At 71.4% G+C, this 93,683-nt stretch carries 94 protein-coding genes (1 of these 94 cut by a window edge); 46 read left to right on the top strand and 48 right to left on the bottom strand.

What is annotated here, in order from left to right:
• Positions 1-1,184, bottom strand: a 1,184-nt coding sequence (locus ACTWPW_RS10410) for a serine/threonine-protein kinase (protein WP_443168547.1), incomplete at its 3' end; no start/stop codon positions are given.
• A gap of 163 nt (positions 1,185-1,347) precedes the next feature.
• Between ACTWPW_RS10410 and ACTWPW_RS10405 the strand changes: the two genes are divergently transcribed.
• Positions 1,348-1,938, top strand: a complete 591-nt coding sequence (locus tag ACTWPW_RS10405) for an isochorismatase family cysteine hydrolase (RefSeq protein ID WP_375115729.1) — start codon at positions 1,348-1,350, stop codon at positions 1,936-1,938.
• The gene (locus ACTWPW_RS10400; protein WP_364132816.1) at positions 1,938-2,675 is read left to right on the top strand and encodes an SDR family NAD(P)-dependent oxidoreductase; all 738 of its coding nucleotides are present in this window, start codon (positions 1,938-1,940) and stop codon (positions 2,673-2,675) included. Before ACTWPW_RS10405 ends, ACTWPW_RS10400 begins: the two co-directional genes overlap by 1 nt.
• A gap of 12 nt (positions 2,676-2,687) precedes the next feature.
• Here the strand turns inward: ACTWPW_RS10400 and ACTWPW_RS10395 are convergent, their stop codons facing one another.
• A complete protein-coding gene (locus ACTWPW_RS10395) occupies positions 2,688-3,845 on the bottom strand; it encodes a serine hydrolase domain-containing protein (protein ID WP_443168546.1) in 1,158 nt (385 codons plus the stop codon).
• Positions 3,846-3,875: 30 nt separating this feature from the next.
• Between ACTWPW_RS10395 and ACTWPW_RS10390 the strand changes: the two genes are divergently transcribed.
• Complete coding sequence (locus ACTWPW_RS10390; protein WP_364132776.1) at positions 3,876-4,784, top strand: cyclase family protein; 909 nt, start codon at positions 3,876-3,878, stop codon at positions 4,782-4,784.
• Here the strand turns inward: ACTWPW_RS10390 and ACTWPW_RS10385 are convergent.
• Positions 4,762-5,925 (bottom strand): cytochrome P450, encoded by a 1,164-nt coding sequence (locus tag ACTWPW_RS10385; RefSeq protein WP_443168545.1) that lies wholly within the window; start codon positions 5,923-5,925, stop codon positions 4,762-4,764. The two genes, ACTWPW_RS10390 and ACTWPW_RS10385, sit on opposite strands and share 23 nt — an antisense overlap.
• A gap of 98 nt (positions 5,926-6,023) precedes the next feature.
• Between ACTWPW_RS10385 and ACTWPW_RS10380 the strand changes: the two genes are divergently transcribed.
• Complete coding sequence (locus tag ACTWPW_RS10380; protein ID WP_443168544.1) at positions 6,024-6,656, top strand: TetR/AcrR family transcriptional regulator; 633 nt, start codon at positions 6,024-6,026, stop codon at positions 6,654-6,656.
• Here ACTWPW_RS10380 and ACTWPW_RS10375 read toward each other — a convergent pair.
• From ACTWPW_RS10375 to ACTWPW_RS10360, 4 genes are all read right to left on the bottom strand, one after another.
• Entirely contained in the window at positions 6,641-8,134 is a 1,494-nt protein-coding gene (locus tag ACTWPW_RS10375; protein ID WP_443168543.1) for an AMP-binding protein, read from the bottom strand. The two genes, ACTWPW_RS10380 and ACTWPW_RS10375, sit on opposite strands and share 16 nt — an antisense overlap.
• Before the next feature lie 12 nt (positions 8,135-8,146).
• Positions 8,147-9,205, bottom strand: a complete 1,059-nt coding sequence (locus ACTWPW_RS10370) for an LLM class flavin-dependent oxidoreductase (protein ID WP_375115734.1) — start codon at positions 9,203-9,205, stop codon at positions 8,147-8,149.
• A gap of 198 nt (positions 9,206-9,403) precedes the next feature.
• Positions 9,404-9,718, bottom strand: a complete 315-nt coding sequence (locus ACTWPW_RS10365) for a hypothetical protein (protein ID WP_375115735.1) — start codon at positions 9,716-9,718, stop codon at positions 9,404-9,406.
• Between the two features lie 147 nt (positions 9,719-9,865).
• Positions 9,866-11,182: a ferredoxin reductase family protein gene (locus ACTWPW_RS10360; protein WP_443168542.1), complete on the bottom strand. Its 1,317-nt coding sequence runs from the start codon at positions 11,180-11,182 to the stop codon at positions 9,866-9,868.
• A gap of 557 nt (positions 11,183-11,739) precedes the next feature.
• Here ACTWPW_RS10360 and ACTWPW_RS10355 point away from each other — a divergent pair.
• The 3 genes from ACTWPW_RS10355 (at position 11,740) to ACTWPW_RS10345 (ending at position 13,338) form a co-directional block, all read left to right on the top strand.
• Positions 11,740-12,567, top strand: coding sequence for a DUF899 family protein (locus ACTWPW_RS10355; protein WP_443168541.1), 828 nt, complete (start codon positions 11,740-11,742; stop codon positions 12,565-12,567).
• A gap of 40 nt (positions 12,568-12,607) precedes the next feature.
• A complete protein-coding gene (locus tag ACTWPW_RS10350; RefSeq protein ID WP_443168540.1) occupies positions 12,608-12,808 on the top strand; it encodes a hypothetical protein in 201 nt (66 codons plus the stop codon).
• Between the two features lie 113 nt (positions 12,809-12,921).
• A complete protein-coding gene (locus ACTWPW_RS10345; RefSeq protein ID WP_443168539.1) occupies positions 12,922-13,338 on the top strand; it encodes a hypothetical protein in 417 nt (138 codons plus the stop codon).
• A 223-nt stretch (positions 13,339-13,561) separates the two neighbouring features.
• On the opposite strand, the gene ACTWPW_RS10340 is transcribed toward ACTWPW_RS10345, so the two are convergent.
• The 3 genes from ACTWPW_RS10340 to ACTWPW_RS10330 all read right to left on the bottom strand — a co-directional run bounded on the left by ACTWPW_RS10340 (position 13,562) and on the right by ACTWPW_RS10330 (position 18,120).
• Positions 13,562-14,368, bottom strand: a complete 807-nt coding sequence (locus ACTWPW_RS10340) for a GNAT family N-acetyltransferase (protein ID WP_443168538.1) — start codon at positions 14,366-14,368, stop codon at positions 13,562-13,564.
• Between the two features lie 94 nt (positions 14,369-14,462).
• Complete coding sequence (locus ACTWPW_RS10335; protein WP_443168537.1) at positions 14,463-16,784, bottom strand: protein kinase domain-containing protein; 2,322 nt, start codon at positions 16,782-16,784, stop codon at positions 14,463-14,465.
• Positions 16,785-16,932: 148 nt separating this feature from the next.
• Positions 16,933-18,120, bottom strand: a complete 1,188-nt coding sequence (locus ACTWPW_RS10330; RefSeq protein WP_443168536.1) for an MFS transporter — start codon at positions 18,118-18,120, stop codon at positions 16,933-16,935.
• A 71-nt stretch (positions 18,121-18,191) separates the two neighbouring features.
• Here ACTWPW_RS10330 and ACTWPW_RS10325 point away from each other — a divergent pair, with 71 nt between their 5' ends.
• A complete protein-coding gene (locus tag ACTWPW_RS10325; RefSeq protein WP_375115743.1) occupies positions 18,192-19,202 on the top strand; it encodes an ROK family transcriptional regulator in 1,011 nt (336 codons plus the stop codon).
• 48 nt (positions 19,203-19,250) lie between these two features.
• On the opposite strand, the gene ACTWPW_RS10320 is transcribed toward ACTWPW_RS10325, so the two are convergent.
• From ACTWPW_RS10320 to ACTWPW_RS10310, 3 genes are all read right to left on the bottom strand, one after another.
• Positions 19,251-20,384, bottom strand: coding sequence for a M20 family metallopeptidase (locus tag ACTWPW_RS10320; protein ID WP_443168535.1), 1,134 nt, complete (start codon positions 20,382-20,384; stop codon positions 19,251-19,253).
• A 190-nt stretch (positions 20,385-20,574) separates the two neighbouring features.
• Positions 20,575-22,011 carry an ATP-binding protein gene (locus ACTWPW_RS10315; RefSeq protein WP_375115745.1) on the bottom strand — a complete coding sequence of 479 codons (1,437 nt, stop codon included), beginning with the start codon at positions 22,009-22,011 and terminating at the stop codon, positions 20,575-20,577.
• Entirely contained in the window at positions 22,008-23,663 is a 1,656-nt protein-coding gene (locus ACTWPW_RS10310; RefSeq protein WP_375115746.1) for an FAD-dependent oxidoreductase, read from the bottom strand. The genes ACTWPW_RS10315 and ACTWPW_RS10310 overlap by 4 nt, the downstream gene beginning before the upstream one ends.
• A 79-nt stretch (positions 23,664-23,742) precedes the next feature.
• Here ACTWPW_RS10310 and ACTWPW_RS10305 point away from each other — a divergent pair, with 79 nt between their 5' ends.
• Entirely contained in the window at positions 23,743-24,315 is a 573-nt protein-coding gene (locus ACTWPW_RS10305) for a TetR/AcrR family transcriptional regulator (RefSeq protein WP_443168534.1), read from the top strand.
• A 55-nt stretch (positions 24,316-24,370) separates the two neighbouring features.
• Here ACTWPW_RS10305 and ACTWPW_RS10300 read toward each other — a convergent pair whose 3' ends face one another.
• Together ACTWPW_RS10300 and ACTWPW_RS10295 are read right to left on the bottom strand one after the other, a co-directional pair.
• Complete coding sequence (locus tag ACTWPW_RS10300; protein WP_443168533.1) at positions 24,371-25,066, bottom strand: SDR family NAD(P)-dependent oxidoreductase; 696 nt, start codon at positions 25,064-25,066, stop codon at positions 24,371-24,373.
• Between the two features lie 33 nt (positions 25,067-25,099).
• Complete coding sequence (locus ACTWPW_RS10295; protein ID WP_443168552.1) at positions 25,100-25,960, bottom strand: RNA polymerase sigma-70 factor; 861 nt, start codon at positions 25,958-25,960, stop codon at positions 25,100-25,102.
• Positions 25,961-26,131: 171 nt separating this feature from the next.
• Between ACTWPW_RS10295 and ACTWPW_RS10290 the strand changes: the two genes are divergently transcribed.
• A complete protein-coding gene (locus ACTWPW_RS10290) occupies positions 26,132-26,806 on the top strand; it encodes a ThuA domain-containing protein (protein ID WP_375115748.1) in 675 nt (224 codons plus the stop codon).
• Here ACTWPW_RS10290 and ACTWPW_RS10285 read toward each other — a convergent pair.
• Positions 26,796-27,215 (bottom strand): TIGR03668 family PPOX class F420-dependent oxidoreductase, encoded by a 420-nt coding sequence (locus ACTWPW_RS10285; RefSeq protein ID WP_375115749.1) that lies wholly within the window; start codon positions 27,213-27,215, stop codon positions 26,796-26,798. The genes ACTWPW_RS10290 and ACTWPW_RS10285 overlap by 11 nt on opposite strands.
• 74 nt (positions 27,216-27,289) lie before the next feature.
• Here ACTWPW_RS10285 and ACTWPW_RS10280 point away from each other — a divergent pair, with 74 nt between their 5' ends.
• Complete coding sequence (locus ACTWPW_RS10280) at positions 27,290-28,177, top strand: hypothetical protein (protein WP_375115750.1); 888 nt, start codon at positions 27,290-27,292, stop codon at positions 28,175-28,177.
• Here the strand turns inward: ACTWPW_RS10280 and ACTWPW_RS10275 are convergent.
• Both ACTWPW_RS10275 and ACTWPW_RS10270 read right to left on the bottom strand, forming a co-directional pair.
• Complete coding sequence (locus ACTWPW_RS10275; RefSeq protein WP_375115751.1) at positions 28,174-28,794, bottom strand: MerR family transcriptional regulator; 621 nt, start codon at positions 28,792-28,794, stop codon at positions 28,174-28,176. The two genes, ACTWPW_RS10280 and ACTWPW_RS10275, sit on opposite strands and share 4 nt — an antisense overlap.
• Positions 28,795-28,809: 15 nt before the next feature.
• On the bottom strand, positions 28,810-29,658 hold the full coding sequence (locus ACTWPW_RS10270; protein WP_443168532.1) for a LysR family transcriptional regulator: 849 nt from the start codon (positions 29,656-29,658) through the stop codon (positions 28,810-28,812).
• Between the two features lie 297 nt (positions 29,659-29,955).
• Between ACTWPW_RS10270 and ACTWPW_RS10265 the strand changes: the two genes are divergently transcribed.
• Positions 29,956-31,026 (top strand): thiolase C-terminal domain-containing protein, encoded by a 1,071-nt coding sequence (locus ACTWPW_RS10265; protein WP_375115753.1) that lies wholly within the window; start codon positions 29,956-29,958, stop codon positions 31,024-31,026.
• 13 nt (positions 31,027-31,039) lie between these two features.
• Here ACTWPW_RS10265 and ACTWPW_RS10260 read toward each other — a convergent pair whose 3' ends face one another.
• Complete coding sequence (locus ACTWPW_RS10260; RefSeq protein WP_375115754.1) at positions 31,040-32,098, bottom strand: N-acetylglucosamine kinase; 1,059 nt, start codon at positions 32,096-32,098, stop codon at positions 31,040-31,042.
• Positions 32,099-32,158: 60 nt separating this feature from the next.
• On the opposite strand from ACTWPW_RS10260, the gene ACTWPW_RS10255 reads away from it, so the two are divergent.
• The 6 genes from ACTWPW_RS10255 to ACTWPW_RS10230 all read left to right on the top strand — a co-directional run bounded on the left by ACTWPW_RS10255 (position 32,159) and on the right by ACTWPW_RS10230 (position 38,221).
• A complete protein-coding gene (locus ACTWPW_RS10255) occupies positions 32,159-33,028 on the top strand; it encodes a MurR/RpiR family transcriptional regulator (RefSeq protein WP_375115755.1) in 870 nt (289 codons plus the stop codon).
• Positions 33,025-33,771 (top strand): SIS domain-containing protein, encoded by a 747-nt coding sequence (locus ACTWPW_RS10250; protein WP_364130235.1) that lies wholly within the window; start codon positions 33,025-33,027, stop codon positions 33,769-33,771. The genes ACTWPW_RS10255 and ACTWPW_RS10250 overlap by 4 nt, the downstream gene beginning before the upstream one ends.
• A gap of 75 nt (positions 33,772-33,846) precedes the next feature.
• Positions 33,847-35,217, top strand: a complete 1,371-nt coding sequence (locus tag ACTWPW_RS10245; RefSeq protein WP_375115756.1) for a cellulose binding domain-containing protein — start codon at positions 33,847-33,849, stop codon at positions 35,215-35,217.
• A 57-nt stretch (positions 35,218-35,274) separates the two neighbouring features.
• Complete coding sequence (locus ACTWPW_RS10240) at positions 35,275-36,522, top strand: extracellular solute-binding protein (protein ID WP_443168531.1); 1,248 nt, start codon at positions 35,275-35,277, stop codon at positions 36,520-36,522.
• Entirely contained in the window at positions 36,522-37,406 is an 885-nt protein-coding gene (locus tag ACTWPW_RS10235; RefSeq protein ID WP_364130242.1) for a carbohydrate ABC transporter permease, read from the top strand. Before ACTWPW_RS10240 ends, ACTWPW_RS10235 begins: the two co-directional genes overlap by 1 nt.
• Complete coding sequence (locus ACTWPW_RS10230) at positions 37,403-38,221, top strand: carbohydrate ABC transporter permease (RefSeq protein ID WP_375115757.1); 819 nt, start codon at positions 37,403-37,405, stop codon at positions 38,219-38,221. The genes ACTWPW_RS10235 and ACTWPW_RS10230 overlap by 4 nt, the downstream gene beginning before the upstream one ends.
• Here the strand turns inward: ACTWPW_RS10230 and ACTWPW_RS10225 are convergent.
• Entirely contained in the window at positions 38,211-38,702 is a 492-nt protein-coding gene (locus ACTWPW_RS10225; protein WP_375115758.1) for a GntR family transcriptional regulator, read from the bottom strand. The two genes, ACTWPW_RS10230 and ACTWPW_RS10225, sit on opposite strands and share 11 nt — an antisense overlap.
• A gap of 41 nt (positions 38,703-38,743) precedes the next feature.
• Positions 38,744-39,220, bottom strand: coding sequence for a GntR family transcriptional regulator (locus ACTWPW_RS10220; protein WP_364130250.1), 477 nt, complete (start codon positions 39,218-39,220; stop codon positions 38,744-38,746).
• Between the two features lie 111 nt (positions 39,221-39,331).
• Between ACTWPW_RS10220 and ACTWPW_RS10215 the strand changes: the two genes are divergently transcribed.
• Complete coding sequence (locus ACTWPW_RS10215; protein ID WP_375115759.1) at positions 39,332-39,634, top strand: hypothetical protein; 303 nt, start codon at positions 39,332-39,334, stop codon at positions 39,632-39,634.
• Between the two features lie 488 nt (positions 39,635-40,122).
• On the opposite strand, the gene ACTWPW_RS10210 is transcribed toward ACTWPW_RS10215, so the two are convergent.
• Positions 40,123-41,139 (bottom strand): N-acetylglucosamine kinase, encoded by a 1,017-nt coding sequence (locus ACTWPW_RS10210; RefSeq protein ID WP_375115943.1) that lies wholly within the window; start codon positions 41,137-41,139, stop codon positions 40,123-40,125.
• Between the two features lie 82 nt (positions 41,140-41,221).
• Between ACTWPW_RS10210 and ACTWPW_RS10205 the strand changes: the two genes are divergently transcribed.
• The 7 genes from ACTWPW_RS10205 to ACTWPW_RS10175 all read left to right on the top strand — a co-directional run bounded on the left by ACTWPW_RS10205 (position 41,222) and on the right by ACTWPW_RS10175 (position 47,672).
• Complete coding sequence (locus ACTWPW_RS10205) at positions 41,222-42,091, top strand: MurR/RpiR family transcriptional regulator (protein WP_375115760.1); 870 nt, start codon at positions 41,222-41,224, stop codon at positions 42,089-42,091.
• The gene (locus ACTWPW_RS10200) at positions 42,092-42,826 is read left to right on the top strand and encodes a sugar isomerase domain-containing protein (protein WP_443168530.1); all 735 of its coding nucleotides are present in this window, start codon (positions 42,092-42,094) and stop codon (positions 42,824-42,826) included.
• 19 nt (positions 42,827-42,845) lie between these two features.
• Complete coding sequence (gene ngcE / locus ACTWPW_RS10195) at positions 42,846-44,258, top strand: N-acetylglucosamine/diacetylchitobiose ABC transporter substrate-binding protein (protein ID WP_375115762.1); 1,413 nt, start codon at positions 42,846-42,848, stop codon at positions 44,256-44,258.
• Positions 44,255-45,166: a carbohydrate ABC transporter permease gene (locus ACTWPW_RS10190; RefSeq protein ID WP_375115763.1), complete on the top strand. Its 912-nt coding sequence runs from the start codon at positions 44,255-44,257 to the stop codon at positions 45,164-45,166. The genes ngcE and ACTWPW_RS10190 overlap by 4 nt, the downstream gene beginning before the upstream one ends.
• Positions 45,166-46,083, top strand: coding sequence for a carbohydrate ABC transporter permease (locus tag ACTWPW_RS10185; protein WP_364130266.1), 918 nt, complete (start codon positions 45,166-45,168; stop codon positions 46,081-46,083). Before ACTWPW_RS10190 ends, ACTWPW_RS10185 begins: the two co-directional genes overlap by 1 nt.
• Positions 46,084-46,120: 37 nt before the next feature.
• The gene (locus ACTWPW_RS10180) at positions 46,121-47,008 is read left to right on the top strand and encodes a phosphotransferase family protein (protein WP_443168529.1); all 888 of its coding nucleotides are present in this window, start codon (positions 46,121-46,123) and stop codon (positions 47,006-47,008) included.
• Positions 47,009-47,117: 109 nt separating this feature from the next.
• The gene (locus tag ACTWPW_RS10175; RefSeq protein ID WP_375115765.1) at positions 47,118-47,672 is read left to right on the top strand and encodes a GNAT family N-acetyltransferase; all 555 of its coding nucleotides are present in this window, start codon (positions 47,118-47,120) and stop codon (positions 47,670-47,672) included.
• A 22-nt stretch (positions 47,673-47,694) separates the two neighbouring features.
• Here ACTWPW_RS10175 and ACTWPW_RS10170 read toward each other — a convergent pair whose 3' ends face one another.
• A complete protein-coding gene (locus ACTWPW_RS10170; protein ID WP_443168528.1) occupies positions 47,695-48,153 on the bottom strand; it encodes a nuclear transport factor 2 family protein in 459 nt (152 codons plus the stop codon).
• 95 nt (positions 48,154-48,248) lie between these two features.
• Here ACTWPW_RS10170 and ACTWPW_RS10165 point away from each other — a divergent pair, with 95 nt between their 5' ends.
• Entirely contained in the window at positions 48,249-48,716 is a 468-nt protein-coding gene (locus tag ACTWPW_RS10165) for a MarR family winged helix-turn-helix transcriptional regulator (protein ID WP_443168527.1), read from the top strand.
• Positions 48,717-48,764: 48 nt separating this feature from the next.
• On the opposite strand, the gene metE is transcribed toward ACTWPW_RS10165, so the two are convergent.
• Complete coding sequence (gene metE, locus ACTWPW_RS10160; RefSeq protein WP_443168526.1) at positions 48,765-50,912, bottom strand: 5-methyltetrahydropteroyltriglutamate--homocysteine S-methyltransferase; 2,148 nt, start codon at positions 50,910-50,912, stop codon at positions 48,765-48,767.
• Between the two features lie 76 nt (positions 50,913-50,988).
• On the opposite strand from metE, the gene ACTWPW_RS10155 reads away from it, so the two are divergent.
• Positions 50,989-51,837: a LysR family transcriptional regulator gene (locus tag ACTWPW_RS10155; protein WP_443168525.1), complete on the top strand. Its 849-nt coding sequence runs from the start codon at positions 50,989-50,991 to the stop codon at positions 51,835-51,837.
• Positions 51,838-51,885: 48 nt separating this feature from the next.
• On the opposite strand, the gene ACTWPW_RS10150 is transcribed toward ACTWPW_RS10155, so the two are convergent.
• Both ACTWPW_RS10150 and ACTWPW_RS10145 read right to left on the bottom strand, forming a co-directional pair.
• A complete protein-coding gene (locus tag ACTWPW_RS10150) occupies positions 51,886-52,569 on the bottom strand; it encodes a DNA alkylation repair protein (RefSeq protein WP_364130284.1) in 684 nt (227 codons plus the stop codon).
• Positions 52,566-53,234, bottom strand: coding sequence for a TetR/AcrR family transcriptional regulator (locus ACTWPW_RS10145; protein ID WP_443168524.1), 669 nt, complete (start codon positions 53,232-53,234; stop codon positions 52,566-52,568). Before ACTWPW_RS10145 ends, ACTWPW_RS10150 begins: the two co-directional genes overlap by 4 nt.
• 97 nt (positions 53,235-53,331) lie before the next feature.
• Between ACTWPW_RS10145 and ACTWPW_RS10140 the strand changes: the two genes are divergently transcribed.
• From ACTWPW_RS10140 to ACTWPW_RS10125, 4 genes are read left to right on the top strand one after another with little or no spacing between them, the layout of a single operon-like run.
• Positions 53,332-54,507: an acetyl-CoA C-acetyltransferase gene (locus ACTWPW_RS10140; protein WP_375115770.1), complete on the top strand. Its 1,176-nt coding sequence runs from the start codon at positions 53,332-53,334 to the stop codon at positions 54,505-54,507.
• 4 nt (positions 54,508-54,511) lie between these two features.
• Positions 54,512-55,876 (top strand): alkaline phosphatase D family protein, encoded by a 1,365-nt coding sequence (locus ACTWPW_RS10135; RefSeq protein WP_443168523.1) that lies wholly within the window; start codon positions 54,512-54,514, stop codon positions 55,874-55,876.
• Positions 55,877-55,902: 26 nt separating this feature from the next.
• Positions 55,903-57,381 (top strand): glycoside hydrolase family 3 protein, encoded by a 1,479-nt coding sequence (locus ACTWPW_RS10130; RefSeq protein ID WP_443168522.1) that lies wholly within the window; start codon positions 55,903-55,905, stop codon positions 57,379-57,381.
• Between the two features lie 4 nt (positions 57,382-57,385).
• On the top strand, positions 57,386-58,057 hold the full coding sequence (locus ACTWPW_RS10125; protein ID WP_443168521.1) for a pentapeptide repeat-containing protein: 672 nt from the start codon (positions 57,386-57,388) through the stop codon (positions 58,055-58,057).
• 8 nt (positions 58,058-58,065) lie between these two features.
• On the opposite strand, the gene ACTWPW_RS10120 is transcribed toward ACTWPW_RS10125, so the two are convergent.
• The 5 genes from ACTWPW_RS10120 to ACTWPW_RS10100 all read right to left on the bottom strand — a co-directional run bounded on the left by ACTWPW_RS10120 (position 58,066) and on the right by ACTWPW_RS10100 (position 62,428).
• Complete coding sequence (locus ACTWPW_RS10120; RefSeq protein WP_375115774.1) at positions 58,066-59,046, bottom strand: zinc-binding dehydrogenase; 981 nt, start codon at positions 59,044-59,046, stop codon at positions 58,066-58,068.
• A 56-nt stretch (positions 59,047-59,102) separates the two neighbouring features.
• Positions 59,103-60,140: an NAD(P)H-dependent flavin oxidoreductase gene (locus ACTWPW_RS10115; RefSeq protein ID WP_443168520.1), complete on the bottom strand. Its 1,038-nt coding sequence runs from the start codon at positions 60,138-60,140 to the stop codon at positions 59,103-59,105.
• A complete protein-coding gene (locus ACTWPW_RS10110) occupies positions 60,137-60,859 on the bottom strand; it encodes a CoA-transferase subunit beta (protein ID WP_375115776.1) in 723 nt (240 codons plus the stop codon). The genes ACTWPW_RS10115 and ACTWPW_RS10110 overlap by 4 nt, the downstream gene beginning before the upstream one ends.
• Positions 60,846-61,619, bottom strand: coding sequence for a CoA transferase subunit A (locus ACTWPW_RS10105; RefSeq protein WP_375115777.1), 774 nt, complete (start codon positions 61,617-61,619; stop codon positions 60,846-60,848). Before ACTWPW_RS10105 ends, ACTWPW_RS10110 begins: the two co-directional genes overlap by 14 nt.
• Before the next feature lie 80 nt (positions 61,620-61,699).
• The gene (locus tag ACTWPW_RS10100) at positions 61,700-62,428 is read right to left on the bottom strand and encodes an enoyl-CoA hydratase family protein (RefSeq protein ID WP_375115778.1); all 729 of its coding nucleotides are present in this window, start codon (positions 62,426-62,428) and stop codon (positions 61,700-61,702) included.
• Between the two features lie 45 nt (positions 62,429-62,473).
• On the opposite strand from ACTWPW_RS10100, the gene ACTWPW_RS10095 reads away from it, so the two are divergent.
• Together ACTWPW_RS10095 and ACTWPW_RS10090 are read left to right on the top strand one after the other, a co-directional pair.
• A complete protein-coding gene (locus ACTWPW_RS10095; protein WP_443168519.1) occupies positions 62,474-63,271 on the top strand; it encodes an SDR family oxidoreductase in 798 nt (265 codons plus the stop codon).
• A gap of 31 nt (positions 63,272-63,302) precedes the next feature.
• Positions 63,303-64,214, top strand: coding sequence for an SDR family oxidoreductase (locus ACTWPW_RS10090; RefSeq protein ID WP_443168518.1), 912 nt, complete (start codon positions 63,303-63,305; stop codon positions 64,212-64,214).
• Positions 64,215-64,348: 134 nt separating this feature from the next.
• On the opposite strand, the gene ACTWPW_RS10085 is transcribed toward ACTWPW_RS10090, so the two are convergent.
• Positions 64,349-65,002 carry an NIPSNAP family protein gene (locus ACTWPW_RS10085; protein ID WP_443168517.1) on the bottom strand — a complete coding sequence of 218 codons (654 nt, stop codon included), beginning with the start codon at positions 65,000-65,002 and terminating at the stop codon, positions 64,349-64,351.
• A 218-nt stretch (positions 65,003-65,220) separates the two neighbouring features.
• Here ACTWPW_RS10085 and ACTWPW_RS10080 point away from each other — a divergent pair, with 218 nt between their 5' ends.
• The 3 genes from ACTWPW_RS10080 (at position 65,221) to ACTWPW_RS10070 (ending at position 66,726) form a co-directional block, all read left to right on the top strand.
• On the top strand, positions 65,221-65,508 hold the full coding sequence (locus ACTWPW_RS10080) for a hypothetical protein (RefSeq protein WP_443168516.1): 288 nt from the start codon (positions 65,221-65,223) through the stop codon (positions 65,506-65,508).
• Between the two features lie 43 nt (positions 65,509-65,551).
• Positions 65,552-65,812: a hypothetical protein gene (locus tag ACTWPW_RS10075; RefSeq protein ID WP_375115783.1), complete on the top strand. Its 261-nt coding sequence runs from the start codon at positions 65,552-65,554 to the stop codon at positions 65,810-65,812.
• A gap of 101 nt (positions 65,813-65,913) precedes the next feature.
• On the top strand, positions 65,914-66,726 hold the full coding sequence (locus ACTWPW_RS10070) for an ATP-grasp domain-containing protein (RefSeq protein ID WP_443168515.1): 813 nt from the start codon (positions 65,914-65,916) through the stop codon (positions 66,724-66,726).
• Here the strand turns inward: ACTWPW_RS10070 and ACTWPW_RS10065 are convergent, their stop codons facing one another.
• From ACTWPW_RS10065 to ACTWPW_RS10030, 8 genes are all read right to left on the bottom strand, one after another.
• Entirely contained in the window at positions 66,727-67,473 is a 747-nt protein-coding gene (locus ACTWPW_RS10065; protein ID WP_375115785.1) for an SDR family oxidoreductase, read from the bottom strand.
• A 43-nt stretch (positions 67,474-67,516) separates the two neighbouring features.
• The gene (locus ACTWPW_RS10060) at positions 67,517-68,722 is read right to left on the bottom strand and encodes an ATP-grasp domain-containing protein (protein WP_375115786.1); all 1,206 of its coding nucleotides are present in this window, start codon (positions 68,720-68,722) and stop codon (positions 67,517-67,519) included.
• Between the two features lie 43 nt (positions 68,723-68,765).
• Entirely contained in the window at positions 68,766-70,061 is a 1,296-nt protein-coding gene (locus tag ACTWPW_RS10055; protein WP_443168514.1) for a DUF2252 domain-containing protein, read from the bottom strand.
• A 63-nt stretch (positions 70,062-70,124) separates the two neighbouring features.
• Positions 70,125-71,108 (bottom strand): L,D-transpeptidase, encoded by a 984-nt coding sequence (locus ACTWPW_RS10050; RefSeq protein WP_443168513.1) that lies wholly within the window; start codon positions 71,106-71,108, stop codon positions 70,125-70,127.
• Entirely contained in the window at positions 71,105-71,533 is a 429-nt protein-coding gene (locus tag ACTWPW_RS10045) for a PadR family transcriptional regulator (protein WP_443168512.1), read from the bottom strand. The genes ACTWPW_RS10050 and ACTWPW_RS10045 overlap by 4 nt, the downstream gene beginning before the upstream one ends.
• Before the next feature lie 32 nt (positions 71,534-71,565).
• Complete coding sequence (locus ACTWPW_RS10040) at positions 71,566-72,339, bottom strand: SDR family oxidoreductase (RefSeq protein WP_375115790.1); 774 nt, start codon at positions 72,337-72,339, stop codon at positions 71,566-71,568.
• 12 nt (positions 72,340-72,351) lie between these two features.
• Positions 72,352-73,476, bottom strand: coding sequence for an acyl-CoA dehydrogenase family protein (locus tag ACTWPW_RS10035; RefSeq protein ID WP_443168511.1), 1,125 nt, complete (start codon positions 73,474-73,476; stop codon positions 72,352-72,354).
• Positions 73,463-73,984 (bottom strand): flavin reductase family protein, encoded by a 522-nt coding sequence (locus ACTWPW_RS10030; protein WP_375115792.1) that lies wholly within the window; start codon positions 73,982-73,984, stop codon positions 73,463-73,465. Before ACTWPW_RS10030 ends, ACTWPW_RS10035 begins: the two co-directional genes overlap by 14 nt.
• A 229-nt stretch (positions 73,985-74,213) precedes the next feature.
• Between ACTWPW_RS10030 and ACTWPW_RS10025 the strand changes: the two genes are divergently transcribed.
• The 5 genes from ACTWPW_RS10025 to ACTWPW_RS10005 all read left to right on the top strand — a co-directional run bounded on the left by ACTWPW_RS10025 (position 74,214) and on the right by ACTWPW_RS10005 (position 81,430).
• On the top strand, positions 74,214-75,383 hold the full coding sequence (locus tag ACTWPW_RS10025) for a thiolase C-terminal domain-containing protein (RefSeq protein ID WP_375115793.1): 1,170 nt from the start codon (positions 74,214-74,216) through the stop codon (positions 75,381-75,383).
• On the top strand, positions 75,383-75,817 hold the full coding sequence (locus tag ACTWPW_RS10020) for a Zn-ribbon domain-containing OB-fold protein (protein ID WP_443168510.1): 435 nt from the start codon (positions 75,383-75,385) through the stop codon (positions 75,815-75,817). Before ACTWPW_RS10025 ends, ACTWPW_RS10020 begins: the two co-directional genes overlap by 1 nt.
• 913 nt (positions 75,818-76,730) lie before the next feature.
• Positions 76,731-77,468, top strand: coding sequence for a GntR family transcriptional regulator (locus ACTWPW_RS10015; protein ID WP_375115795.1), 738 nt, complete (start codon positions 76,731-76,733; stop codon positions 77,466-77,468).
• Positions 77,469-77,784: 316 nt separating this feature from the next.
• Entirely contained in the window at positions 77,785-78,273 is a 489-nt protein-coding gene (locus ACTWPW_RS10010; protein WP_375115796.1) for a GNAT family N-acetyltransferase, read from the top strand.
• A gap of 259 nt (positions 78,274-78,532) precedes the next feature.
• A complete protein-coding gene (locus ACTWPW_RS10005; protein WP_443168509.1) occupies positions 78,533-81,430 on the top strand; it encodes a DUF7507 domain-containing protein in 2,898 nt (965 codons plus the stop codon).
• A 61-nt stretch (positions 81,431-81,491) separates the two neighbouring features.
• Here ACTWPW_RS10005 and ACTWPW_RS10000 read toward each other — a convergent pair whose 3' ends face one another.
• The gene (locus tag ACTWPW_RS10000) at positions 81,492-82,019 is read right to left on the bottom strand and encodes a DinB family protein (protein WP_443168508.1); all 528 of its coding nucleotides are present in this window, start codon (positions 82,017-82,019) and stop codon (positions 81,492-81,494) included.
• A 123-nt stretch (positions 82,020-82,142) separates the two neighbouring features.
• Between ACTWPW_RS10000 and ACTWPW_RS09995 the strand changes: the two genes are divergently transcribed.
• Positions 82,143-82,823: a copper homeostasis protein CutC gene (locus ACTWPW_RS09995; protein WP_443168507.1), complete on the top strand. Its 681-nt coding sequence runs from the start codon at positions 82,143-82,145 to the stop codon at positions 82,821-82,823.
• Here the strand turns inward: ACTWPW_RS09995 and ACTWPW_RS09990 are convergent.
• Genes ACTWPW_RS09990 through ACTWPW_RS09965 form a run of 6 tightly spaced genes read right to left on the bottom strand, consistent with a single transcriptional unit; the run spans position 82,715 to position 90,267 of the window.
• Complete coding sequence (locus tag ACTWPW_RS09990) at positions 82,715-83,989, bottom strand: DUF6986 family protein (RefSeq protein ID WP_443168506.1); 1,275 nt, start codon at positions 83,987-83,989, stop codon at positions 82,715-82,717. The genes ACTWPW_RS09995 and ACTWPW_RS09990 overlap by 109 nt on opposite strands.
• The gene (locus ACTWPW_RS09985) at positions 83,973-85,277 is read right to left on the bottom strand and encodes an FAD-dependent oxidoreductase (protein ID WP_443168505.1); all 1,305 of its coding nucleotides are present in this window, start codon (positions 85,275-85,277) and stop codon (positions 83,973-83,975) included. The genes ACTWPW_RS09990 and ACTWPW_RS09985 overlap by 17 nt, the downstream gene beginning before the upstream one ends.
• 9 nt (positions 85,278-85,286) lie before the next feature.
• Positions 85,287-86,474 (bottom strand): class I adenylate-forming enzyme family protein, encoded by a 1,188-nt coding sequence (locus ACTWPW_RS09980; RefSeq protein ID WP_375115802.1) that lies wholly within the window; start codon positions 86,472-86,474, stop codon positions 85,287-85,289.
• Positions 86,475-86,507: 33 nt separating this feature from the next.
• Positions 86,508-88,061 (bottom strand): AMP-binding protein, encoded by a 1,554-nt coding sequence (locus ACTWPW_RS09975; RefSeq protein WP_443168504.1) that lies wholly within the window; start codon positions 88,059-88,061, stop codon positions 86,508-86,510.
• Between the two features lie 18 nt (positions 88,062-88,079).
• A complete protein-coding gene (locus ACTWPW_RS09970) occupies positions 88,080-89,141 on the bottom strand; it encodes a hypothetical protein (protein ID WP_443168503.1) in 1,062 nt (353 codons plus the stop codon).
• A gap of 58 nt (positions 89,142-89,199) precedes the next feature.
• Entirely contained in the window at positions 89,200-90,267 is a 1,068-nt protein-coding gene (locus ACTWPW_RS09965; RefSeq protein WP_364130382.1) for an LLM class flavin-dependent oxidoreductase, read from the bottom strand.
• 94 nt (positions 90,268-90,361) lie between these two features.
• Here ACTWPW_RS09965 and ACTWPW_RS09960 point away from each other — a divergent pair, with 94 nt between their 5' ends.
• A complete protein-coding gene (locus ACTWPW_RS09960) occupies positions 90,362-90,844 on the top strand; it encodes a hypothetical protein (RefSeq protein ID WP_375115805.1) in 483 nt (160 codons plus the stop codon).
• Positions 90,845-90,867: 23 nt separating this feature from the next.
• Here the strand turns inward: ACTWPW_RS09960 and ACTWPW_RS09955 are convergent, their stop codons facing one another.
• Positions 90,868-91,809 (bottom strand): acyl-CoA dehydrogenase family protein, encoded by a 942-nt coding sequence (locus ACTWPW_RS09955; RefSeq protein WP_375115806.1) that lies wholly within the window; start codon positions 91,807-91,809, stop codon positions 90,868-90,870.
• A 132-nt stretch (positions 91,810-91,941) separates the two neighbouring features.
• On the opposite strand from ACTWPW_RS09955, the gene ACTWPW_RS09950 reads away from it, so the two are divergent.
• Both ACTWPW_RS09950 and ACTWPW_RS09945 read left to right on the top strand, forming a co-directional pair.
• Entirely contained in the window at positions 91,942-92,613 is a 672-nt protein-coding gene (locus ACTWPW_RS09950; RefSeq protein ID WP_375115807.1) for a hypothetical protein, read from the top strand.
• A 105-nt stretch (positions 92,614-92,718) separates the two neighbouring features.
• Positions 92,719-93,683 carry the 5' portion of a proline--tRNA ligase gene (locus tag ACTWPW_RS09945; protein ID WP_443168502.1) on the top strand. Its footprint extends 781 nt past the window's final position, so 965 of the gene's 1,746 nt are visible here — the first part of the coding sequence; the start codon lies at positions 92,719-92,721; its stop codon lies beyond the right edge, outside the window.

Raw genomic sequence — 93,683 nt, 5'->3', positions numbered from 1 at the left:
GGTGGCGGCGGCGCGAGGGTCGTGGGCGTGCGGCGGGGGGTGGCCGGGGCGGACGTCCGGCCGGGGGCGGCGGGGGGTTCGGTGGTGGGCGCGGGGGCGGCCTGGGTCTCGGCCCTGGGAGGCGGCATCAGGATCGCCCCCGGCCCGGGAGGCATCTGGCCGCCGGACAGGATGATGGCGATCAGCGCCGCCACCACCGTCGCGCCCGCCACCCACAGCTGCGGGGGCAGCCTGGGCATCCGCCGTACCCGGTCGCGCAGGCCGGCCATGGCCGGAGCCTCGCGGTCGGTCCTGGCCAGGGGGAAGCGGAGGGCGAGCAGCGTGGCCTGCTCCGCCAGGTGCCGCCGCCCCCGCTTCTCCCAGTCGGGGCCGTACCCGGCGACCGCGTCCTCCTCCAGCTCCGCCGCGAACTGCCGGGCCGAGGCGTACCTGGTCGCCGGGTCCTTGGCCAGGCCCTGCCGGAGCAGGTCGCGCAGCGTGTCCGGCGCCACTTCCAGCGGCACCGGCTCCACCAGGTGCTTGTCCCGCAGCGCGGGGACGTCCGGCTCCTCGTCCCGCTCGCCGTCCGGGCCCTCCTTGTACGCCCGGTAGGGCGGCCGCCCCCTGACCGCCTCGAACAGCACGCACGCCGCGGCGTACACGTCGGCAGGCGGCCCCGCCCGCTCCTGCGTCCACAGCTCGGGCGACATGTACGCCGGGCTGCCCGCCGGCACGCCCGGCTCCTCGGCGTGCACCACCACGCCGAAGTCGGCCAGCTTGCCGGTGCCGTCGGCCTGGACCAGGATGTTGCCCGGGTTGACGTCCCGGTGCGGCACGCCCTTCTCGTGGGCGGCGGCCAGGGCCAGCAGCGTGCTCTTGACCAGCGCCAGCGCCGCCTCCGGGCTGGTCCGGCCGTGCTCGGCCAGCAGCGTGCGCAACGACACGCCGTCCACCAGCTCCATGACCACGGCGGCCCTGGTCGGGGTCTCCACGTACTCGTACAGGCGCACCACGTTGGGGTCGTCGAGCTCGACGAGCTCGTGGGTGTCCGACCGGAAGCGGTCCATGAACTCGGCGTCCCTGCGCAGGGTGGCGTTCAGGTACTTGATGGCCACGTACGCGCCGGTCGACTGATAGGTGGCGAGGAACACGCGGCCGGTTCGGCCGGCGCCGAGCTGGCGCACTTCACGGTAACCAGGGACCAAGTCGTACCCCCATCAGGCAGCCGTCTTGGATTCGACGGTCTCACCCGGGGTTCGGGTTGTCACGACCGCAGATATTTCGCCCCGCGTTAATGCGAGTTGACGCTGAGTGCCGGTGTTATGCTGCCCAAGCAAGCGCTCGGCTAAATAGCTGTGGAGGTCGCCGGTGGGGCGCGTGGCGGTGCTGGTCATGGAGATGCAGCGGGGCGTAGTCGGCGATCGTACGAAATTTCCGGAATTGGTGGAGGCGTGTGCCCGCCACGACGTGATCGCCAACGCGGCCCGCCTGCTCCAGGCGGCCCGGCAGGCCGGGCTGCCGGTGATCCACTGCACGGCCGCCTTCCGCCCCGACCGGGCCGGCTCGCACGCGGCCAACAGCCCGTTCATCGTCTCCCTGCTCAAGGACCCGGACCACATGCTGGAGGGCACGCCGGCCGTCGAGGTCCTGCCCGAACTGCGGGACGGCGGCGACCTGGAGAGCCGGCGCCATCACGGCTTCTCCCCGTTCACCGGCACCTCCCTGGACATGACGCTGCGCTCGCTGGGCGTCTCGGCCGTGGTCGCGCTCGGCGTCTCGCTCAATCTGGGCATCCCGGGCCTGGCGCTGGAGGCGGTCAACCTGGGCTACCGGGTGACGGTGGTCACGGACGCGGTCGCGGGCATCCCGGAGGACTACGCGCGGGGCGTGCTGAAGCACACGATCAGCCTGCTCGCCACCCGTACCACCACGGCGGACCTGGTCGAGGCGTGGCAGTGATGGACGGGCTGCGCCTGGACGGGCGCGTGGCGGTGGTGACCGGGGGAGCGGGCGCGATCGGCGCGGCCATCGCCGCCGACCTGGCCTCGCTCGGCGCGCAAGTGGTGATCGCCGACGTGGACCTGCCGAACGCCGAGAAGGTGGCGGCCGGCCTGCCCGGCGCGCGGGCGATGGCCGTGGACCTGGCCTCGCCGCCGGCGGTGGAGGGGTTCGGGGGCGCGGTGGGCGAGGTGGACGTCCTGGTGCACAACGCCGGGGTGTCGATCGTGGAGCCGTTCACCGAGAGCGACCCGGCGGGCTGGGACCTCATGTGGCAGGTCAACCTGCGCGGGCCGATGCTCCTGACCAAGCTGCTGCTGCCGGGCATGCTGGCCAGGGGGTGGGGGCGGCTGGTGTTCGTCTCCTCCGACGGGGCCAGGGCCGGCTCGGGCGGCGAGGGGGCGTACGCGGCGACCAAGGCCGGGCTGTTCGGCCTGGCCAAGACGCTCGCCCGCGAGGCCGCCAGGGCGCACGTCACCTCGAACGTGGTCTGCCCCGGCCCCACCGACACCCCCATGCTCCGCCGGGTGTCCGCGGCCGAGCCGGGGCTGGTCGACAAGATCGCCCGTGGCATCCCGCTGCGCCGCCTCGGCACGCCCGCCGACGTGGCCGGGCTGGTCGCCTACCTGTGCACCGATCGCGCCGCCTACATCACCGGGCAGATCCTGTCGGTGAGCGGCGGCGTGACCATGCACTGAGCGCCCATGACCTCACAACGAGTCGTAGACCGCCTGCACCAGGCGCAGGCCGCGCAGGTTGCCGGAGATGGCGTCGGCCATCTTGTTCATGACGTAACCGATCGCCAGGCCGCGCCCCGGGTCGCCCAGGCCGAGGGAGCCGCCCATGCCCGAGTGGCCGAACGCGGTGGGCGACGGCATCGGGAAGGTCAGCGACGGCCGCATGAAGCCGAGCCCGAACGAGGTGTCCAGGAGGAGGACCCGGTCTGGGCCGTTCACGCGGGGGCGCATGGCGTCCTGGAGCGTCTCGGGGCGCAGCAGCTCGCCGCCGACCAGCGCGCGGTAGAACCCGGCCAGCCCTCTGGCGGTGGTGACCACGCCGGCGGCCGGCCAGCCCGCGCGCAGGACCACCGGGTTGTTCGCGCCGCCCTTGAGCAGGTGCATGCCGGGGTTGCCGAGCGCCCGGTTCATCAGGCTCTGCGGGTCGAGCGCCGCGCGCGCCATCTCGGCCAGCACCTCCGGCGGCCGCCCACCGGCGGGGGTCTCGGTGACGCCGGGCCCGGGGCGCTCGCCGGCCTTGAGCCGCGCCGTACGGGCGATCACGGAGTCGGGCGCCCCCACCCACAGCTCCAGCTCCAGCGGCCCGGCGATCTCGGCGGCCACCAGGTCGCCCACCGACTTGCCGGTCACCCGCCTGATCACCTCGCCCACCAGGAACCCGTACGTCAGCGCGTGATAGCCGTGCGCCGACCCCGGTTCCCAGAGGGGCGCCTGCCCGGCCAGCCGCGCCGCGATCGCCGGCTGGTCCTCGAACTCCTCCACCGGCACCGGCTCCGCCACCACCGGCAGCCCGCACTGGTGGGTGAGGAGGTGCTCGACGGTGACCGCCTCCTTGCCGCCGGCCGCGAACTCCGGCCACACGTCCGCGACCGGCGCGCGCACGTCCACCAGCCCCCGCTCGGCGAGCTGCAGGAGCACGGCGGCGGTGATCGCCTTGGTGCAGGAGTAGGCGAAGGCCGGCGTGTCCGCCGCCCAGGGCCGCCCGGTGTGCCGGTCGGCGATCCCGTCCCACAGGTCGACCACCGGCTCGCCGTCCAGGTAGACGGCGAACGCGGCGCCCAGCTCCTCGCCGTCGGCGAAATGCCGCTCGAACACCTCGCGCACACGAGAGAACCGCGGATCGCAGTGCATCGGACCTCCGGAGAGAAAGGGAGCGCTTACTTGGTTCACGAGCCTAACAACTGGGGACGATTCGGCCCAGACGATCAGCGTGGCACCCTCAACCTCCTCACCCCGGCCGTGGTCCTCGACGCCTTGCGCAGTGCCACCACCGGCGAGGTGCTGAGCCTGGCCATGCCGATCAGGGGCGCCACGTCCTCACCCGCCCCCGGCACGGTGCCGCACCTGCCGGGCCGCCCGCTGCCGCAGCACTTCATGTCCGTGGACGGCGGCGACTACGCGGCGGGCGCCCGGCCGATCGGCGCGGGCCTGCGGGTGGCCGACGACGCCCTCGTCGTCACCCACCACGGCACCACGACGCACATGGACGCCCTGTGCCACATGTGGTCGGGCGACGAGCTGTACAACGGCCATCCGGCCGCCCGGGTCCGCTCGTACGGCGCCACCCGCTGCGGCATCGAGCACGTGGGCGGGGTGGTGGCCAGGGGGGTGCTGTACGACGTGCCCCGGCGGCTCGGCGTGGACCACCTGCCGGCCGGCTACCGCGTCCCGGCCGGGCTGCTGGAGGAGCTGGCCACGCCGCGTCCCGGGGACGTGGCGGTGATCCGTACGGGGTGGCCGGTGGTGTGGGAGCGCTCGCGCGAGGAGTACTGGTCGGGCCAGCCCGGGCTGTCCGCCGAGGCGGGCCGCTGGCTGGCGGCGCGGGACGTGGCCGTGGTGGCCTCGGACAACGCCGCCATCGGCGGGCTCAACGCGAAGGGGCTGGCCGACGAGCCGCTGGAGGACGACCTGCACCTCGTGCTGCTGCACCGGCACGGCATCCACCTGATCGAGATGCTCTGGCTGGAGGAGCTGGCGGCGTCAGGACGCACGGAGTTCGTGTTCGTCGCGGCGCCGCTGCGGATCGAGGGCGGCACCGGCAGCCCGCTCACCCCGCTGGCGATCCTGTGATCGCAGGCCAGGTGACCGGGAGGCGGGCGACCCCGTACACGGCGGCGTCGTGCTTCAGCGGCACCTCCGTGGCGGGGACGGCCAGCCGCAGGCCGGGGAAGCGCTCGAACAGCGCCCGATAGCCGATGTGCAGCTCGATCCTGGCGAGCTGCTGCCCCAGGCACTGGTGCACGCCGTGGCCGAACGCCAGGTGCCTGCGGGCCTCCTGGCGGCCGGGGTCGAGCGCCTCCGGGTCGTCGAACACGTCCGGGTCCCGGTTGATCAGCGGCAGGGAGAGCGCGACGGTCTCACCCTTCCTGACCAGCGTGCCCGCCACCTCCACGTCCTCCGTCGCGGCCCTGCTGGGCGCGCCGAGGTGCACGATCGACAACCAGCGCAGCAGCTCCTCGACCACGCCCTCCTCGTACGCGCGTCCCGCCTCCAGCAGCGCGAACACGCCGAGGGCCAGCATGTTGGCGGTGGTCTCGTGGCCCGCGACGAGCAGGATCATCGCGGCGTTGACCAGCTCCTCGTCGGTGAGCTCGACGGTGAGGCCGCTGATCAGGTCGTCGCCCGGCGTGGACCGCTTGCGCCGTACCAGCTCGCCCAGGTAGCCGGCCAGGTCGGCCATCGCCTTGGCGACGTCGCCGTCCGCCCCGACGATCTGGAGGCTGCGGTCCTGGAAGAACTCGTGATCCTCGTACGGCACGCCGAGGAGCTCGCAGATGACCACCGACGGGATCGGCAGCGCGTAGGCGCTCACGAGGTCCACCGGCGGCCCCGCTGCGGCCATGGCGTCCAGGTGTTCGGCGGCGATGCGCTCGATGCGCGGCTCCAGCACGCGCATCCTGCGCAGCGTGAACTGGCCGGTGAGCAGGCGTCGGTAGCGCGTGTGCTCGGGCGGGTCCATGGCGCCGAAGAACCCTGGCGGCGCGGGTTGCCCGGTCTCGCCGGCCGTGGTGAACCGCAGGGCGGCGTGCTTCAGCTCCCGCCGCGCGCTGAACCTGGGATCGCTCAGCACGGCCCGGCCCGCCGCGCTCGTGGTGGCCAGCCAGCCCAGATGGCCGTCGGGGAACTCCAACCGGCTCATCGGCGGCAGGCCGCGCAGCTCGCCGGGCGGGTCGAAGGGGCATCGCGGATCGCGTTCCATGGGAAGTCGCATAAATTTGAGAGTAGACTCCCAATTGAGAGTTGTATAGCGAAAGATGGTGATCTCTCGTGAGTGGACGCGGACCGCCGTACCCCGGAGAATGCGGAGTCATGAGCGACCGACCGGGCCTGCGCGAGCGGAAGAAGGCCAAGACGAGGGCGTCGATCCAGAAGGAGGCGCTGCGGCTGTTCCGCGAGCAGGGCTATTCGGCCACGACGGTCGAGCAGATCGCGGAGGCGGCGGAGGTGGCGCCCAGCACCGTCTTCCGCTATTTCGCGACGAAGGAGGAACTGGTGATGGTCGACCAGTTCCCGCCCTTCGTCGAGGCGCTCCAGGAGGTGCCGCCCGAGGTGGGGCCCGTGCCGGCCGTACGGATGGCCATGCGTGCCGTGATCGAGGCGCAGACGCCGGAGGAGCGCGCCGACAGCCTGGAGCGCGAGCGGCTCATGCTCACCGTGCCCGAGCTGTGGGCGGCGAGCCTGGAGAACATCACCGGCGTGGTCAGGAGCCTCAACGAGCGGCTCGCGGCGCGCGAGGGGCGCGCGCCGGACGACCCGGAGATCCGCAACGTCACGGGGGCGATCGTGGGGCTGATCATGGGGGTGTGGGTCGACTGGGTGCAGGATCCGGGCATGGACGCGCCCGCCGAGCTCGACCGCGCCCTGCTCCACCTGGAGGCGGGGCTGCCGCTGGGTCGGGCCGCGGGTCGGGCCGTGGATCGGCGCGGTCAGGCGCCCGGGTAGTTGCCGCCGCCGTGGGTCTCGTCGAGGGCGTCGTAGTCGGGGGTGAAGCCGCGCTTGGGGATCGTGTCCACGAACGTGACGTGCCGCGGCTTCTTGTACGACGCCAGCAGCGTTCTGACGTGCTCGACCAGCTCGTCCGCCGACGCCTCGGCCGCGGGCTTCAGCGCCACGACGGCCTTGACCGCCTGGTGCCAGTCGGGGTCGGGGACGCCGATGACGGCGGCGTCGGCCACCGCGGGGTGGGTCTTGAGCGCGCGTTCGACCTCGGCGGGGTAGACGTTCTCGGCGCCGGACTTGATCATGCGAAGCTTGGGGCCGATGAAGGTGATGGTGCCGTCGGGTTCGCGGCGGCCGAGGTCGCCGGTGTGGTGCCAGCCGTACGCCGACTTTTCGGCATTTAAGTCGGGCCGGGCGAAATATCCGGAGAAGAGGGTCTTGCCGCGGGCGCAGATCTCCCCGACCTCGCCCGCCGGGACCTCGCTGCCGTCCGGGGCCAGCAGCCGTACCTGCGCCAGCGGCGACGGCCGCCCCGCGAACCCGGCCCCGCCCTCCGCCAGCCCGAGGAAGGTCAGCATGCCGCCCACCTCGGTCTGCCCGTACCCGCCCATCTTGGAGCGGCACCAGGGGGAGTCGTCCACGGTGATCATGTCGTCCCACTCCGCCGAGTGGGCGACGAACCGCAGCGACGACAGGTCGTACTTGCCGCCCGCGTTCGCCTTCGTCACCGCGTCGATCATCGGCCCGAACAGGAACGCCTGCGTCACCCGTTCGGCGTCGATGAGCCGGCACGTCTCCTCGGGGTCGAAGGCGGGGGTGAAGACGTTCGTGCCGCCGATCTGGAGGGTGGCCAGGCAGAACATCATGGTCCCGACGTGGAAGAGCGGGCCGTTGTTGAGGAAGGTGAAGCCGGGCTCCATCTGGCGTACGACGAGGAGGGAGGTCGCGTGCGCCACGAGCGAGGCGCTGCTGAGCAGGGCGGCGTTCGGCCGGCCGCCGAACGCGGCGGTGTAGAGGGCCAGGACCGGCTCGGCATCGCTGACCTGGGGGAACTCCCTGAGGTCGGCGCCCGCCACCAGCTCCTGATACTCGTCGCCCGCGCGTACCCACGGCTGCCGGGCCGAGGCGCTCAGGGCCGTGGTGGCCTCCGACGGCTCCCCGACGACGGCCGCCGGGGCCAGGTCGTCGAGCACGAAGCGCAGCTCGTCCTCGGACTGCCGCCAGTTGGCCGGGCACAGGACGGCGCCCAGCCGGGAGCAGGCCAGCAGCAGCTCCAGCACCGCGTGCGAGTTCTGCCCCAGCCACAACACCCGGTCGCCGGCCGCGACGCCCAACCCGTCCAGCGCCGCCGCCAGCCGGGTGACGCGGACGTCCAGTTCCGGGTAGGTGAGCCGGACGTCACCGTCCACCACCGCCGTCACCTGCGTGCGGCTGCGGGCGTGGTCGGCGAGGACGTCTGACAGGGACAGGCTGTGGATCATCTTCGGTCTCCCTCAGGCCCTGAAGGCCGGCATGACTTCGGTCGCGAAGAAGCGCATGACCCGCTTCATGTCCTCCAGCGGCATCGGCCGGGTGCTGCCGAAGTCGCACAGGAGGTTGCCGAACCCGGCGTCCCTGAGCAGCGAGATCTGCTCGATCACGCGCGCCGGGTCCCCGATCACCTCGAGCTGCTCCCACCGGAAGTCGGGGGAGACCGTGCCGCCCTTGAGGTAACGGTCCTGGTAGTACTCGAAGCCCTGGGCGGTCCGGCCGGTCTTGGGGTCGATGGGGGCGCTGCGCTCGTTGAAGATGCGCGAGCGGTCGAACGACGCCTCGAACCTCGCCTGGTCCGCGCGGGCCTGCTCCAGGGTGGGGGCGACGTACACGCTGCGGGCCACCACCAGGTCGGCCCCCGCCGGGTGCCCGGCCTGCGCGGCCGTCTCCCGCCAGGTCTCGGCCGCCTTGACGACCTTGCGGAACGTGGCCGCCGGGTCGGCCAGGATGGGCAGGCCGCGCTCGGCGTACATGGTCACGGTCTCCGGTGAGACGGCCGCCACGTGCAGCGGCGGGTGCGGGGCCTGCAGCGGCCTGGGCACCAGCGAGACCTCGGCACCGGTCTTGTAGAACTTCCCCTCGTGCTGGTACGCCTCCTGCGTCCAGAGCCCGACGATCACCTCCAGCGCCTCGTTGAACCGGTCCCGGGCCTCCGCCAGGTCGATCCCGAACCCCTCGAACTCGAAGCTCTGGTACCCCCGCCCGATCCCCAGATCCAGCCGCCCCCCGGACAGCACGTCGACCTGGGCGGCCTCCTCGGCCACGTGGACGGGGTTGTGCAGCGGCAGCACCACGATGCCGGTGCCGAGGCGCAGGCGGGAGGTGCGGGCGGCGGCGTGGGCGAGCATGGTGAACAGGTTCGGTACGACGCCGTAGTCGCGGAAGTGGTGCTCGGCCAGCCGTACCCCGTCGAACCCCAGCTCCTCGGCCAGCTCCATGAGCTCCAGGTGGTAGTCGTAGACGTCCTTGAAGCTCTGGCCGTCGAAACGGTGGAAGAGGTGGAAGGTCGAGAACTTCATGCGGCGGCCCCTCAACGGTAAACCAAGCGCTCGCTTGGGAGCGTACCACAGCCACCCCCGCAACCCGCCGCTCGCTTCGGTGCCCGCCCCAATCCTGGTTACCGGCTGAGCCGGCGGGACCCCGCCCTGAATGGGCCTTCGCGTGGGGGCGCTTCGCGCGTGGGGTGGATCCGGATCAGACATCCAGATTCACCCCCGTCACATGGTGCCGTCCCGGTAGAAGCTCAGCCCGGCATGCTCGGGGTCGGTGTAGACCTTCACCGTCCCGTCGGGGTACGCCGCGAACGGCAGGACGACGCCGTCCGGACACGGATGCAGGAACATCAGGGTCGAACCGACGACGACGAACGAGCGGGCCATCGGCGTGGCACGCTCGGTGCCGTGTTCGGCACGCCACTGGCTCACCCGCTCGGCCGCGCCGGGCTGGTCGGCGACGTTCTCGACCTTCCCGATCAGGTCCTCGATGGCCGGACGGTCCAGGATCTCGATCTGCAGGTCCCGCGGTTCTCCCATTGGCGTGCTCCTTGGCTCGTTCGACGCGGATGCCGGTCAGTTCTGGATGGCGGCGAAGGCCAGGCACGCGAGGGCCAGGAGCAGGGCGACGGCGACCGTCATCCGGGTCATGTAGGCGTGGCGCACGGTACCTCCGGAAGAGACAGCTCAGACCCAGGCGAAGCGCTCGGTGTGGATACGGTCGATGGGTACGCCGAGCTGCGGGATGGCGGCCTCCATGGCGTCGAGCATCGGGTTCGGGCCGCAGATGAAGTACTGGAAGCGCGGATGGGCGGACGGCAGGTGCCGGCGTAGCGTGTCGGCGGTGATGTGGCCGGTTTCCCCCGTCCAGTCGGGCGGCGGTTGTTCGAGCACGTGGACGACCCGCAGGTTCAGCCGGCCGGTGAGTTCGCCGATCTCCTCGCGGAAGGGGACGCTGTCCCAGTCGCGGTGGGCGGAGAACAGCACGACCGGCCGCACATCGTCCCGGTCGGCGAGGGTTCGCAGCATGCTCAGCGCGGGGACGATGCCGACTCCGCCGGCGATCAGGCAGAACCCCGCGCCCTCGTACTGGTCGATGGAGAACACCCCGTGCGGGCCGTCGACGTAGACGGTGGTGCCCGGCTGCACCGCGCTGACGCCGGAGGTGAAGTCTCCGAGCGCCTTGACGGCCACGGCGACCGTGCCACCCGCCTCGGCGCTCTCCGCGCTGGAGGAGAACGAGAACGGGTGCGAGGTGACCGAGAACGGCGACCGGCCGACCGTGATCCAGGCGAACTGGCCGGGCTGGAAACGCAACCCGTCGTGCCCGTTCGGGCGCAGCACGAGAACCGTGATGCGGCCACGCTCGGGGATCACCTGTTCGACCGCCCACGGGCGGCGCCACAACCACAGCGGCCGCAGCACCCGAATCCACAGGAGCAACCCCACGAACGCCGCCGACATGATCGCCCACAGCACCTGCTTCCACAGGCTGTCGATGTAGTAGTTGACCAGCAGCACGTGAATCAGCGCCGCGACGACCGCGACCGTCGCCATCACCGCGTGCAGTGCCTGCCACACCTCGTACGACAGTCGCAGGCGTCGTCGCCAGACCGAGGTCACCATGAGTATCAGCAGCGCCAGCACCGACAGCACGGCGAACCGCGCCCTCCACGGCAACTCGGTGGGGGAGAAGGCGGCGAACACGCCAGGACCTGACAGCGCCATGTGCACCACGATGAACGCCAGACCGACGTAACCGATCTCCCGGTGAAACTGGATCACCGCATCCGTGCCGAACGGCTCCGCAATGGCCCGGACCCGCGCGACGAGGGCGAACTCGATCCCGATCAAGGCCAGGCCGACGAACCCGAGGGCAACGGAGAAGTCGGTCCAGAAGCCCTGCCCCGGGCGGTTCACCCCCATCAGCGCGAACGCCAGGGGTGCCACGCAGACTCCCAGGAACACGCCGATCCACACGATGCCCTGGGCAGCCGCTCTCATGCCGGACGTCCCGGGGCGCTCAGCGAAGTCGCCGGCACGGGCCACCCCCGGGCCCGCTCCGCGACCGCGGCGAACACCGAACCACCGTCAACACCGCTCACACCCCCGCGATGAGCTGCAACAACATGACGTGCGTACCCGTCCGCACCGTGCCAAAACGATCCCGGGACGGGGGCGCGGTGGTCAGACTCATTCGGTGCCGTCCTTCCAGCTCGGGCGCGTACGTGTTCCTGGGCAGGTCCAACGATTGGCAGGCGCGGATATTGAACCCGAAACATTTCCGACTGCACAGCGTGGAAAGCACGATTATCGACGGTTAACGTGAGAGCCGGCATTGATGAGCGTCGTGGCGCTGATCGGTGGACCCGGTAATCGCACCCGACATCGACGGAACCGTACGGACGCAGAGACGTGCGGTCGCATCGTGCGGAAACCGCGCCGACCGGCAACGCCCACCGAGGTCAAGAGCCACCTCCCCACACGGAAAGTAGCCTTTCGATCGTTGTGCAGCAGCAAATTAGATGACGGGGACAGGCATTTACGAGAAAGGATTTCACATGACCCACCAGCCCACCGACCCCAACGTTTCAGCCATCGGCGACACGGCCAGACCCCTGGTCGCCGACCGGGCCGCGTTCCAGGCCGAACTGGACCGGCTTCGGATCCGGGAAAAGGCGCACACCCGCGAGGGCGATGCGATAGCCGCCGCCCGGCGCCGCCTGCCGATGGTCGAAGTCGATCCGCGGACTCCGCTGATCGGTGCGGACGGGTCGGTCCCGCTGATCGACATCTTCGACGGCCGGTCCCAGCTGATCGCCTACTTCCACATGTGGCACACCGGCCGGCCCGCCGCGGAGCAGTGCGAGGGCTGCACCTTCAACACCTCCCACATCAACGAGCTGGCCTACCTGCACTCACGCGACGTGAGCTACGCGGTCCTCTCCGAGGGGCCGTACGAGGAGAGCTCGCGGTACCGCGACTTCATGGGCTACACCGTTCCCTGGTACTCGGTGCCGCAGGACTCCGTGGAACGGCTGATCGCAGGCCGGTACTTCGGCATCCTGGCGTGCTATCTCCGAGTCGGCGACCAGGTCTACGAGACCTACTGGACCTCCGGTCGCGGCAACGAAGCGATGGCACCCTCGTACGGACTGCTGGACCGGACCGCCTACGGGCGGCAGGAGCTCTGGGAGGACTCACCGGAGGGCTGGCCGCAGCGCTGGGGTTCCAAAGGCGGCCAGTTCCGGTCGGACGACGGCCGCCCGATGGCCCAGGGACCGCGCATCCAGGCCGGCCGCGACGACGACCTCGGCCCGCTGCCGGACGGATGGACCGCGTGTTCCTGCTCGCTGCACGCCGGCCCCCCGGCCGCGGCGAAGAAGTGACGGCACCGTCGTACGGACCGCTGGATCGGACCGCGCGGCTGTGGCTGACCAGGTCCGCGACCTCGCGGCCAAACGGGGCGACGCCGGGGCAGGACTGGTGGACCTCAGGAACATCGACCTGCCGGTGCCGGATGAGGTGATGCCGGCGCCGAGGGCCCGCTACGGCCTGCCGCACACCCGCTCCGTTGCGGGCCAGACCCCGCCAGCAAGCAGCACGTTTGAGCTGCCAGTTGAGGAGTAGGCTCGAACGTCGGCTGCCGATGCGAAAAGTGGAAGGTTGCTTCGCTGGTGGACCTTGCAAGATGCGGCGTGGAGCGAGGGCGCTCGCTCAGAATGGTAAGCGCTCTCATTTGTATGGCCGCATTCGTCGTTGGATGCGGCTGGCTGAAAGGAGATCTCCAGGTTGATCCCGTCGTACTCAGTGAAGTCCGCGCAATCGGAACACTGAGTGGCGAAAGCGAAATGCGGAGCGACGCCAACGGGCAGGTCGAGATCACAAACTTCTTGGTGATCGACGTTGGCGCGGCGGACTCACGGGGCGCGGTGGCGAAGGCTGTTGCGAACTTACAGGCACAAGAGTGGGTTGTCGAGGCCGAAAGCAGGCCAGTGCGGGTATTGATGAAATCAACTAGATGGACTGGTGTGCAGCTCTCCATTGCGCCGTACGATCCCATGAATCTTCACGATGTGCCAGATCTTCAAGAAGCGCTTGCCGGAAAAATAGCAATGGAAAAAGGGCTGGTCATCATCGATGTGTTCACCGCCGCATAGTCGGTGGCCATCGAAGTCGTGTCTGTCCCTGCCTTTAGATCTTGACGCGCTTGGTGGCGGGTCGGGATCGCGCTCACACGCTCTCGGGGTGGCGCTCCGGGTGGCCGCACTGATGGTCAAGATGTGATCATGTTGGACCGGATGCCCTTGGCAGCCCTCTGACATGCGGAAACATCGGCGGTCCTGGAGCCTCTTGCTCAGAGGGCAGGGAGAACGTCAGGGTTCAGGGCGTGATGTGGCGCTCGGTGAACTGGCCGCAGGAGTGGAAGCCCAGGCGTCGGTAGACGGGTTCGCCGTTCGGGGACGCCTGGAGGACCGCGATGCGGTGGTGCTCACGGCGGGCGGTGTGGAGGGCGGCGAGTGTCATGGCGCCTCCGTAGCCGCGTCGGCGGTGGGTGGCCAGGGTGCAGATGTTGTAGATCCCGGCCACGTGTGCGTGGAGGAAGACTTCGGCCGAGCACACCGGACGGCCCTCCGCATAGCCGACCAGATAGAGGGCCGGGCAGTCGGCGGCCAGCGCTTGGGAGACGGCCCGGTCGAAGAAGCGGCGCACCGCCGCGGCGGGTGGGTCCCAGTTCGCGGCGACGACCGTGGCGTAGTCGGAGAGCTGTTCAGGTGTGGTCACCGGGCGGATGTCCAGTCCGTCCACGAACGGCTGGGGCAGGGGGCCCTCCAGGTCGGCCCACATGGCCGTCTCGTGTTCGCCGGCCGGCAGGCCGGCCGCCGACAGGCGGGCGGTCAGATCCTCCGGGAGGGAGGCAGGGCCCACCCACCAGGAGAAGGGGCGGCCGGTGGCGGCCAGCGTCCGGATCGTCTCGGTGACCCGTGCCTGGGCGGTGTCGGGGGTGAAGCGGGCCGCGGCAACGATGTTGAACGTGTCGTCGGCGAGACCGCTGTCGGCAACCAGGAGATCGTCGGTCTCCACGACGGTCGCGCCCTCCATGCGTCGGTGCAGGTGACAGGCATGCTCGGCCAGGTTCTGCTCCATCCTGGCCAGCAGCCCACCTTCATCACGGGCGGGGCTCTTCATCGGGTCCATGATGCTTGACCACAGCATGCCTGCGGGCAACCGGGTTCGTGGTTCTGGACTCGCCCGGTCACACCGTCTCCATGGGAGGCCGGCGTCAGGGGGCGGCGTCCGTCCAGCCGTGGAGCGCGTGGATCACGTTGGAGCCGGCGCCGACGATCCGGTACGGCTTGGCGAAGTCGATCGGGGCCGTTTTCAGTGGGGCGCGATGGCCGAGGGCGACGGAGATCCGTGCCCCGGAGATCGTGGGCTTGGCCGCTGCCGACACCTGGTCGGTCTTGTTGTCCTTCGCCGCCCAGTGGAGGGTCCACGTGTCCTTCGCGCCGGTGAGCGACAGGGTGGCGGTCTTGCCGTCCTGCTCGACGGAGACGGTCCAGGCGCTGCGGCTGCGTACTTCCGAGGGGGCGGTCGTGGGGACGGTGCCGGCGGTGGTGAACTCGGCGGTCGCGCCCTCCTTGCCGCCCCGCACCACGGCGGCCAGGAGGTCGGCGTACAGGGGTGGCTTCCCCGCGTTCGGCCCGCCCTTGGCGTCACCGCTCTTGTCCTTGATGCTCGCGCTCTGGAAGGCCGGTTCGGACGCGGGGGGCGGGGAAATGGTGCACTTCAGGTCTGCTCGCGTGGTCTTGCCCAGCTTGACCTGGGCTGTCGTCGAGCACGTCTCATCGCCCACGGCGGTCTGGAGGCGGTAGCCGCCTTGAGGTAACGAGAAGCGGAACCCGCTCTGCTCCGAGCGCTTGCCCGCCACCCGCCGGCCCTTGTCGGTGAAGACCTCGACCATGCCGGGCTGGTAGCCGTCAGTGGCTGCACTGCCGGGTGAGGGCTTGCCGACGTGAACGATGCCGCCGACGAGCAGGCCGGTCTTCGGGCCTTGGTGGTTCGCGGACGGGTCGGGGTCGGTGGAGGGGTCGGCGGAGGGGTCGGGGTTCGCGGATGCGTCCGGATCCTGGGACGTGTCAGGGGTCGTGGGGGTGTCGCGAGGCTCGCCGTCCTTGGCGTCCGTCTTGGGATTCGGTACGGGCTCCGGCGCGGTGGACGGGAGGGTTTCGCCGGCGCGTGACTGGGCCGCCGTGGTGGGCGGTGGGCTGGGCTGGAGCAGGGTCCAGGCCACGGCCGCCGCGATCGCTGCCGCTGCGGCGGCGAGCCCGCCTCCTGCCATCAGCACGCCCCGCCGGGTACGACGTGCGCCTCGCACGCCGGTGGTCTGCTCCCGGCGAGAGCCTTCGCCGGAGGCCTCGGCGGTGCTCCGGGAGGCGGACACGGAGCCACGATGTGGGTCGGCGGACACGGAGCCGCCAGGTGGGTCGGCGGACGCGGAGCCTGGAGGCGCGCCGGTGGGCATGGAGTGCTGGCGTGCGGCGGTGGGTGCGGGGTGCTGGCGTGCGGTGGTGGGGGTGGGGTGCTGGCGTGAGCCGGTGGGTGTGGGGTGCTGGGGTGGGCCGGCGGGCGCGGAATCACGGGGCGGGGTGACCGTTGCAGTGTCCTGAGGTGGGCCGGCGGATGCGGAATCATGTGGCGGGCCGACAGGTGCGGCGGTTCTCGGTGTCGCGGTGGTGCCGCCGTCGACACCGGAGAGGCCCGCCATCGGCGCGTCAACGCCGTCCGCGAGGGCACGGGCAGCCGCCGCCAAGGCGGAGGCGCTCGGCCAGCGAGCTGCCGGATCCTTGGCCATGGCGCGCACGACGACCTCCCGGACCCCGGCCGGGACGTCGTCGGGCAGCGGAGGCGGCTCTTCGTGCAGGTGCTTGAGCGCGATCGCGACCGCGTTCTCGCCCTCGAACGGCACCCGCCCCGCCAGGCACTCGTACGCGACCACGCCCAGCGCGTACACGTCCATCGCGGGGGTGGGCGCGGAGCCCTCGGCCTGTTCGGGCGCGCAGTAGGTGGCGGTGCCGAGCACGATGCCCGTGGCCGTCAGCTGGAGGCCCTCGGCCGTCCTGGCGATGCCGAAGTCGGTCAGCGCCACCGTCCCGTCGGGCCGGATCATCAGGTTGCCCGGTTTGACGTCCCGGTGCACGACGCCGGCCTCGTGCGAGGCCTGGAGCGCCGCGGCGGCCTGCGCGACCAGCTCCATCGTCGGGCCCGCGGCGACCCGCCCCCGGCGGGACAGCAGCAGGTGCAGCGGCTCGCCGTCGAGGTACTGCATGACCAGGTACGGTGTCCGCCCACCCGGCATCTCGGCGATCCCGAAGTCGAACACGCCCACCACGCCGGGATGGTCGATGGTGGCCATCGAGCGGGCCTCGGCATGGAACCGGGCCGTGAACTCGGGGTTGTCGGCCAGCGCCGCGCGTACCGTCTTCACCGCCACGACCCGCTCGAGCAGCGTGTCCTGGGCGCGCCAGACCTCGCCGTGCCCGCCACTGCCGAGCCGCGACAGCAAGCGATACCGGCCCGCCAGCAACATATCCGCACTGATCACGTAAAAGACGACGTTCCGGACAAGCCGTCGGTTCGGCGATCCGCGCCACCAATTGCGCAGCCCCTGGTCGGCGAGCCGCGAGGCGCGTTCCCGGTCGCGCTCCCGGTGGCGCCATCGGCAGCGCCCCCGGCAGCGCCGCGCGCCGGTCTCACTCCTGCGTCCTCGCCACGCCCTCCCGGGCGAGCACCGACGGCTGGGGCACACCGCCCCCGCCGCCCGAGGGCCGCAGGACCTGGGCGAGCAGCGTCAGCACCACCACCACGCCGGTGATCAGCGCGAACGCGGCCGGATAGGACAGCCCGCCGGCCACCCATCCCGTGACGGCCGGGGCGATCATCCCCGACAGGTACGTGATCGTCGCCACCCCCGTCACCCCCTCGCCCGGGGTGGCCCCGGCGTTGCCCGCCGCCGCGAACACCAGCGGCACGATCACCGCGACCCCCAGCCCGACCAGGGCGAACCCGGCGATGGCCGGTACGGGTGTGCGGGCCGTCACCACGACGACACCCCCGAGCACCGCGACGGCCCCGCCTGTCCGGACGGCCCTGACCGGACCGAGCAGCCGGATGACCCGGTCCCCGAGCAGGCGGGTGCCCGCCATGCAGAACATGAAGATGGTGTAGCCGGCCGCGGCCATGCCCGGGCCGGCGTCGGTGACCTCCGTGATGTAGACGGCCGACCAGTTGGCGCTGGCGCCCTCGGCGAACGTGGCACAGAACCCGACCACCCCGAGCGGCAGGATCGCCCGTGAGGGCAGGGCGAAGCGCCGGGGCGCGGGCTCGTCGGCGGGTGAGTCGTCGGAGTACAGGTGGCGCCCGGCCAGCCCGCCCAGGACGAGCAGCACGGCCGAGACGGTCGCGAGGTGCAGCCTGGCGTCCACGCCCGCCTGCGCGGCCACGGTCCCGATGCCGCCCGCCGCCAGGCTGCCGACCGCCCACATGCCGTGCAGGCCGGACATGATCGAGCGGCCGAGGCGGCGTTCGAGGACGACGGCGTGGGCGTTCATCGTGATGTCGGACATGCCGGCGGCCGCGCCGAACAGCAGGAACGCGGCGAACAACCAGATCGGCGACGGCGAGAGCGCGGGCAGGGCCAGCCCGGCGCACCACAGCGCGATCAGCACGCGGGTGGCCGCCCGGCCGCCGAAGCGGTAGGCCAACCGGCTGGCCGTCGGCATGCCGATGAAGGCGCCGATCGGGGGGCACAGCAGCGCGAGTCCGAGGAGGCGGGGGTCGAGGGCCAGATGGTCCTGGATCCACGGGATGCGCGTGGACAGGCTGCCCGCCACGGCCCCGTGCACGGCGAAGACAGCCGCTATGGCGCGATGATGGCTCATGCCCCGAAACTATCAGGCAGGCTCCCTGATGAAAAGAGCTTTCAGGCAGGCTCCCTGCTTATTATGGGTGGATGAAGACCGCGACCCCCGCCATGGCCCGTGCGATCAACGACCGGCTGGCCCTCGACCTGCTGCTGGAGCGCGGGCCGCTGACCGCGCCCCAGCTCCGCACGCTGACCGGGCTGTCCAGGCCGACCGTGTCCGACCTGATCGAGCGGCTCATGGAGGGCGGGTTCGTCGAGGTCACGGGCGAGTCCGGGGAGGACCGGAGGGGGCCGAACGCGCGCCTGTACGGGGTGGTGGCGGACCGGGCTCATGTGGCGGGGGTGGACCTGCGGCGCGAGACGGTGAACGTCACGGTCGCCGACATCTCGGGCCGGGTCGTCGGGTCGGCCACCAGGGCGGTCGGCGGCGATCTCGTGGATCTGGTCGAAGGCGTGCTGGCTGAGGCCGCGGGGGAGCGGGTGCTCGACACGGTGGTGATCGGCGCGCCCGGGCTGGTGGCCCCGCGTGACGGCGAGCTCGTGTCGTCCAACGACGTGCCCGGGTGGCGGGCCGGGCTGGTGGCCTCCTGGCGCGAGCGGCTCGGCATGCCGGTGATCCTCGAGAACGAGGTCAACCTGGCGGCGATCGCCGAGCTGCGTACCGGTACGGCGCGGGGCAGCGAGGACTTCGTGCTGCTGTGGGTGGACGACGGGGTCGGGGCGGCGGTCGTGCTCGGCGGGCGGGTGCGGCGCGGGGCCTCGGGCGGCGCCGGGGAGATCGGTTTCCTGGAGGTGGACGGCACCGCGTTCTGCAACCTGGTCTCGGACGTGCGCGGGCTCGGCCTCACCGAGTTCGCCGCCCGCGTGGCCAAGGGGGCCTTCGCCTTCGTCACGCTCCTGGATCCCGGGCTCGTGGTGCTCGGCGGCGAGAGCGGGCGCGCGGGCGGCGACGAGCTGGCCGCCGAGGTGGCCGCGCGGCTGCGGGAGCTGTCACCGGCGCCCACCGAGGTGCGCGCCAGCACGGTGGAGGGCAACGCGGTGCTCCAGGGCGCCGTGCTGACGGCCCTCGACCTGACCCGGGACCGCGTCTTCGGCTGAGGGTGAGAGCGCTCTCATCGAGGCGGAGCCACACCGTAGCGGTACGGGTCAGGCCAGCGCGGCGATGAGGCCGATCGTCAGGGCCGTACGCTCCGGGATGTGCTCCACCAGCACGTGCTCGTGCCGCGCATGGGCCCCGTCCCCCACGGCCCCCATCCCGTCCAGCACCGGCCGCCCGAGCGCCGATACGAAGTTCCCGTCGCTGGCACCCCCGACCGCGGCCTCGTTCACCAGCCACCCGAACCCGGCCGCCACCTCCTGCGCCTCCTTGAACAGCCGCTGCGAGGCGGGGTTCGGGGTCATGGGCGGCCGGTTCCACTCGCCGCTCGCGGAGACCGTCACGCGCGGGTCCGAGGCCCGCAGCCCGGCGAACACGTCGTCGATCCGCCCCATCTCCGCCGCGTCGGTCACGCGCACGTCGATGCCGCACGCCGCCCGCCCGGCCGCGACGTTGCGCCCCGTGCCGCCGCTGATCAGGCCGACGTTCACGGTCGTGCCGCGCTCGCGCGAGCCCACCCCGGCCAGCGTGGTGACGATCTCGGCCAGGGCATGGATCGCGCTCGCCCCCGCGTACGGATCCAGCCCCGCGTGCGCCTCCACCCCGGTCACGCTCACGTTGAACAGCCCCACGCCCTTGCGCGCGGTCTTCAGCGCGCCGTCCATGGACGCCTCGAACACCAGCGTCGCCAGCGCGTCCTCGCTGGCCGTCTCGATGTGCTCGCGCGAGGCCGGGCTGCCGAGCTCCTCGTCCCCGTTGAACAGGAACCGCACGCTCGGATGCGGCAGCCCCAGCTCCCGCAGCCCGCGCAGCGCCCAGATCGACTGCACGAGCCCCGCCTTCATGTCGAACACGCCCGGCCCCGTCGCCTTGCCCTCGACCACCGCGAACGGCCAGCCCAGCAGCGTCCCCGTCGGCCAGACGGTGTCGTAGTGGCTGAGCAGGAGCACCGTGCCGGGCGCGGTGCCCCGGTAGGTCAGCTCCAGGACGTCGCCGTGCTGCCCGCCCTCGTGCAGGATCTCGTCGTCCGGCGTCCCGAGGTGCCCGACCGCCCTGCCCCGGATCGCCCGCAGCCCCTTGACCAGCATGGCCTTGTCGTAGCTGTGGGTCTCCAGCTCCACCACGGCCCTGAGGTCGTCGAGCATGGCCGGCAGGGCCCGCCGGGCCCAGTCGGTGATCAACACGAGAATCCTTCCACCGGTGTTCAGGGAACGGCCGCTCCGGGGTCGCGCGGCAGCACGAAACCGGGCGGGACGTCCGGCAGCGCACTCACCGGTTCGCCTCCCTCCCGCATTTCGGTCACCCATTACATGCGGTCAGTAAGCGATCTGACAAGTGGGAGCCGGCGCCGGGGAAAGGATTTTCCGCCTGTTTTCAAGCGGTGGCCACGGGTTCGCGGAGCGGCAGGCGTACCTCGAACCAGGTCTCGCCGGGCACCGAGCGGACCTTGATCTCGCCCCCGTGCCGGCCGGCCACGATCCGGTAGGAGATGTCGAGCCCGAGGCCCGTGCCCTCGCCCACGCTCTTCGTGGTGAAGAACGGCTCGAAGATCCGGTCCTTGATCGCCTCCGCCACGCCGGGGCCGGTGTCGCCGATCTCGATGATGGCCTCGTCCTCGTCGTGCGCGGTGCGGATGGTCAGCGTGCCCTCCTGCCCCATCGCGTCGAGCGCGTTGTGGATCAGGTTCGTCCACACCTGGTTGAGCTCGCCCGCGTAGCAGGGGATGTCCGGCAGCGTGCGGTCGTAGTCGGTGACCACGGTGATGCCCGGCGGCACCTTGCCGCGGAAGATCGCGACCGTGCTGTCGAGCAGCTCGTGCACGTCCACCTGCTGGAACGGCGCCCGGTCCATCTGTGAATATTGCTTGGCCGAGCGGATCAGCGTGGTGATGCGCTCGGTCGCCTCGGTCACCTCGTTGAGCATCTGCGAGATCTCGATGGCCTCGGCCAGCCAGTGCAGCGCCGCCGGGGTGTGCTCCTCGCCCACCTTGCTGCGGATCTTCTGCAGGTAGGCGTTGTTGAAGCTGGCGTTGACCAGCGCGGGGGCCAGCTCCCACGCGTCCTCGACGCCGAGCTCCTCCAGCGCCTCGCCGAGCTCGTCCTCGGCGTCGGAGATCTCCAGCGGCGAGCGCTGCTCCTGGTTGCCCAGGTTGCTCGTGCACGCCTCCTGCGCCTCGATCAGCGCGCGCAGCTTCTCCGGCGGGATGCCGTCCTCGGCGAGCTGGGCGAGCTGGATGCGGGAGGTCTTGATCAGCGAGCGCAGCTCGCTCACCGCCCGCACGGCCGCCGCGGCCGGGTTGTTCAGCTCGTGCGTGAGCCCGGCCGTGATCGTGCCGAGCGCGGTCAGCCGCTGGCGCCGGTCGATGATCTCCCGCTGCATCCGCCCGCCGGACAGCAGCCCGTCGAGCAGGTGCATCGCCATCGGGAACCACTCGGCCACGATGTAGGCGAACTTCTTGGCCGGCAGCATGAACATCCGCGACGGGGCGGTGGCGCGCAGCGTGTGCTGGTAGGTCTCCGGCGCCCGGTCGCCCAGGTAGGCCGAGGTGGCGCCGCCGTAGACGCCGGGCTGCGAGGTGCGGGGCATGGCGACGGTGCCGGCGCTGACCGTCTCGCTGATCATCTGCACCTCGCCCTCGATCAGCACGGCGAAGCACTCGGCCGGCTCGCCCTGGCACACGATGTTCTCGTCCTGGCCGTACGTCTGCACCCGCCCGCTGCCGGCCAGCTTGGTGAGCTGCTCGTCCGTGAGCCGCTCGAACAGGAACAACTTGCGCAGCTCGTCGATGTCGATCGTCATCTGGTCGGTCATTGCTTCTCCAAGTAACGGTGCACGAGCGCGACGGCCATCGCGCCCTCGCCGACGGCGGAGGCCACCCTCTTGATCGATTCGGCGCGTACGTCGCCCGCCGCCAGCACCCCGGGAACGTTCGTCTCCAGGAAGTACGGCTCGCGCCGCAGCGGCCAGTTGCGCGGCCGCCGCCCGCCCTGCACCAGGTCGGGCCCGGTCAGCACGAACCCGCGCGCGTCCCGCTCGATCGTCTCGCCCAGCCACGAGGTGTACGGCTCCGCCCCGATGAACACGAACAGCCACTGCGCGTCGACCGTGCGCTCCTCGCCCTTCGTGGACAGCGTCAGCCGCTCCAGATGGGTGTCGCCCGCGCCGCCCACGACCTGCGTCTGGACGTGCACCTCGATGTTGGGGATCGCGGCGATCTGCTCGATGAGGTAGTGAGACATGGACTTCTCCAAACCATCACTCCTCACCAACAAGTGGACCTTGCTCGCGAATCCCGACAGGTAGACCGCCGCCTGGCCCGCGGAGTTGGCCGCGCCCACGATGAACACCTCGGTGTCCCGGCAGGCGGGCGCCTCGGTCAGGGCCGCGCCGTAGAAGACGCCCCGGCCGACGAACTCGTCCAGCCCGGGCGCCTCCAGCCGCCGGTAGGTCACCCCGGTGGCCAGGATCACCGCGTGCGCCGCGATCTCCCCGCCGTCCTTGAACCCGACCACCCGCGCCTGCCCGCGCGGCTCCAGGCTGACCACCTTGCGCGCGGTCAGCAGCTCCGCACCGAACTTCAGCGCCTGCCTGCGCGCCCGGTCGGCGAGCTGCTGGCCGGAGACGCCGTCGGGGAAGCCCAGGTAGTTCTCGATCCGGGAGCTCTGGCCCGCCTGCCCGCCCGACGAGTACGCCTCGACGAGCACGGTGTTCAGCCCCTCGGAGGCCCCGTAGACGGCCGCGCCCAGCCCGGCCGGCCCGCCGCCCACCACGATCAGGTCGTAGAAGTCGGTGGCCGGGGTCGTGGACAGCCCCACCGCCGTGGCCAGCGTCGCCTGGTCGGGCGACTCCAGCGTGACGCCGTCGGCGGTCACCACCAGCGGCAGGTGGCAGTTCTCGCCCGCCGCCTTCACCAGTTGCGCGCCCTCCGGGTCCTCCGCCAGCAGCCAGTGGTACGGCACGTGGTTGCGGGACAGGAAGTCGCGCACCTTGTAGGACGGCGCCGACCACCGGTCGCCCACCACCCGCAACTCGGCCCGCTCCACCCGGTCGGTCCGCAACCAGGCGTCCAGCTGCCCGTCGATCACCGGGTAGAACTTCTCCTCCGGCGGATCCCACGGCTTGAGCAGGTAGTGGTCGAGGTCCACCACGTTGATCGCCTGGATCGCGGCGTCGGTGTCGGCATAGGCGGTCAGCAACACCCGGCGCGCGAACGGATACATGTCCATGGCGGCCTCGAGGAACTGCACGCCGTTCATCTGGGGCATGCGGTAGTCGGCCAGGATCGCCGCCACCTCGTCGCCCCGCAACCGCATCTCCTTCACCGCGTCGATGCCGGCTCTGGCCGTCTCCGCGCGTACGATCCGGTATTCCTGCCCATATCGGCGTCTGAGGTCGCGGGCGACCGCCCGCGAGACGCCTGGATCGTCATCCACCGTCACGATGACCGGCTTGTCCATGCCCATCGCCCTTTCCATGGTTCCCCTAACAGGAAGGATGTCATGTACGCCGGTATGGGTGAGCACACGCTCATATCATGGGCGGATGGGCACACGCGATCGCATCATCGACGCCGCTGAGCAGGCGATTCACGAGTTCGGCATCGCGGGGGCCACGACGAAACGCATCGCCCACCAGGCAGGTTGCTCGGAGGCGCTGCTCTACAAGCACTTCGCGAGCAAGGAGGCGCTCCTCCTCGCGGTGCTGCTGGAGCGGATGCCCGCGCTCGGCCCCGCGCTGACGCGGCTGCGACAGAGCGTGGGGCACGAGGACGTGACCGCCAACTTCAGCACGTTCACCATCATGGCCCTGGAGTTCTACACCAGGGCCGCGGCCATCGGCGGCGGCGTGCTGGGGGACCCGCCGCTCCTGGAGGGGTTCAGGAACATGCTGGCCAAGGCCGGTGCCGGGCCCCACCTGCCGGTCCATGCGCTGGCCGAGATCGTGCGCGAGGAGCAGGGCCGGGGCCGGATCGACGCGGGCATCGACGCGGACGCCGCCGCCTCCCTGCTGATGGGCGCCTGCTTCCACCGGGCCAACCTGTCGCACTACGTGATGTTGCCCGAGGACGACGAGACCTGGGCGGCCACGGTCGTGCGCACCCTCCTCAGGCGATGACGCGGCTCTCCCCGCCGTCCACCAGGATCGAGACCCCATTCACGAACGAGGCCCGCTAGCTGGCCAGGAACGCCACCACGTCCCCCACCTCCTCGGGCCGACCGATCCGGCCGACCGGCACCGACTCGCCCCGCTGCCGCAGCGCGTCCTCGCCGCCCGCGGTCTCCCGCAGCCGCTCGGTCTCGATCGGGCCCGGCATCACGTTGTTGACCCGCACACCGTCGCGGCCGGCCTCGCGAGCCAGCGTGCGCACGAGGCCGGCCACGGCCGAGCGGGTGGCGTTGGACAGCACCAGGCCGTCGAGCGCCTCGCGGGCCGACCTGCTGGTGATCGTGACGATCCGGCCCCAGCCGCGCGAGCGCATCTCCGGCAGCACCGCGTGCACCAGGCGTACGGTGCCGAGCAGGTTGCGCTGCACGGCCACGTCCCAGGCGTCGAGGCCGAGCTCGTCGAAGCGGCCGGGCGGCGGCCCGCCCGCGTTGGCCACGAGGATGTCGATCGGGCCGAGCACGTCGCGCGTCTCCTCGGCCACCCGCCGGGCGGCGGCCGGGTCCTCCACGTCGGCCAGCACGGCGTGCACGACCTTGCCGAACTCCTGCAGCTCCACCACCGCGTCCGCGAGCTTCTCCGGGTCGCGGGCGCTGACGCAGACGTCGCAGCCCTCCCGCGCGAGGCTCTTGGCGGCGGCGAGCCCGATGCCCGCGCTGCCTCCGGTGACGAGGGCGACCTTGCCCGAGATGCCGAGATCCATAGGGGCGACTATAGATTGTGGGGGCCGCGGATCTCAGCCCCGGCTCACGTGTGCGAGCTTGTCGGGGTTGAGCACGGCGTAGATCCCGGAGATGCGGCCGTCGCGGACGTCGATCAGGACGAGTTGCCGCAGGACCTCGTCGACCCGCGTGAAGACCGCGGGCGTGCCGTTGACGTCGAGCATCTGCGAGTCCGTGACCCGGTAGCGCTCCGCCAGGCCCTCCAGGAGCCGCAGCACCTTCTCCCGGCCGATGATCGGCCGCAGCGCCGCGCGGACCCGGCCGCCGCCGTCGTTGTAGGACACGACGTCCTCGTGGAGCAGCTCGGTGAGCGCGGCCAGGTCGCCCCTCTGCGCCGCCCGCATGAAGCTCACCAGCAGTTTGGCGTGCTCCTCGGTGGACGGCCGGAACCGGTCGCGCCCCTGGGCCAGCCTGACGGAGGCCCGGTGGTGCATCTGCCTGGCGTTGGCCGCGGAGGAGCCGACGATCTCCGCGATCTCGTCGTACGGCAGCTCGAACGCCTCGCGCAGCACGAACACCGCCCGCTCCGGCGGTGAGAGCCGCTCCATCATGTACAGGGTCGCGTACGAGACCGTGTCCCGCAGCTCGGCCGTGTCCAGCGGCCCCGCCTCGGAGGTCATGACCGGCTCGGGCAGCCACGGCCCCGTGTATGCCTCCCGCTTGACCCGCGCGGAGCGGAGCTGGTCGAGCGCCAGCCGCGAGACCACGGTCACCAGGAACGCCCGCGGCTCCCTGACCGCGCCCCTGTCGGTGCCCTCCCAGCGCAGCCAGGCCTCCTGTACGACGTCCTCCGCGTCCCACATGCTGCCGAGCAGCCGGTAGGCCAGACCGAGCAGCATCGGGCGACATTCCTCGAAGTCCTCCACGACCGGCATCATGCCCGCCCGCCGAAGAACGAGGTGTGCCGGGGCCGCCAACCGCGGCACCGGCCCGCCCATCCCCATCCCCGCCACCACGGGCGCGTACCCCGGGCGCCTCCCGCCACAGCGGCGCGTACTGCCAGGACATGGGTAGAAATGTCGCGGTAAGCGTGATGAGGTTGGCAAGTGGCGAGAAATCTGATCCTGTCAGGAGGCCCCTTCCACGACTTCGCCGCCACGTCGGGCGCGCTCGCGGAGGCGTTCGCCGAGGTGGGGATCGAGTCGGAGATCACCGAGGACATCGCGGGCGCGCTGAGCGAGCCGTCGGAGGTCCAGCTCATCACGGTCAACGCGCTGCGCTGGCAGATGACCCAGGACCGCTTCGCCGACCTGCGTGACGAGTGGCGCTTCGCCTTACCGGCCGGGGCGCGTACGACTCTCCTCGACCACCTCGACCGGGGTGGCGGGCTGCTGTGCATGCACTCGGCGTCGATCTGCTTCGACGACTGGCAGGGCTGGCCACGCGTCCTGGGCGGCTGCTGGACCTGGCCCAAGTCCCACCACCCGCCGCTGGGCTGGACAGGGGTGCGGGTGCACGGGACGCATCCGGTGGTGGAGGGCCTGCGGGACTTCGACGTGGTGGACGAGGTCTACAGCGACCTGGACGTGCTGCCCGACGTCGAGCCGCTGGCCTCGTCGAACGGCCAGCCGCTGATCTGGGCGCGGCCGGTGCGGCGCGGGCGGGTGTTCTACGACGCGCTGGGGCACGACACGAGGTCGTACGACAACGAGATCCACCGGACGTTGCTCCAGCGGGCGGCGCTGTGGCTGCTGAAGCGGCCGGTGACGATCAGGGAGTAGCCGACCACTCGCTCCACCTGGTCACCTCGACGACGATCACGGGGCCCTCGGGCCGGCGCTCGCGGTACTGCCGGTATTTGGCCGCCAGCAGGTCGAGCGCCGCATCCCGCCCGTCCTCCAGGACGAAGGCCCGCCCGTCGGCGCGCACCCACCACAACCGCGTCCAGTCGTCCTCGTAGTGGTCGGCCAGCACGCTGACGGCCGGGTTCGCCCTGATGTCGCGCAGCCGGCTGAGGTCGGTGGTCGTCTTGGGCTTGTGATCGACTGCCGTCACCACCGTGTCGCCGTCCAGGGCGAACGTGATGGGCACCACGCGTGGCGTGCCGTCGGGAGCGAGCCTGGCCAGGCGCGCCACCCGCTGCGCGGCGAACCTCGCCCGCGCCGGACCGGTGTGGAAGTCGACCCCCATGCCGCCATGATCGCACTGCCGGCGTGTCCGGAACCTACAAGACCGGCCCGTGGCGATCCGGGCACGATGGCTGCATGAACGTGAACCTTTCCGCAGTCCCCGGCTTCATGGCCGGGCACGCACGCATCCTGGACCGCCGCCGCTACGACCTGCTCATGGGAGAAGGCGACGCGGCCGGCGCGCTGGCCGCCCTGGACGGCTACCGCAACCCGGACGGCGGCTACGGCTGGGGCCTGGAGCCCGACCTGCGTTCCCCCGAGAGCCAGCCCGGCTCGGCGCTGCACGCCTTCGAGGTGTTCGAGGAGATCGCCCCGGTCACCTCGCCGCACGCCGCGGCCCTGTGCGACTGGCTGGACTCGGTGACGCTGCCCGACGGCGGGCTGCCGTTCTCGCTGCCGCTCACGGTTCCCACCGCCACCGCGACCTGGTGGGCGGGAGGCGCCGCCGACACCTCGTCCCTGCAGATCACCGCCATCACGGCGGCGGTCGCCCACCGCGTCGCGGTCCACGACCCGGCCGTGGCCGGGCACCCGTGGCTGGAGAAGGCCACGCGCTACTGCCTCGACACGATCGCGGCGCTGGAGGAGATGCCGCACGCGTACGTGCTGTCGTTCGCCGTGCACTTCCTCGACGCCGTGTACGACAGCCATCCCCGCGCCGCCGACCTGCTCAAGCGGCTCGGCGCCCACGTCCCCGAGGACGGGCGGGTGCCCGTCGAGGGCGGCACCGAGAACGAGGCGCTGCGGCCCCTCGACATCGCGCCCTACCCCGGGCGGCCGGCCCGCGGCCTGTTCGACCCCGAGGTGATCGCGGCCGACCTCGTACGGCTGGCGGGGGAGCAGCAGGACGACGGCGGGTGGACCGTGGACTACGCGCGGTTCTCGCCCGCCGGCTCGCTGGAGTGGCGCGGCGCCGTCACGGTCAAGACGGTCTCGATCCTGCGCGCGAACGGGCTGGTCTAGGACGTGAGGCGGCGGGCCGACTCCGACTCCTGGGCCATCCGGCGCAGTGTGTCGAACGCCCGGCCGTACAGGACGGTGCCGAGCACCAGGGCCTCCACGGCCGCGTCGCGCGGGCCGTCGAACGGGATGGCGTCCATCTCCACCTCGGCGACCAGCTTCCGCGCCAGCTCGGCGTACGGCGCCAGGTCGACCGGCACGCCGAGCTGGCGCATCCGGACCAGGGTCTGGGCCAGCTCGTCGCGGGTGGGGGCGGCGGGGTGGATGTCCCAGCCCAGGTCCGCGATGAAGCCGTCCACCTCGGCGCGGGCGGCCTGCCACTCCGCGCCGGGCTCCGGCTCCACTGCGGGGCTCAGCGCGTAGTGGGCCGTCCCGAGCATCTCGTGCGTCGGCAGCGACTCGTCCTCCACGGCCGCGACGACCTTCTTGATCGAGGCCACGGAGAGCCTGCCCACCTCGAGCATGGCCCGGATCATGCGGAGCCTGCGCAGGTGCGACTCGTCGTACTCGGCCCTGGTCGCGGCCGTCTGCCGGCCCTGGTGCAGCATGCCCTCGCGCAGGTAGTACTTGATCGTCGGGATGGCCACGCCGGACTTGGCGCTGAGTTCGGAGATGCGCATCGTTAGATAATAGAGCTATCCAGAGCGGGCCAGATGCCGGGCCGCGCTCACGAGCTCCTGCACGTCGGCCTGGCGGTTCCAGAGGAAGACCACCTCAAGGGGCGGCACGTCCTCCTTCACCGGGACGAACACCAGGGTGTCGGGCACCGTGGTGCCCTCGTGCACGCACAAAGCGTAGCCCGAGCCCTCCTCCACCATGTTGATGACCAGGTCGTGGGTGGCCGCCGACGGGCCGAGCCGGGGGTGGAGGCGGTGGCGTACGAAGCCCTCCAGGAACCGGCGGGCGCCGGACACGGCGTCGGACTCCGGCATGAGCAGCGGCTCGCCCGCCAGGTCGGACAGCGACACCGCCTCGTGCGCCGCCAGGTGGTGCTCCCGGTGCAGCAGCGCGCGTACCGGGTAGCGGTGGATGAGCATCCGGGCCACGCCCCTGGGCAGGGAGCCGGGCGCGTACCCGAGCCCCGCCTGCAGGGCGCCGTCCGCGATCGAGACGATCTGCTCGGCCGTGCCCATCGGGGCGACCCGCAGGTGGCCGTTGTGGAGCTGGGACAGCAGCCGGGCGACCACATCGCCCAGGCCGTCGGCCACGCCCAGGCGGGCGGTCTCGGCCGTGCTCCTGGCGGCCGCCACGGCGCGTTCGAAGGCGTCGACGGCCACGGTGGCCTGGGCCAGGAACGCCTCGCCCGCCTCGGTGAGCTGCACGCCGCTCGACGATCGGCTGAACAGCTCGACGCCGATCTCCTTCTCCAGGGCCCTCAGCTGCTCCGACAGCGTGGGCTGAGCGATGTGCAGCGCGGCGGCGGCCCGGCGGAGGCTGCCCGCCCGTGCGATCGCCATGGCGTACCGGACGTAGCGTAGATCCATCGCTCACCTCGGGCTTGATGATGATGGGCTATCGGGAGATCGCACCTCTGTATTACAAGAGGGGACAGCTCCCGTGAAGGTTCTCAGTCACCTGATTCCTGGCGGGACGGCGTAACCCGCTGGTCACGCGGGATTTCCCGGACATGGAGCCGCCCGGCGGCGAATGACTTGGGACGGAAAAGGCCGCCATTACGGCCTTCCGGAAAGGCCATGCAGGGGTGGCCGCGCCGCTCTGCCGAGCAAGCGCTTGCCTCGTATAGTGAGATCGCGACAGTGCGGGCGAGCGGAGGAGGCGGCATGCAGCCGTTCGCGGGGCGGGCAGCCCTGGCAGGGATCGGGATGACGGCCCTGAGCAGGGAGTCCGGGCGCTCCGAGCTGGAGCTGGCGGTCGAGGCGGGCCGGGCGGCGTGCGCGGACGCCGGGATCGGCCCGAGCGAGGTGGACTGCGTGCTCAGCTACCACCTGAACGACTCGGCGCCCGTCGTGCAGGTCGCCCGCGCGCTGGGGATCGAACGGCTCGGCTGGCACAACGACATCGCCGGGGGCGGCACGCAGGCGGCGTCGATCCTGGGGGACGCGGCCATGCTCATCCACGCCGGTCTGGCGCGAAATATCTTGATTTATCGGGCACTTAACGGCCGCTCCGGCAAGCGCATGAACACCGTCTCCACCGGCCCGCAGGAACGCTTCACCTACGGCCTCGCCGGGCCCGTCCCGCTGTTCGCCCTGGCCGCCACCCGCTACCTGCACGACACCGGGCTCACGGCCGAGCACCTGCACGCCGTCGTCGCCCAGTCCAGGGACAACGCCAAGGCCAACCCCAGGGCCCTGCGCCGCGAGCCGCTCGCCCTGGCCGACTACCTCGCCAGGCCGTACGTCTGTACCCCGCTCCGCACGGTGGACTGCTGCCAGGAGACCGACGGGGCCTGCGCCCTGCTGGTCAGCGGCGTGATCGACGGGCCACGCGTGCGGGCGGTGGTACGCGGGGGAGGCCATGGTTGCTCCTCGATGGACCGGGCACCCGACGTCACGGCGATCTTCTCGGCGTACGTGGCGCCCATGCTCTGGGAGGCGTCCGGGATGCGGGCGTCCGACGTGGACGTGGTGCTGGCGTACGACGCGTACTCGTGGCTGGTGCCCCGGCAGCTGGAGGACTTCGGGCTGGTCGGGCGGGGGGAGCTGGGGGCGTACCTGCTGGAGCGCCGGCACGCCTGGGTGAACCCGCACGGCGGCCTGCTGTCCGAGGGCTACGTGCACGGGCTGAACAACGTGGCCCAGGCCGTCCGGGAGCTGCGGGCGGGGCGTGAGGTGGCGCTGGTGACGGGGTTCGGTGGCAGCTACGGGAGCGCGGCCCTCCTCACGCGGTGAGCGGTGGCGATGCTCAGGTGGCGGGGCGGACGAAGCGCGGGTGGCGTGCCTGCGACTCTCGCGGATCCAGGAACGGGCGCGCCGCCAGCCAGGCCGCCGCGCCTGCCGGGTCGCCCGCCACGGCAGGTGACGCCCCCTCCAGAAGGCCCTGTACGGCGTCCCGTACGGGGCCCTCCGCCGTGAGCACGCTGCCGGCGAGCACGATCGGCAGCCCCGGCTCGTGCACCTCGGACACGGTCCGGACCAGGCGCGACGCGGCCTCGGCGACGATGGACACCGCCGTCGGATCGCCGTCCCGGGCGGCCCGGCTCACCAGCGGCGCCAGCTCGGCCAGCGCCAGCGGCGGCCGCGCGTGCACCGCCGCCGCCACCCGCGCCACCAGCTCCCCGCCCGAGCCGCCCGCCAGGTCCGATCCGGCCCCGTCCGGCCTGCCCGATCCGTCCACGCCGATCGCCCCGTCGAGTCCGTTCAGCCCCTCCGGCACCAGCCGATCGACGACCGAGGCCACCAGCCCGCCCGCCGGCACCCCGCCCTCGGGGATCCCACCGTCCAGGGCGCGGATGGTGGCGCGGGCGGCGGCGCGGCCGAGCCAGAAGGCCGAGCCCTCGTCGCCCAGCTGCCACCCGTACCCGTCGGCGGTGGCGACCGGCACGTGGTCGGTAATTTTTGCCGCGATGGCCCCCGTCCCCGAGATGAGCACGGTCCCGGACGGCGCCGGCGTGCCGGCCGCGAACGCGGTCACGACGTCCCCGACCGTCCGCACCGGCAGGGACCCGGCGGTCTCCCCCCGCACGCCCCCGGGCAGGAGGTCGCGGAAGACGCGTTCGGTCAGCTCCGCGCACCGCCCGGGCGAGCCCGCGAGCCCCACCACCACGCCCCTGACCTGCGCCGGATCGATCCCCGCCAGGGCGGCGCGCACGGCGGCCGTCAGGTTGGCGGCGGCCCGGTCCGGGCCCAGCGCCCCCGGGTTGGCCCCGCCCGCCTGCCCCCGCCGCAACGGCTCGCCCGCCACCGTGAACACCGCCGCACGCGAGGAAGTGCCCCCGGCGTCGACCCCAAGAACCACCTGCATGTCAAAAATTATTGCCCGGATAGCTTGACGGCGCCACTGTCTGAGCATAATTATCACCGCGTGGAACTCCTCAACCGCATCGGAGCCGAACGGCACGACATGCCGGAGGCCTTGCGCAAGGTGGCCGACGCCATCCTCAACGCCCCGGCCGAGGCCGCCCGGCTGACCATCGTCGATCTCGCCGAGCGGAGCGGGACGTCCACGGCCACCATCACGCGCTTCTGCCGCGCCCTCGGCTTCGCCGGGTACGCCGAGCTGCGCGTGGCCATCGCCACCGAGACCGGCCGGGTGGCGCAGCAGACCTGGGAGACCGACATCGGTCAGGAGATCCTGCCCGACGACAGCCTCGAACGCGTGCTGGGCGTCGTGTCCGCCAACGACATCCGCCTGATCCAGGAGACCCGCGACCAGCTCGACCTGGCCGTGGTCGAGAAGGCCGCGCAGGCCGTGGCCAGGGCGGGGCGGGTGCTGCTGTTCGGGGTGTCGAGCAGCGCGGCCGTGGCCAGCGAGATGGAATACCGGCTGCAGCGCATGCGCGTACCGACCTGGAGCAGGTCCGACGCCCACAGCGCGCTGACGGACGCGGCGCTGCTCGGCCAGGGCGACGTCGCGATCGGCATCTCGCACAGCGGCCGGACGCGCGAGGTCATCGAGGTGCTCGCGGAGGCGGGCAGCCACGGCGCGATCACCGTGGCCGTCACCTCGCAGCCGAGATCGCCGCTGGCCGAGGTGGCCGAGCTGGTGCTCACCACGGCCAGCCGGGCGACGAGCTTCCGCTCCGAGGGGTTCGCCGCGATCCATTCGCAACTGCTCGTGCTCGACGTCGTGTACGTGTCCGTCGCCCAGCAGACCTACGAGCGGACGAAGCAGGCGTTCGACGTCACCGTCCGCGCCGTTGCCGGACACCGTCTACCAGAAGGGGATGTATGACGCTGGATCCGCAGGAATTCGTCGAGCACATCGCTCACCTCGTACGCACGATCCCGGACGATCCGGAGATCTCGCGTGCCGCAGATCTCTTCACCAAGGCGCTGACCGGAGGCGGCGTCATCCAGGCGTTCGGCTCCGGCCACTCCGAGGCCGTCGCGATGGAGATCGCCGGCCGCGCCGGAGGCCTCGTGCCCACCAACCGGCTCGCCCTCAGGGACATCGTCCGGTACGGCGACGCGCCCCCGTCCGAGCTCGACCGCTACGACCTCGAACGCGACCCCGCCGTCGCCCGCACCATCCTCGACCTCGCCCCCGTCCAGAGCCACGACCTGTTCGTCATCATCTCCAACTCCGGCGTGAACGGCGTGGTCGTCGAGCTCGCCACCCTCGTCAAGGAACGCGGTCACGACCTGATCGCGATCACCTCCCGAGCCCACAGCGAAGCCGCCGCGTCCCGTCACCCCTCGGGCCGCAAGCTCATCGATCTGGCCGACGTCGTCCTGGACAACCACGCGCCGTACGGCGACGCCGTCCTGCCCCTGCCCGACGGAGGCGCCACCGGGGCCGTCTCCACGATCACCTCAGCCCTGCTGGCCCAGCTCGTCGTCACCCGGACGGTACGCAACCTGCTCGAAGCCGGTGAAGTGCCGCCCGTCTACCTCTCGGCCAACGTCCCCGAGGGCGACGCGCACAACCTTCGCCTGGAGGCGCTGTACGCGGGCCGCATCCGCCGCGGCGCCTGACCGTTCTCGCGCCACCACCTCTCTTCGGCATGCACGAAATTCGGGGGCCGTAACCACCGCAAGGAGAGCCCGCCCATGTCCCGAAATTTCGGAAAACTTGTCTTCTCCTTAGCCATCCCCGCCATCCTGATCTCGGCCCTGGTCTTCGGCACCCTGGTCGCCCCGGCCAACGCCGACCAGGCCGTCCGCCTCCAGTACCGCACCAGCGCCCCCGGCGCCACCACCGCCCAGGCCGAGCCCTGGCTCCGCCTGTTCAACGACGGCACCACCACGATCCCGCTCAACCAGGTCAAGATCCGCTATTACCTGACGGGCACCGAGACCTACCGCTTCGCCTGCTCCTGGGCGGTCGTCGGTTGCTCGACGATCACGGGACAGTTCGTCCGCCAGCAGGGCAGCGGCCAGTACCTGGAGGTGGGCTTCAGCTCCGGCAGCCTGGCCCCGGGCCAGAACACCAGCGACATGCAGTTGCGCTTCTACCGCGCGGACTGGCAGACGTTCACCCAGAGCGACGACTACTCCTACGGCGCCCAGACGGCCTACGCGAACTGGGACAAGATCGCCGTCTACGTGAACGGCCAGCTGGCATGGGGCAAGCCGACGGGCACCGACCCCGACCCGACCCCGACCGTCACGCCGACCGTGCCCCCGGGCGGAGCGGGCGTGCTGTTCGACGACTTCACGTATTCCGGGTCGGGCGACCCGCTGCTCGCCCAGCGTGGCTGGACGGTGCGCTCCAGCTCGGGAGGCCCCGGCGTGCCCGGCGCCACCTGGTCGCCCGCGGGCGTCTCGTTCCCCGGCGGCCTGCTGACGCTCGACTCTTCCACGAACGGCACGGCGGCCGGCACCGTGCAGACCGAGCTGTCCACCGCGAACCGCAAGTTCCACGAGGGCACGTACGCCGCCCGGGTCCGCTTCAGCGACGCCCCCACCAGCGGCCCCGACGGCGAGCACGTGGTGCAGACGTTCTTCACCATCACCCCGCTGCGCTACAACCTGGACCCCGAGTACGGCGAGCTCGACTTCGAGTATCTGCCGAACGGCGGCTGGGGCGAGCCGTCCAACATCCTCTACGCCACGAGCTGGGAGACCTACCAGGGCGACCCCTGGCAGGCCGTGAACACCCACACCGAGGAGCGGACGAGCTTCGCCGGCTGGCACGACCTGGTCATCCAGGTCTCGGGCGGCCGGATCAGGTATTACGTGGACGGCCGCCTGTTCGCCGACCACGGTGACATCTACTATCCCGAGACCCCGATGTGGATCATGTTCAACCAGTGGTTCATCGATCTCCAGGGCGCCACCGGGACCCGTACGTACCGGCAGCAGGTCGACTACCTCTACCACAGCAAGAACGAGGTCGTCGCGCCCGCCGACGTGCTCAGCCGCGTCGCCTCCCTGCGCGCCGCCGGCACCGCCTTCAAGGACACCGTCCCCAACTCGTGACGAAAGCCCCGCGCCCGCGACCAGCGGGCGCGGGCACCCCCCACCAGAAGGAACGCCATGAAGAACCGCATCCTGGCCCTGGCGGCCGTGTTCGCGCTGGGCGCGTGCGGCACCGCCGCCGAGGAGCCCAAGGCGACCGGCCCGACGAAGCTGACCGTCTGGATCATGGACGGCAGCGTCACCCAGGAACTGCTGAAGAAGTTCGAGACCGAGTACGAGGCCGCGCACCAGGGCATCGACCTCGACCTCCAGATCCAGGCGTGGGACGGCATCGGCGAGCGCGTCACCGCCGCCCTGGCCAGCACGGACGCCCCTGACGTGATCGAGGTGGGCAACACCCAGGTCGCTCAGTACTCGGCCAGCGGCGGCGTCACCGACCTGACCGCCAAGGTGGCCGACCTCAAGGGCGAGGACTGGCTGCCGGGTCTGGCCCAGCCGGGCAACATCGACGGCAAGCAGTACGGGATCCCCTGGTACGCCGCCAACCGCGTGGTCGTCTACAACAAGGACCTGTTCGAGAAGGCCGGCATCGAGCAGCCGCCCAAAACGCGGGACGAGTGGCTAGATGTCACGACAAAGCTCAATAAAGACGGCAACCAAGGCATCTACCTGACGGGCCAGACCTGGTACGCCCTCGCCGGCTTCGTCTGGGACGAGGGCGGCGACCTGGCGGTCCAGGAGGGCGGCAAGTGGAAGGGCGCCCTCGACACGCCCCAGGCGCTGGCCGGCATGGACTACTACCGGCGCCTGCAGGCCCTCGGCAAGGGTCCCAAGGACGCCGACGAGGCCAACCCGCCCCAGCACGAGGTCTTCGCGCAGGGCAAGGTCGCCCAGATCATCGCGGTGCCCGGCGTCGCCGCCCGCGTCCTGGAGGTGGACGCCAAGCTGAAGGACAAGATGGGCTTCTTCCCCATCCCGGGCAAGACCGCCGACAAGCCGGGCACCGTCTTCACCGGCGGCTCCGACCTGATCATCCCGGCCGCCTCGAAGCGCCAGGACGAGGCGTACGAGCTGGTCAAGGCGCTGGCGGGGGAGCAGTTCCAGACCGAGCTGGCCAAGGCCATGAGCTTCGTGCCGAACCGTACCTCGCTGGCCGGCGTGCTCTCCGGCGAGGAGGGCACCGCCGCCATGGCCACCGGCGCCGCCAACGGCCGCGCCACCCCGAACACCCCCAACTGGGCCGCCGTGGAGGCCACCTCCGTGATCAAGCAGTACATGACCGCCGTTCTCACCGGCGCGGACCCGGCGGCGGAGGCGAAGAAGGTCTCCGAGACGATCACCACGACCCTGAACAGCGGATCCTGATGTGGCGAAGGGACCGCTCGCCCTGGCCCTACCTGCTCATCGCGCCCACGGTGGCGGGCGGGGCCTTCCTCCTGCTCTACCCGCTGCTCAAGGCGGCGGTGATCTCGTTCCAGCACTTCCGGATGGGCGAGCTGATCAGGGGCGGGGCGACGCTCGTCGGCCTGGAGAACTACGAGGAGCTCCTGACCGGCGAGGAGTTCTGGCAGGTGCTGCTGCGCACGGTCGTGTGGACCGCGATCAACGTGGTGCTCATCGTGGTGCTGGCCACCGGCGTCGCCCTGATGCTGCCGCGCCTGCGCCGCGGCCTGCGCCTGGCCCTGATGAGCGCCCTGGCGCTGGCCTGGGCCACCCCGATCATCGCGGCCACCACCGTGTTCCAGTGGTTGTTCCAGTCGGAGCTGGGGGTGGTCAACTGGCTGCTGGTCACCCTCGGCTTCGACTCCTTCCAGGGCTACACCTGGTTCGCCAACGGCACGGCCACGTTCGCCGTACTCGTGATCCTGGTCGTGTGGCAGTCGGTGCCGTTCGCCGCGCTCACCCTCTACGCCGGGCTGACCACGATCCCCACGGAGCTGTTCGAGTCGGCCAGGATCGACGGCGGGACCGGCTGGCAGGTGTTCTGGAAGGTCACCTTCCCCATGCTCAGGCCGCTGTTCGCGCTGGTCGCCTCGCTGGAGGTGATCTGGGTGGCCAAGTGTTTCCCGCAGATCTGGGTGCTCAGCCAGGGCGGACCCGACGGCGCCACGACCACCCTGCCCGTGTACGCGTTCAAGATCGCCCGCGTGCTGCACCGCTACGACCTCGGCTCGGCGGTGGCCATGCTCACGGTGGTCATCCTGGCCGTCGCCCTGATCAGTAACCTGCGTCGGATGGTGCGCTCGTGAAGAGGCTCATGCTCAACGCCGCGGCGGTCGCCGTGCTCGTGACGACGATCTTCCCGGTCTACTGGATGTTCCTGACCGCGTTCAAGCCGACCAGGGACATCCAGGCGGACACCCCGACGTTCTGGCCCGGCGACCCCACGCTCGACCACTTCGTCACCGCGATCAACGCGCCGGGCTTCTGGACCTACTGGCGCAACAGCCTGCTGGTGACGGTGGCGGCGGTGCTGATCGCGCTGGTGGTGGCGCTGCTGGCGGCGTTCGCGGTGGCCAGGATGCGGTGGCGGGGCCGGGGCGCGTTCGTGGTGGCGGTGTTCGCGGCGCAGATGGCGCCGTGGGAGGCGCTGCTGGTGCCGGTGTTCATCATCGCCCGCGACACCGAGCTGCTGGACTCGCTGGCGATGCTGACCGGGGTCTACTTCATGATCACGCTGCCGTTCACCATCGTGACGCTGCGCGGGTTCCTGGCCGCCATCCCGCTGGAGCTGGAGGAGGCGGCGCAGGTGGACGGGTGCAGCCGGGTCGTGGCGTTCCGGCGGGTGGTGTTCCCGCTGCTGGCGCCGGGGCTGATGGCGACCTCGCTGTTCGGGTTCATCACGGCGTGGAACGAGTTCGCGTTCGTCAACGTGCTGATCATCAAGGATCAGGACAAGCGGACGCTGCCCGTGTGGTTGTCGTCGTTCCGGGACGTGTTCGGCACGGACTGGGGCGCCACCATGGCCGCCGCCAGCCTGTTCGCGCTGCCCGCGCTGCTGCTGTTCCTGTTCCTGCAGCGCCGCGTCGGCACGGGGATGACGGCGGGGGCGGTCAAGGGCTGAGCGAGGTCTCGGGCCAGTCCTCCGGGTCGGACACGAAGGTGCCCCGCCTGGGCACGGTGAAGACCCAGCGGCTGTCCCGCAGATGCGAGACGGCCTGCCGGGCCGTGACCTTGGCGACCCCGTACTGGCGCATCAACGCCTTCTCGCTGGGGATCGCCCGGTTCGGCCGGAGCTCGCCGCGGGTGATCCGGGCGATGAGGTCTCTGGCGATGATCGCGTGCACCGCCCGCGTCGGCTTCGTCCGCGGCACGCCGAGCGGCCCCACGAACGTCCCCTCGCCCGGAACGGTGTGGACGAGCTGCCGCCGGCGCAGCTCCCGGGCCACGTTGCGCGCGGTGGTCCGCGCGATGTCGAACTCCGCCTCCAGAGCCGTCTCACTCGGCACGGGGTCGCCGGTCCGCAACTCCCCGCTGGTGATCCGCTCGTGGATCATCTCGGCGACTTGTACGTAGATGGGCGTCGGGCCATCGCGGTCGAGCATGCTCATAGCGTAGACGTATCGATACGAGCAGGCAGGCAAAGTCAGGAGTTGGGCCACGACTCCTTCGGCGAGACGTAACTGCCGCGCTGCGCGACGGTGTAGATCCAGCCCTGCTCCCGGAGGAGCGCCATGGCCCGCCGCACCGTCTCGCGCGCCACGCCGTGCCGCTTCACCAGCGCCGTCTCGCCGGGTATGGGGCGTCGCGGTAGGAGTTCTCCGGCCTTGATCTGATCGGTGATCTCTGTCGCTATCTGCTGGTAGAGCGGCATTTTCCGTTTCTGGCGCGGCGCTCCCGCCGGCTGCCCGACGAAGGCGCCCTCCCCCTGAACCGTGTAGACGAGCCCCTCCTCCCGCAGCAGGCGGACCGCCCGCCTGGCGGTGGTTCTGGCGACCCCGAACTCCTGCTGGATCTCCGCCTCACTGGGCGCCGGGCTGCCGGACGGAAGGCCGGCGACCCTTTCCCGCAGGATGTTCGCGATCTGGATGTAGACGTGGGTGTCCCCTTCGTAGTCGAGCACGTAGGCAACATAGGCGAAGACGGGAGAGAGTTCTCATATCGTTCTGTCCATTTAGACAGAGTGCTCTCTACATGTAGACAAGGCGAGACGACCAGATCTACGGTTGGCCGCATGATCGAACCCCCACCGGTTCCAGACGACGACCGGTACCACTCGGCCCACGTCCCAAAGCCCCGCCCGGGTTTCACCCGACTGCAATGGGAGCGCCTACGGGAAGGCCAGACCGCACGCATCCGGGACTACACCTGCGACTGCCAGAACCCCTATTACGAGCTGTGCTCGTCCGGCGGCCAATACTTCATCCGCAGGACCCGGTTGCGGAACGGAACGGTTGAGGTCCACGAGACCGCGCGCGGCCGGGTCGCCAAGGCGATGGAGGTCTGGAGCAAGCTGCTGTCGGGCGACGTTGCGTGACCCGGTGGACGAGCAAACCCTGAGCCCGGCCAGCGGTGGCAGGCGATCAGCGATCGGGTGGCGGGCTGGCCGGTCAGACGGGTGAACGCCCCAGGCGGGCGCACTTGCTGTGACGAGGTGTCTCGACTTGCCTACCTGGAACGTGGTGGGGCGGACCTGACGCTGGAGCAGCCGTTGAGCCGGGACCGTCGACGCCGTGGGCGTGCGCCAGTTCGCGGTGCAGGATCCGGACGGCTACCTACTGCGCATCTCTCAGCACCTGGGGACCCGATCGCCCGCCGATAGCGCACCGTGCTGGTCGTGCCACGCAGTTGCCTCCCTCGGCGCAGGCCGGCACGACCCCGGCCCGCAAGGCCGGCCCCTGGGTGGTCGAACGCCGCCGAGCCCAGCCCTTCAGCGTCCGCCGCCCCTGCTGCGATGACACCAGCGGTTCGAGTCTGCTACCCGCCATCACTCCAGCAGGCCTCCCTCATCGCATAACCGGCTCACTAGCGGCCGGCGGTGAAGGCGGCGTGGCGGGCGCGGGCGTCGGCCTCCGACAGCAGGTCGCGGGCGGCCAGCCAGGCCGCCGCGCCCGCCGCGTCGCCGGCCGTCGTGATCCGCTCGCTGCCCAGAAGCTCGGTGACGGCCCGCCGCACAGGGCCGTCACTGGTCAGTACGCTCCCGGCGAGCACCACGGGACCTGACACGTGCACCCGGCGCAGGGTCGCCACCAGATGGTCGGCGGCCTCGTGCACGATCTTGACCGCCAGCGGGTCGCCCGCCACGGCCGCCTCGCTGACCAGCGAGGACAGGGCGGCCAGCCGCATGTGGTCGGCCTGCGCCAGCCGGACGATGCGGTCGGCGGCGGCCCGCGGCGTGGCGGGCCGCTCCGTTCCGAGGAAGTGCGCCCCGACGAGCCTCGCCAGCACTCCTCCCGCGGCGCCGTCCGCGCGGGCGCCCCTCTCCGGGCCGGCGGCCTCGACCGGCGCGCCCGGGGTCACGGCCGCCACGGGCATCCCGCGGTCCAGGGCGTGGACCACCGCCTTGGCCGCCTCGCGCCCGATCCAGAAGCCGGACCCGGCGTCGCCGAGCAGCCAGCCCAGCCCGTCAGCGAGCACCTCCTGCTCGTAGCCCACCAGCCGGGCCGCCACCGCGCCCGTGCCCGAGAGCAGCAAGGACCCGTCAGGGTCGGGGGAGCCGGCGGCGAAGCCGATCGGCACGTCGCCCACGTACCGAGGAGCGTTGGCGATCCCGTGAGCGGCCCAGACCTTCGTGACCTCGGGCGCCATCTCCTCGACGTGCCCCGCCACCCCGGCCAGCGATGCGACCACCCGGCTCCCCGAGCCCGGCGGGAGCGCCTGCGCCAGCGCCGCGTCGAAGGCCGCCACCGCCTTGGCCACCCCGTGGGCGCTCGGATTGCCCGCCACGCTGCGGGCGTAGCCCACCCGCGTGCCGTCGAGCGTGTGGACGGCGATCCGCGTCGATGTGGCACCGGCATCGACACCAACCACTAGCGATTGCATCACGGTCCGAGTCTGGGGGTTGACGCAGCCGGGAAGCAAGAATAATTTTCGCCAGAAGACCGGGTATTCGGAAGGAATATTCGTGACTTCAGGAGCCCTCGGGCGCGTCGAAACGGAACTACCCGGTTTGCCGGAGGCATTGCGCAGGGTCGGCGAGGTGATTCTCGGCGACCCGGCCGAGGCCGCGCGGTCGACCATCATCGCCCTGGCCGAACGCGCGGGCAGCTCGCCCGCGACCGTGACCAGGTTCTGCCGGGCCTTCGGCTTCTCGGGCTACGCCGAGTTGCGCGTCGCCCTGGCGACCGAGACCGGCCGGGCGGCCCAGGCGGGCTGGGGCGCGGGCGTCGGGCACGAGATCGGGCCCGACGACCCGCTCGACGCGGCCATCGAGGTGATGGCCGCCGCCGACACCAGGCTGATCCAGGACACCGCCGCCCAGCTCGACCTCGACGTCGTCGCCCGGGTGGCCGACGCCATCGTGGCCGCGCCGCGGGTGCTCCTCGTCGGCGTCTCCACCAGCGGAGACGTCGCCACGATGCTCGAAGGGCGGCTGCGCCGCATCGGCATCCCGGGCTGGAGCGCGGGCGACGCCCACGTGGCCCTGTCGGAGGCGGCGCTGCTGAAGGCGGGCGACGTGGCCATCGGCATCAGCCACCGGGGCCGTACGCGGGAGGTCATGGAGGCGCTCGCCGAGGCGGGCAGCCACGGCGCGCTGACGGTGGCCGTCACCTCCTTCGCCCGTTCGCCGCTGGCGGAGCTGGCCGACCTGGTGCTGACCACCGCCAGCAGGGAGACCACGTTCCGGCTCGGCGGGCTGGCCGCCGTCCACTCGCAGGTCTTCGTGCTGGACGCGGTGTACGTGGCGGTCGCGCAACGCACCTACGAGCGGACGAACGAGGCATTCGAGCGCACGATCAGCGCCGTGGAGAGCCACCGGGTGGAGAGAGGCTGAATGACGTACGCATCCAAGGTCCTCGATCTGGCACATCAGGTCGCGGAGCGCCAGGCCGAGCCGGTACGCCGGGCGGCCGCGCTCGTCGTGGCCTCGATCCGGGCGGGAGGCGTGGTCAACGCCTTCGGCTCCGGGCACTCCGAGGCCATCGCCATGGAGATCGCCGGACGGGCCGGCGGTCTCGTACCGAGCAACCGCCTCACCCCCAGGGACCTCGTGCTGTACGGCGGGCAGCCCGCGAGCGTGCTCACCCCCGAGCTGGAGCGGGATCCGACGGTCGCGCACCAGATCTACGACCTGGCCCCGGTCGCGCCGGAGGACGTGTTCGTGCTGGTCTCCAGCTCCGGCGTGAACGGCACGGTCGTCGAGCTGGCCGGGATCGTCAAGGACCGCGGCCACCGGCTGATCGCGATCACCTCGGTCGAGCACAGCACCCGCATGACCTCGCGCCACCCGTCCGGCCGCAAGCTGCTCGACCTGGCCGACGTGGTGCTGGACAACGGCGCGCCGTACGGCGACGCCATCCTCGACCTGCCGGGCGGCGGCAGCTACGGTGCGGTTTCCACGATCACCTCCGCGTTGCTCGCGCAGATGGTGGTCACCGAGGCGGTGGACGAGCTCGTCGCGCTCGGCGAGACGCCTCCCATCTACCTGTCGGCGAACGTGACCGGCGGCGACGAGCACAACAAGGCGCTGGAGAGCCGCTACGCAGGGCGCATCAGGCGCGGATCATGAATAGTCAGGAGTAGTCATAATGCCTAACACCCCCCACCTCAGTAGGCGCGAGCTCCTCCGCGGTGCCGCGCTCGTGCCCGTGGCAGGGGCGCTGGCCGCGTGCGCCACCCCCGCCGCACCGCCGGCCGCATCGAGCTCGGCGGCCCCGGCCGCGACCAGCGCGGCCAACCCCTTCGGCGTGGGCAGCAAGCCGCTGGAGGTCTGGATCTTCGACGGCGGCTTCGGCCAGGACTACGCCAAGAACATCCACCAGCCGCTCTTCAAGAGCAAGTACGCCGGCGTCGAGATCAAGCACAACGCCACCAAGGAGATCACCAAGGTCCTCCAGCCGCGCTTCGCCGGTGGCAACCCGCCCGAGGTCATCGACAACTCCGGCGCCAACTTCATGGACTTCGGCGCCCTCTCCCAGGACGGCCAGCTGCAGGACCTGACCCCGCTGCTCGACGCCCCCTCGTGGGACGACCCGAACACCAAGGTCAGGGACACCATCGACCAGTCCGTCATCGACATCGGCATGTACGAGGGCAAGTTCAGCGTCCTCGGGTATGTCAACTACATCCACGGCATCTGGTACTCGCAGAAGGTGTTCCGGGACAACGGCTGGCAGATCCCGAAGACCTGGGACGAGTTCCTGGCGCTGTGCGAGACCATCAAGAAGTCCGGCAAGATGGCGCCCTTCACCTACGCCGGCAAGTTCCCGCAGTACCTCTACGAGCCGCTGCTCACCATGGCCGCGAAGGTCGGCGGCAACGAGGTGCTGGTCAACATCGACAACCTCGAGGACGGCGCCTGGACCAGCGAGGCCATGAAGACCGCGGCCACGGCCTGGGCCGAGGTGGGCGCCAAATACCTCATGGAGGGCACCACCGGCCTCGACCACGTGCAGACCCAGACCGCCCAGAACAAGTACAAGGTGGCCATGCTGCCCTCCGGCTCCTGGCTGGAGAACGAGCAGAAGACCACCACCCCGGCCGACTTCGAGTACGGCATGTTCCCGATCCCCGACGTCACCGGCTCCGACAAGATGCCGTACGGCACCCTGCACACCCAGCCCGGCGAGAACTTCATCGTCTCGGCCCGGAGCGCCCACCCACAGGCCGGCATGGAATACCTGCGGGCCATGCTGTCGAAGAAGGCGGCCGGCGACTTCAGCGCGCTCGTCCGCACCATGACCGTGGTCAAGGGCGCCACCGAGGGCCGCGACATCTCCCCGGGCGTCACCAGCGCCTCGAAGGCGGTCGCCGACGCGGGGACGAACACCGTCTACTACCGCTGGTTCAACTGGTACGGCCCGCTCAAGGACGAGGCCATCGCCGCCACCGGTGAGCTCATGTCCGGCGGCCTGACCCCGGACAAGTACCTCGAGCGCATCCAGAAGAAGGCCGACGAGATCAAGAACGACTCCTCGATCAAGAAGTACAAGCGCACATGATCTTCAACAGGTATCGCCGTGGGCTGTTCATCACCTCGTTCCTGGCAGCCCCGGTGATTCTCTACCTGGTTTACGTGATCTCCCCGTACATCCAGGCGTTCTACATCGCGCTGACCGACTGGCGCGGTGTGACGGCGACGCCCCGGTTCATCGGGCTGGAGAACTTCCAGCGGCTCTTCAACGACAACGTCTTCTGGCAGGCCGTCATGCACAACGGCGCCCTGCTCGTGCTGCTGCCGCTGATCACGATCGTCATCGCCCTGTTCTTCGCCTTCCTCCTCAACGTGGGCGGGCCGCAGGGCGTGACGGGGATCCGCGGGTCGAAGTTCTACCGCGTGATCTTCTTCTTCCCGCAGGTGCTGGCCGTGGCCGTGGTCGCGGTGCTGTTCCAGCAGGTGTTCCGGCCGGACGGCAGCGGCATGCTGAACGGCCCGCTGATGGCCCTCGGGATGGGGCCGATCGGTTTTCTCTCCGACCGGGACGTGGCGTTCTGGTCGGTGCTGGCGGTGATGGTCTGGCAGGCGGTCGGCTTCTACGTCGTGCTGTTCTCGGCCGGCCTGGCCTCGATCCCCAAGGACATGTTCGAGGCCGCGCAGATCGACGGGGCGAGCCGGATCAGCCTGTTCTTCCGCATCACGCTGCCGCTCCTCTGGGACACCGTGCAGGTGGCCTGGGTCTACCTGGGCATCCTGGCCCTGGACGTGTTCGCCATCGTGTGGGTGATGACCCTCCAGCACGGCGGGCCCGACCGGTCGACCACGGTCATGGCCGCCGAGATCTATCGCAGCGCCTTCGAGCACTTCCGCTTCGGCTACGCCTCGGCCCTGGGCGTGGTGATGTTCTTCTTCACCGTCGGCTTCGCGATCCTCTCGCTGCGTCTGTCCCGGCGCGAACGAATCGAGTACTGATGACAACGATGATCTCGTGGACGGCGGCGAACTCGCGGAAGATCGCCCGCGAGGAGCGCAGACGCCGTCTCGGCCCCCTCGGCGTGCTGACCCACCTGGCCCTGCTGATCTGGACCCTGCTCGTGATGGTCCCGATCCTGTGGACGTTCCTGGCCTCGGTCAAGAGCGAGGACGAGATCTTCAGCGACGCGTGGTCGCTGCCGGCCTCGCTGCGGTGGGACAACTTCGCCAGGGCCTGGGAGCAGGCGCACATCGGGCAGTACATGCTCAACAGCGTCATCGTTGTGGCCTTCAGTACGTTCGGGACGATGCTCATCGGGTCGATGGCGGCGTACGTGCTGGCCCGCTACCCCTTTCGCGGCAACCGTGCGATCTACCTGCTGTTCGTCTCGGGCCTGGCCTTCCCCGTCTACCTGGCGCTGACCCCGCTGTTCTTCGTTGTCCAGAACATGGGCAACCTCCCGGTGATCGGCCCGTTCATCGGCCTGAACACGCACGCGGGGCTGGTCCTGGTCTACATCGCGTACTCGATGCCCTTCACCGTCTTCTTCCTGTCGGCCTTCTTCCGCACGCTGCCGACGGCGGTGGGGGAGGCCGCGATGGTGGACGGGGCGTCCCACACGAGGGTCTTCTTCCAGATCATGCTGCCGATGGCCAGGCCGGGCATCATCAGCATCACGATCTTCAACATCCTGGGCCAGTGGAACCAGTATCAGCTGCCGCTGATCCTGCTCCAGGAACGGGACAAGTGGGTCCTCACCATGGGCATCGCCGACATCTCCACCGCCGCCGGATACGACCAGGACTGGTCGGCCCTGTTCGCCGCCCTCACCCTGGCCATCCTGCCCATGCTGATCATCTACACCGTCTTCCAGCGCCAGATCCAGTCCGGTCTGACCTCGGGAGCACTGAAATAGGTCGCACGCCGGACATGCCGGGCTTAGGGTGCGGAGTGTGACTGGCGACATCCGCGCGTTGCTGGCCCGCCACTTACCCGACTACCGGGTGCGTTCCATCAGCCGCCTCGGCCACGGCCTCGACAACGACGTGTACGAGGTCAACGGCGAGCTGCTGATCCGGCGGAACAAAGTAGTGGACCCCGAGTCGAGCCGGCAGGAGGTCGCCCGCCTGGCGGCCGTCAGGGAGTTGTCCCCGCTGCCGGTTCCCGAAGTCGTCTTCGCCGACGACGAGTCCGGTGCGATCGCGTACCGCAAGCTCCCCGGAGAGCCCCTCAACCAGCACCTGGCCGGCGTCCTGGGCCCCGGCGTGGCTCTGGACCTGGGCCTCGACCTGGACCTCAGGAGCCTGGCCGGCCCGCTCGGCGGCTTCCTCAGCGCCATCCACGGCGCCGCCCCCGGCCGGATGCGCGAGCTCGCGCCGCTGGACGTCTACCCCGCGCCGACCCTCCTGCAGGACGCCGAGCTCGACTACCGGGACATCGAACGCCACGTCCCGGAGGACCAGCGCCCGCTGGTGGAGCGCTTCCTGCGCGACACCCCGCCGGACGAACCCCGCTCGCTGCGCTTCTGCCACAACGACCTGGGCGCGGAACACGTCCTGGTGGACACCCGGACGAACTCGATCACGGGCATCATCGACTGGACGGACGCCGCCATCACGGACCCGGCCCACGACTTCGCCCTCATCTACCGGGACCTGGGCCCGGAGATCTTCGAGCTGACACTGTCGCACTACGAGTTCGACGTGACGGAGGAGGACCGGGCGAGGGTGCTGTTCTACGCGAGGTGCGCGCTGATCGAGGACCTGGCGTACGGCCTGAGCACGGGCCCCCGCCACTACGCCGACGCGGCCCTCACCCACCTGCCCTGGACCTTCGAGTAGCCGGGTCCCCGGAAAGCCCGCCCCCACCCGCGGACTGGCTACACGGTGGGCCGGTCGCGTGCCGAAAAGCGTTGGCGACCCCACACCGTGATCTGCTTGGCTCCCTCCCATGACGACATCGGCCTGGGTAGGAGATCGCGTCCGCCTGCGCGCCAAAGAACCCGAGGACTGGGAAGCCTTCCAGGTCTTCGACGAAGACTCCGACGCCGTACGCAGCGGCTGGCGGCTCACCCCGCCCAACTCGGTCGCCCGGGCGAAGAAGGCGGCGGCCGAGCAGGCCGAGGAGGAGCTCGATCCCGACAAGTTCTCCCTGGTCATCGCCACCAAGGCAGACAACGCCGCGGTCGGCTCGATCAACACCCACCAGATCGACCGCGTCCACGGCACCTTCGCGTACGGGATCTCCGTCGGCACCCCGCACCACCGCAAGGGCTACGCCGGCGAGGCGATCGTCCTGCTGCTCCGCTACATGTTCTTCGAGCGCCGCTTCCAGAAGGCCGAGGCGTGGGTCTACAGCTACAACGACGCCTCCCTGGCCCTGCACCGGCGCATGGGCTTCGTGGAGGAGGGCCGTCGGCGCAGGAGTCACTACGCCAACGGCCGCTATCACGACGAGTTCCTCTTCGGCCTGACGGTCGAGGAGTACACCGAGCGCTACGCCTGACGAGGCGCGACCGTGGCGCCGATCAGCGCCCGGCCGGGACGGCGTCCTGGGGCTGGTTCTCGATGACCCATACGGGGGTGGCGTCGACGCCCGACAGGCGCCATCCCTCGGGCGAGCGGGTCACGTCGTAACGAAACCGCTCGCTGAGCGTGCGTCGAGGCTCCGGAGCCAGCCGTCCCTCCGGCGCGGCGGCGGCGCTGAAGGTCACGATCACGTCCGCTCGTACGCCGGCATGTCGACCGTCCGCGTCCACGTCGACGAGGGCGTTGTGGACGAAGTGCTGGATCCGTTCCTCGGTCGAGTGGTTGCGTGCGGCCTGGGCGATCGCGGCGTCCGGCCCCTCGGCGAGTCCGCCGGGAGTCCGGACGGTGATCTCGTCGGCGAACACCGATCGCAGGTCGTCGAAGCGCCCCTCGTCCATGCAGGCGTAGAGCCGGTAGATCAGCTGGGTGATGTCTCCGCGGTCATCAGACATGGTCATGGGCCTTTCCCGATTTGTTGGCAGTGCCAATGTTGGCGCGGCCAACTATAGGCCAGATTGTTGGGCGCGCCAACACCGTTGGTAGGTTTGTCGGTGTGGAGAACGCCGAGGAGATCGTTCCGAGCAGGCTGCGTGGCCTGCCGAGCCGCCTGATCGGTCACGTCGCCATGTCGGGCAACCGGCTCGTCGACCAGGCGCTCGCCGCCATCGGAGCACGCCGCTACCACTACGCGCTGCTGGCCGCGCTGGCGGAGTTCGGGCCGGCCAGCCAGGCCTCCTTGGGGCGTCGTACCGGCATCGACCGCAGCGACATCGTGGCGACCGTGAACCAGCTGGCGGAACGAGGCCTGGTCGAGCGCAGCCCCGATCCCGGCGACCGGCGGCGCAACATCATCACCGTCACCCCGGAGGGAACCCGGCACCTGGAGGAGCTCGACCGCCTCATCTCCGGCGCCCAGGACGAACTGCTCGCGTCCCTGACCGCCACCGAACGCGAGCAACTCGTCGGGCTCCTGACCCGCGTCGCCGACCACCACGCGGCCTCGTCCTCGCCCCCCGACTGACCGCCCGCCCGGCGACGCCCACCAGGCCGACCGCCGCTCCGAGGCGTATCAGGCTCCGAGCTCGGCCCGCAGCCGACGCGTGGCCGCCACCACGTTCGCCAGCGAAGCCTCGACCTCCTCATACGTCCGGGTCTTCAGCCCGCAGTCCGGATTCACCCAGACCCGCTCCACCGGCAACACCTCCACCGTCCTGCGCAACAGCCCTTCCACCTCCCCCTCCGAGGGCACGCGAGGCGAGTGGATGTCGTAGACGCCGGGCCCGAGTCCCCGCCCGAACGTGGACACGGCGGAAAGGATCCGCGCCCCCGACCGCGCCGACTCGATCGTCGTGACGTCGGCGTCCAGGCCGTCGATGGCGGCCAGGATCTGGTCGGCGTCCGAATAGCACAGGTGGGTGTGGATCTGCGTACGGTCGCTCGCCCCCGACGTGGCCCGCCGGTACGCCGCCACCGCCCACTCCAGGTAGTCGGCCTGCCCGGCCCGTCGCAGCGGCAGCAGCTCGCGCAGCGCGGGCTCGTCCACCTGGATGATCGACACCCCGGCCGCCTCCAGGTCCCGTACCTCCTCCCCGACGGCGTCGGCCACCTGGAACACCACGTCGCGCAGCGGCAGGTCGTCCCGCACGAACGACCAGGCCACGATCGTGACGGGGCCGGTGAGCATGCCCTTGACCGGCCGGTCCGTGAGCGACTGCGCGTACGTCGCCCACCGCACCGTGATCGGCTCGGGGCGGCTCACGTCGCCGTGCAGGATCGGCGGGCGGGTGCAGCGGGACCCGTACGACTGCACCCAGCCGTTCCTGGTGACCGCGAACCCGTCGAGGTGCTCCGCGAAGTACTGCACCATGTCGTTGCGCTCCGGCTCCCCGTGCACGAGGACGTCGAGCCCGAGGCGCTCCTGCACCCGGATCGCCCGCTCGATCTCGGCCTCGACCTGCCGCTCGTAGTCCGCCTGCGGCAGCGTGCCGGCCGCCACCGCGGCGCGGGCCGCGCGCAGCTCGCCGGTCTGCGGGAACGAGCCGATCGTGGTGATCGGCAGCGCGGGCAGCCGCAGGTGCTCGGCCTGCGCGGCGGCCCGGACCGCGTACGGGCCGCGCTCCTCCCGCACCACCGGCCCCGGCAACGCGACGGACGGCCCGGCCGGCGCCGCGCCCCGGAAGTCGGCGCCCGCCAGCGCCACCACCTCGGCCACCTTCTCCTCCGCGAACGCCAGCCGCCCCTTCAGCTCCGGATCGAGATCGGGCTCGTCCGCGACGGTGTAGGGCACGTGCTGCAGCGAGCACGAGGTGCTCACGACGACGTGCGCGGCCCGTACGGCACCCAGGGCGGCCAGCGCACGCTCAGGAGAGGTCCGCCACACGTCCCGCCCCGACACGACCCCCGCGACCACCGTCTTCCCGGTCAGGTCGGTGCCGGGCACGGCGCCCCGGACCAGGTCGAGGCCGAGGGCCTCCACCGGCGTCCCGGCCAGCGCCGGCAGCGACTCCCCGAGGTCGCCGAAGTACGAGGCCACGAAGAGAGCGGGCCGCGCGCTCAGCGCCCCCAGCCGCTCGTACGCGCTCCGCACGGCGGCCAGCTCCTCCGGCGTCCGGTCGCCCACCAGCGCCGGCTCGTCGAGCTGCACCCAGGCCACCCCTTCGGCGGCCAGCGCGGACAGCAGCTCCTCGTAGCAGCCCAGCACCTCGTCCAGCCGCTCCAGCGCCGACCCCAGCAGCAGGAACGTCACCGGCCCCACCACGACCGGCCGCGTCTCGTACCCCAGGGCCCGAGCCTCCCGCACCTCGCCCAGCGGCTTGCTCGCGTCCAGCTTGAACACGGTCTCCGGCCCGATCTCGGGCACGATGTAGTGGTAGTTCGTGTCGAACCACTTCGTCATCCGCAACGGCGCCAGCCCTTCGGTGCCCCGGGCCATCGCGAAGTAGGGGTCGCCGGCGTCCCGATAGCGCGACGGCACCGCCCCGAGCAGCACCGCGGTGTCCAGCACCTGGTCATACAGCGAGAACGTGTTCGACGGCAGCCCCTCCAGCCCGAGCTCGGCCAGCCGCCGCCAGGTCCGGGCCCGCAGCTCGGCGCCCACCTGGTCGAGCTCCGCCCGGGTCGACCGCCCGCCCCAGTACGACTCCAGCGCCCGCTTCAGCTCCCTCCGCGGCCCGATCCGCGGGTATCCGAGCACGGTGGACTTGGGGAATGAGGACATCTTCTTCGGCTCCCTCGATATCGATCAGGTCGCTCGAATCGTGCCGACTACCCGGGAAGTCGTGCACCATGTATTGATGCTGCTTATGCTCCGGGAGATCCACTGCTTCACCAGGGTCGCCGAACGGCTCAGCTTCTCGGCCGCCGCCGCCGACCTGGGGATGTCCCAGCCCGCCATGAGCCAGGCCATCACCCGCCTCGAACGCGCTGCCGGGATCAGGCTGTTCGAGCGGACCGCCCGGGAGGTGCGGCTCACGGGGGAGGGCAAGGCGCTGCTGGCGTACGCGGAGCAGGTGATCGAGTCGGCCCGGTCGTTCACCGCCGAAGCGGCCCGGCTGGCCAGGCCGACCATTCACCTCGCTTATCCACCGATCGTCGGCACGCTGGCGGCGCGCATCGTCAGGCGGCTGGCGGGCCGCACCCCGTCCGTCGGCGTGGAGCTGCGGGCGGCCGGGCGCGGGGCCGCGGTGCGGGCGCTGGCGGACGGCGAGGTGTCGGCGGCGATCCTGGCCACGCCCGCGCCCGCCCAGTTCGTCACGGCGGCCAGGTTCCACGTCACCGTCGACCACCTGGCCGTCCCGGTCGGGCACCGGCTGGAGTCCAGGCCCCGGGTGACTGCGGACGAGCTGGGCGGCCAGGTGCTGCTCACCCCGGCCAACCGCCCGTGGCCGGGTCTGCCGGGCCGTCCCCGCCTGGTGGCCGACGACGACTTCGCCGCGGCGCTCGACCTGGTGGCCGCCGGTGCCGGCCTGCTGCCCATCCCGCACCTCCTGGTGCGCAGCATCCGCCGGGACGACGTCCGGTTCGTGCCGCTGGACGCGGGCGAGCTCCGCATCACCTACGCCCTGGCCTGGTCGGGAGAGCACGTCACCCCGGAGCTGATGGCCCTGGTCCAGGCCGTCCAGGACGCTTTGTGGACCCGCTGAGGATCACCCGCACCCCCGGACCGCCCGCCGCGAGAGCCCGCAGGGCGATCAGGTGGTGACCGGGACGTTCTTCAGCGCCTCGCGCCGGCTCAGCCCCGAGATCCCCTTGGCCTTGACATAGCGCAGCACCTCGCCCGGATTCGTCTTGGCGTATTCACGTAACGCCCACCCAATAGCCTTACGGGCGAAGAAGTCGTTGTCCGACAGGCTCGGCTCGATGCACGCATACAGCAACGCCGTATCCGTACGCCCCTTGAACCGGTTCTGGCACAGAATTGCCGTCCGCCGCTTCCACAGGTCCCCGTCGTGCGCCCACTCCAGCATGAGCGGCCGCATCGAGTCCGGAAACGTGGCCAGCAGCGCGCCGACCCGGTGCGTGGCCAGCTCGTCCACCAGGTCCCACCAGGCCCCGGAGACGATCATCTCCTCGTACATCGGCACGGTGTAGAGGGTCTGGAACTCCCGGTAGAAGTGGTAGCCGGACAGCTCGATGGCCGCGTACCGCTCCTCGCGGTATTCGGCCTCCCGCCACAGCGTCAGCACCGCGCGCCGCCATTCGGGCGCGGTGTCGAGCCGGTGCTCGGCGAACACCTTCCGCAGCGCCGCCCGCCTGGGCACCGCCTGGACACCCAGGAACGGCATCGTGGACTTCATGTAGGCGCGCATCGCCTCGGCCTTGCCGGGCTCGGCCGCCTCCTGCAGAGCCAGGCGCACCGCCTTGCCGAGGCTCATCCCTTTTGGGTGGTGCGCTCGCCCGTGGCGAGTCCGTCGAAGAGCACGGTGATGTAGTGCTCGGCCAGCCCGGCCGTGTTGAGTCTGCCGCCGGGCCGGAACCAGCGCACCGCGACCCAGATCGTGTCGCGGATCATCCGGTAGGTCAGTTTCGGATCGACGTCGGTCCTGAACAGCCCGGCGGCCTGCCCCGCCTTGATCTGCGACACCCAGATCTGCTCGACCTCGTCCTCGGCCTTGACCAGGTAGTTGAACCGCTCGAACTGGCGCAGGTAGTTCCAGTCGTTCTGCATCACCGTGATGGCGGCGCGGTGGGGCTCCAGCGTGCCGAAGCCGATGCGGACCATCTCCGACAGCACGGTGCGGGCGTCGGCGCTGGTGTCGAGGGCCGCGCGGTAGCGGGCGATGAGGTCGTCGAGGAAGGTGGACAGCACCTCGTCGACGATCGTCTCCTTGGAGTCGAAGTGGTGGTAGAGACTTCCTGAGAGGATGCCGGCCTCGTCGGCGATCTCGCGTACTGTCGTGGCCTGGAAGCCCTTGCGCGCGAAGAGCTCCGCGGCGAGCTTGACGAGGTGGTCACGGCGCTCGGACGCCGACCCCGATGAGGTGGCGCGCTGGCGCTTCGCCGGGGTGGTGGTGCTGCCGGAGTTCTTTCGCGTGGTCACGTCCCCATTATGAGCCCTCAGACAATCGCTTGTTCACCTAACTGTGCCAGCTCATACGGCATTAGCGGCTAGACCAAGCGCTTGCTACGATGCGGTAATGAGTGAGGCGTACATCGTCGGCGCCGTCCGCACCCCCGTGGGGCGCAGGAACGGCGGCCTGGCCGGAGCCCACCCCGCCGACCTCGGCGCGCACGTGCTCAAGGAGCTGATGTACCGGGCCGATGCCGACCCGTCGGCCGTCGAGGACGTGATGTTCGGCTGCGTGGACACGATCGGCCCGCAGGCCGGGGACATCGCCCGCACCTGCTGGCTGGCGGCCGGGCTGCCCGAGGAGGTGCCGGGCGTCACGATCGACCGCCAGTGCGGCTCGTCCCAGCAGGCGCTGCACTTCGCCGCCCAGGCCGTGCTGTCCGGCACGAACGACCTGGTGGTGGCCGGGGGAGTGCAGAACATGAGCATGATCCCCATCTCCTCCGCGATGCTCGCGGGCCGCCCGCTCGGGCACGAGACCCCCTTCGGGGGCTCCAAGGGCTGGGCCGAGCGGTACGGCACGCAGGAGGTCTCGCAGTTCGCCGGCGCCGAGATGATCGCCGCCCGGTGGGACCTCTCGCGGGAGGAGATGGAGCGGTACGCGTACGAGTCGCACCGAAGGGCGCTGCACGCCATCGACGCCGGACATTTCCGCCGCGAGATCGCCCCCTACGAGGGCGCCACCACGGACGAGGGTCCCCGCCGGGACACCACCCGCGAGAAGATGGCCGCACTCAAGCCCCTCACCGATGGGGGCCGGCTGACCGCCGCCCTGGCCTCCCAGATCTCCGACGGCGCCGCCGCCCTGCTCGTCGCCTCGCCCCGCGCCGTACGCGAGCACGGCCTCACCCCGCGCGCCCGCGTGCACCACCTGTCGGCGCGCGGCGACGACCCGATCATGATGCTCTCCGCCCCGATTCCCGCCACCGTGCACGCGCTCGGCATGACCGGCATGTCCATCGAGGACTTCGACGCGATCGAGATCAACGAGGCGTTCGCCTCGGTGGTGCTGGCCTGGACCAAGGAGACCGGCGCGGACCCCGCCAAGGTCAACCCGAACGGCGGCGCCATCGCCCTCGGCCACCCGCTCGGCGCGACCGGCGCCGTCCTCGCGGTCAAGCTCCTGCACGAGCTGGAGCGCACCGAAGGCAGGTACGGCCTGCTGACCATGTGCGAGGGCGGAGGACAGGCGAACGTCACCGTCATCGAGCGCCTCGCTCCCCCCGCCCAGGCGGCACCATGAGGGTATGGCGAATCCGTTCACCCTCGGCGTCGCCTCCGGCGAGCCGCTGCCCGACGGTGTGGTGCTCTGGACCCGGCTGGCGGTCAACCCCCTGAGCGCCGACCCCGCCCGGCCGGGTGGCATGGCGCCGCGGGCGGTCGAGGTGAGCTGGCAGCTGGCCGAGGACGAGCGCTTCACGCAGGGCCTGCGTCAGGGGACCGCCCAGGCGTTGCCGGCCTGGGCGCACAGCGTGCACGTCAGGGTGTCCGGGCTCAAGGCGGGCACCGACTACTTCTACCGGTTCAGGACGAGCGGCGGGCAGAGCCCCGTGGGGCGCACCAGGACGGCCGACGACCCGGAGTCGGCCCGGCCGGTGCGGTTCGCGGTGGCCGGCTGCCAGCGCTACGAGCACGGCTTCTACACCGCCTACCGGCACCTGGCGGCCGAGCGGCCGGACGTCGTCTTCCACGTCGGCGACTACATCTACGAGTCCCGCCAGTCGGCCCGCGTCGTGCGACCGCTCGGGCCGCTGCCCGGTGAGACGAGCCGGCTGCACGAATACCGCCAGCGCTACGCCCGCTACAAGACCGACCCCGACCTGCAGGCCGCGCATGCCGCCGCGCCGTGGGTGCCGACCTGGGACGACCACGAGGTGCTCGACAACTACCGGGGCAGGGGGGACGGGTCGGCGGCGTTCCTGAGGCGCCGGGACGCGGCCTACCAGGCGTACTACGAGAACCTGCCGATCCGGGTGCGGCCGCAGGGCGGGAACCTGCAGATGTATCGCAGGCGGACGTACGGGACGGTGGCCGACTTCATGGTGCTCGACGTGCGCCAGCACCGCGACGCCACGACCATGCTCGGCGCCGCGCAGGAGCAGTGGCTGCTCTCGCGGCTGGTCACCAGCCCGGTCAGGTGGCGCCTGCTGGTGCAGCCGCTGTTCTTCGCCCGCCGCTTCGTGCCCGGCCCGGCCCCGAACCTGCGCGGCGACTCCTGGGACGGTCACCAGGCGCAGCGCTCGCGCATCCTGGCGGCGAACGCGCCCGGCCTGGCCGTCTTCAGCGGTGACGTGCACAACGCCTGGGCCGGGGAGCTGAAGGCCGACTTCCTGGACCCGGGCTCGGCCGTCGTCGGGGCCGAGTTCGTGGGCACGTCGATCACCAGCATGCCCCCGGCCACCGACGGTCCCGCCGTGCTGGCCGCCAACCCGCATCTGAAGTTCTTCGACGACCACCGCGGTTACCTGTCGTGCACGGTGAGTCGCGAGGAGCTGCGGGTGGCGTTCCGCGCGGTGGACTTCGTGGACAATCCGGGGGCTCCGGTGCGTACGGTGGCGGAGTTCGTCACGAAGGGGAGCGGGCTGACGTCAGAAAATACCTCTAGCAAATAGGAAACTTTCCTATTAGATTTCGGGGCATGCCCCTGAGCGGTGACCTGCTTCGCCTCGCCGACGCCGTCCTTTTCCCCGGTTTCCCGGGACAGACGCCCCCCGACTGGATCCGACGCCGGCTCGGCGAGGGGCTGGCGGGCGTGGTGCTGTTCTCGCGCAACATCGCCGGCCCGGCCCAGGTGGCCCGGCTGACCGCCGCGCTGCGCGCCGAGAACCCCGCGGTGCTCGTCGGCACCGACGAGGAGTCGGGCGAGGTCACCAGGCTGGAGGTGGCCACCGGCAGCAGCCGCCCCGGCGGGTACGCGCTCGGCGTCGTGGACGACGTGGACCTCACCGAGTCGCTGGCCGCCGACCTCGGCGGGGACCTGGCCAGGGCGGGCATCACGATCGACTTCGCGCCTTCGGCCGACGTGAACTCCAACCCGGACAACCCGGTCATCGGCCTGCGGGCCTTCGGCGCCGAGCCGGAGCTGGTCGCCCGGCACACCAGGGCGTTCGTCCGGGGGCTGCAGTCGGCCGGGGTGGCCGCCTGCGCCAAGCACTTCCCCGGGCACGGGGACACCTCGGTGGACTCCCACCACGGGGTGCCGGTCGTCGCCGAGAGCGGGATCGAGGACGCGTTGCTCCCTTTCCGGGAGGCGATCGCGGAGGGGGTCAAGGCGGTCATGACCGGGCACCTCCTCGTGCCCTCGTACGACGCCGAGCGGCCCGCCACGCTCAGCCCCAAGGTGCTCACCGGGCTGCTCCGGGAGGAGCTCGGGTTCGACGGAATGATCATCACTGACGGCATCGAGATGGCCGCGGTGTCGGAGGCCCACGGGATCGGGGGCGCCTCCGCCCGCGCCATCGCCGCCGGCGCCGACGCGATCTGCGTCGGCGGCGAGCGGGCCGACGAGGCCACCGCGGCCGGGATCCGCGACGCGATCGCGGCGGCGGTGACCGAGGGGCTGCTGCCCGAGGAACGGCTGGCCGACGCCGCTCGCAGGGTCCGCGAGCTGGCCGCGTGGGCCGCCTCCTCGGGCAGCCCGGCTCCCGCGGACGGCGGCATCGGCCTGGCCGCGGCCCGCCGGGCGATCCGCGTCACCCGCCGCTCCGCCACGCCCGTGCTGCCGCTGGAGGCCGCGCCGCACGTGGTGGAGCTGGCCCCCGAGATGAACCTGGCCATCGACAGGAACACCCCGTGGGGCGTCGGCGAGCCCCTGAGCCGCCTGCGCCCCGGAACCGTGGTCACCCGCCTGACGGCCGGGCAGGCCACGGGCTCCGAGCTGGAGCGCCTGATCGGCGGAGCCGCCAGTCACCCGCTGGTCGTGGTGGTCAGGGACGTCCACCGCCACGCCTGGCAGTCCGAGGCCCTGCGGCACCTGCTCAGCGCCCGGCCGGACGCCGTGGTGGTGGAGATGGGCCTGCCCGCCCGCTCGGACCTGGGCGCCCTGCACGTCGCCACGTACGGCTCGGCCAGGGTCTGCGGCCAGGCGGCGGCGGAGTTGCTGACCGGTAGTCTCTGAGACCGTGAACTTCGACGGCGAGGACCTCTCCCGCAAAGCGCTGGCCGACCGGCTCCCGCCCGGCGAGGAGCACGTCTTCCGCGAGTGCGACCTGACGGAGACCGACCTGTGGGGCGCCTCGCTGGCGGGGGCCCGCTTCGAGTCCTGCGTGCTGGACCAGACCGACTTCCGCAGGGCCGACCTCGACGGCGCGGTGTTCGCGGGCGGCGGCGGGATGCGGACCAGGTTCAACGACGCCGACCTCATCGACGCGACCTTCACCGACGTGGACCTGTCGTCGGCCCAGTTCGCCGGGGCACTGCTGACGGACGCCTCGTTCACGGGCTGCCGCATGATCGGCGCCGTCCTGACCGGCTCCCGGGGCACCGGCTTCAGGGTGACCCGCTCCAACCTGACCCTGGCCAACCTGGGGGGTTGCTCGCTGCGCAAGGAGGTCATCGAGGGCGTCCGCTTCGACGACGCGGACCTGTCGGGCTGCGACTTCACCGAGGCCACGCTCAGCGACTGCCGCCTCATCGGCACGCGGCTGCTGCAGACGAAGTTCCACAAGGCGGACCTGCGCGGGGCGGACCTGGGCGAGCCGGACGACGCCAAGCTGCGCGCGTTCGCGGGCGCCATCATCAACCAGACGCAGGCCAACGCCATCCTCGCCGCCCGCGGCATCACCGTTCTCTAGCTGTTACGTCAGAGCGTCAGCAGCGTCTTGCCGGGCACCGCCCGGGCCTCCATGGCCGCGTGGGCGTCGGCCGCCCGCTCCAGGGGGAACGTGCGCCCGATGACCGGCCTGATGCGCCCCGCCGTGGCGGCCGCCAGCGCCCGCTCCGTACGCAGCCGCGCCCCGTCCGGCTCCGACAGGCCGAACAGCTGGTCGAGCCCGATCACCGTCACGCCCCGGCCCGCGGCCTCGGCCGGATCGATCGTCGTGGCCGAACCGCTGGAGGCCCCGTGGACGGAGAAGGTGCCGCCCCGCGCGGTGACCTCGAACGCCGCCCGCCCGATCGGCCCGCCGACCCCGTCGAAGACCACGTCGGGCCCCCGCCCGCCGGTCCCGCGCCGTACGAGGTCCGTCCAGCCGTCGCGGGTGTAGTCGACCACCACCTCGGCCCCCAGCTCCCGCGCCAGCTCCGCCTTCGGCCCGCTCCCCACGGCGGCGACCACCCGCGCCCCGGCGCCCAGCGCGAGCTGCACCAGCAGGCTGCCCAGCCCGCCGGCGGCCGCCTCGACCAGCACCCAGTCGCCCGCGCGGATCCCGGCCCGGTCGACCAGCCCCACCGCCGTGCCGCCGTCGTGCAGCAGGGCCGCCGCCTCCGGCAACCCCAGCCCGTCCGGCACCTCGACGAGCCCGCCCGCCTCGGCCACGGCCAGCTCCGCGTTGCCGCCGCGACCGGAGGCCGTGGAGACCGTCACCCGCCGTCCCTTCCAGTCCGGATCCACGTCCTCGCCCACCGCGACCACCCGCCCGGCCACGCCGCCGCCGGGCACGTAGGGCGGCTCCGGCAGCGGCGGCCCGGGGGTGATCCCGCGCCGCAGCTGCGTCTCCACGAAGTTGATCTCGGCCACCTCGACGCCCACGACGACCTGCCCCGGCCCGGCGACCGGATCCGGCACCTCCGCGGCCACCAGGACCTCCGGCCCGCCGAACCGCGTCACCTGTACTGCTCGCATGCTGGTCTCCCCTTGTCGGTGTCGCGACCAGCCTGCTACCTCAATCGGACTTGAGGTCAACTCGGTGATCGGCCGGGCAGGCGGGCCAGGGCCGAGTCCGCCTCCGCGATCACACGCTCGATCAGCTCCCGGCAGGACGGCAGGTCGTCGATCACGCCCACCACCTGTCCGGAGGCCATCACCCCCAGGTCCACCCGCCCCTCCACCATGGCCGCCCGCAGCAGCACCGGCGTGTTCGCCGCCTGGAGCACCTGCGCCCAGGTCAGCTCGCGTCCCCGCCGCATGCGCCGCCCCTCGCGGACCATCGACCGCCACGACAACCCCGACAGCCGCTTGAACCTGGCCCCGTTCACCACGGCCCTGACCAGCCGCGACCGTTCGAGCGAGGCCACGAACGGCGTGCTCAGCACCCGGTGCGGCACCCCGTCCACGTTGGGCGTCACCACCGTCTCGCTCGCCGCCAGGTAGAACTTCTTCACCTCGTCGGGCACCGGCGAGTCGCTGGTCAGCAGGAAACGGGTGCCCATGGCGATCCCGCAGGCCCCGTACGCCAGCGCCGCCACCAGCCCGCGCCCGTCGAAGAACCCCCCGGCCGCGATCACCGGGATGTCCACCGCGTCCACCACCTGCGGCAGCAGCAGCGTGGTGGCCACGGGGCCGGTGTGCCCGCCGCCCTCTCCGCCCTGCACGATCACCGCGTCCGCGCCCCAGCCCGCCACCTTCTCCGCGTGCCGGCGCGCACCCACCGACGGGACGGTCAGCACGCCCGCGTCCTTGAGCCGGGCGATCAGCTCCCGGCGCGGCGCCATCGCGAACGACGCCACCCGCACGCCCTCCCTGACCATCACCTCGATCCGCTCGGCCGCGTCGTCGGCGTCGGCGCGGATGTTCACCCCGAAGGGCGCGTCCGTGCGCTCCTTGACCCGCCGGATCGCCGCCGTCATCTCGGGCACCGACATGGTGGCCGCGCCGATCACGCCCAGGCCGCCGGCCGCCGAGGTGGCCGCCGCCAGCCGGGCGCCCGCGACGTATCCCATGCCGGTCTGCACGATGGGATGCCGGCAGCCCACCAGCGCGGTCAGCGCGGTCCTCACGCCGCAACCTCGCGGTCGCGCAGGCGGCCGGGGTCGAGCCGGTCGAGGACGCGGAGCTCCTCGGCGGTCGGCTCCCGTGTCTGGGCGACATTTCCGGAAACGTCGCTCAGCTCGAACCCTGTGGCCGCCACCACGTCGTCCACGCTCACCCCCGGATGCACGGACACCAGCCGCATGCCCCCATCAGGCGAGCCGAAGTCCAGCACGGCCAGATCCGTCACCACCCGCCGCAGCTCGTACGCCCCCCGGTCCGTGCCGAGCCCGCTGACCATGTCCACCTCGGGCACGAACACCCGGGTCGAGTGCCGGGGGATCCAGTAGCTCGTCGGGTCGCACCGCGTGTTCCCCGGCGCCCCGCGCACCCCCAGCAGCTGCGCCTTGGGCCGCGCCCAGTCGCCGACGCAGGAGATGTTCGTGTTGCCGTACCGGTCGATCTGGCTGGCCCCGAGCATGACGTGCCGGCGGCCGTTCAGCACCAGCCACAGGTGCTCGCGGAACGGCAGCCAGCCCTCCACCACCTCCGGCGCCTCCCCAAGGCCGGGCACGTCGCCGGTGAGCAGGCAGGTGCCGTCGTGCGTGAGCAGCTCCGGCTCGAACGTCAGCCGCGCCAGCCGCGCCGCCAGCACCGTGATCGCCCCGCCGATCCCGGCCGCGAGGATCTCCCCGTCGCCCCTGAACGCCTCCGCGCACGCCACCACGCAAACGTCAGCCCTGCTCACGGAACTCCTCCCAGGGGGTCTCCACGTACCGCCGCTGCGCCGCCTCGTCGCGCCCGTAGTCCGGCTCGCACGAGGTGAACCCGGCCCCGCCCGGCGCCTCCACCACCCCGGCCACCATCGACCGGCTGATCAGCAACGACTGCACCGGCCCCTCCTTCAGCAGGTCGGCCGTGTCCACGATCCGCTCGCACGACACGTAGCACCGCCCGGCCGCCTTCGCGTAGAGGTCGTCGAAGTACGGGTCGGGCCCCAGGTACTGCGCGTTCCCCCGGGCGTCGGCCCGGTTCAGGTGGACGAGCGCCACGTCCGTGGTCAGCGCCGGCACCGCCACCAGCTCCTCCCCGTCCCCGTACGGCGACCGCACCGTCCGCAGCTCCGGGTTGACCCGCATGACGTCCGATCCCGTCCCCGCCCGCGTCGGCAGGAACGGCAGCCGGTGCGCGCCCGCCAGCAGCCCGAACATGAACATGCCCTCGTCGTACTCCGTGAACTCGATCTCCCCGGCCTGCCGGGCCTTCCTGAAGTGCGGCTCCAGGGGGATGGAGTCCAGCGTCACGAACGGGGCCACGACCCTGCGCACCTTCCCGGCCGCGCACAACATGCCCACGTCCGGGCCGCCGTACGAGACGACGGTGAGGTCGCGGGCGGGGGAGCGGAGGAGGGCCCGGACGAGGGCCATGGGCTTGCGGCGCGAGCCCCACCCGCCGATGCCGATCGTCATCCCGCTCTCCACGGAGGCGGCCACCTGCTCGGCCGTCATCACCTTGCTCGCCGGAACGCCCGCAGGGCCGCCCGCCGGAACGCTCGCCGGAACGCTCGCCGGAACGCTCGCCGGAGCCGTCACGTGAACCGCTCCCGGTGCCGGTCGCCGATGCCCAGGAGGTTCAGCTCGAAAGTGAAGCCCTGCTCGAAGCGGTAGCTGCGGTTGACGTCCACCGGGTCGATGCCGTTGAGCGCCTCCTTGGCGCGCCGGATCACGTACGGGTCCTTGGCCGCGATCTGCCCGGCCACCTCCAGCGCCGCGTCCCGCAGCTTGTCGCGCGGCACCACCTCCAGCACCGACCCGAACGCGTGCAGCTCCGCCGCCGTGACGTTCCGGCACGTGTAGACCATGGCCCGCAGCAGATGCTGGGGCACCAGCCGGGCCAGGTGCGTGGCCGCGCCCAGCGCGCCCCGGTCCACCTCGGGCAGCCCGAAGTACGCCTCCTCGCTGGCCACCACCACGTCCGCGTTCCCGGCCAGGCCGACCCCGCCGCCCAGGCAGTGCCCGTGCACGGCCGCGACGACGGGCACCGCGCACTCGTACACGGCCGCGAACGCCGCGTAACACGCCCGGTTGGCCCCGACCAGTGCCGTGAAACCCTCGGTGTCGCGCATCTCCTTGATGTCCACGCCGGCGTTGAACCCGCGCCCCTCGGCCCGCAGCACGACCACCCTGGTCCCGGGGTCGTCCCCGGCCGCGCGCACGGCCCGCGCCAGCTCCTCCCAGTCCCGCACGGCCAACGCGTTCACCGGCGGCACGTCCACGACGACCTCGGCGACGGGCCCGTCCAGCAGCGAGATCCCCATTACCCTCCTCGCTCCACCTAACGCTTGCTTGGTACGGTAGCACCCGTGACCGTGACTTTCGACTACGCGGGCAAGGCCGTCCTGGTGACCGGCGGCACCAGGGGAATCGGCGCCGGGATCGCCGCCGCCTTCCGCGCGGCGGGCGCCGAGGTCACCGTCTGCGCCCGTACCCGGCCCGAGTCCGTCCCGGACCGGTTCGTGCAGGCCGACGTGCGGGTTCCCGAGGACGTCGACCGGCTGATCTCCGGGTTCGACCGGCTCGACGTGGTGGTCAACAACGCCGGCGGTTCGCCGCCCGCGCCCCTGGAGGGCACCTCGCCGCGGCTGCACGCCCGCGTCATCGAGCTCAACCTGACGGCGCCGCTGCTGGTCTCGCAGCGCGCGTACCCGCTGCTCGCCGCCGTCGGCGGGGCGATCGTGATGATCGGCAGCGCGAGCGGCGCCCGCCCCTCGCCCGGCACCGCCGCCTACGGCGCCGCCAAGGCCGGCCTGCACCACCTGGCCCGCTGCCTGGCCGCCGAGTGGGCGCCCCTGGTACGGGTCAACACGGTTGTGGTGGGCCTGGCCGCCACCCAGGACGCCTCCGGCGCGAGCCCGGCCACCACGGGGGACACCTCCGGCGCGAGCCCGGCCGCCACGCGGGACGCCGCCGACCACTACGGCGGCCGGGCGGATCTGGACGGCAGGGCCATTCCGGCCGGCCGGATGGCCACGCCCGCCGACGTGGCGCAGGCGTGCCTGTGGCTGGCCGCGCCCGGCTACGTGACCGGCGCGGAGGTACGGGTGGACGGCGGCGGCGAGATCCCCGCCTGGCGACACCTAGTTTCCGGCGACATTTCCTGATATCTCTGCTTGATCCTTCCGGGAGGTCTGTGTGGGAATCTGTGCCGGCCGCGTGGTGGTCGTGACGGGTGCCGGTCGCGGCATCGGCAGGGAGCACGCCCTGGAATTCGCTCGGCAGGGCGCCCGCGTGGTGGTGAACGACCTCGGCACCGGCCCCGGCGGCGAGGGCCTCTCGGCCGGGCCCGCGCTGGCCGTGGCCGAGGAGATCGACCGGCTCGGCGGGCAGGCGGTGGCCAGCAGCGACGACGTGGCCGACTGGGACGGGGCCGCGCGGCTGGTCAAGACCGCCGTGAGCGCGTTCGGCCGGCTGGACGTGGTGGTCAACAACGCCGGCTTCGTACGGGACCGGATGCTGGTCTCGATGACCGAGCAGGAGTGGGACGACGTCGTACGCGTCCACCTCAAGGGCCACTTCCTCCCGCTGCGGCACGCGGCGGCGTACTGGCGGGAGCGGGCCAAGGCCGGCGACCGGGTCAGCGGACGGGTGATCAACACCTCGTCCGGCGCGGGCCTGATGGGCAGCGTCGGCCAGGGGAACTACGCGGCGGCCAAGGCGGGCATCGCCGCGCTGACCCAGGTGGCCGCCGCCGAACTGGCCAGGTACGGCGTCACGGTGAACGCCATCGCCCCCGCCGCCCGCACCCGCATGACGGAGGAGGTGTTCGCCACGGCCATGGCCAGGCCGGAGTCCGGCTTCGACCCCATGGACCCCGCGAACGTGGCCCCCCTCGTCGTCTGGCTCGGGTCCGAGGAGTCGGCCCACGTGACGGGGCGGGTGTTCGAGGTGGAGGGCGGCGCGATCTCCGTGGCCACCGGCTGGCACCACGGCCCGCGCGTGGACCGCGGCGCCCGCTGGGACCCGGCGGCCGTCGGCGAGGCCGTCACCACCCTCCTGGCCACCGCCCCACCCCCGGAGCCGGTCTATGGCGCGCCCCCCGGGTGACGGCAACGACCGGACGGTCGCGGCCGGAGAGCGGCGGTCAGAGGGTTGCGGGTCGGGGTGCGGCGGTCGGAGTGCGGCGGCCAGATGGCAGTGGTCGGAGGGTGGCGGCCGGAGGGCGTCGGCGATCGGGTCCCTCAGCGCATGGCGGAGCGGGCGGTGGGGCGCAGGCGGAGCCGGACCGGGGCGGCGGTGAGGCGGGACTTCAGCATCGGCAGCTCCACCTCCCGCTCCTCCTCCGGCGTGTCGAACCGGGCGAACCACACGAACACGTTCTCCCCGGTCCGTACGGGCAACCGCGGATAGGTGTTCTCCGCGTGCTCGGTCTCCAGGCAGGCGACCGGCGGCACCCCGGCCTCGGCCAGCGCGGGCGCGACCTCCAGCGCGAAGAAGCCGGCGAAGCCGTCCTCGACGTGGTAGATCGTGGCGACGTACAGGGACGGCGGCGGCTCCCCGGCGCCCACCGGCGGCCGCTCCCAGGAGGGCGGCTCCGGCCCCACGGGGTGCAGCAGCAGCACGTCGTCGGAGTCGATCATCGTGGCGTTGGCCTCGTCACGGTGAGTGAGCCACACCGGCCCGCCGTAGAAGGCCTCCAGTGACGCCCGCCGGGAGGACATGTCGGGAAAGGCCCGCAGCCAGGGGAACGTGTCGGGCTCGCCGGCCTCCCGGAAGGAGCCGGTGACGCGCATGCCCGTGGCCTCCTGCGCCTCGATGAACTCCCGCTCGAACAGCGAGATCAGGGTGTCCCGCCGTCCCGGGCGCATCGTGTAGCGCCGCAACTCGTAGATCATGCCAGGGACGTTAGGCCCGGGTCACTGACACCTCATGTCAGCGTCCGCTCCGAACAATATTCTGATCACTGAGAGCTACCGTAAGGCAACGGAGAGTTATATGGTGGGGCTGACCTTGATCCCCTGAGGTCAGCGAAGGTCAAAAAGGGGTGGTGGTGCGCTCGAGGGCCCTGGCGAGCCGCCGTCCTGAAGGGCTTCCCACTGGCGAAGGAGCAGACGTGATCAGAAGGGTGTGCGCAGCCGCGGTCGTACTGGCAGCGATCGCCGGCGGCGCACTACTTGCAGTCCCCGCTCACGCTGACGACGACTGGGCCGGCCCGTGGACTGGTGACGACTGGTCCGCCAACCGGAGCAGCAACAGCGATTCGTCCCAGTCAGGAAACAACTTCGGTGACGTCCTCGCCGGCAACCACGGCGACGGACACTCCACCAACGTCAACAACGTCAACGGCATCGCGTCGACCGCCACCAACGGCGGGATCACGGTGACGTACATCTTCCACTGACCGGCTGACGTCCGGAAGAACAGCACTCCGAAAGGACCTCGACATGATCAAGAAGCTCTGTGTGACCGGCGCCATCGTCGCCGCCGCAGCCGGCGTGACCCTGGTGTCGGCCCCCGCGTACGCCGACACCAACGCGGGCAACTCCAGCTCGAACAACGACTCCTCGCAGTCGGGCAACAACTTCGGCAACGTCGTCAACGCCAACGTGAGCGGCCATGGCGCGACCGGGGTCAACAACGTCAACGGCAACACGGTGACCGCCAGCAACGGCAGTGACGTGGTCGTCGACGACGTGCACGACTGATCGGGCGGGCCGCGCCGCGCGGCGCCAGAACGCGGCGCGCCCCGGATCGTGCGCGAGCCGGGTCCGATATGGCCCGGCTCGCGGCGTAATAGCATCCGTGGGTGACTATCTGTGCTTATGCCACTTTTGCGGAACCTCATGGCGACGACGAGCGTGACCTGGTGCTGGCCGCCTGGCGGGAGGCCGGCATCGAGGGGCGCGTCGAGCGCTGGGACGATCCGGCCGTCGACTGGAGCTCGTACGACGCCGTGGTGGTCCGCTCCGTCTGGGACTACATCCTCAGGCGGGAGGAGTTCCTCGCGTGGGCACGGGGCGTGGAGTCGGTCACGAGGCTGCTGAACCCGTACGCCGTGCTGGAGTCCAACACCGACAAGACCTACCTGCGGGACCTCGGCATGCCGACCGTCCCCACGCACTGGTCGTCGCAGGACCTGCCGGACTGGCCCGAATACGTCGTCAAGCCCACCGTCTCCGGCGGGGCCCGCGACACCACCAGGACCGCCGACCGCGCCGAGGCGGCGAGGCTGGCCGCGGCGCTGGAGGCCAAGGGGCACACGCCGATGGTGCAGCCGTACCTCGACATGGTCGAGTCGGAGGGCGAGACCTCGCTGCTGTACTTCAACGGCCGTCTCAGCCACGCCGTCCGCCGCAACCCCATGCTCGTCCCCGGGATGACGATCGACGACAACGCGCGGGCCCAGCTCCGCACACCAGCCCCGGACCAGGTCGAACTCGCCGAGAAGGTGCTCACCGCCGTACCCCATGTCCTTCTCTATGCCAGGGTCGACCTGGTCCGGCTTTCCGACGGCACACCCGCCGTCATCGAGCTGGAGCTGACCGAGCCCTACCTCTTCCTGGGCCACGAGCCGTCCGCGGCGGCGAGTTTCGCCAAGGCGCTGACCGAGCTGCTCTGATCAGCAGGAGATCCCGCCGTCCACCGGGATGACCGTGCCGGTGAGGTACGCCCCCGCCCGCGACGACAGGAAGATCGCCGCGCCCGCCATGTCCTCGGGCCGTCCGATGCGGCCCAGCGGGACGTTCGAGGCGATGGCCTCGCGGGTGGCGGGGTCGTCGAGCGCGAACGCCATCATCTTCGAGTCGAAGGGCCCGGGGGCGATGGCGTTGACCGTGATGTGCTCCTTCGCCAGCTGCTTGGCCAGGTGCCGGGTCAGCATGTGCACGGCGGACTTCGTCGAGGAGTAGGCGTAGCTCTCCAGCGCGGGCACCTTGATGCCGTCGATCGAGCCCACGTTGATCACCCGGGCCGGGTCGTCCGCGCTCGCCGCCTCCCTGAGCCGGGGCAGGAACCTCTGGGTCAGGTAGAAGACACCTTTGACGTTGATGTTCCAGAGCTTGTCGAAGGCCGACTCCGGATACTCCTCCAGGGGCGCGCCCCAGGTCGCCCCCGCGTTGTTCACCAGCACGTGCAGCGGCCCGTCCACCGCCGACACCAGCCGCTCCAGCCCCTCGGGCGTGGACAGGTCGGCCGGCACGGCGAAGCAGCCCAGCTCGGCGGCGGTCTTCTCGACCTCGGCCGCCTTGCGGGCGGAGATGTAGACGGTCGCCCCGGCCTCCATGAACCCGGCGGCGATCATGCGCCCGATGCCCCGCGAACCGCCGGTCACGACGACGGTCTTGCCTTCCACTGAGAACAGAGTCATGTTCTGGAAGCATGCCATACCGAACGGTCGGTTGCCAGAATTCCTAGAAGCCCTCGTCCTTGACCCAGAGCCGCAGCAGCCCCCTGAAGTGCTCGACGAACATCTCCCGCTCATGCGGCTGGTACGTCGCGAGCACCGTCTCCACCAGCAGCCGGTCGAACTCCGGCCCGGCCACCCACTCCAGCGTCAGCTCGTCGAGGCGCCCCAGGTGCCGCGCGCAGAAGTCGTGGTAGCGCTCGGTCTCGAAGTAGTCGTCCGCCAGCCGCCGGTATCGCGCCAGCCGCTCCTCGTAGCTCCCCTCGACGGAGAAGTAGTCGTGCGTCTCCAGGTCGATCCGGGGCCGCCGCCGGGTGGCCACGCAGAACACGCTCCACTTCACCAGCGTCTTGATCGCCCAGGGGAAGTAGTAGTGCAGGCTGGTCAGCGCCACGTCCGGGCAGGCGTTGGCGTAGTCGATGGGATGCACGTCCGTGCCCTTGACCAGCGTCTCGCAGGAGTTGAACTCCCACCGGAAGAACGCGTTCACCAGCCGCCCGATCGTGACGACCTCGTCCCCGACGGACGGCGACAGGAACTCGTGGTCCACGACGTAGCGGGCGTGCATCGGCTCCTCGGGCCGGAACCGCATCACCATCGTCTCCGCCCCGATGGACAACGACCTGGCGAACGCGTCGTAGCCCTGGACGGCCTGCTGGAGGTGCATGAGCATCTCGCCGCTCTCGTCGTAGGCCCGGTGCAGCTCCTCCCGGTCGCGCACCAGGGACACGCCGCGCCAGGCCCCGCCGTCGTACGGCTTCATGAACAGCGGGTAGCCGATGCCCTCGGCGACCTCGTCCAGGTCGAAGGGCTCGTTGTAGCGGGCGGCGGTGTAGGCGTACCGGGCGTTGTCGAGCGGGTTCTTGTACGGCACCAGCACCGTCTCCGGCACCTTGAGCCCGAGCCGCATCATCGCGCAGTACGCGGTGTGCTTCTCCATCGACTGGAACGTGAACGGGCTGTTGAGCAGGTAGACGTCGTCCATCATGGAGATCTTCTTGAGCCACTCGCGCGGGTGGTAGTACCAGTACGCCAGCCGGTCGATCACCAGCTCGTGACGCGGCTTGGCCCGCAGGTCGAACGGCTCGATCGTGAGCCGCTCGACGTCGAACGAGCCCACCCCCTCGATCGGCCCCAGCCGGCGCAGCAGGGTCTCGTACGCCGACGGCCAGTCCTCCTCCGTTCCCAGCAGCAGCCCGATCAGATGTCGCACAACGTGCCTCCTGCCTACCGCCCGCGCGGCGGTCGCAGGGAGATCACACGCCCGGGAGACGGCCGTTGCGGAACAGATCGACGAACCTTCGATGGTCTTCCCGGGCCTGTGCCCCATAACGATGGGCAAAATCCACCAGCATCCCGATAAATCCGGACCTGTCGTTGCCGATCACCGCCACGATCGCCTCCTCCGTCGAGAAGTCCACGAGGTCGTGGCTGGACTCGTCGTCGGCGACCGAGTGCATGCGCGCCACCGCCCGCCCCAGGTCCTGCACGATCGAGCGCAGCTCGTCCGGCTCGTTGACGTCGTCCCAGTCCAGGTCGGCCGAGTACGGCGACACCTCGGCCACCAGCTGCCCCACCCCGTCGAGCGCGGTGTAGCCCAGCCAGGGATCGGCGTAGGCCTGCAGCGCCCGCTGCGACTCGGCCGTGCGGTGCCCCTGGTGCAGGAAGTAGGAGGCCACCTTCTCGTCGGTGATGTGCCGGGCCACCGCCGGCACCGCGGCCTGCTTCATGTACAGGATGACGTCGTTCTCCAGGGCCTGCGAGCGCCCTTCGAGCAGCAGGTTGTAGGAGGGCAGCCCGGCCGACCCGATGCCCACGCCCTTGCGCAGCGCCACGTCCTTGATCACGTGCTCGACGGGGTTGACCGTCACGGGCAGCGTGGCCAGGTAACCCTCGAACGCCGCCAGCACGGCCCGCCTGGTCGCCGCGTCCACGGGCTCGCGCCCCTCCATGAGCGCGAAGCGCCGGTCGTAGTCGTCGACCACGGTCTCCACGTCCAGCAGCGCCACGCGGGTGCTGAGCCGGGCGCGCTGGAGCACCCGATGCAGCACGCCGCTGGTGGTGTCGAGGGTGAGCGCGCCGATGGCGTCGTCCCCGCCCGCGGCGATGGCGGCCAGCTCGACCAGGTACGCGCCGGCGAAGTCGGTCACGAGCATGCTGATGGAGTCATCGGACAGCGCCTTGGCGTATCCGAGCAGGGCCACGCTGCCGGCGAACCGCTTGAGATCCCAGACGTACGGCCCCACGTACGCCTCGTCGAAGTCGTTGACGTTGAAGACCAGGACGCCGGAGGCGTTCATGTACGTGCCGAAGTTCTCCGCGTGCAGGTCGCCGTGGATCCACACCCTGCTGGTCGGCCCGTCGAGGTAGGACTCGTCGGCGAAGCCGGCGGTCATGTCCGCGTAGAACAGGCAGGCGCTGCCCCGGTAGAAGGCGAACGGCGAGGCCGCCATCTTCCGGAACTTCCGCCTGAAAGCGGCGGGGTCTCGCTTGATCGATTCGCCGAACTCCGTCATGAGGACATCGAGCAGGAAGGAGGAGCGTGTGCCCATGCTCCGGACACTAGATCCGGATCCTCCGACCGCATACCCCGATCTTTCCCTGACGGGGTCCGGTCAGGCCGCGCGAGCCCGCGGCAGGCCGCGCAACCCCGCGCCGACGAGCACCAGGGACAGGGCGCCGAGCAGCACGCACTGCGCGCCGGCCGTCGTCCACTGGGGACCCTCGGGGAGGTTGACGAGCATCGGCAGCCGGGCCGCCAGCACCAGCAGCCCCGCGACCGCCAGCGCGAGCGCCCAGGACGGGGAGCGCCGCCGGGCCAGCACGACCACCGAGGTCACCGCCCACACCGGCACCGTCGTGCCCAGGTCCAGCCACAGGTAGAGCCACTCGGCGTCCTGCGGCCGCAGCCGGACCACCAGCCACGCGGTGCCCAGCAGCGCCAGGCCGGCGGCCGGCGGCGTGAGGGCGAGCGGCCACGGCCGCCGCCACGGCGTGACGTCGCTGTGGAAGCCCAGCAGCAACGCGATCACCGGCACCGCCACGAACACCAGGTTGGCCGCCTCCGCCGGCGGCCGGGGCCCGGCCAGGAACGCCGGGATCACGAAGTAGGCCACCGTCGGCGCGGCGCCGAGCAGGGCCGTGACCTTCGCCAGGAGGACGTGCCCTCGCATGATCGCCACGAACGCGACGGCCCAGCAGACGGCCGCCGCGGCGACGCCGATCGACAGCAGCCGGTCGGCCGAGCCGGGCGCGCCCATCAGGACGAACTCGGGGCCGAACACGAGCGCGCGGATCAGGTCGGCCGCCACGAAGACGGAGCCTGTGCTCTGGTAGGCCAGCCCGAACAGCGCGACGAGCCGGACGGTCTCACCCCAGGCCACGAAACGGGCGGGCGCGCCCGCGCCGCCGAGCCGCACCCGCACGGACAGGGCCAGCACGCTGGCGATCTCGCCCCAGCGGGGGCGCGCGTTCGCCTCGTCCGGCGGGTCGCCCGCCGACTCCAGGAACGCGTCCACCATCTCCTCCTCGCGCCCGGCGCGGTAGGAGGCGGGCAGCAGCCGCAGCACGGACCGGTAACGCAGCTCCAGCAGGCTCACGCGGCACCCCCGGCGGGAAGCGACGCGGCGATCCTCGCAAGGAGGGACGCGGCGATGCTCGCGAGGAGGGATGCGGCAATGCTCGCGAGGAGGGATGCGGCGGCGCCGCCGGCGGCTCTGGCGCGCAGGCGTGCGGTGGCGGCACTGGCGGCGGCGGCCATCCGGGTGGCCTCCTCCTGGAGCGCGCGGGCGCCCTCGTCGGTCAGCCGGTAGTAGCGCCGCAGCCGCCCCTGCTGCGCCTCCTCGCGGTCGAGCACCACCAGCCCGGCGGCCGAGAGCCGGTCGAGCACGCCGTAGAGCGTGCCGATCTTGAGCTGCACGCGCCCCTCGGACAGCCGATCGACCTCCTGGACAATCCCGTAGCCGTGCCGCGGCTCGTCCACCAGCGCGGTCAGCGCCAGGAACATGGGCTCCGTTATATTCACCCTTCCACGATATCTTGTCCCGCAAGATATCGTCAGGGGTGCTGCGAGGAAACCGACACCACTTCGCCGGTCATGTAGGAGGAGTAGTCGCTGGCCAGGAAGACGATCACGTTCGCCACCTCCCACGGCTCCGCGGACCGCCCGAACGCCTCCTTGGCCGCCAGCTCGGCCAGCACCTCCTCGCTGGTCACCTTCGCCAGGAACGGATGCAGGGCCAGCGAGGGCGCCACCGCGTTCACGCGTACTCCGTGCTCGGCCGCCTCCAGCGCGACGCACCTGGTCAGCGCCATCACGCCCGCCTTGGCCGCCGCGTAGTGCGCCTGCCCGCGCTGGGCCCGCCAGCCGATCACGGAGGCGTTGTTGACGATGACGCCGGAGCCCTGGGCGATCATGTGCTGGAGCGCGGCCCTGGTGCAGCGCATGGTGCCGTTGAGGGTGACGTCGATGACCGCGAACCACTGCTCGTCGGACATCTCGGCGAGCGGGGCCGTACCGCCGAGGCCGGCGTTGTTGACCACCACGTCCAGCCGGCCGTGCGCCTCCACCACCGCGTCGAACAGCGCCAGCACCTGCGGCTCCGACGTCACGTCGCACGGGACGGCGAGCGGCTTGACGCCCGTGAGCTCGGTCAGCGCGTCGGCGGCGGCGGCCAGGCGGCGCTCGTGCCGGTCCGAGACGACGATGGTGGCACCCTCCTCGGCGCAGCGCTTGGCCGTGGCGTAGCCGATGCCCGCGCCGGCGGCCGCCGTGACCAGGGTGACCTTGCCGTCGAGCAGGCCGTGCGCCTTCGGGTAGGGCGGTGACATGGGCTGCTCCAATCAGCGGGGGAGTCCCAGGGTGCGCTCCGCGATGATGTTGCGCTGGATCTCGCTCGAACCGGCATAGATCGTGTCGGCCCGGCTGAACAGGTAGAGCCGCTGCAGGTCGTTGAGCCCGCCGGGCTCGTGCACGAGCCCGGCCCGGCCCTGCACGGCCTGCGCCAGCTCGCCCAGCCTGCGGTGCCACTCCGACCAGTACAGCTTCGCGATCGACACCTCGGGACCCGGATCGGGGCGCAACATCCTGAGGGCGTTGAGCCGCATGATCTCCAGCTCCAGCCAGGCCCGCACGATCCGGTCGCGCAGCACGGGGTCGCCGGCCGCGCCCGTCCGCTTCGCCGTCTCGATGACGGCGGCCAGCTCCCGCCTGAACCCGATCTGCTGCCCCAGCGTGGACGCCCCGCGCTCGTAGCCCAGCGTGGCCATGGCGACCCGCCAGCCGTCGCCGGGCGCGCCGAGGATGTTGCCCGCCGCCGTCCGCGCCCCGTCGAAGAACACCTCGTTGAACTCCGAGGTCCCGGTGAGCTGCACGATCGGCCGGGCCTCGACGCCGGGCCCGCCCATGGGGACCAGCAGGTACGACAGCCCGCGATGCCGTACGGAGCCCTCCTCCGTACGGCACAGGACGAAGCACCAGTCGGCCACGTGGGCCAGCGAGGTCCACACCTTCTGGCCGGTGACCACCCACTCGCCGTCTTCGAGCCGGGCCCGCGTCTGGACGTTCGCCAGGTCGGATCCGGCCTCGGGCTCGGAGTAGCCCTGGCACCACAGCTCCTCCCCGCGCTGGATCGGGGGCAGGAAGCGGTCCTTCTGCTCGTCGGTGCCGAATTCGAGGATGGTCGGGCCGATCAGGCCCTCGCCGATGTGGCCCACCCGGGCGGGAGCGTCGGCCCTGGCGTACTCCTCGTGGAAGGCGACCTGGTCCTCCAGGGAGGCGGCGCGGCCGCCGTACCGCTCGGGCCAGGCCAGGCACGTCCAGCCGCTCTTGCCGAGGTGGCGCTCCCACGCCAGCCGCAGCTCGTGGCCCTCGTGCTCGCGACCGGGACCGCCGAGCCCCCTGGCGTGGGCGAACTCTCCGGTGAGGTTCGCCTCCAGCCAGGTCCGCGCCTCCTCACGAAGGCTCAAAGAATCCCCCGTAGCCGCCGCGGAAGAAGACCAGCGGCCCGCCGTCCGCGTGCGTGTCCAGCTGCAGCACCCGGGCCACCACGATCATGTGGTCGCCGGCCAGGTGCTCGGCCTCGACCGCGCAGTCGAGCCAGGCCAGCGCGCCTTCGAGCACCGGGTTGCCGCCGGGTGAGCCGGTCCACTCCAGGCCGGCGAACTTGTCGCCGCCCTTGCTCGCCATCTGCGCGCAGACGGCCTGCTGGTTCTCGGCCAGCACGTTCACGGTGATGACCTTGGCGCCGCGCACCCGGGGCCAGCTCGTGCTCGTGTGCGCCACGCAGAACGCGACCAGGGGCGGGTTGAGCGAGACGGAGGTGAAGGAGTTGGCCGCCAGGCCGCACGGCTGACCGGTCGCCGGGTCCACGGCCGTGATCGCCACCACCCCGGTGGCGAACCTGCCGAGCACCTGCCGGAAGCGGCGGCTGTCGAGGTGGCCGTTCGGGCTGTGCTGGGATGGGCCCGTCGGCATGGCGGCTCCGTTGCGAATCCTGCGCTGTGGGGGCGTCGGAAGGCCGCGACAGCCGTCCGGCGCTATGAGCCGGGCAGCGTGTGTGCTCATGGTCCGCCTCCTAGTCCACCGACTGCGCCTATCTTACCAAGCGCTTGCTTGGACGGTAGGCGCAACCGGAAAAAGCTGTCAAGTCGAGCCTCCGGACCTGCATTGACAGGGGCGAAAGAGGCTGCCTACCGTGACGAGTGTGCCCAAGCGCTTGCTTGATTTCCGTGACCGCACCGCCATCGCCGGGGTCGGCTACACCCCCTTCACCAAGGACTCCGGGGTCAGCACCCTGACGCTGGCCTGCCGCGCCGTGCTCGCCGCCCTGGAGGACGCGGGCCTGACGGCGGACGACGTGGACGGCCTGGCCACGCACCGGGTGGGCGACTCCGCCCCGCCCACCCTGGTCGGCCCGGCGCTGGGGCTGACGGACCTCGCCTGGCACCTGGACCAGTTCGGCGGCGGCAGCGTCTCCCACGCGGTCGTGGGCCAGGCCGCGCTGGCGGTGGCGGCCGGGATGGCCGAGACCGTCGTCTGCTACCGGGCCATCAACGCCCGCTCCGAGTTCCGCATGGGCGGGACGGGCCGGGGCGTGCCGGTCAGCCCCGAGGTGCAGTACCAGGCCCCGTACGGGTACGTGGCGCCGCCCCAGCAGTACGCCATGTACGCCCGCGCCCACATGCTCCGGTACGGCACCAAGGCGGAGCACTTCGGCCACCTGGCGGTCACCCAGCGCGCCAACGCGGCCAAGAACCCGCGCGCCCTCATGCGCGCCCCCATCACGCTCGACGACTACCTGGCCAGCCGGTGGATCGCCGAGCCGTTCCGCCTCCTGGACTGCTGCCTGGAGACCGACGGGGCGTGCGCCGTCGTCGTCACCACGGCCGAGCGCGCCCGCTCGCTGCGCCGCCCGCCCGTCCTCATCTCCGCCGCGGCCTGGGGCGGGGGCAGCTCCCACCTGTCGGGGCCGGCCACCGATCCCACGGTGACCGCGGCCGCCGCCCTGGCCCCGCGCCTGTACGCGCAGGCCGGGCTCGGGCCGGGCGACATCGACGTGGCCGAGCTCTACGACTGCTTCACGTACTCGGTGATCGTCCAGCTGGAGGACTACGGCTTCTGCGCCAAGGGGGAGGGCGGCCCGTACGTGGCCTCGGGCGCCACCTCCCTGGACGGAGCCCTCCCGGTCAACACGCACGGCGGCTTCCTGTCCGAGGGTTACGTCCACGGCATCAACCACATAGCCGAGGCGGTGTCCCAGCTCAGGGGCGACGCGGGGGATCGCCAGGCGCCGGGGGCCGAGGTGGCGCTGTCGACCGCCCAGCCCGGCTACATCCTGCCCGCCACTTCGGCCCTGATCCTGAGGAGGCCGTGATGGCCGCGTACCGTCCCGAGCCCGACCGCGACTCCCGGCCGTGGTGGGAGCGGGTCGCCCGGCGGGAGTTCGCGGTGCAGGAGTGCGGCACCTGCGGCAGGCTGCGGTTCCCGCCGCGGGCGTTCTGCCCGGCGTGCCGTACGGAGGTGTGGCGCTGGCGCGCGGCGGCGCCCGAGGGGACGGTGGAGAGCTGGATCGTCAGCCACCAACCGTTCGTCCCGGGGGCACGCGATCCATACCTAGTGGTAATGGTCCGTTTGGCGGCGGTGCCGGGGTGTCTGGTGTACGGCAACTGGCGCGGGGAGCGGGATCCGGTCTACGGGGAACGGGTGCGCGTCTCGTACACCGAGGTCAGAGACGGGTTGACTCTTGTCGACTGGATGCCCGAAACCAGCGGCTCCCTCCGGGACGGCGAAAATCCTCCCGCAAGTTGACCTTGCTCCAGAAATTGGATTGGTACCGGAAAATCCCACCAGTCCCACCATCCCGAAAGCTGCCCCCACGTTGGGCTCCGAGGGTTGATGATGAGGCAGTAGGCGTCGTCAGCGTGGACGGCTCGGACTTGGTGGCAGACGTGATCGAAACGGACTCGGTGGCGAACGTGACCACACGGTCACGCGACACGATCCTGCCTGCCTGCCGCCCCGGCCCCTGGCCGTCGCGCTCCGGAACCCGGGTCAGCCGCCCCGGGATCCGGGGGCGGGCGGCCCGTGCGCCGCCGGGAGAAACAACAAAGCCCCCATCGGGAGATGGAGGCGTCGATCGTGGTCGGTCCCTCGGAGGAAAGCGCGCCCTGGCGGGCGTGGGGGACCCGCCAGGACGCGCTTCCTGCCCCGTGTGTGACGGCGCCAGGACTCCGGCGAGGGATGGAGTCCTAGACCGTTGGCTCACACACGGAGTCGATGGGGGAGCGTGAAGGTCCCTGCTGCCGGCAACGTGTGGTGATGCGTCGAGCTGCACCGACCGGGTCATCGAAGCGATGCGTGACGGGGGCGCCACCCTCCTTGTTCCAGACAAAGGATCCGTCTTCGCACCGCACGGTCAGCTCAGTCAACACCGATAGCACGGACAAGCCGTTGCCATCGCTCTGACAGGTGTGGGTTGACCCCTGGTGGTGCAACACGTAACGCAGTAAACGTGTTGCTTCACATGGGTCATGCCAGGGCAGGTATGGCGTACCCGTGCGGACCGGCAACACTGGCCTTCACCCCCTCACCGGCCTTTAGATGGATTTGTACCAACGAATGGATGATGGGCCGGTCGAGGCGGTTCGGTCAAGGGGTTGTGGCCTGCTAGAACCAGATCGTCTAAATTGTTGGAACAAAAGGGGTGAAAGTGGCAAGGTCGGTGCTGTATCAGCAGGTGGCTTCGGAGTTGCGACGAGCCATCTACTCGGGTGTCCTCGGCCCCGGGGCACAGCTGCCGACCGAGGCGCAGCTCATGGAAGACCATGGGGTGAGCAGAAACACCGTACGACTGGCCCTTGGGGAACTCGTCAACGAGGGACTCGTCACGCGCACGCCACGGCGCGGAACGGTGGTCAGAGACCGTAGACCCCTGCTGATCTATCCGCAGCGGGAACTCGAGCCGCAACCCAGAGGGGAACTGCGGGAAGCCTTCGCCTATGCCGTGGCGCAGGAAGGCCGCGCGCCAAGCCAGTACATCGAGGTGCTGACGGTGTCTCCCGTCGAGGAGATCGCCAGCAGGCTGGAGTTGGCGGATGGGGAGTTGGCGGTGGTGAGACGCCGTCTGCGTTTCGTGGACGGCCAGCCGTACAACACCAACGATTCCTACTTTCCCCGTGACATGGTCGCGGATTCCGAGATCGCCAGGCCCGGTGACATCGCGCGAGGGGCGAACCGGGTGCTGGAGGAGTTGGGCCATGCCCAGGTGCGCGTCGTGGACGACATCTGGGCCCGCATGCCCAACCAGGAGGAGGCCGAGCGCCTCCAGCTCGAGCTCGGCACGCCAGTGATGGTCTATGTCCGAGTGGGTTACGACGGGGCCGACATGCCAGTCCGTGTCGCCGTGTCGGTGTTGCCAGCCGACAAACATCTGATCAGGTACGAGCTCGATCGCCGCTGACGAGCTCGGGGTGAAGGGGTGATCCCGCCGGCCGGGCGCAGCGAGAAATAGCCGCCTCGCTGGCCTGGGGGAGTCGTGCATACTCCCCTAAATCGCCATTTATCCATATATATCGGGTTGAGGCCCCGATTCGCCCCTATGCGACATTGCGTCATCACGCTATGCAGCATGGCGGACACCCCATGCAACGAAGGGTTGTATTATGCACACAAACACCCTCCTTCATCCGCTCTCACTCCGTAGAGCGGAACCAGCGGACCTTTCCGGCGTACTCACGCTGCTCGCCGACACCGCCGAGTGGCTCTATGCGCAGGGAGTGCGGCAATGGCCCCGCGGAGGTTTCGGTCCCGAGCGGATCGAGCCGCTCATCGACGAGCGGGTGCTGTACCTGCTGGACGACGAGCTCAGATATCTCGACCCCGACGAATCGGCCCCGCCGGTGGCGACCATAGCCCTCGACGATCACGCGGACCCGGAGTTCTGGACTCCGGCCGACGACCCGGGGGCGGCGCTCTACATCCACAAGCTGGCCGTCGCCCGCCCCTGGTCGGGCAGCGGTCTCGGGGACGCCCTCCTGGACTGGGCCTGCGCGTCGGCCTACGCGGCGGGTCTGCCCTGGCTGCGCCTGGACTGCGCCAAGGACAATCCCCGGCTGCAGGACTACTACCGGACCCGCGGCTTCCGCCACGTCCGTACGGTGGACCTGCCCCACCGGTCGTCCGGGGCGCTCTTCCAGCGCCGCTCGGAGGACGTGCCGATCACGGTCTTCCGTGACCTGACCCTCGCCGAGCTCATCAGCGCCTGATCACCCCCCTTCCGACGGCCCGGCCCCGGTTCCGGCGGCCGGGCCGTCCCATGTCGCGCGCTCCCGTACCGGCTTGCTGACGATTGCCAAAAGCCGTGATGAGCGGTGTGCTGCCTTCCGGAAAGCTGACGCCGGAGAGTCCCTGCACACTCACTACGAACCGGGGCCGCGGAGCAACTGAGTACGCCCTACTCATGTGCCGCGCCCACCCGCCCCGCACCCTGTAGGCCCGGACAGCACCGACACAGGGGAGCGGGAGATGGGCAACTGGGCGCGATGGGGCAGGGCACTGGTCGCCGCCGTGCTGGCGGCGGCGGGCCTGGCGGCCTTACCGAGCGGGTACGGCGGAGCGCCGGCGGCCGAGGCGCGGGCCGGCGCTCCGGCCACGCAGGAGGTGACCCTGCGCATCATGTCGGTCGAGTGCGCCTCGGCCTGCGACGCCACCGGGATCGAGAGCACGGGCATGGGCAAGCCCGACTTCTTCGCGGAGCTGTTCATCGGCTCGGCGTCGAAGACCACTCCCATCGTGGAGAACACGGCCCAGGTGTTCGTCCCGGAGGGCTGGACGCTGACGGCCCCGGTGTCCACCTCCCTGCCGTCGGTGGAGCTCGCCGTCCGCATCCTGGAGGACGATCCGCCCTCCGACCCCAACGGCGACGACGTGGCCGACGCCTCGCGCAGGAGCGGCGACACGGCGGCCCGCTTCACGCTCGACCTGGTCGACGGATCGCTCTCCGGTGACCTCACCGACCCGACGGGGTGCACGACGGGCGGCGGGGACGGGCATCCCGTGCAGGTCTGCTACAACATCCAGCCGTACAGCTTCCAGGACAGCGACGGTGACAGCTTCACCGACTACGCCGAGCACCGCGGCCTGGACTTCAACGACGACGGCGTCATCGACCTGCACCTGGAGCAGTGGGCGGATCCGCGGCGGCGTGACCTGTTCGTCGAGATCGACTGGATGGCCGGCCTCAAGCCCCGCGACGGCGTGCTGGCCGCGGTCGAGGGCGTCTTCAACAACGCGCTGGTCACCAACCCGGCGACCGGGGCACAAGGGCTGGCGCTGCACCTGATCGCCGACGAGGAGCTGCCGTTCGGCGAGTCGCTGTGGTTCGAGGACGACCGGTTCCCCGGGCCCGCCGACGACTTCGACGATCTCAAACTGGGCAGACCCGATCGGACCTGTACGAACGGGGGCGAGGACGGGCACTTCGGCACCCCCGCCGACCGCGCCGGCCCGCTGTGCGACCAGATCCTGCTGTTCAAGCGCCTCCACTTCCGCTACGGCATCTTCATCAACGGCCTGGGCCCGGCGACGGTGCCGGGGCCGAACGGCACCACGGTGCCCAACACCACCTCCGGCCGGGCCGAGATGGACGACCGCGGCGGCAACGACTTCGTGGTCTCGCTCGGCCGGCTCGCCGCGGCGGAGGACCTGAACAGGTACGGCGGCCGGGACAAGGCCGAGCAGGCCACGCTCCTGCACGAGCTGGGACACACCTTCGGGCTCGGGCACGGCGGGCGGCGGGACAACGGGACCGCGGACCACGTCAACTGCAAGCCCAACTACCTGAGCGTCATGAACTACCCGCTGCAGTTCGCCACGGTGGCGACGCTGCCCGCCGGTCAGCACCTCGACCCCGCCCGCCCGCTGGACTTCCAGCGGCTCGGCAACGTCCAGACGCTCAACGAGGCGGTGCTGGACGAGACCAGCCTGCCCGGCGTGCCCGGCGCGGGCTCGCGGCGCATCATCTGGGGCGGCAACGGCGCGGGCCTCTGGTTCCACGGCCCCGCCAACGAGCGCCTCAACTGGAAGGTGGACACCCTGCCCGACGGCAAGCCCAAGCTGGAGTCGTCGGTCGCGGTCGACCTCAACCTCCTGACCAACTTCGGCGGGTGCGCCCAGCCCTCGCCCGGGCAGATGCTGGTCAGCAACCCCGACTGGGACCGACTGGTCTACAACTTCACCAACAGCCCCTACTTCTCCGACGGCGTGCACGGGCCAGCCCTCGACGAGATCGACGCCGTGGACCTGAGGGGGCTGGCCGCGGCCGATCTCGGCGTGACCAAGACCGTGGACAAGAGGGACGCGGTGCCCGGGGACGAGCTCACGTACACGATCACCGCGCGGAACGCCGGGCCGGGCACCGCGACGGCCGTCTCGATCACCGACAACCCGCCCACGGGCCCGGACGTCACCCGTGCCCTGCCCGACCTGCCCGCCGGGCAGAGCTCGGAGCAGCGCGTCACCTCCACCGTGCCGTGCACCGTCACCGACGGGCAGGTGTTGACCAACCGGGTGACGGTCACCGGCCGCGACGGCTCCGGCAGGGCCGAGCCCGAGTGGATGCTGGGCGACAACACCGCCACGGCCACCACCACCGCCCACGTGCCCGGCCTGGCCGTGGAGGTCGAGGGAACCAGCTCCGCGGGCGCGGGCGAGGCGCTCACGTACACCGTCGCCTACCGCAACACCGGCTCCGCCCCGGCCACGGGCGTGGTCCTGACGCTGGAGGCGCCCGCCGAGGTGTCGCCGCGCACGCTGCGGCACGAAGTGGGTACGGTCGCGCCGGGCGCGTCCGGCACCGCGCGGTTCACGGTGCGCACCAGCCTGCTGACCGTCGGCGGGACCGCCGTCACCGTACGGGCCGCGGCCGAGTACGGGGGAGCGGGCGGCTGCGTCTACCCCGCCGCCACCGCCACGGCCACCACAACGGTCACGGAGCAGCCGCCCAGCCGCGATCCCCGGCCACCCGCGCTGTGGGTGGTCCACAGCGGCCAGTGGTCGGCCGAGCTGCTGGCCCGGGTGCAGGCCACCGACACCCGCTTCGACGGCGCCGACGGCTCCGCCCCCGACGGGGTGCTGTCGGCGGCCGAGGTGCGCAGGGTGCTCCTGCTGCCGGTGACGCCCCCTTCCCTGCTCCGGGCCGAGCTGCTGGCGGTCTACCTGAACCTGGGTGACCGGCGCATCAACGCCTCGACCCGGATCGAGTCGCTGACCGCCACCCAGCTGGGGACCGCGACCGTGGGCGCCGCGGCCAGGCACGCGCAGGCCACGCTGCAACTGCCCGCGACCCCGGGGAACCTGCTCCGCCACACCACGGCACACGTCCTGCTGACCTCGATCAACCTCAACATCAGCCCGCGCTACTGACCGGCCGATCTCGAACGCGCCCGCGGGCCGGTTCCCGCGGGCGCGTCCGCCTTCCCGCACATCACTGCGAGGACGCGGTGCGCAGCAGGCGCAACTGGCCGATCTCGGAGACGTTCTTCATCAGCTCCCCGTTCACCCAGGCGACCATGTGGGCGACGGTGTGCTCGGAGCCCTCCGGCCACGGGAACGGGGCGGGGGCGTCCAGGTCCGGGTCGGTGAGACCGTCCAGCACCGCCAGCCAGTCCGCACGGAGGCCGCGCAACCACGCGATGGCCCTCTTCCCGTCGCCCGGCCACGCGATCTCGGACCGCTCTCGCGGCGCCCGCCCCCGCGCGTGATCGATGGTCACGCTCCACCACCAGCCGATGTGCCAGCTCACCCAGGCGATCGTGGGGACGGGGACGGGATCGGGCTCGACGTCCGCCCAGTCCGGCATCCAGGCCCCCGCGGCGTCCGGGCGCACCGTCCAGCAGCGCGCGGCGGGCTCCCACAGGAAGTCCTGCGGCTCCAGCCGCTCCAGGTGGTGGTCGAAAAGGGACCAGGTGAAATCGAACTGCCAGCGCAGCAACTCACATCGGGACGCGTGCATCGGCCGATGCTGGCACGCCAGGGCCTCGACCGGCAAAAGGATCGCGGGCAGCCACGTGCTTCGCCCGAGGTCAGGCGGCACTTTCTGGCCCAAAGCGGCAAAGCACCATATAACCTCTCCTCCATGACCGGATCCCTGCTCGAGGTGATCGCGCTCAACGTGCGCGACGCCGTGGCCGCCGAACAGGGCGGCGCCGACCGGCTGGAGGTCGTCGCCGACATGGCGGCCGACGGGCTGACCCCCTCCCCGGAGACGGTTGCCGCGATCGCCGCGGAATGCCCCCTCCCCCAGATGGTGATGCTCCGCTGCGACGCCAACTTCGTCGCCGACCCCGACGTGCTGGACCGCCTCAGGCGCGACGCCAAGGCGCTGGCGCAGGCCGGTGCGGCGGGATTCGTGTTCGGCTTCCTGGACGGCGCGGGAGCGGTCGACCTGACGGCCACCGAGGCGCTCATCCACGCCGTCTCGCCCCTCCCGTGGACCTTCCACCGGGCCGTCGACCACGCCGCCGACGTCCAGGCGGCCTGGCGGGCCGTGCGGCTGCTGCCCAACCTGGCCACCGTGCTCACCTCGGGCTCGCCCACCGGGGTGGGGGAGGGCCTGCCGACGCTGAAGGCGCGGGCCGACGCCGGCGACGGCTCGATCGTGCTGGCCGGCGGCGGCCTGAAGCCGGCCCACGTGCCGGCCCTGCTCGACTACGGCATCCGCGCCTTCCACGTCGGCTCCGCCGTACGGGCGAGCTGGTCGGACCCGGTCGAGTGGCGCCTCGTCCGCCAGTGGCGGGCGCTGGTCGAGCGCGACTGAACGATCAGGGCGGCCGGCGCGGTCAGGGCAGGGCCGCGTCCGCGCGGCGCAGGGCGGCGGCCAGCGTGCGGATCGTGGCGGGCTCGTCCATGACCCCGTCCCCGGCCGAGCGCCGCTCCTCCCAGGCCCGCACCCGCTCCCGGTAGGAGTCGTAGCGGGCCAGGTGGAAGGCGTAGACGGTGGCGAACCGGCTCACCAGGTGCGACGGGTGCATGTCCCAGCCCTGGTGGAAGCCGTGCCCCAGCGAGTGCCTGACCAGCTCGGCGTGCCGCCGCCACAACGCGTGCACGTCCGTCGTACGGGTCTGAGGCGGGCGAGGCCGCCAGCGACCCGTCCGACAGCTCCACCCCCGTCCCCGCGAGCGCCGTCTGCATCACGTGCCGCGCGTGGTCGCAGGCGGGATGGTCGAGCCGCTGCTCGTGCGGCGGCAGCCCGATCGCGGCGGTGTAGTCGAAGACCCCGAAGTGCGCCGCCGCCAGCCGCCCGCCCAGCGACTCGTTCAGGTCACCGCGCAGGAACGGCAGCGTCTGCGGCGCCTCCACCTGCATCTCGAAGCGCAACCGCGTCCCGAGCCCCGCCTCCAGCCGCTCCAGCACGGCCGCGAACTGCCCGAGGTACGCCTCCATCAACACCTTGGGAAAGGTCACCGTGAACCCGGCGGGCAGCTCCCCGGCCCGCGCCGCCACCCCGGTGACGAACCCCTCCAGCGTCCGCACCGACCGCTCCGGGTCCCCGTCGGCGAACGACTTCACCCTGGGGCCCCACCGCCGCGGCAGCGTCCCGGCCGCGTGCATCGAGGCGATCGCCTCGACGGCCCGCTCCACGTGCTCGTCCTCGACCGGTCCCGGCCGCACGCCGTAGCCGTCCTCGAAGTCGACGCGCAGGTCCTCGACGGGCTCGGTGGAGAGCTTGCGCACCACCCTCTCGTGCACGGCCGCGCCCAGGGCCCCGGGCACGCCGAAGACCTCGGCCAGCTCGCCGGGGCTCGGCAGGTGCGCCTTGACCAGGGACAGCGCCTGGTCGCCCCATTCGGCGACCGTGCGCGCGGAGAAGCGGTCGGCGGGGACGTAGACGGTGTGGACGGGCTGCGGGCCGGGCTCGGCCTTGGGGTAGCGGGCCTGCTGCAGCCGGTACGCCTCCGCGAAGCCCTCAGGGACGGCAGGCACGGAGCATGGCCTCCAGACCGACGAGCTTGACGCGTTCGCCCCGGCCCAGCGTGCGGGCGAGCTCGCCCTCCGCCGCCTCGATGCCCAGCCACTCCTCGTACGTCACCGGCGTCACCTCACGGGAGGCCAGCAGCGCGTCGATGCCTCCGCCGGGCACCCGCTCCCCGCCCTCCAGGTCGGCCAGCAGCGTGCGGACCGTGTCGGCCGCGCAGGACTTGTTGGTGCCGATCACCCCGGTCGGCCCGCGTTTGAGCCAGCCTGCCACGTATTCGCGATCGCGCACCCGACCGGCCTCGTTCGGCACGGTCATGGTCTCCTCCGAGAACGGCACCCCGGGCAGCGGCACGCTCTGGTAGCCCACCGAGCGCAGCACCATGCCCACGGGCAGCGTCTCGAACTCGCCCGTCCCGACCACGCGCCCCTCCTCCGACAGCCGGGTGCGCTCGAGCTTGAGCCCCTCGACCCGCTCGGTGCCGAGGATCTCCACGGGCCGCATCCAGAAGCGCACGTCGAGACGGCGCGGGCGGCCCACCGGCTCGCGGGCGGCCCACCCCTGCAGGACCTTGATGTTGCCCTGGACCTGGCGCGGGAAGTCGACGCCGGTGGCGACGACGGCCTCCTCGGGCCGCACGCAGACGTCGGCGTTGGCCAGGTCGCCCAGCTCGCGCAGCTCCTTCAGGGTGAACTTGGCGTGCTCGGGCCCGCGGCGGCCGACCATGTGGATGGCCTTCACCTCGCTCTCGCCGAGGCGTTCGAGCACCTCGTGCGGCACGTCCGTGGCGCGCAGCTCCTCGGAGGTCTTGGCCAGCACGCGCACGACGTCCACGGCCACGTTCCCGACCCCGATCACCGCGACCTCGGAGCTGTCGAGCGTGAACCGGTCGGGATCGACGTCGGGATGCCCGCAGTACCAGTTGACGAAGTCGGTCGCCGCCACGCTGCCGGGCAGGTCCTCGCCGGGGATGCCGAGCTTCCTGTCGACCATCGCGCCCGTGCAGTAGACCACCGCGTCGTAGACGCCCAGCAGGTCCTGGACCGACAGGTGCGACCCGAGCGTGACGCCGCCGAGGAAGCGCACCTGGGGCAGCTCCAGCACCCTGCGCAGGTAGTTGGCGATCGACTTGATGGAGGTGTGGTCGGGCGCCACGCCGTATCTGACGAGTCCGTACGGGGTGGGCAGGCGTTCGAGAACGTCGACCTCGACAGGCTCGGCCGACTGCTTGACCAGTGCCTCGGCCGTATAGATCCCGGCAGGGCCCGAACCGATGACCGCCACGTGCAACGTCACGCTGCCTCCCTATGCCGGTGATTGTGTTACACAGGGCACGCGTCCCACCAGATGCAACCGGCCAGTGTGATCGATGTATCCCCGGTCGCCGGTGCGGATGAACCCGTCCCTGGCGAATACCGCGTGATCGGGGCTCCTGCCAACGTAGCCGCTCATCACCGCTTCCGAGCGGAGCAGCACCTCGCCCCGCTCCTCCACGGGCAGGACGCGGCCCTCCCTGTCCCTGATGGACACGTCGACACCACCGCGCGGCCTGCCCACAGTCACCTCCGCGTCCTCCGGGGGGTCGTCGGGCCGGGTGCCGAGCCCCAGCCCGGCTTCGGTGCAGATGTAGCGGTTGCAGACGGGCACGCCGTACCTGAGGCGCAACGCCCTGATCAGCTCCGGACCGGCGGGGGCGCCGCTGGACAGGATGAGCGCCAGGGCCGGCAGGTCCCCGCCGCAGGCCAGGACCTCGGCCAGCTGGTACGGGCTGCCCTGCAGCACCCGGATCCCGTGGCCGCGCATCTCCCGCAGGGCGGCGTCGGGGCTCCATTCGGGCACGACGTGGCAGGTCCTGCCGGTCTGCAGGAACACCGGCAGCCGGGTGGCGAACCCCAGCCGGCCCAGCGGGTACGGCACCAGCCGCGCGTCCCCCGTACCCCACCGGACGCCGGCACCGTGGGCCCGGATCGCCTCCAGCTGGCGGTTGCCGAACACGACGCCCTTGGGCGGCCCCGTCGTGCCCGAGGTGAACGTGATGACGACCGGCCGCGCCGGGTCCGGCGGGAACGGCGGCGGTGGCGGCTCGGCCCGGCGCAGGCCGCCGAGCCGTACGGGGTCGTAACCCCGCCCGCGCCCGCCCGGATCGGCGGGCAGCGTCACCACGTCGAGCCCGGCCGGCGGCGGCGGCACGCGGGGAGCGGTGATGACCAGGGCGGGATCCAGCATGGTCAGCAGCTCGGCGCGCTCGATCCCGACGCCCGCGGTGACCGCGCCGATCTTGGCGCCCGCCACGTAGCAGATCACGAACTCGGGCCCGTCGGGCAGGGCGAGGACCACGACGTCGCCGACGCGGATCCCGCGATGGGCCAGCCCGGCGGCGACCTGATCGGAGAGCCGGTCCAGGTCGGCGAAGGACAGCTGTGTGGAGCCGGTGACCACGGCCGCGCGCTCCCCGAACCTACGTGCGGCCTCACCAGCCAGCAGGCGCAACATGGCAGCTCCTGGGGCGAAGGGCGCACTTCCACGCTACTCGCCTTGAGCCGTCCCCGGAGCCCGGCGCAACGCCTGCTTGTCCACCTTTCCGTTGACGTTCGTCGGGAGGGCGTCCAGCACGACGATCCGCTTGGGCACCTTGTAGTTGGACATGTTGGCCCGCGCCCACGTGAGCAGGGCCCCGGGGTCGGCCGTGACGCCCGGGCGCGGGACGACGTAGGCCAGCCCGGCCTCGCCCGACGCCGGATCCGGCACGCCCACGACCGCGGCCTGCGCCAGCGATCCCTCGCGCAGCAGCAGCGACTCGACCTCGGCGGGGGAGACGTTGAACCCGTTGACGATGTACAGCTCCTTCTTGCGGTCCACGATGGCGAGGTTGCCGGCCTCGTCCAGCACGCCGACGTCGCCCGTGTGCAGCCAGCCGTCGGCGTCGATCACCTCGGCCGTCCTGGCGGGATCGTCCCAGTAGCCGCGCATCACGCCGTAGCCGCGCTGCAGGATCTCGCCGCGCTCGCCGGGCGCGACCTCCTTCCCGTCGTCGTCCACGACCCGCACCTCGATGCCGGGCACGGGCCTGCCGGTGGTGCGGGCGATCACCTCGACGGGGTCACCCGCCCTGGTCATGGAGACGACCGTGCCCTCCATCAGCCCGTACGCGTTGATCATGCGCTCCAGCCCCACCCGCTCGACCAGCCGTTCGATCAGGCTGCCCGGCACGGCCGCCGCCCCGCAGATGGCCACCCGCAGCGACGACACGTCCGAGGAGCCCCGGTCCAGCTCGTCCAGGATGCGGTGGAACAGCGTGGGCGGCCCGGCCAGCACCGTGATCCGCTCCGAGGAGATCAGCGACATCAGGGCGTCCGGCGCGAAGATCGGGATCGGCAACATCGTGGCCCGGCGCAGCACGCACGCGACGAGCCCGGCGTTCAGCCCGAACCCGTGGCTGAACGGGGCGATCACCGGGTAGCGGTCGTGCTCGTCCAGCGTGACGATCTCCGACCAGTCCCAGTAGCCGCGCAGGACCTGGGAGTGGTCGATCATGACGCCCTTGGGCGCGCCGGTGGTGCCCGAGGTGGACATGATCTCGCACAGATCCCCGGGGCGGACGGCGAGCGCCCGCTCCTCGGCCTCCTTGCGGGAGACCAGCGCGCCGAGGCCGGGTAACCCGGAGTCCTCGGGCACGACGACGTGACGCAGGCCGGGCAGCGGCGGCAGCAGGCCCGCCAGCGGGGCGTCCGACGGGCCCGCGCCGGTGATCAGCACCTCCGCGCCGGTCTTCCGGATGAGCTGGGCGGCCTCGATGCCCTTGAACCGCGACGACAGCGGCACGATCACCGCGCCCGCGTCCCAGATCCCGAACGCGTGCGCCACCCAGTACGCCGAGTTCACCCCCCACATGGCCACCCGGTCGCCCGGGGCGACGCCGAGCGCCATGAGGCCGCGGGCGATCCCGGACGCCGCGTCCCGCAGCTGCGACAGGCTCAGGCGCGCGCCCGAGGCGTCGGCGACCACCGTGGCGTCGGGATACCGTTCGGCCTGGTCGCGCAGCATGCGGGGGAGCGTCCCCCAGTCCGGCATGGATCCCATGGGCTGCCCCCTGGTGGTCTAGGTGATGAGCGCCCGGTCCCTTCCGAGGTGGTGGCCGCGCAGGTCGTTCACGGTGCCGGGCGAAGGGGTCTCGGAGACCTTCTGGGCGATCTCCACGTTGATCGAGACGGGGGTCAGCGCGCGTACGGCCTGCTCGATCCGCGCCTTCCACATGGGGTTGCCGACCAGGCTCTCCCTGCCGAACGTCACCGTGAGCGCCGCCGTGTCCAGCGTCCCCTGCCGGCTGACGGCCAGCTCCCACCCCGCCACGCCGTCGATCTTCGACAGCGCCTTCCCGATGCGCGGCAGCGCCAGCCACACGCCCCTGACCAGCACGTGCTCGCCGACGGTGTGGGCGGGCGCCGGGATGTCGGGGCCGGCCGTCCTGGCCACCAGCCCGGTCCTGAGCACCGCGTCGCCGAGCGTCGAGTGCCTGTACGGGGTGATGACCAGCTCGGCGAGCCCGGCCGCCGGGTCCGCCGTGCCGTCCTCGGCCAGTGCCGCCAGTCCCAGGACGCCGTCCACGAGCGGCTTCAGCGGCTCCTCCTCCGCCGTGCGCCACGCCAGGGCGCCCCCGCCGAACGGGCTGGCCAGCACCTCCGTGACCCGGGCCCCGAACTCGCCCGCCAGGTGCCCCAGCGTCCGTCTGGAGGCGATCTCGCCGGTCAGGACGATGTTCCTGAGCCCGAGGTCCAGCGGGTCCAGCAGGAACTCCAGGTGCAGGCGGGCCAGGAAGTCCATCGCGCCGGTCGGGGTGGCGACCAGCGTGGTGGCCTTCAGCGCGGACAGCGCGTGGTGCAGGCGCATCCGGCCGCGCGGGCCCACGCAGGCGGCCGCCCCGGCCACGTCCGCCGCCGCCGCGGCCCACAGGGCGCCGGCCGGCTCGGCCAGGGCCACCACGACCCGGTCGTCCGTACCGACCCCCGCCTCGCGCAGCGCCGCCCCGGTCAGCCCGGTCGCGGCCGCCCGGTCGTCCGGGGACAGCGGGAAGACGCTCGACACGTCGGGGGAGACGAGCAGCAGCCCGGCGGCGGAGCCCGCGGCACCCCCGAGATCGTCCCGAGTCAGCCACCGCGCCATCAGACCACCACCTCGTCCAGAACCGTGCACCGACCGGACCGCCTGGCGACTCCCGCCATCACCGCACGACCTCGGTCATGAAGAGCTTCATCGCGTCGCACACCCGCTCGTGCGCCAGCCCGCCCACCTGCGCCTGGATGATCAGATCCGTGGCGCCGGCGTCGGCGATCCTGGCCAGGGCCTTGCGCGAGCCCGCCACGTCGTCCACGACCACCATCAGGTGCTCGCGCAGCGTGGCCATGGACTCCTCCGGCGGCATCCCGGCCGCGAGCTGCCCCAGCACCCGGTGGGTGGCGTGGCGGGCGTCGTAGTAGTCGGGCGGGGTGACGAGGTTGACCTGGCGGCGGATGTACCACAGGACGGGGTCGGCGGCCGTGGCGGTGGCCTCGTCGCGGGTGGGGGCGACGAACCAGGGGATCATGAGGGCGACGCGGCGTTCGGCCGGGTCGAAGCCATGCTCGGCCAGACACTCTCGATATTTCGCGATGTCGGCGGCAACGTCGTCGATGCCCTTCAGCATCGTCATGCCGAGCAGGTTGTACCCGTGCCGGGCGGCCGCCAGATAGCCGTCCAGCGAGGTCGAGGCCACCCACACCGGAGGATGGGGCTGCTGGACCGGGCGCGGGTAGACGGCAACGTCGGGGATCTCGAAGAACTCGTTCGACCGGCTGACCGGCTCCCCGTCGGCCCGCCAGATGGCCAGCGTGGCCTCCAGCGAGTCCTCCCAGATCTGCCGCGACTTTTCGAACGGCCGCTGGAACGCCTGGTACTCCAGGGGTGAGGCCCCCCGCCCCGTGCCGAACTCCACCCGGCCGCCGCTCAGCACGTCCAGCGTGGCGACGCGCTCGGCCGTGCGGATGGGCGACTGGAAGGGCAGCAGCACCACCCCGAGCCCCAGATGGATGCGCTCGGTGCGCTGCGAGATGGCGGCCAGGACCAGGTCGGGAGCGGAGGAGTGGGAGAAGCCCCTGGTGAAGTGGTGCTCCACGAACCAGGCGGCCTCGAAGCCCAGCCGGTCGCCCAGCACGACCTGGTCGATCACGTTCTGGAACGCCTGCTGCTCGACGGCGCGAGTGCGACCGCGGACCTCCAGCTCATACCCCAGGCTGATCCGTAGGGACGTCATCGCGCCTCCGGCGAAGTAGGAAACCAAGCGCTCGCTTGGTAGAGCGTATCAGCGGCAAAGACTTGCGGGAAGGGCGCGGCGGCGATCAGAGTGGATGCTCGTGAAGCGAAAGCACGCGCTGCGGCGGCCGAAGGGCGGCACGTTCCCGGACCAAGGCAACGATCTCTCGCTCACCAGCGCCCGCAGATATGAGGCGTTCGGCAGGGTGATGGCCGCGCTCGCGACCGAGGCCGACTTCATCGAGTCGTGCCGCGACCTGACCTGGTGGCGCGGGTCCGACCACAGCTGGCACATCGAGTGGCGCGACGGGCCGTACGCCTCGGAGGTGGCCTCCCTGCTCGTCGAGCAGGTGCGCGACCCCGGCCTCGACGGCTCGCTCGTCACTCGGGCGGGGCCGGGCGGCGACGGCTCGGCCGTGCTCGACGTGATGGGCGTCCTGTTCGAGCTGCGCGCGATCGACCCGATGGGGCGCGCCACCGTACGCGCCCGGCCCGGCTTCTGGCGCCTGGCCGAGGCCCTCGACACCACCCGCCGCACCAACGCCCGCCACCCCTGGGAAGAGCTCCTCGGCGGCTGACTCCGCCCGTCCCCGCCCGGCCCTCAGCTCGTCCCGAAGACGTGATCGGCGAGGCGGGCGCGGTGGGCCTGGGGCGGGCAGAAGAGCTGCGCGTCGGAGGTGGCCCGCTTGAGGTAGCGGTGCGCGGGATGCTCCCACGTGATGCCGATCCCCCCGTGCACCTGGATGTTCTCCCCCGCCGCCACCAGGTACGCCTCCGTGCAGTACGACCCCGCGACGGCGGCCGAAACCCCGTCACCGGCCGCCGCCCCGGCCGCCGACCTGGCGGACTCCACGAGGAGGAGCAGGTCGGCCAGCTTGTGCTTGATCGCCTGGAACGACCCGATCGGCCGCCCGAACTGGTGCCGCCGCCCCGCGTGCTCGACCGCCATCTCCAGGCACCGCTGCGCCCCGCCCACCTGCTCGGCGGCCAGCGCGGCGATCCCGAGGTCGCGGACGCGGGCCCACGACCCCCCGTCGCCCAGCCGCCGTACCGGGGTGTCGCGGAAGGTGAGCCGCTGCAGCGGCCGGCTCTCGTCCATCGTCCGGTACGGCTCCCGCCCGGACGGCACCGCCTCCACCAGCAGCCCGCCGGTGTAGAGGAGCACCAGCTCCCCCTCCAGCGCGTACGGCACGACCCCCGTGAGACGATCCCCCTCCAGAGAGAGGTCGCCGTCCCCCGGCAGCACCACGGTCGCGCTCGCCGTGCCTCCGGCCAGCGCCGCGAGCACCTGCTCCGCCCCGCAGCACCGAGCCGCCTCGACGGCCATCACCGCCGACTGCAGGAACGGGTGCGGCGACAGGACCCGCCCCAACTCCTCGGCCACGGCGGCCATCTCGGCCGGGCCGCAGCCCGCGCCCCCGTACTCCTCCGGGACGAGCAGCCCCGCGATCCCCACGTCCCGCGCGAACTCCCGCCAGGACGCGCCTGGGCGGGCGGCGAGGTAGTCGCGGACGACGGCGCGGAGGTCATCGGCAAGTGCCACCCGTCCAGCTAACCAAGCGGCTGCTTGTTTTGGCTAGCGGATGACCGAAATTTGCCTTTTTTGTATGAATACATAATCTGGATGTGGTCATCCCCAGGCATCTCCGGGGGAGGGGTTGACCAGGGAATAGAGATGAACAACACCACCATTGACTACGCCGACTTCGCCGAGTACGACCGGCGGCAGCGCGCCATCGAACACCACTTGCTGGCGGCCTTCGCAGGAGGACTGGCCGTCGGCCTGCTCGGCATGTTCATCGCCGGGAACGGCCCCGGATGGATCGGCCAGTTCTACGACCCCTACGCCTATCTCGCCCTTTCGCTGGTGGTGGGCGCCAGCGCGTCGGGGTTCGGGTGGGCGCTCGTGACGACGTTCCTGGCGGCGGTGTCCACGCTGGTGGCGGCCATGGGAGCGGGCGCGCTGAGCGGCCACGACGCCTTCGACATCGTCGGCGGCAGCGCCGCCGGGCTCAACTGGACCATCGTCCTGCTCGTCGGCCTGGGCCTGCTCGCGTACACCACCCGCAGGGAGGACCGCTGGGGCGACGTGGCGGCGGGTGCGGTCGGCGCGGCGCTGATCGCCGACGTGGTCGACCGGGCGACGCCGGGGTTCATCGACAGCGACCGGTCGTTCTGGCCGGTGCCCGCGCTGGCCGTCGGCCTGCTGGCCATCGGGCTGGTCCTCGTGCTGCGCAGGAACGCCCGCGGGCGGGTGCGCGCGCTGGTGATGTCGGCCGTGCTGGCGGGCCTGTTCACGGCCGGCCTGGCCGCCTTCGTGTCCGGGTGGATCCCGCTGGCCGTCTGATCCCGCGCCGGTCGCACCTGATCGTGCCTGATAAGCACGAGCGCGGCGCTCCTCCGACTCGATAGCCTGTAGTCCTTCACATCCAGGTTCGAACAAGGAGTGGCCGTGTTGCTGCGCATGTCGTCGTTGTTTCTTCGCACCCTGCGGGACGACCCGGCAGACGCGGAAGTCCCGAGCCACAAGCTCCTGGTCCGCGCCGGCTACGTCCGCCGCGTGGCCCCCGGCATCTACTCCTGGCTGCCCCTCGGCAAGATGGTGCTGGAAAACGTCGCCCGGATCGTCCGCGAGGAGATGAACCGCATGGGCGGCCAGGAAGTGCTCTTCCCCGCCCTGCTGCCCCGCGAATACTACGAGGCGACCGGCCGCTGGACCGAATACGGCGACACGCTGTTCCGGCTCCAGGACCGCAAGGGCGCCGACTACCTCCTCGGCCCCACGCACGAGGAGCTCTTCACCGACATGGTCAAGGGCGAATACGCCTCCTACAAGGACTATCCGGTCACCCTTTACCAGATTCAGACGAAATATCGTGACGAAGCGCGGCCCAGAGCCGGCATCCTGCGCGGCCGCGAGTTCCTGATGAAGGACTCCTACTCCTTCGACCTCGACGACGACGGGCTCAAGCGCTCCTACGAGCAGCACCGCGAGACGTACATCAGGACCTTCGACCGCCTCGGCATCGAATACAAGATCGTCTTCGCCCAGTCCGGCGCGATGGGCGGCTCGGCCTCCGAGGAGTTCCTGGCGCCCACTCCCACCGGCGAGGACACGTTCGTGGCCTGCCGCTCGTGCGGCTACGCCGCCAACGCCGAGGCCGTCGTCACCACCGCGCCCGCCGCCCGTCCCGTGGACGACGCCGAGCCGCTGCGGGTCATGGACACCCCCGACGCCCCGACCATCGAGACGCTGGTGTCCTACGTCAACGAGCACCACGGGCTGTCCGTCACCGCCGCCGACACGCTCAAGAACGTCGTCGTCAAGGTCGCCACGCCCGGCTCCGACAAGACCGAGACGCTGGTCATCGGCGTGCCCGGCGACCGCGAGGTCGACTTCAAGCGCCTGGAGGCGGC

It is taken from the genome of Nonomuraea sp. KM90, assembly GCF_052246675.1.
GTDB lineage: Bacteria > Actinomycetota > Actinomycetes > Streptosporangiales > Streptosporangiaceae > Nonomuraea.
Note: the sequence above shows the minus strand (reverse complement) of the source record. Positions and strands in the feature narration are given on the sequence as shown.

Bases quoted from the DNA above. Each gene is read 5' to 3' on its own strand.
- ACTWPW_RS10400 (WP_364132816.1), top strand. From the start codon at position 1,938: ATGGACGGGCTGCGCCTGGACGGGCGCGTGGCGGTGGTGACCGGGGGA.
- ACTWPW_RS10395 (WP_443168546.1), bottom strand. From the start codon at position 3,845: ATGCACTGCGATCCGCGGTTCTCTCGTGTGCGCGAGGTGTTCGAGCGG.
- ACTWPW_RS10385 (WP_443168545.1), bottom strand. From the start codon at position 5,925: ATGCGACTTCCCATGGAACGCGATCCGCGATGCCCCTTCGACCCGCCC.
- ACTWPW_RS10380 (WP_443168544.1), top strand. From the start codon at position 6,024: ATGAGCGACCGACCGGGCCTGCGCGAGCGGAAGAAGGCCAAGACGAGG.
- ACTWPW_RS10375 (WP_443168543.1), bottom strand. From the start codon at position 8,134: ATGATCCACAGCCTGTCCCTGTCAGACGTCCTCGCCGACCACGCCCGC.
- ACTWPW_RS10370 (WP_375115734.1), bottom strand. From the start codon at position 9,205: ATGAAGTTCTCGACCTTCCACCTCTTCCACCGTTTCGACGGCCAGAGC.
- ACTWPW_RS10365 (WP_375115735.1), bottom strand. From the start codon at position 9,718: ATGGGAGAACCGCGGGACCTGCAGATCGAGATCCTGGACCGTCCGGCC.
- ACTWPW_RS10360 (WP_443168542.1), bottom strand. From the start codon at position 11,182: ATGAGAGCGGCTGCCCAGGGCATCGTGTGGATCGGCGTGTTCCTGGGA.
- ACTWPW_RS10355 (WP_443168541.1), top strand. From the start codon at position 11,740: ATGACCCACCAGCCCACCGACCCCAACGTTTCAGCCATCGGCGACACG.
- ACTWPW_RS10345 (WP_443168539.1), top strand. From the start codon at position 12,922: ATGGCCGCATTCGTCGTTGGATGCGGCTGGCTGAAAGGAGATCTCCAG.
- ACTWPW_RS10340 (WP_443168538.1), bottom strand. From the start codon at position 14,368: ATGAAGAGCCCCGCCCGTGATGAAGGTGGGCTGCTGGCCAGGATGGAG.
- ACTWPW_RS10330 (WP_443168536.1), bottom strand. From the start codon at position 18,120: ATGAGCCATCATCGCGCCATAGCGGCTGTCTTCGCCGTGCACGGGGCC.
- ACTWPW_RS10325 (WP_375115743.1), top strand. From the start codon at position 18,192: ATGAAGACCGCGACCCCCGCCATGGCCCGTGCGATCAACGACCGGCTG.
- ACTWPW_RS10315 (WP_375115745.1), bottom strand. From the start codon at position 22,011: ATGACCGACCAGATGACGATCGACATCGACGAGCTGCGCAAGTTGTTC.
- ACTWPW_RS10310 (WP_375115746.1), bottom strand. From the start codon at position 23,663: ATGGGCATGGACAAGCCGGTCATCGTGACGGTGGATGACGATCCAGGC.
- ACTWPW_RS10305 (WP_443168534.1), top strand. From the start codon at position 23,743: ATGGGCACACGCGATCGCATCATCGACGCCGCTGAGCAGGCGATTCAC.
- ACTWPW_RS10300 (WP_443168533.1), bottom strand. From the start codon at position 25,066: ATGGATCTCGGCATCTCGGGCAAGGTCGCCCTCGTCACCGGAGGCAGC.
- ACTWPW_RS10295 (WP_443168552.1), bottom strand. From the start codon at position 25,960: ATGCCGGTCGTGGAGGACTTCGAGGAATGTCGCCCGATGCTGCTCGGT.
- ACTWPW_RS10285 (WP_375115749.1), bottom strand. From the start codon at position 27,215: ATGGGGGTCGACTTCCACACCGGTCCGGCGCGGGCGAGGTTCGCCGCG.
- ACTWPW_RS10280 (WP_375115750.1), top strand. From the start codon at position 27,290: ATGAACGTGAACCTTTCCGCAGTCCCCGGCTTCATGGCCGGGCACGCA.
- ACTWPW_RS10275 (WP_375115751.1), bottom strand. From the start codon at position 28,794: ATGCGCATCTCCGAACTCAGCGCCAAGTCCGGCGTGGCCATCCCGACG.
- ACTWPW_RS10270 (WP_443168532.1), bottom strand. From the start codon at position 29,658: ATGGATCTACGCTACGTCCGGTACGCCATGGCGATCGCACGGGCGGGC.
- ACTWPW_RS10265 (WP_375115753.1), top strand. From the start codon at position 29,956: ATGCAGCCGTTCGCGGGGCGGGCAGCCCTGGCAGGGATCGGGATGACG.
- ACTWPW_RS10260 (WP_375115754.1), bottom strand. From the start codon at position 32,098: ATGCAGGTGGTTCTTGGGGTCGACGCCGGGGGCACTTCCTCGCGTGCG.
- ACTWPW_RS10250 (WP_364130235.1), top strand. From the start codon at position 33,025: ATGACGCTGGATCCGCAGGAATTCGTCGAGCACATCGCTCACCTCGTA.
- ACTWPW_RS10245 (WP_375115756.1), top strand. From the start codon at position 33,847: ATGTCCCGAAATTTCGGAAAACTTGTCTTCTCCTTAGCCATCCCCGCC.
- ACTWPW_RS10240 (WP_443168531.1), top strand. From the start codon at position 35,275: ATGAAGAACCGCATCCTGGCCCTGGCGGCCGTGTTCGCGCTGGGCGCG.
- ACTWPW_RS10235 (WP_364130242.1), top strand. From the start codon at position 36,522: ATGTGGCGAAGGGACCGCTCGCCCTGGCCCTACCTGCTCATCGCGCCC.
- ACTWPW_RS10225 (WP_375115758.1), bottom strand. From the start codon at position 38,702: ATGCTCGACCGCGATGGCCCGACGCCCATCTACGTACAAGTCGCCGAG.
- ACTWPW_RS10215 (WP_375115759.1), top strand. From the start codon at position 39,332: ATGATCGAACCCCCACCGGTTCCAGACGACGACCGGTACCACTCGGCC.
- ACTWPW_RS10210 (WP_375115943.1), bottom strand. From the start codon at position 41,139: ATGCAATCGCTAGTGGTTGGTGTCGATGCCGGTGCCACATCGACGCGG.
- ACTWPW_RS10200 (WP_443168530.1), top strand. From the start codon at position 42,092: ATGACGTACGCATCCAAGGTCCTCGATCTGGCACATCAGGTCGCGGAG.
- ngcE (WP_375115762.1), top strand. From the start codon at position 42,846: ATGCCTAACACCCCCCACCTCAGTAGGCGCGAGCTCCTCCGCGGTGCC.
- ACTWPW_RS10190 (WP_375115763.1), top strand. From the start codon at position 44,255: ATGATCTTCAACAGGTATCGCCGTGGGCTGTTCATCACCTCGTTCCTG.
- ACTWPW_RS10185 (WP_364130266.1), top strand. From the start codon at position 45,166: ATGACAACGATGATCTCGTGGACGGCGGCGAACTCGCGGAAGATCGCC.
- ACTWPW_RS10175 (WP_375115765.1), top strand. From the start codon at position 47,118: ATGACGACATCGGCCTGGGTAGGAGATCGCGTCCGCCTGCGCGCCAAA.
- ACTWPW_RS10170 (WP_443168528.1), bottom strand. From the start codon at position 48,153: ATGACCATGTCTGATGACCGCGGAGACATCACCCAGCTGATCTACCGG.
- metE (WP_443168526.1), bottom strand. From the start codon at position 50,912: ATGTCCTCATTCCCCAAGTCCACCGTGCTCGGATACCCGCGGATCGGG.
- ACTWPW_RS10155 (WP_443168525.1), top strand. From the start codon at position 50,989: ATGCTGCTTATGCTCCGGGAGATCCACTGCTTCACCAGGGTCGCCGAA.
- ACTWPW_RS10150 (WP_364130284.1), bottom strand. From the start codon at position 52,569: ATGAGCCTCGGCAAGGCGGTGCGCCTGGCTCTGCAGGAGGCGGCCGAG.
- ACTWPW_RS10140 (WP_375115770.1), top strand. From the start codon at position 53,332: ATGAGTGAGGCGTACATCGTCGGCGCCGTCCGCACCCCCGTGGGGCGC.
- ACTWPW_RS10135 (WP_443168523.1), top strand. From the start codon at position 54,512: ATGGCGAATCCGTTCACCCTCGGCGTCGCCTCCGGCGAGCCGCTGCCC.
- ACTWPW_RS10130 (WP_443168522.1), top strand. From the start codon at position 55,903: ATGCCCCTGAGCGGTGACCTGCTTCGCCTCGCCGACGCCGTCCTTTTC.
- ACTWPW_RS10120 (WP_375115774.1), bottom strand. From the start codon at position 59,046: ATGCGAGCAGTACAGGTGACGCGGTTCGGCGGGCCGGAGGTCCTGGTG.
- ACTWPW_RS10105 (WP_375115777.1), bottom strand. From the start codon at position 61,619: ATGACGGCCGAGCAGGTGGCCGCCTCCGTGGAGAGCGGGATGACGATC.
- ACTWPW_RS10100 (WP_375115778.1), bottom strand. From the start codon at position 62,428: ATGGGGATCTCGCTGCTGGACGGGCCCGTCGCCGAGGTCGTCGTGGAC.
- ACTWPW_RS10085 (WP_443168517.1), bottom strand. From the start codon at position 65,002: ATGATCTACGAGTTGCGGCGCTACACGATGCGCCCGGGACGGCGGGAC.
- ACTWPW_RS10075 (WP_375115783.1), top strand. From the start codon at position 65,552: ATGATCAAGAAGCTCTGTGTGACCGGCGCCATCGTCGCCGCCGCAGCC.
- ACTWPW_RS10065 (WP_375115785.1), bottom strand. From the start codon at position 67,473: ATGACTCTGTTCTCAGTGGAAGGCAAGACCGTCGTCGTGACCGGCGGT.
- ACTWPW_RS10055 (WP_443168514.1), bottom strand. From the start codon at position 70,061: ATGGGCACACGCTCCTCCTTCCTGCTCGATGTCCTCATGACGGAGTTC.
- ACTWPW_RS10040 (WP_375115790.1), bottom strand. From the start codon at position 72,339: ATGTCACCGCCCTACCCGAAGGCGCACGGCCTGCTCGACGGCAAGGTC.
- ACTWPW_RS10030 (WP_375115792.1), bottom strand. From the start codon at position 73,984: ATGCCGACGGGCCCATCCCAGCACAGCCCGAACGGCCACCTCGACAGC.
- ACTWPW_RS10020 (WP_443168510.1), top strand. From the start codon at position 75,383: ATGGCCGCGTACCGTCCCGAGCCCGACCGCGACTCCCGGCCGTGGTGG.
- ACTWPW_RS10005 (WP_443168509.1), top strand. From the start codon at position 78,533: ATGGGCAACTGGGCGCGATGGGGCAGGGCACTGGTCGCCGCCGTGCTG.
- ACTWPW_RS10000 (WP_443168508.1), bottom strand. From the start codon at position 82,019: ATGCACGCGTCCCGATGTGAGTTGCTGCGCTGGCAGTTCGATTTCACC.
- ACTWPW_RS09995 (WP_443168507.1), top strand. From the start codon at position 82,143: ATGACCGGATCCCTGCTCGAGGTGATCGCGCTCAACGTGCGCGACGCC.
- ACTWPW_RS09980 (WP_375115802.1), bottom strand. From the start codon at position 86,474: ATGTTGCGCCTGCTGGCTGGTGAGGCCGCACGTAGGTTCGGGGAGCGC.
- ACTWPW_RS09975 (WP_443168504.1), bottom strand. From the start codon at position 88,061: ATGGGATCCATGCCGGACTGGGGGACGCTCCCCCGCATGCTGCGCGAC.
- ACTWPW_RS09970 (WP_443168503.1), bottom strand. From the start codon at position 89,141: ATGGCGCGGTGGCTGACTCGGGACGATCTCGGGGGTGCCGCGGGCTCC.
- ACTWPW_RS09965 (WP_364130382.1), bottom strand. From the start codon at position 90,267: ATGACGTCCCTACGGATCAGCCTGGGGTATGAGCTGGAGGTCCGCGGT.
- ACTWPW_RS09960 (WP_375115805.1), top strand. From the start codon at position 90,362: ATGCTCGTGAAGCGAAAGCACGCGCTGCGGCGGCCGAAGGGCGGCACG.
- ACTWPW_RS09950 (WP_375115807.1), top strand. From the start codon at position 91,942: ATGAACAACACCACCATTGACTACGCCGACTTCGCCGAGTACGACCGG.